Source organism: Bulleidia sp. zg-1006, assembly GCF_016812035.1.
Classification (GTDB): Bacteria; Bacillota_I; Bacilli_A; order Erysipelotrichales; family Erysipelotrichaceae; genus Bulleidia.
In genome coordinates this window covers 1266869-1382211 of the sequence record NZ_CP069178.1, presented here as the reverse complement: position 1 = coordinate 1382211, position 115343 = coordinate 1266869, and the positions used below count along the sequence as shown (strand labels likewise).

The 115343-nt window shown below is 35.5% G+C and carries 111 protein-coding genes, 3 tRNA genes, 6 pseudogenes and 1 other annotated feature (2 of these 121 running past the window's edge); of the genes and pseudogenes, 103 read left to right on the top strand and 17 right to left on the bottom strand.

The window, feature by feature from the left end; all coding sequences use genetic code 11:
* From JOS54_RS07005 to JOS54_RS06995, 3 genes are all read left to right on the top strand, one after another.
* Positions 1 to 54, top strand: the final stretch of a protein-coding gene (locus tag JOS54_RS07005) for a transketolase (protein WP_203244876.1). It extends 762 nt beyond the left edge of the window; the window shows 54 of its 816 coding nt (coding positions 763-816); the start codon falls outside the window, past its left edge; its stop codon occupies positions 52 to 54.
* A complete protein-coding gene (locus JOS54_RS07000) occupies positions 54 to 986 on the top strand; it encodes a transketolase family protein (protein ID WP_203244875.1) in 933 nt (310 codons plus the stop codon). The genes JOS54_RS07005 and JOS54_RS07000 overlap by 1 nt, the downstream gene beginning before the upstream one ends.
* A gap of 226 nt (positions 987 to 1212) precedes the next feature.
* Positions 1213 to 1285 (top strand) — tRNA-Asn (locus tag JOS54_RS06995).
* A 171-nt stretch (positions 1286 to 1456) separates the two neighbouring features.
* Here JOS54_RS06995 and JOS54_RS06990 read toward each other — a convergent pair.
* Positions 1457 to 1975 carry a GNAT family N-acetyltransferase gene (locus JOS54_RS06990; RefSeq protein ID WP_203244874.1) on the bottom strand — a complete coding sequence of 173 codons (519 nt, stop codon included), beginning with the start codon at positions 1973 to 1975 and terminating at the stop codon, positions 1457 to 1459.
* A gap of 122 nt (positions 1976 to 2097) precedes the next feature.
* Between JOS54_RS06990 and JOS54_RS06985 the strand changes: the two genes are divergently transcribed.
* The 12 genes from JOS54_RS06985 to JOS54_RS06930 all read left to right on the top strand — a co-directional run bounded on the left by JOS54_RS06985 (position 2098) and on the right by JOS54_RS06930 (position 14270).
* Positions 2098 to 3453 (top strand): DUF349 domain-containing protein, encoded by a 1356-nt coding sequence (locus tag JOS54_RS06985; RefSeq protein WP_203244873.1) that lies wholly within the window; start codon positions 2098 to 2100, stop codon positions 3451 to 3453.
* Positions 3454 to 3551: 98 nt separating this feature from the next.
* Complete coding sequence (locus JOS54_RS06980; protein WP_203244872.1) at positions 3552 to 3998, top strand: hypothetical protein; 447 nt, start codon at positions 3552 to 3554, stop codon at positions 3996 to 3998.
* 35 nt (positions 3999 to 4033) lie between these two features.
* Positions 4034 to 4687, top strand: a complete 654-nt coding sequence (locus JOS54_RS06975) for a prepilin peptidase (RefSeq protein ID WP_203244871.1) — start codon at positions 4034 to 4036, stop codon at positions 4685 to 4687.
* 12 nt (positions 4688 to 4699) lie between these two features.
* Positions 4700 to 5875 (top strand): hypothetical protein, encoded by a 1176-nt coding sequence (locus JOS54_RS06970; RefSeq protein WP_203244870.1) that lies wholly within the window; start codon positions 4700 to 4702, stop codon positions 5873 to 5875.
* A complete protein-coding gene (locus tag JOS54_RS06965; RefSeq protein WP_203244869.1) occupies positions 5872 to 7113 on the top strand; it encodes an aminopeptidase in 1242 nt (413 codons plus the stop codon). Before JOS54_RS06970 ends, JOS54_RS06965 begins: the two co-directional genes overlap by 4 nt.
* 2 nt (positions 7114 to 7115) lie before the next feature.
* Positions 7116 to 8420, top strand: coding sequence for a M18 family aminopeptidase (locus JOS54_RS06960; protein ID WP_203244868.1), 1305 nt, complete (start codon positions 7116 to 7118; stop codon positions 8418 to 8420).
* A 229-nt stretch (positions 8421 to 8649) separates the two neighbouring features.
* A complete protein-coding gene (locus JOS54_RS06955; RefSeq protein WP_203244867.1) occupies positions 8650 to 8886 on the top strand; it encodes a hypothetical protein in 237 nt (78 codons plus the stop codon).
* Positions 8876 to 9193, top strand: a complete 318-nt coding sequence (locus JOS54_RS06950; protein ID WP_203244866.1) for a hypothetical protein — start codon at positions 8876 to 8878, stop codon at positions 9191 to 9193. Before JOS54_RS06955 ends, JOS54_RS06950 begins: the two co-directional genes overlap by 11 nt.
* A 302-nt stretch (positions 9194 to 9495) precedes the next feature.
* Complete coding sequence (locus JOS54_RS06945) at positions 9496 to 10050, top strand: hypothetical protein (RefSeq protein ID WP_203244865.1); 555 nt, start codon at positions 9496 to 9498, stop codon at positions 10048 to 10050.
* Positions 10040 to 10357, top strand: coding sequence for a hypothetical protein (locus JOS54_RS06940; protein WP_203244864.1), 318 nt, complete (start codon positions 10040 to 10042; stop codon positions 10355 to 10357). Before JOS54_RS06945 ends, JOS54_RS06940 begins: the two co-directional genes overlap by 11 nt.
* Before the next feature lie 83 nt (positions 10358 to 10440).
* Positions 10441 to 11571, top strand: a complete 1131-nt coding sequence (locus JOS54_RS06935) for an exonuclease SbcCD subunit D (RefSeq protein ID WP_203244863.1) — start codon at positions 10441 to 10443, stop codon at positions 11569 to 11571.
* Entirely contained in the window at positions 11568 to 14270 is a 2703-nt protein-coding gene (locus JOS54_RS06930) for an AAA family ATPase (RefSeq protein WP_203244862.1), read from the top strand. The genes JOS54_RS06935 and JOS54_RS06930 overlap by 4 nt, the downstream gene beginning before the upstream one ends.
* A 117-nt stretch (positions 14271 to 14387) precedes the next feature.
* Here JOS54_RS06930 and JOS54_RS06925 read toward each other — a convergent pair.
* Positions 14388 to 14909: pseudogene (locus tag JOS54_RS06925) on the bottom strand (IS3 family transposase); the annotation flags it as partial.
* Positions 14910 to 15055: 146 nt separating this feature from the next.
* Between JOS54_RS06925 and JOS54_RS06920 the strand changes: the two are divergent.
* Together JOS54_RS06920 and JOS54_RS08035 are read left to right on the top strand one after the other, a co-directional pair.
* Positions 15056 to 16081 carry a YhcG family protein gene (locus JOS54_RS06920; protein WP_203244860.1) on the top strand — a complete coding sequence of 342 codons (1026 nt, stop codon included), beginning with the start codon at positions 15056 to 15058 and terminating at the stop codon, positions 16079 to 16081.
* A gap of 152 nt (positions 16082 to 16233) precedes the next feature.
* Positions 16234 to 16724, top strand: a pseudogene (locus tag JOS54_RS08035) (phage replisome organizer N-terminal domain-containing protein); the annotation flags it as partial.
* A 140-nt stretch (positions 16725 to 16864) separates the two neighbouring features.
* On the opposite strand, the gene JOS54_RS06910 reads toward JOS54_RS08035, so the two are convergent.
* Both JOS54_RS06910 and JOS54_RS06905 read right to left on the bottom strand, forming a co-directional pair.
* The gene (locus JOS54_RS06910) at positions 16865 to 17134 is read right to left on the bottom strand and encodes a hypothetical protein (RefSeq protein ID WP_203244859.1); all 270 of its coding nucleotides are present in this window, start codon (positions 17132 to 17134) and stop codon (positions 16865 to 16867) included.
* Positions 17135 to 17136: 2 nt separating this feature from the next.
* Complete coding sequence (locus JOS54_RS06905) at positions 17137 to 18072, bottom strand: SPFH domain-containing protein (RefSeq protein WP_203244858.1); 936 nt, start codon at positions 18070 to 18072, stop codon at positions 17137 to 17139.
* 88 nt (positions 18073 to 18160) lie between these two features.
* Here JOS54_RS06905 and JOS54_RS06900 point away from each other — a divergent pair, with 88 nt between their 5' ends.
* From JOS54_RS06900 to JOS54_RS06870, 7 genes are all read left to right on the top strand, one after another.
* Positions 18161 to 20413, top strand: coding sequence for a Tex-like N-terminal domain-containing protein (locus JOS54_RS06900; protein WP_203244857.1), 2253 nt, complete (start codon positions 18161 to 18163; stop codon positions 20411 to 20413).
* Positions 20414 to 20425: 12 nt separating this feature from the next.
* Positions 20426 to 20932 carry a peptide-methionine (S)-S-oxide reductase MsrA gene (gene msrA / locus JOS54_RS06895; protein WP_203244856.1) on the top strand — a complete coding sequence of 169 codons (507 nt, stop codon included), beginning with the start codon at positions 20426 to 20428 and terminating at the stop codon, positions 20930 to 20932.
* Between the two features lie 627 nt (positions 20933 to 21559).
* Positions 21560 to 24994, top strand: coding sequence for a GbpC/Spa domain-containing protein (locus JOS54_RS06890; protein WP_203244855.1), 3435 nt, complete (start codon positions 21560 to 21562; stop codon positions 24992 to 24994).
* Positions 24995 to 25440: 446 nt separating this feature from the next.
* Positions 25441 to 27246 carry an ABC transporter ATP-binding protein gene (locus tag JOS54_RS06885; RefSeq protein ID WP_203244854.1) on the top strand — a complete coding sequence of 602 codons (1806 nt, stop codon included), beginning with the start codon at positions 25441 to 25443 and terminating at the stop codon, positions 27244 to 27246.
* A gap of 9 nt (positions 27247 to 27255) precedes the next feature.
* Positions 27256 to 29073 (top strand): ABC transporter ATP-binding protein, encoded by a 1818-nt coding sequence (locus JOS54_RS06880; RefSeq protein WP_203244853.1) that lies wholly within the window; start codon positions 27256 to 27258, stop codon positions 29071 to 29073.
* 196 nt (positions 29074 to 29269) lie between these two features.
* Positions 29270 to 30556, top strand: a complete 1287-nt coding sequence (locus JOS54_RS06875; RefSeq protein ID WP_203244852.1) for a glycosyltransferase family 2 protein — start codon at positions 29270 to 29272, stop codon at positions 30554 to 30556.
* A gap of 55 nt (positions 30557 to 30611) precedes the next feature.
* Positions 30612 to 31061, top strand: a complete 450-nt coding sequence (locus JOS54_RS06870) for a methylated-DNA--[protein]-cysteine S-methyltransferase (protein ID WP_203244851.1) — start codon at positions 30612 to 30614, stop codon at positions 31059 to 31061.
* Between the two features lie 56 nt (positions 31062 to 31117).
* Here the strand turns inward: JOS54_RS06870 and JOS54_RS06865 are convergent.
* Both JOS54_RS06865 and JOS54_RS06860 read right to left on the bottom strand, forming a co-directional pair.
* Positions 31118 to 31190: transfer RNA gene (locus tag JOS54_RS06865), tRNA-Ala, on the bottom strand.
* 26 nt (positions 31191 to 31216) lie between these two features.
* A tRNA-Ile gene (locus JOS54_RS06860) sits at positions 31217 to 31290 on the bottom strand.
* 103 nt (positions 31291 to 31393) lie between these two features.
* Here JOS54_RS06860 and JOS54_RS06855 point away from each other — a divergent pair.
* The 6 genes from JOS54_RS06855 (at position 31394) to prfB (ending at position 38131) form a co-directional block, all read left to right on the top strand.
* Positions 31394 to 31891: a small multi-drug export protein gene (locus JOS54_RS06855; protein ID WP_203244850.1), complete on the top strand. Its 498-nt coding sequence runs from the start codon at positions 31394 to 31396 to the stop codon at positions 31889 to 31891.
* Between the two features lie 39 nt (positions 31892 to 31930).
* Entirely contained in the window at positions 31931 to 32572 is a 642-nt protein-coding gene (gene ispD, locus JOS54_RS06850) for a 2-C-methyl-D-erythritol 4-phosphate cytidylyltransferase (RefSeq protein WP_203244849.1), read from the top strand.
* A 312-nt stretch (positions 32573 to 32884) separates the two neighbouring features.
* Positions 32885 to 34006 (top strand): helicase-related protein, encoded by a 1122-nt coding sequence (locus JOS54_RS06845; protein WP_203244848.1) that lies wholly within the window; start codon positions 32885 to 32887, stop codon positions 34004 to 34006.
* Positions 33987 to 34598, top strand: a complete 612-nt coding sequence (locus JOS54_RS06840; RefSeq protein ID WP_203244847.1) for a ComF family protein — start codon at positions 33987 to 33989, stop codon at positions 34596 to 34598. The genes JOS54_RS06845 and JOS54_RS06840 overlap by 20 nt, the downstream gene beginning before the upstream one ends.
* An 86-nt stretch (positions 34599 to 34684) precedes the next feature.
* Complete coding sequence (secA, locus tag JOS54_RS06835; protein ID WP_203244846.1) at positions 34685 to 37033, top strand: preprotein translocase subunit SecA; 2349 nt, start codon at positions 34685 to 34687, stop codon at positions 37031 to 37033.
* Positions 37033 to 38131 (top strand): peptide chain release factor 2 gene (prfB, locus tag JOS54_RS06830; RefSeq protein ID WP_238928349.1). Its coding sequence is split into 2 segments (ribosomal slippage): positions 37033 to 37104 and positions 37106 to 38131, totalling 1098 coding nucleotides; the frame shifts between segments, so codons are not numbered across the junction. The genes secA and prfB overlap by 1 nt, the downstream gene beginning before the upstream one ends.
* A gap of 116 nt (positions 38132 to 38247) precedes the next feature.
* Here the strand turns inward: prfB and nudC are convergent.
* The gene (gene nudC / locus JOS54_RS06825; protein ID WP_203244844.1) at positions 38248 to 39078 is read right to left on the bottom strand and encodes an NAD(+) diphosphatase; all 831 of its coding nucleotides are present in this window, start codon (positions 39076 to 39078) and stop codon (positions 38248 to 38250) included.
* 411 nt (positions 39079 to 39489) lie between these two features.
* On the opposite strand from nudC, the gene JOS54_RS06820 reads away from it, so the two are divergent.
* From JOS54_RS06820 to JOS54_RS06785, 8 genes are all read left to right on the top strand, one after another.
* A complete protein-coding gene (locus JOS54_RS06820; RefSeq protein ID WP_203244843.1) occupies positions 39490 to 40053 on the top strand; it encodes a GNAT family N-acetyltransferase in 564 nt (187 codons plus the stop codon).
* Between the two features lie 73 nt (positions 40054 to 40126).
* Positions 40127 to 41923: an aminopeptidase P family protein gene (locus JOS54_RS06815; protein ID WP_203244842.1), complete on the top strand. Its 1797-nt coding sequence runs from the start codon at positions 40127 to 40129 to the stop codon at positions 41921 to 41923.
* Positions 41920 to 42675 carry an exodeoxyribonuclease III gene (locus JOS54_RS06810; protein WP_203244841.1) on the top strand — a complete coding sequence of 252 codons (756 nt, stop codon included), beginning with the start codon at positions 41920 to 41922 and terminating at the stop codon, positions 42673 to 42675. The genes JOS54_RS06815 and JOS54_RS06810 overlap by 4 nt, the downstream gene beginning before the upstream one ends.
* Before the next feature lie 10 nt (positions 42676 to 42685).
* Positions 42686 to 44047 carry a Sapep family Mn(2+)-dependent dipeptidase gene (locus JOS54_RS06805; protein ID WP_203244840.1) on the top strand — a complete coding sequence of 454 codons (1362 nt, stop codon included), beginning with the start codon at positions 42686 to 42688 and terminating at the stop codon, positions 44045 to 44047.
* Between the two features lie 44 nt (positions 44048 to 44091).
* Complete coding sequence (locus tag JOS54_RS06800; RefSeq protein ID WP_203244839.1) at positions 44092 to 44931, top strand: HAD family hydrolase; 840 nt, start codon at positions 44092 to 44094, stop codon at positions 44929 to 44931.
* On the top strand, positions 44919 to 45683 hold the full coding sequence (locus tag JOS54_RS06795; RefSeq protein WP_203244838.1) for an N-acetylmuramoyl-L-alanine amidase: 765 nt from the start codon (positions 44919 to 44921) through the stop codon (positions 45681 to 45683). The genes JOS54_RS06800 and JOS54_RS06795 overlap by 13 nt, the downstream gene beginning before the upstream one ends.
* A gap of 48 nt (positions 45684 to 45731) precedes the next feature.
* Positions 45732 to 47441, top strand: a complete 1710-nt coding sequence (locus JOS54_RS06790) for an FAD-binding protein (protein ID WP_203244837.1) — start codon at positions 45732 to 45734, stop codon at positions 47439 to 47441.
* A gap of 35 nt (positions 47442 to 47476) precedes the next feature.
* Positions 47477 to 47752, top strand: coding sequence for a glutaredoxin domain-containing protein (locus tag JOS54_RS06785; protein WP_203244836.1), 276 nt, complete (start codon positions 47477 to 47479; stop codon positions 47750 to 47752).
* A 47-nt stretch (positions 47753 to 47799) separates the two neighbouring features.
* Here the strand turns inward: JOS54_RS06785 and JOS54_RS06780 are convergent, their stop codons facing one another.
* The gene (locus JOS54_RS06780; RefSeq protein WP_203244835.1) at positions 47800 to 48750 is read right to left on the bottom strand and encodes a D-alanyl-D-alanine carboxypeptidase family protein; all 951 of its coding nucleotides are present in this window, start codon (positions 48748 to 48750) and stop codon (positions 47800 to 47802) included.
* Positions 48751 to 48827: 77 nt separating this feature from the next.
* On the opposite strand from JOS54_RS06780, the gene JOS54_RS06775 reads away from it, so the two are divergent.
* The 10 genes from JOS54_RS06775 to JOS54_RS06730 all read left to right on the top strand — a co-directional run bounded on the left by JOS54_RS06775 (position 48828) and on the right by JOS54_RS06730 (position 56899).
* Entirely contained in the window at positions 48828 to 49787 is a 960-nt protein-coding gene (locus JOS54_RS06775; RefSeq protein WP_238928348.1) for an ABC transporter substrate-binding protein, read from the top strand.
* On the top strand, positions 49771 to 50523 hold the full coding sequence (locus JOS54_RS06770) for an ABC transporter permease (RefSeq protein ID WP_203244833.1): 753 nt from the start codon (positions 49771 to 49773) through the stop codon (positions 50521 to 50523). Before JOS54_RS06775 ends, JOS54_RS06770 begins: the two co-directional genes overlap by 17 nt.
* Positions 50520 to 51101 (top strand): ATP-binding cassette domain-containing protein, encoded by a 582-nt coding sequence (locus JOS54_RS06765; RefSeq protein WP_203244832.1) that lies wholly within the window; start codon positions 50520 to 50522, stop codon positions 51099 to 51101. Before JOS54_RS06770 ends, JOS54_RS06765 begins: the two co-directional genes overlap by 4 nt.
* Before the next feature lie 26 nt (positions 51102 to 51127).
* Complete coding sequence (locus JOS54_RS06760; RefSeq protein WP_203244831.1) at positions 51128 to 52579, top strand: [FeFe] hydrogenase, group A; 1452 nt, start codon at positions 51128 to 51130, stop codon at positions 52577 to 52579.
* 193 nt (positions 52580 to 52772) lie between these two features.
* On the top strand, positions 52773 to 53465 hold the full coding sequence (locus JOS54_RS06755; RefSeq protein ID WP_203244830.1) for a 5'-methylthioadenosine/adenosylhomocysteine nucleosidase: 693 nt from the start codon (positions 52773 to 52775) through the stop codon (positions 53463 to 53465).
* Entirely contained in the window at positions 53452 to 54273 is an 822-nt protein-coding gene (locus tag JOS54_RS06750; RefSeq protein ID WP_203244829.1) for a purine-nucleoside phosphorylase, read from the top strand. Before JOS54_RS06755 ends, JOS54_RS06750 begins: the two co-directional genes overlap by 14 nt.
* Positions 54274 to 54325: 52 nt before the next feature.
* Positions 54326 to 55138 (top strand): DNA/RNA non-specific endonuclease, encoded by an 813-nt coding sequence (locus JOS54_RS06745; protein WP_203244828.1) that lies wholly within the window; start codon positions 54326 to 54328, stop codon positions 55136 to 55138.
* 48 nt (positions 55139 to 55186) lie between these two features.
* The gene (locus JOS54_RS06740; protein ID WP_203244827.1) at positions 55187 to 55531 is read left to right on the top strand and encodes an FMN-binding protein; all 345 of its coding nucleotides are present in this window, start codon (positions 55187 to 55189) and stop codon (positions 55529 to 55531) included.
* Positions 55532 to 55906: 375 nt separating this feature from the next.
* Positions 55907 to 56197 carry an HU family DNA-binding protein gene (locus JOS54_RS06735; RefSeq protein WP_203244826.1) on the top strand — a complete coding sequence of 97 codons (291 nt, stop codon included), beginning with the start codon at positions 55907 to 55909 and terminating at the stop codon, positions 56195 to 56197.
* 87 nt (positions 56198 to 56284) lie between these two features.
* Entirely contained in the window at positions 56285 to 56899 is a 615-nt protein-coding gene (locus JOS54_RS06730) for an ECF transporter S component (protein ID WP_203244825.1), read from the top strand.
* Positions 56900 to 56914: 15 nt separating this feature from the next.
* Here JOS54_RS06730 and JOS54_RS06725 read toward each other — a convergent pair whose 3' ends face one another.
* Positions 56915 to 57388 carry a peptidylprolyl isomerase gene (locus tag JOS54_RS06725; RefSeq protein ID WP_203244824.1) on the bottom strand — a complete coding sequence of 158 codons (474 nt, stop codon included), beginning with the start codon at positions 57386 to 57388 and terminating at the stop codon, positions 56915 to 56917.
* 96 nt (positions 57389 to 57484) lie between these two features.
* Here JOS54_RS06725 and JOS54_RS06720 point away from each other — a divergent pair, with 96 nt between their 5' ends.
* The 11 genes from JOS54_RS06720 to JOS54_RS06670 all read left to right on the top strand — a co-directional run bounded on the left by JOS54_RS06720 (position 57485) and on the right by JOS54_RS06670 (position 68413).
* A complete protein-coding gene (locus JOS54_RS06720; RefSeq protein WP_203244823.1) occupies positions 57485 to 58324 on the top strand; it encodes an undecaprenyl-diphosphate phosphatase in 840 nt (279 codons plus the stop codon).
* Between the two features lie 59 nt (positions 58325 to 58383).
* Positions 58384 to 58776: a rhodanese-like domain-containing protein gene (locus JOS54_RS06715; RefSeq protein WP_203244822.1), complete on the top strand. Its 393-nt coding sequence runs from the start codon at positions 58384 to 58386 to the stop codon at positions 58774 to 58776.
* Positions 58777 to 58824: 48 nt separating this feature from the next.
* Positions 58825 to 59060 (top strand) — a binding site (T-box leader).
* 43 nt (positions 59061 to 59103) lie between these two features.
* Positions 59104 to 60126: a methionine ABC transporter ATP-binding protein gene (locus tag JOS54_RS06710; protein WP_203244821.1), complete on the top strand. Its 1023-nt coding sequence runs from the start codon at positions 59104 to 59106 to the stop codon at positions 60124 to 60126.
* Positions 60126 to 60782: a methionine ABC transporter permease gene (locus JOS54_RS06705; RefSeq protein ID WP_203245804.1), complete on the top strand. Its 657-nt coding sequence runs from the start codon at positions 60126 to 60128 to the stop codon at positions 60780 to 60782. Before JOS54_RS06710 ends, JOS54_RS06705 begins: the two co-directional genes overlap by 1 nt.
* A gap of 14 nt (positions 60783 to 60796) precedes the next feature.
* Entirely contained in the window at positions 60797 to 61636 is an 840-nt protein-coding gene (locus JOS54_RS06700; RefSeq protein WP_238928347.1) for a MetQ/NlpA family ABC transporter substrate-binding protein, read from the top strand.
* Positions 61637 to 61707: 71 nt separating this feature from the next.
* Entirely contained in the window at positions 61708 to 63249 is a 1542-nt protein-coding gene (guaA, locus tag JOS54_RS06695) for a glutamine-hydrolyzing GMP synthase (protein ID WP_203244819.1), read from the top strand.
* Between the two features lie 497 nt (positions 63250 to 63746).
* Complete coding sequence (locus JOS54_RS08030) at positions 63747 to 64742, top strand: ATP-binding protein (RefSeq protein ID WP_370541419.1); 996 nt, start codon at positions 63747 to 63749, stop codon at positions 64740 to 64742.
* A 216-nt stretch (positions 64743 to 64958) separates the two neighbouring features.
* Positions 64959 to 65726, top strand: coding sequence for a Hachiman antiphage defense system protein HamA (locus JOS54_RS06685; protein ID WP_238928346.1), 768 nt, complete (start codon positions 64959 to 64961; stop codon positions 65724 to 65726).
* Positions 65727 to 65736: 10 nt separating this feature from the next.
* On the top strand, positions 65737 to 67209 hold the full coding sequence (locus tag JOS54_RS06680) for a DEAD/DEAH box helicase (protein WP_238928345.1): 1473 nt from the start codon (positions 65737 to 65739) through the stop codon (positions 67207 to 67209).
* A gap of 59 nt (positions 67210 to 67268) precedes the next feature.
* A complete protein-coding gene (locus JOS54_RS06675; RefSeq protein WP_203244817.1) occupies positions 67269 to 68120 on the top strand; it encodes a KilA-N domain-containing protein in 852 nt (283 codons plus the stop codon).
* Between the two features lie 11 nt (positions 68121 to 68131).
* Positions 68132 to 68413, top strand: coding sequence for a CD1845 family protein (locus JOS54_RS06670; RefSeq protein WP_203244816.1), 282 nt, complete (start codon positions 68132 to 68134; stop codon positions 68411 to 68413).
* 84 nt (positions 68414 to 68497) lie between these two features.
* On the opposite strand, the gene JOS54_RS06665 is transcribed toward JOS54_RS06670, so the two are convergent.
* The gene (locus JOS54_RS06665) at positions 68498 to 69370 is read right to left on the bottom strand and encodes an IS3 family transposase (RefSeq protein ID WP_203245802.1); all 873 of its coding nucleotides are present in this window, start codon (positions 69368 to 69370) and stop codon (positions 68498 to 68500) included.
* Complete coding sequence (locus JOS54_RS06660) at positions 69340 to 69669, bottom strand: hypothetical protein (protein ID WP_238928344.1); 330 nt, start codon at positions 69667 to 69669, stop codon at positions 69340 to 69342. Before JOS54_RS06660 ends, JOS54_RS06665 begins: the two co-directional genes overlap by 31 nt.
* 40 nt (positions 69670 to 69709) lie before the next feature.
* Between JOS54_RS06660 and JOS54_RS06655 the strand changes: the two are divergent.
* From JOS54_RS06655 to JOS54_RS06600, 13 genes and pseudogenes are all read left to right on the top strand, one after another.
* A pseudogene (locus JOS54_RS06655) lies at positions 69710 to 70117 on the top strand (PcfB family protein); the annotation flags it as partial.
* Positions 70114 to 70671, top strand: a pseudogene (locus tag JOS54_RS06650) (type IV secretory system conjugative DNA transfer family protein); the annotation flags it as partial. The pseudogenes JOS54_RS06655 and JOS54_RS06650, both read left to right, overlap by 4 nt.
* A gap of 54 nt (positions 70672 to 70725) precedes the next feature.
* A complete protein-coding gene (locus JOS54_RS06645) occupies positions 70726 to 72396 on the top strand; it encodes a recombinase family protein (protein ID WP_203244813.1) in 1671 nt (556 codons plus the stop codon).
* 115 nt (positions 72397 to 72511) lie between these two features.
* Positions 72512 to 72979, top strand: coding sequence for a hypothetical protein (locus JOS54_RS06640; protein WP_203244812.1), 468 nt, complete (start codon positions 72512 to 72514; stop codon positions 72977 to 72979).
* Between the two features lie 157 nt (positions 72980 to 73136).
* A complete protein-coding gene (locus tag JOS54_RS07955) occupies positions 73137 to 73268 on the top strand; it encodes a hypothetical protein (protein WP_255520683.1) in 132 nt (43 codons plus the stop codon).
* Positions 73238 to 74098, top strand: a pseudogene (locus JOS54_RS06635) (VirB4-like conjugal transfer ATPase); the annotation flags it as partial. The gene JOS54_RS07955 and the pseudogene JOS54_RS06635, both read left to right, overlap by 31 nt.
* 83 nt (positions 74099 to 74181) lie before the next feature.
* The gene (locus tag JOS54_RS06630) at positions 74182 to 74736 is read left to right on the top strand and encodes a hypothetical protein (RefSeq protein ID WP_203244811.1); all 555 of its coding nucleotides are present in this window, start codon (positions 74182 to 74184) and stop codon (positions 74734 to 74736) included.
* 419 nt (positions 74737 to 75155) lie between these two features.
* On the top strand, positions 75156 to 75647 hold the full coding sequence (locus JOS54_RS06625) for a hypothetical protein (protein WP_203244810.1): 492 nt from the start codon (positions 75156 to 75158) through the stop codon (positions 75645 to 75647).
* 952 nt (positions 75648 to 76599) lie between these two features.
* Entirely contained in the window at positions 76600 to 76929 is a 330-nt protein-coding gene (locus JOS54_RS06620) for a hypothetical protein (RefSeq protein WP_203244809.1), read from the top strand.
* The gene (locus JOS54_RS06615; protein WP_203244808.1) at positions 76889 to 77431 is read left to right on the top strand and encodes a hypothetical protein; all 543 of its coding nucleotides are present in this window, start codon (positions 76889 to 76891) and stop codon (positions 77429 to 77431) included. The genes JOS54_RS06620 and JOS54_RS06615 overlap by 41 nt, the downstream gene beginning before the upstream one ends.
* Before the next feature lie 87 nt (positions 77432 to 77518).
* The gene (locus tag JOS54_RS06610) at positions 77519 to 77722 is read left to right on the top strand and encodes a helix-turn-helix transcriptional regulator (protein WP_203244807.1); all 204 of its coding nucleotides are present in this window, start codon (positions 77519 to 77521) and stop codon (positions 77720 to 77722) included.
* An 11-nt stretch (positions 77723 to 77733) separates the two neighbouring features.
* Positions 77734 to 79599 (top strand): class I SAM-dependent DNA methyltransferase, encoded by a 1866-nt coding sequence (locus JOS54_RS06605; protein ID WP_203244806.1) that lies wholly within the window; start codon positions 77734 to 77736, stop codon positions 79597 to 79599.
* A complete protein-coding gene (locus JOS54_RS06600) occupies positions 79599 to 80747 on the top strand; it encodes a restriction endonuclease subunit S (RefSeq protein WP_203244805.1) in 1149 nt (382 codons plus the stop codon). Before JOS54_RS06605 ends, JOS54_RS06600 begins: the two co-directional genes overlap by 1 nt.
* 67 nt (positions 80748 to 80814) lie before the next feature.
* Here JOS54_RS06600 and JOS54_RS06595 read toward each other — a convergent pair whose 3' ends face one another.
* A complete protein-coding gene (locus tag JOS54_RS06595; protein WP_203244804.1) occupies positions 80815 to 82530 on the bottom strand; it encodes an IS1634 family transposase in 1716 nt (571 codons plus the stop codon).
* A gap of 216 nt (positions 82531 to 82746) precedes the next feature.
* On the opposite strand from JOS54_RS06595, the gene JOS54_RS06590 reads away from it, so the two are divergent.
* The 3 genes from JOS54_RS06590 to JOS54_RS06580 all read left to right on the top strand — a co-directional run bounded on the left by JOS54_RS06590 (position 82747) and on the right by JOS54_RS06580 (position 85635).
* Positions 82747 to 83631, top strand: coding sequence for a hypothetical protein (locus JOS54_RS06590; protein ID WP_203244803.1), 885 nt, complete (start codon positions 82747 to 82749; stop codon positions 83629 to 83631).
* 12 nt (positions 83632 to 83643) lie between these two features.
* Positions 83644 to 84321 (top strand): GIY-YIG nuclease family protein, encoded by a 678-nt coding sequence (locus JOS54_RS06585; RefSeq protein ID WP_203244802.1) that lies wholly within the window; start codon positions 83644 to 83646, stop codon positions 84319 to 84321.
* A gap of 597 nt (positions 84322 to 84918) precedes the next feature.
* Complete coding sequence (locus JOS54_RS06580; RefSeq protein ID WP_238928343.1) at positions 84919 to 85635, top strand: CPBP family intramembrane glutamic endopeptidase; 717 nt, start codon at positions 84919 to 84921, stop codon at positions 85633 to 85635.
* An 85-nt stretch (positions 85636 to 85720) separates the two neighbouring features.
* Here the strand turns inward: JOS54_RS06580 and JOS54_RS06575 are convergent, their stop codons facing one another.
* Positions 85721 to 86038 (bottom strand): hypothetical protein, encoded by a 318-nt coding sequence (locus JOS54_RS06575; protein ID WP_203244801.1) that lies wholly within the window; start codon positions 86036 to 86038, stop codon positions 85721 to 85723.
* A gap of 15 nt (positions 86039 to 86053) precedes the next feature.
* Between JOS54_RS06575 and JOS54_RS07895 the strand changes: the two genes are divergently transcribed.
* From JOS54_RS07895 to mgtE, 19 genes are all read left to right on the top strand, one after another.
* A complete protein-coding gene (locus JOS54_RS07895) occupies positions 86054 to 86329 on the top strand; it encodes an N-terminal phage integrase SAM-like domain-containing protein (protein WP_238928342.1) in 276 nt (91 codons plus the stop codon).
* 43 nt (positions 86330 to 86372) lie between these two features.
* Positions 86373 to 86588 (top strand): helix-turn-helix transcriptional regulator, encoded by a 216-nt coding sequence (locus JOS54_RS06565; RefSeq protein WP_203244800.1) that lies wholly within the window; start codon positions 86373 to 86375, stop codon positions 86586 to 86588.
* 91 nt (positions 86589 to 86679) lie between these two features.
* On the top strand, positions 86680 to 87573 hold the full coding sequence (locus JOS54_RS06560) for an ORF6N domain-containing protein (RefSeq protein ID WP_203244799.1): 894 nt from the start codon (positions 86680 to 86682) through the stop codon (positions 87571 to 87573).
* Between the two features lie 6 nt (positions 87574 to 87579).
* On the top strand, positions 87580 to 89160 hold the full coding sequence (locus tag JOS54_RS06555; RefSeq protein ID WP_203244798.1) for a type I restriction-modification system subunit M: 1581 nt from the start codon (positions 87580 to 87582) through the stop codon (positions 89158 to 89160).
* Positions 89153 to 90190: a virulence RhuM family protein gene (locus JOS54_RS06550; RefSeq protein WP_203244797.1), complete on the top strand. Its 1038-nt coding sequence runs from the start codon at positions 89153 to 89155 to the stop codon at positions 90188 to 90190. The genes JOS54_RS06555 and JOS54_RS06550 overlap by 8 nt, the downstream gene beginning before the upstream one ends.
* On the top strand, positions 90183 to 90527 hold the full coding sequence (gene rhuM / locus JOS54_RS06545) for a RhuM family protein (protein ID WP_203244796.1): 345 nt from the start codon (positions 90183 to 90185) through the stop codon (positions 90525 to 90527). The genes JOS54_RS06550 and rhuM overlap by 8 nt, the downstream gene beginning before the upstream one ends.
* On the top strand, positions 90490 to 91518 hold the full coding sequence (locus tag JOS54_RS06540) for a virulence RhuM family protein (protein WP_203244795.1): 1029 nt from the start codon (positions 90490 to 90492) through the stop codon (positions 91516 to 91518). The genes rhuM and JOS54_RS06540 overlap by 38 nt, the downstream gene beginning before the upstream one ends.
* A complete protein-coding gene (locus tag JOS54_RS06535) occupies positions 91511 to 92839 on the top strand; it encodes a restriction endonuclease subunit S (RefSeq protein WP_203244794.1) in 1329 nt (442 codons plus the stop codon). Before JOS54_RS06540 ends, JOS54_RS06535 begins: the two co-directional genes overlap by 8 nt.
* A gap of 23 nt (positions 92840 to 92862) precedes the next feature.
* Positions 92863 to 93507, top strand: coding sequence for a restriction endonuclease subunit S (locus JOS54_RS06530; protein ID WP_203244793.1), 645 nt, complete (start codon positions 92863 to 92865; stop codon positions 93505 to 93507).
* A gap of 27 nt (positions 93508 to 93534) precedes the next feature.
* On the top strand, positions 93535 to 96558 hold the full coding sequence (locus JOS54_RS06525; RefSeq protein WP_203244792.1) for a type I restriction endonuclease subunit R: 3024 nt from the start codon (positions 93535 to 93537) through the stop codon (positions 96556 to 96558).
* A gap of 75 nt (positions 96559 to 96633) precedes the next feature.
* Positions 96634 to 96780: a DUF4357 domain-containing protein gene (locus JOS54_RS06520; RefSeq protein ID WP_238928341.1), complete on the top strand. Its 147-nt coding sequence runs from the start codon at positions 96634 to 96636 to the stop codon at positions 96778 to 96780.
* Between the two features lie 408 nt (positions 96781 to 97188).
* A complete protein-coding gene (locus JOS54_RS06515; RefSeq protein WP_203245800.1) occupies positions 97189 to 97527 on the top strand; it encodes a PTS sugar transporter subunit IIB in 339 nt (112 codons plus the stop codon).
* A 7-nt stretch (positions 97528 to 97534) separates the two neighbouring features.
* Positions 97535 to 98881, top strand: coding sequence for a PTS sugar transporter subunit IIC (locus JOS54_RS06510; RefSeq protein ID WP_203244791.1), 1347 nt, complete (start codon positions 97535 to 97537; stop codon positions 98879 to 98881).
* Positions 98847 to 99407, top strand: a complete 561-nt coding sequence (locus JOS54_RS06505; RefSeq protein WP_238928340.1) for a GrdB-related putative oxidoreductase — start codon at positions 98847 to 98849, stop codon at positions 99405 to 99407. The genes JOS54_RS06510 and JOS54_RS06505 overlap by 35 nt, the downstream gene beginning before the upstream one ends.
* A gap of 52 nt (positions 99408 to 99459) precedes the next feature.
* Positions 99460 to 100494, top strand: coding sequence for a hypothetical protein (locus JOS54_RS06500; RefSeq protein ID WP_203244790.1), 1035 nt, complete (start codon positions 99460 to 99462; stop codon positions 100492 to 100494).
* Entirely contained in the window at positions 100484 to 101551 is a 1068-nt protein-coding gene (locus JOS54_RS06495) for a M42 family metallopeptidase (protein WP_203244789.1), read from the top strand. The genes JOS54_RS06500 and JOS54_RS06495 overlap by 11 nt, the downstream gene beginning before the upstream one ends.
* Positions 101551 to 102678 (top strand): Sapep family Mn(2+)-dependent dipeptidase, encoded by a 1128-nt coding sequence (locus tag JOS54_RS06490; protein ID WP_203244788.1) that lies wholly within the window; start codon positions 101551 to 101553, stop codon positions 102676 to 102678. The genes JOS54_RS06495 and JOS54_RS06490 overlap by 1 nt, the downstream gene beginning before the upstream one ends.
* A gap of 2 nt (positions 102679 to 102680) precedes the next feature.
* The gene (locus tag JOS54_RS06485) at positions 102681 to 103787 is read left to right on the top strand and encodes a DUF871 domain-containing protein (protein ID WP_203244787.1); all 1107 of its coding nucleotides are present in this window, start codon (positions 102681 to 102683) and stop codon (positions 103785 to 103787) included.
* A gap of 150 nt (positions 103788 to 103937) precedes the next feature.
* Positions 103938 to 105269: a magnesium transporter gene (gene mgtE / locus JOS54_RS06480; RefSeq protein ID WP_203244786.1), complete on the top strand. Its 1332-nt coding sequence runs from the start codon at positions 103938 to 103940 to the stop codon at positions 105267 to 105269.
* Positions 105270 to 105455: 186 nt separating this feature from the next.
* Here the strand turns inward: mgtE and JOS54_RS06475 are convergent, their stop codons facing one another.
* Positions 105456 to 107360, bottom strand: a complete 1905-nt coding sequence (locus JOS54_RS06475; RefSeq protein WP_203244785.1) for a transcription antiterminator — start codon at positions 107358 to 107360, stop codon at positions 105456 to 105458.
* Between the two features lie 110 nt (positions 107361 to 107470).
* Between JOS54_RS06475 and JOS54_RS06470 the strand changes: the two genes are divergently transcribed.
* The 9 genes and pseudogenes from JOS54_RS06470 to JOS54_RS06435 all read left to right on the top strand — a co-directional run bounded on the left by JOS54_RS06470 (position 107471) and on the right by JOS54_RS06435 (position 112279).
* Complete coding sequence (locus tag JOS54_RS06470; RefSeq protein ID WP_203244784.1) at positions 107471 to 108352, top strand: YitT family protein; 882 nt, start codon at positions 107471 to 107473, stop codon at positions 108350 to 108352.
* A 24-nt stretch (positions 108353 to 108376) separates the two neighbouring features.
* Positions 108377 to 109330 carry a N(4)-(beta-N-acetylglucosaminyl)-L-asparaginase gene (locus JOS54_RS06465; RefSeq protein ID WP_203244783.1) on the top strand — a complete coding sequence of 318 codons (954 nt, stop codon included), beginning with the start codon at positions 108377 to 108379 and terminating at the stop codon, positions 109328 to 109330.
* Positions 109330 to 110070: a copper homeostasis protein CutC gene (locus JOS54_RS06460; protein ID WP_203245798.1), complete on the top strand. Its 741-nt coding sequence runs from the start codon at positions 109330 to 109332 to the stop codon at positions 110068 to 110070. The genes JOS54_RS06465 and JOS54_RS06460 overlap by 1 nt, the downstream gene beginning before the upstream one ends.
* Before the next feature lie 2 nt (positions 110071 to 110072).
* Positions 110073 to 110159: pseudogene (locus tag JOS54_RS08025) on the top strand (PTS lactose/cellobiose transporter subunit IIA); the annotation flags it as partial.
* A 29-nt stretch (positions 110160 to 110188) separates the two neighbouring features.
* Positions 110189 to 110311 (top strand): hypothetical protein, encoded by a 123-nt coding sequence (locus JOS54_RS07950; protein WP_255520661.1) that lies wholly within the window; start codon positions 110189 to 110191, stop codon positions 110309 to 110311.
* Positions 110312 to 110315: 4 nt separating this feature from the next.
* Positions 110316 to 110945: an RDD family protein gene (locus JOS54_RS06450; protein WP_203244781.1), complete on the top strand. Its 630-nt coding sequence runs from the start codon at positions 110316 to 110318 to the stop codon at positions 110943 to 110945.
* 315 nt (positions 110946 to 111260) lie between these two features.
* Complete coding sequence (locus tag JOS54_RS06445) at positions 111261 to 111419, top strand: hypothetical protein (RefSeq protein WP_203244780.1); 159 nt, start codon at positions 111261 to 111263, stop codon at positions 111417 to 111419.
* Positions 111416 to 111592, top strand: a complete 177-nt coding sequence (locus JOS54_RS06440; RefSeq protein ID WP_203244779.1) for a hypothetical protein — start codon at positions 111416 to 111418, stop codon at positions 111590 to 111592. The genes JOS54_RS06445 and JOS54_RS06440 overlap by 4 nt, the downstream gene beginning before the upstream one ends.
* Before the next feature lie 105 nt (positions 111593 to 111697).
* Complete coding sequence (locus tag JOS54_RS06435; protein WP_203244778.1) at positions 111698 to 112279, top strand: hypothetical protein; 582 nt, start codon at positions 111698 to 111700, stop codon at positions 112277 to 112279.
* 161 nt (positions 112280 to 112440) lie between these two features.
* Here the strand turns inward: JOS54_RS06435 and JOS54_RS06430 are convergent, their stop codons facing one another.
* The 3 genes in view from JOS54_RS06430 to JOS54_RS06420 are tightly spaced (at most 37 nt apart) and all read right to left on the bottom strand, a layout consistent with a single transcriptional unit that may run on beyond the window.
* Complete coding sequence (locus tag JOS54_RS06430) at positions 112441 to 113508, bottom strand: immunoglobulin-like domain-containing protein (protein WP_203244777.1); 1068 nt, start codon at positions 113506 to 113508, stop codon at positions 112441 to 112443.
* Between the two features lie 37 nt (positions 113509 to 113545).
* Positions 113546 to 115294: an ABC transporter ATP-binding protein gene (locus tag JOS54_RS06425; protein ID WP_203244776.1), complete on the bottom strand. Its 1749-nt coding sequence runs from the start codon at positions 115292 to 115294 to the stop codon at positions 113546 to 113548.
* Positions 115295 to 115310: 16 nt separating this feature from the next.
* Positions 115311 to 115343, bottom strand: partial view of an ABC transporter ATP-binding protein gene (locus tag JOS54_RS06420; protein WP_203244775.1) — the 3' portion only. Its footprint extends 1677 nt past the window's final position; only the last 33 of its 1710 coding nucleotides appear in the window; the start codon falls outside the window, past its right edge — the gene reads right to left on this strand; its stop codon occupies positions 115311 to 115313.

Sequence of the window (115343 nt, the reverse complement as noted above, 5' to 3'; positions counted from 1 at the left end):
GCACCCAACCTAGAACAATATGAACAAGCATTGCAAGAATTGGAGGCACAATAATGGGAAAAGCAACGAGAGAAGCTTATGGTGAAGCTTTAGCACAATTGGTTCAAGAGAATAAAAAAATTGTTGTGTTGGATGCGGATTTAGCCGGTAGTACGAAAACGAATTTAGCGAAAAAGGTTGCACCTGAACGATTCTTTGATATGGGTATTGCGGAAGCGGATATGATTGGTCATGCGGCTGGTTTAGCGGCGAGTGGATATACGGCTTTCGCTTCTTCCTTTGCGATGTTTTGTACAGGTCGTGCTTGGGAACAGATTCGTAATAGCGTTGCCTATCCAAAGTTGAATGTTAAGATTTGTGGAACGCATGCGGGTATTTCAGTCGGTGAGGATGGGGTCTCTCATCAAGCCATTGAAGACATTGCCTTAATGCGTGTTATTCCTGAAATGGAAGTGTATGTCCCTTGTGATGCGACTGAAACAAAGGCAATCATTCGTCATGTAGCTCATACGAATAAGCCAAGTTATGTTCGTTTGGGTCGATCTTCCGTGGAAGATGTCTATGATGAAAAGGAAGTCTTTGATTTCGCGAAGCCTAAGATGGTGAAAGAGGGTAAGGATGCGGTTATTTTCGCTTGTGGATCAATGGTTCAATCCGCTTTAGAAGCGGCGAATAAATTACAAGAAGAGGGCAAGAGTATTGCGGTTGTGGATGTTTTTGCGATTAAACCTTGTTCAGAAAAAGAAATCGCAAAGATTTTAAGTCAGTTTGACCGAGTGTTTACGGCGGAAGAGCATAATGTGATTGGTGGCTTAGGCGGTTTAATTGCCGAAATTTCAACAAAACTATACCCAAGAATAATCCATCGAATTGGTATGCAGGATTGCTTTGCGGAATCCGGTAGTGCAAAAGCGCTGATGCAGAAATATAAATTAGATGGTGATGGTGTCTGTGAAGAAGTGAAAAAAGTTCTTTCTAGTCATTAGAAAGTTTGAAAAGGAAAGCCTCGAAAAATCGAGGCTTTTGTGTATCGTTTGGAAAAATTCATTTTCCCATAAGAAAGGGGCTTTTCTGCTATAATAAATACCCTTCAGCTAATTAAGTGATTCCCACGGTTCTTTTTAATGGTTTCTCCTCTAATTTTTTTGGCACACGGAAAAAGTTAAAAAGTTGGTTGATTTTCCAAAAATATGTGGTATATTATTTAAGCACGCCTTAATAGCTCAGTCGGCAGAGCGAGCGGCTGTTAACCGCTAGGTCACAGGTTCGAGCCCTGTTTAAGGCGCTTTGTTGTATAAAAAGGTGTTTACAAAGGTTATGTAAGCATCTTTTTTAGTACTTCCTAAAAAGTAGCACGCTTAAGTGCTTTGGCTTCTAGTTCTTCTTTCTAAACGATTGAATAGCACAAAGGTTTTTGCGGATGCTTATCGGTTTGGATTCTTTGTTTTTATCCTAGCTAGAATTCCCTTTTACTGTCTTGTGGATTAAAGAAGAAACGATACTCAAGAGGTGAAAAAGCCTCTTTCATCAATTGATGATATTCCTTTCGGCTAAAATCATCGCTTTGGCATAACATTTCATACCAAACATAATTCTCTTTAAAGTAACAATGTGTTTCTTTAAAGCCATGACGAAGATAGAAGTTTTTTCTTCGATATGGAAGGGAATTCTTTTCTTCAACTAATTCGGTTAAAAGAAAAACTTTTTTATGCTTGAAACGAGCAACCATATGATCCAAAGCTTTCCCACCTAAACCTTGATTTCTTAAGGAAGGGTCTAAGGCAAAAAAGAATAAATAAACACAAGTTTCATTTTCAATCGTAAAGAAAAACCCGATGAAATGATTAAGTTGAACAATTGGGTAAAACTTACCTTTCTTTCTTTTTTGAATATTCTTCAATACCCAAAAATGAATTCTTTCTAAAGGTGGAAAAGCAGAAGTATAAAGCTCTCGAATTTCTCTTTCGAATTTCATAAAATACCCCCTACGCACCATAACAAGTAACATTATTCAAGCGATAAGTCAAAAATCCTTTAAACCATTAGACAAAATACCCTTTTTCGCATAAAATCAGTAGGTAGAAACGAGGAAACAGAATGGATTGGAAGACATTACAAGGTTACGAAGAAAAATATGCGAAAGTTACCATCAAGTCGCATAAAACATTTGATGGAAAGGTCATCGAAGTTCTTTATGGAGCTGTTGACGAAAAGGGACAACCAACATTAGCGGTAGAAGGTCATGAAGATGGTCATGGTCGTTGGTATGGCATTGAATCCAATGGAGAATACACCATGCTTGTTTGGCAAAAGCCGGCGAGCCAAGGTGGAGATATTGAATACGGAACAGAATTTAAAGAAAACGCTGTTGAAGAATTAGAAAAAGACGTTCGTCATAAACAAGATTTATGCCGTCAAGTTGAAACATTGAACGCCGGAACAAGTGAAGAAGAAATAGAGGCTATTAAGAAAGAATGGGAAGCCATTCCAGATTGGAAAACAGCGAAAGAACAAGAATATAAGACTTGGTTTGAAGCATCTTTAGAAAAATTAAAAATGCGTAAAGAGAAAGCAGTTCAAAACGCAAGCTTAAAAGAGACGTTGGTTCAAAAGGCGGAAGAATTGAAGAATTCAACCGCATGGAAAGATACACAAGAGGCTTTCCGCCAGTTGCAAGAACAATGGCAAGATATTGGTCATGCCGGTGAAAAGGAAAATACGCTTTGGGAATCGTTCAAAAAAGCACGTAAAGAATTCAATAAGAGCCGTAAGGAATATTTCGCTAATTTAGATACCGTTCGTGGTGAAGCTAAGCTGAAGAAAGAAGAGCTCATTAAGCTTGTTCAAGAAGCAGTGGAAAAGAATGTGAATTACAATGCTTTATCCAGTAAGATGGATGAATGGATGAACGATTGGAAAGCCTTAGGTTCTGCCGGTCGTGAATGGGATGATCAATTGTGGGAAGCTTTCAATGGAGCTCGTCAAAAGTTCTTCGCCGAACGTAAAGAGTTCTTTAAGAAGAGAAATGAAGAATTTAGTGCTAGCTTAGCTAAGAAAAACGCTTTAATTGAACAAGCAAAAGAAATTGTCGCATCTGGTAATTTAGATAAAGAAAATACCGAAAAGATGAAGAGCTTAGATGTGGCTTGGAGAGAAGCCGGATACTCGGGAAGAAAAGATAATGATCGTATCTGGGAAGAATTCAAGGCTGTTAAGGAACAATTCTGGGATGCGAAGCATGGTGCCAATCAACAACGTTTCCAAGATATTCTAGCTCACAAAGAAGAGTTGACTGAATCTTTACGCAAGGAAATCAACCAACTTCAAGAAGATGTTTTCCAAGTCGATGATTACGAAGAAGTACATGAAATGGAACGCCAAATTTCTCGCAAAAAAGCAATGTTGGAACAAATCAAGGATGACATTGAAGATTTAAAGAATAAAATCAACTAATTTTTTAGAAGCTTAAAATGAGCATCGTTTTAAGCTTTTTCTTTGTAAAAGGAAGTAAAAAGAAAATCTTTTTGGTATAGTAGGTACGAGGTAAAAACATGTCAGTCAATCAAATGATTTTTTTAGTGTTGGATGTGCTTGTCTTTGCGATGTTCACATTGATGTTGGTGCATTCTAGTCAAGTTGAAGTTGAAACAAAGGTAGGCAATCGTTGGGCAGTATTTGTTTTATTTGTGTTATTAGCGATAGTCGGCTTTATGCATAACCAAGGAGCATTCCGTTACATTCAATCCGGCGTGGTCCTGGGTTTGGGAATTATGTATATGAATATGAAATCCGGTTTATCACCAAAAGGGGTGGTTCTAATGGGATCCTTAGTTAAATATAAAAAAATAGGGCAATTAACCTTATCTAGGAAAGATTCCAGTTTATTCTTTGAACACTTTCACAAAATCAACGCCTTATTCTTTGAACCTTCTCAATATGAAGAGTTTCGTGACTATTTAGCGAAATATTCGGTATCGGTTAAAAAGATGCCTCATTAAACAAGGATTTTCTCTTTGCTTGGTAATAGATAAGTATGGAGAAAGTTCTTTTTTCATTGGCTTGGTTCAGTTTTTGTTTAACCTATTCGTATCGACATTATTTTCATCGTGGTCAAAAAGGGAAAAGTGTCTGTGATTTTTGTTATAAGGAATTGAAGTGGTGGATGAAGCTACCTATGTTGGGCTACTTACTGAATCAAGGAAAATGCTCCTATTGTAAACAAGCTATTCCACTTTTTTGGTTTGGTATAGATGTGTATAGTCTTTTGGTAGGATTAGCTTGGCAAAACTCTGAAATGCCTATTCTTCCTTTTATGAGTTTATCTTTTTTATTCATAAAGATGGGATTAGAAGATGCGTATAGCGAAAAAATACAAAGCATAGATTTATGGTTAAGTGCTTCGTTAATGGCTTTCTTTTATTATCGTGGATTAGAAGGGAAGTGGCTTATCGCTGTTGTGTGTATCCTTATTTCCCCTTATTTAAGAAATCAATGGATGGGGGAGGGGGATATTTGTTTGTGCGGCATTTTTTTATTTGGCTTGCCATGGGAATTGTTCCATTTATGGTTAGGACTTGCGAGCGGCTTTGGTTTATTATTTGCGATTAGTACTAAGAAAAGAAGAATCCCTTTTGGTCCATGGCTGTTACTGGTGGGCTGGTTACTACTCATTCTGACATATCAATGATAAAATAAATGCATGAAACGATTATTACTTCGATTAAATCAGGTGATTGCGCTATTCCTTGGCTTGGCGTCAATGTTCTTACTAATCCAATGGCTCGTAGCGCCTATTTATAACATAAGTCTGTTGTATACCCATCACTTCATTGTGAATGTAGAATTGGTGCATTGGATGATATTACACTATATCAATAAATTCATGGATAAAGAAGAAGGTCGTATCATCTCCCAACGCTTTCATTTAGGGCGTTATGTGTATTTATCTCTGGTATTACAAGCCGGTGTTCTTTTGATTTATTACGCAATGGATGTTTGTTACTTAGAGGCAGACCTTTATTCCTTCACGCAAAAGATAAGTGTCGTTATTCTCAGTTCTTTTGGTATTTATTACCTGGGAAAATGGTACTTGAATCGCTTCGGAAATTATGTTTTGCTTTGGAAAGACAAGAAAAAATCCTACCAAAAAGGAAAGGAAGCTTTTAGTTTATTGATTGATCGGGTTGATGGTTCTTATATTGAAGGCTTTGTTCGGGGAGAAATTTTTCAAGGTGAGAGGGTTTCTTTATTGGATCAATTGGTTGAAAAAGGTGGTGAAACCGTACCGGTTGTATTGAGTGAGGGAAAAGTAGAGGAAATCTTTGTACAAGATGTTCAAAAGAAATCCGCAAAGGAAGAAAAGGTTCGCTTGAAAGTTCACTTTAATGAAAAATTGAGTGTGAATGCTTATCAATTATTATCAGGCTATTTAGCTAAGGATAGGACGAAGAGTGAGTATGTGAATGGTTTATTGAAAGAAGTCCCGTCGCATGTGATGGATTATCATTATATTCATCAATTGTTTTGTTCATTTGAAAAGGCGGACTTTTATCAATTAAAATACACGGGTGATTTTGAACAAAACACAATTTTGTATGATAAAGTCTTTATTCCGGCAAGCAATGCTTATTTGAAATCCATTTATACTAGTCCAAAAGAGGCCTTTCGGAATCAAGACTTAGTGGAATTAGAAGGTTTGGAATTAAAGAAAGTTCCTTTCCAAGAGGTTTTAAGTCAGGCTAAAAAGGAAGATATGGGAATTATTATCAATCCTTTTGGGACAAGTCGGTTCGTGGTGGATATCCAACAATTTGAAAATCAAATGAAAGAATTAAATCGTGTTATGGAAGTGATACAAGAGGGGGAAACGAAATGAAAAATCAAAATCTTTATGAAAAATTAGCGAAATTGGCGGTTCGTATGGGTGTTCATGTACAAAAGGATCAGCCTTTATTGGTGCGAGCCAATGTTCGAGATGTGGAATTTGTGCGGATGGTTTCAAAAGAGGCCTATGAAGTTGGGGCTTCGGATGTGATTGTGGATTGGAGTGATGAGGAATTAAGCCGTCATAAATTCCAATACCAAAGCTTAGAACGATTAAAGGATATTCCGGATTGGCTCCATGATAAACACAAGTATCTTCAGGATAAGGGAATATGTTCTTTAGCGGTGGTATCGGATTGTCCGGGTGGCTTAAAGGATTTGGATCAAGAAAAGATTAGTGCGTATTCAAGAGCTTTCTCGGAAAAAATGGATGACTTGATGGACTATCAAATGAAAAATATTGGTCAATGGTCAATCGTTGCTTTACCATCACAAGATTGGGCGGAATTGGTGTTTCCTAATTTAAGTCCAGAAGAAGCGTATAGTGCTTTAGAAAAGGCAATCTTTTCCGCTTCCAGGGTGGATGAACAGTCTAATCCAGAACAGAATTGGTTGGAACACGATGCTCGTCTAACAGCATATGCCAAGAAAATGACCGACTATCAATTCACAAAATTACATTTCACTTCTGAACTGGGTACTGATTTAGAGGTAGGCTTAGTGGATGGAAATATTTGGGAAGGTGGTGGTACCGATTCTTTCTTTGGGATTCACTTTGAGCCAAATATTCCAACTGAAGAAGTGTTCTCTATGCCTCATAAAGATAGAGTAAATGGAATTGTGTACGCTTCTAAGCCTTTGAGTTATTCGGGGAAAGTGATTGAGAATTTCTGGTTCCGTTTTGAAAATGGAAAAGTGGTGGAATATGGAGCTGAAAAAGAAAAGGAAGCTTTGGATAAGCTGGTGAACTTTGATGAAGGTTCTTCGCATTTAGGAGAAGTGGCTTTGGTGCCATATAATTCGCCAATTTCACAATCAGGTATTCTATATTTTAATACCTTATTTGATGAAAATGCGGCTTGCCATTTGGCTTTGGGACGTGCCTATCCGGAGAACATTCAAGGTGGTTTAACAGATGAGGAAGAAAGCCTAAAGAAGCGTGGCATGAATACCTCTTTAGTGCATGTGGACTTTATGTTTGGTACCAAAGGAATGGATGTGGATGGTATTCAAAGAGATGGAACGGTTGTACCGGTGTTTAGGAAAGGTAGCTTTGTGATTGGTGAATAGTGATGATAAAAAATGTGAATGAACAATTGATGAATTTTATCAATGCTTCACCAACGGCGTATCATGCGATTCATCAAGTAAAAGAGAAACTAAGAAGTGGTGGTTATACAGAGCTGCAAGAAAGTGAAAATTGGGACTTAGAAGAAGATGGGCGTTATTTTGTTTGTCGAAATGGCTCTAGTATCCTAGCTTTCCGTGTTCCTTGTAAGGATTATCATGGCTTTATGATTGGAGCGGCACACTCGGATTCACCTAGTTTTAAATTGAAAGAGAATAGCGAGATTGAAAAAGAAGGCTATCTTCAATTGAATGTTGAGGGCTATGGTGGCATGTTGATGGCGCCATGGTTTGATCGTCCTTTAGGGATTGCCGGAAGAGTGGTTGTGAAAGATGGGAATTTCTTTTCTTCCTATTTAGTCAATTCTGAAGAAACCATCGCTATGATTCCGAATTTAGCCATTCACATAGATCGTAATGCGAATGAAAATCATAGTTATAATATTCAAAATGATTTATTGCCAATGATTGCGCAAGGAAAGAAAGACAATCAAGTTCTTCGCTATTTTGCGGAAAAGTTGAAGATTGAGGAAAAAAATATTCTTTCGCATGACTTATTCCTATATCCAAGAGAAAAAGCCTATGTTTGGGGAATGAACCAAGAGTTTTTGACTTCGCCTCGTTTGGATGATTTGCAGTGTGCCTTCGCTAATTTATATGGCTTTTTAGGGGCTAAGGATGCGCATAGTATTCCTGTCATGGTGATTTTTGATAATGAGGAAGTCGGTTCTTTAACGAAACAAGGAGCGGATAGTACGTTCTTAAGTGATTGTTTAAGTCGTATTCATCAGGCTTTAGGACATGACCTGAATAGTTACCCACAAGTCATTGCGAATTCAATGATGGTGTCAGCGGATAATGCCCATGGAGTACATCCAAACTATGTTGCCAAGCATGATCCGGTCAATCACCCAAAATTGAATGAAGGAATTGTGATTAAATTTAATGCCAATCAGCACTATACAACCGATGGTATTAGTGCCGCCTTGTTTAAGGATATTTGTCAAAGCCAAGAACTTCCTTTCCAAGTATTTACCAATCGTTCGGATGTTCGTGGTGGTAGTACTTTAGGGAATATTTCCAATGCGCATGTGTCTTTGGTGACGGTAGATGTTGGCTTGGCTCAATTGGCAATGCACTCACCAGTTGAAACGGCCGGTGTTAAGGATACGGCTTATCTGATTGATGCTTTAGCGGAATTTTTTAGTCGATCTTTGGTTCAAACAAAGTCTGGATATGAGTGGAAATAAGTAGAAGAAAAACCTAGATTTATCCTTAGGATAGATTTAGGTTTTTATGACTTAAAATAGCGAAACAAAAATATTTTGTAAGGGTTTACATTCATAAATAATGAGCATAGAATGAAATCACATAAGAAGTACTTTTTATTTTTAAAGCTATGAGAAAGAAAGGAGAGTAAAAACAGAAAAAATAAAAAGTATACAGTATGGAATATTACTTAGAAAGGAAAAGAGTATAATGAAAAAAATCACTGTTTTACTTTTAACGGCTGTCATGCTAATAGGCTTTGCACCAACAAAAGTACTGGCTTGTGATGATTGTTCCACGGGGACAATTGATGATGCTTTGGCACATAGAAATTATCCTTCTAAGAGAACCTTTGCAACACGAACGAGATTTCAATGTGAAGAAAGCAATATGGGCTCAAGAGGATGGGTTCATAGATATAAGATGATTGATTATTATGTTTACTAAACAGCAGAAAAGAATCATCATGATAGCGAATATCGCTATTTCCTTGTTGATAGGATGGTTTTCACAGGCTGATTTTGTGAATGCCTTGATTTTCATAATAGGTTTTATTACCTTTGATATTATCGATGTAGAAGAAATTACACAGAAGTATTTAATTAAAATAGGATTAATTGGTGTAATAGGTTTTATTGCGTATATTATTTTCAAGCCAAGGGGTTTGGAGGCTTCTTGGTTAAGGTATATCTATATCCCAATGGGATTTGCTAGGCATATAAGATATGTCTTAATCCATAGCGAGAATTGGTGATTTTAATTTTCTAATTTTATGAAACAGAGTTAGGAAACTGATTCTGTTTTTTGTTTGTTTGAATTGTCAAGCTAAGTGCAACGTAGTTGAATAATAGACTTCATAGAGTGTAAATTCAAGTGCCTTAAAATAGCGAAACAAAAATATTTTGTAAGGGTTTACATTCATAAATAATGAGCATAGAATGAAATCACATAAGAAGTACTTTTTATTTTTAAAGCTATGAGAAAGAAAGGAGAGTAAAAACAGAAAAAATAAAAAGTATACAGTATGGAATATTACTTAGAAAGGAAAAGAGTATAATGAAAAAAATCACTGTTTTACTTTTAACGGCTGTCATGCTAATAGGCTTTGCACCAACAAAAGTACTGGCTTGTGATGATTGCTCCACGGGGACAATTGATACAAGTAAAATCATTGGGGTAGAAGTTATTGATAATGAACTTTACATTGATGTTTTAGAATCAGAAAAATCTAATTCTGGTGGATATAGTTTATATTATAATCTTGGGCGCTGTAAGGGGAAAACAAAAACGGTATATGGAACTATTTCAAAAAGTGATTTAATAAAATATAGGAAAAAAATTGAGCGTGATAATATAATTGGAGGTGCTATTTTGGGTGCTTTGCTTGGTGCTGGAACAGGTATTCTTGGGAATATTGGTATAGGTATCGCAGTGGGTATAGTATTGTCAGATAATAAAATAATAACTGCCATTGATGATGCCTTAGCACATAGAAATTATCCTTCTAAGAGAACCTTTACAACACGAACAAAATTTCAATGTGAGGAAAGCAATATGGGCTCAAGAGGATGGGTTCATAGATATAAGATGATTGATTATTATGTTTACTAAACAGCAGAAAAGAATCATCATGATAGCGAATATCGCTATTTCCTTGTTGATAGGATGGTTTTCACAGGCTGATTTTGTGAATGCTTTGATTTTCATAATAGGTTGTATCACTTTTAGTGTTATTGACTTAGAAGAAATAAGAAGAAAGAATTTAATTGAGATAGGAATTTTGATTGTATTTGGTGTTGCTTTGTTTATAATTTTCAAGCCAAAGAATCTTGTTCCTTCTTTGACTAAATATTCCTATATTCCAGTTGGGCTTGCTATGCACATAAGATATGTCTTAATCCATAGCGAGAATTGGTGATTTTAATTTTCTAATTTTATGAAACAGAGTTAGGAAACTGATTCTGTTTTTTGTTTGCTATAATAAAAGCAGAAAGAGGCTATATGAAGTTTGCACATATTGGCGATTTGCACTTGGGAAAGGTGGTAAATGGTCATTCTTTTTTAGAAGATCAAAGATATATTTTAAACCAAATTTTACAACAACTAGAAATAAAAAAAGTGGATTGTCTATTAATAGCGGGTGATATTTACGATAAATCAGTTCCAAGTATCGAAGCAGTGGGAGTTTTAAATAACTTCTTAAAAGCACTGCATGAAAAGGAAATCAAAGTAATTTTAATCAGTGGCAATCATGATAGTTCATCCCGCTTAGCCTTTGGTTCAAGCTTTTTCAAGCAAGGCGATATCTATCTACAAACCAACTATTCAAACCAAGCTATTGTCTTAAAGGATGAATATGGACCAATTTATATCTATAGCATCCCCTACATGAATCGCTTTGATATTAAAAATGCTCTTCATTTAGAAGAAACACCTCGTTTAAAAGAAGGTTATCATCTTTTATTAGAAGATTTAAAGTTAGATACAAAACAAAGAAATATCCTAGTGGCACATCAATTCGTTCTTGGTGTTAGTAAACCAAGTGAAGATAGCTCAGAAGAATTAATGATTGGTGGTTCAGAGGAAGTCAGCAGTCCCATTTTTGAAGACTTTGATTATGTGGCTTTAGGACATATTCATAAACCGGAAGCGATTTTGAATGCAAGTGGTCGTATTCGTTATAGCGGTTCTCCTTTAGCCTATTCAAAAGCAGAAGCGAACCAATCAAAAACAATGCCTATCTTTAGTTTAAAAGAAAAAGGAAGTTTAGAAATAGAATTAATCCCTTTACAACCACGACATGAAGTAAAATTCATTAAAGCAACAATAAAGGATGTTTTAATGGGAATAAAGGCTGTTGATTCCATGGACTATCTTTATTTTGAATTAAGCGATGAATATTTTCCTTACACTTCTATTTCGGAAATCGCAAAGAAATACCCGAATTACATGAGTATTATTCCAGCAAAAAGAAAATACAATTTGCAACAAACACAATCCAATACCAATATGAAATCCTTAAATCCGTTGGAAATTATTGCTACATGGTATCAGCAGGTCAGCGGTCATGATTTAAGTGATGAACAACTGGCATGGGTTCAAAAGATATGGAATGAGGGAGAAAAAGAATGAGACCTCTACAACTAACACTACAGGCTTTTTCGTCGTATCAAAAAAAGACGGTTATTGATTTTCGCCAATTAGGGCAGAATGGTATCTTTGTAATTTGGGGAAATACAGGCTCCGGGAAAACGACGCTTTTTGATGGTATTTCCTACGCTTTATATGGTGAACAAAGTGGTCAAGAGCTACATAGACCATTCGATTTTAGAAATCGTCAGGAACAAGATAGAAAAGTGGAAACCATTGTTGAACTAGAGTTTGAAAATAAGGGTTTGGTGTACACCGTTCATCGCTCTTTTAAGCTAAAAAAGGATGGCAGTGATGTTCATCAAAAATGTTATTTAGCTTTGCCGGATGGAAAAAGTTTATCTAAACAAGCAGAAATCAATGAAAAAATTAAAGACATCATTGGTTTGGATAAAAAACAATTTCGTCAAGTGGTGATGATTGCCCAAGGAACATTCCGTGATATTCTCTTGAAAAAAGGTAATGAAAGAGCGGAGCTATTAAAGACGGTTTTTGATGTGTCAGCTTTCAGTTCATTTATTGAAAGAAGTAAAAAAGAGGTGGATTATCTTCAAAAGGAAGTGAATGAAACCAAGAAAGAGATTGAGCGTCTTTTAGAAGAAGTTCATTTCCAATTAGATGGTAAAACCATTTTAGAAGAGTTAAACTTGTTGAAAAATAAGCAAGAATTCGATTATCTTCGATATCAAGAAATTGTATCGAAACTGGAACAGATAGACTTAACTCTTCAAGAACAAAATATTCAGAAACAAAAATTCCTAGACCAGCAAAAAAATCGTTTGGACTATAAAAAAGCACAAGAAAAAAAACTGATGCTAGAAAAAGACTATCAATCTTTAGAAGCGAGATGGCAAACTTTCCAAAAGGAATGCAATGAAGATTTTTTTAAGCAAAAAGAAAAAGAATTAAATCAATTGAAGGAACAGCTTTCTCTTTATCAAGTGGTGGATGAACTTGAAATAAAGCTTAAGCAACAAACACATTTCGTCAAGGAAGCACAAACAAAACTAATCTTAAAACAAGATAGTCTTGTGCATCAGCAAAAAGAGCAAGAAGATTTTAAAAACATAGATGAAAAACTTGGCCAACAAAAATTACTTGTCCAGAAACGGGAAATGGATTTAGAAAAAGAAAGTCTTTCTTTAAATGAATTTCAACAGGCTTTATCGAGAAAAGAAGCGTATGAAAAAAATAAGATGGACTACCAAAAGCATGTAAAAGAATATCAAGATTTACAACAAGAATATGGTAACTTACAACAAGAATATGAATTTCAACAAAGTCGTTTCTTACAAGAACAAGCCGGTATTTTGGCAGAAAATTTACAAGAAGGTAAGCCTTGTCCTGTGTGTGGTTCCTTGCATCATCCAAAGCCGACTCCAAAAGGTGAAAAGGTTTATAACCAAAGTCAAATTCAATTTTTGAAAGAAAAAGTGCAAACTTTCAATCAAAAGCGCTTTTATTTTTCACAAAGAATGAGTGAAGAAAAGACTTCTTTAAAGCATGATGAAAAAAGCTTAAAAGAAATGGCGGAAAAGTATTCTATTTCAATGGAAGAATGGACAGTGTTTTATACAAAGTTGCAAAAGCAATACCGGCAATCCAAAAAGGAGTTACAAACGCAAAAATCTATTTTGAAAGATAATGAGCAGCAAAAGGAAGTCTTCCGGCAAAGAGAAAATAGCATCCATGAATTAAGAAAAGAGATTGAACAAGACCAAGTAAAGCTTCAAGAAGAAAAGCTCCAGTTAAAGAGTATTCATGTGGAGTATCATCTAAAAAAGAAAGATTTACCTCTTTTTAAAAAGGAAGAAGCGGAAGAGAAATACCGAGAAGAACAACGCCTTCTTGCCAATTTAACAAAGAAAAAAAAGCAGTACCAAGATGATTTGCAACAAGGGAAATTATCCTTGGTTACTTTAGTGGCTCAGATAGAAACTCTTTCCAAGCAATTAAAAGAAGAGTTGGTTTTCGATTTTAATCAATTGGTTGAAGAAATCAAATTGAACAGCAAGCTAAGAGAAGAGTTGGACCATCAGAAACAAACTTTATACGCCCGGTTACAAAGGATAGAAGCGGTCTATACACGAGTAAAACATGCTTATCAGAAACAAGAGGCGAAGATGCAAGCGTTGGTTTGGAAACAGGATATAACGAAATACTATGTAAGATCGGGGGAAGATGGTAATAAATTGAGTTTGGATGCGTATGTTTTAAGTCTTTATTTAGATCAAATTCTCGGCTTTGCGAATGAGCGGTTTCAACAGATGGCAGATGGTCAATATGCCTTAGTTCGAACGAGTCGGAAAAGTGGTCAAAGTGAACAAACCTTGGCTTTGGATATTCAAGATTTGTATAGTGGACAAAGTCGCCCAGTGCATACTTTAAGTGGTGGGGAAGCTTTCATGGCTTCTTTATCACTGGCTTTGGGCATGGCGGATGCGATACGTTCTTTACATGGGGGTATTGAAATGGAAACCATCTTTATTGATGAAGGGTTTGGCAGCTTGGATCAAGAGCTATTGAAGAAGGTCATGTTGATTTTAGAAAAGACGGCCGGTAACCATCGTTTGGTCGGGATTATTTCTCATGTGCAAGAATTAAAGGAACGTGTTGAAAAGAAAATTATTGTCACAAAAGAGTTTCAAACTGGTAGTACAATAAAAATCATTGGAGAATAGAGTATGGATTGAAAGCTTTAGATTAGCAGATAATCAGCGCCAGGCATTATTTTAAAATCACATAAAAACAAAATGGAGAAATGATTTGAACTGAATCCCAAAAGTTGGACAGTATAATTAAGTAGCTTTAGAGGACTGAATCCTGTATTGCACAGGACTCAGTCCTTTTAACTTGCACTTAATTCGTCTATTGTTGTAATAGTCAATGTATGCTTCAATTTCAGAAATTAGGTGTTCTGTAGATTTGAATTCATGTTTGTAAAACATCTCTGCCTTAAGTAGACCGAAGAAGTTTTCCATGACAGAATTATCTAAACAGTTTCCCTTTCCAGACATGCTTTGTATTATGCCATGCTCTTTAAGCATGTGCTGGTATTTTTTCATTTGATATTGCCAATCTTGATTTGAATGCAGAATCGTTTCGCTTGTATTTGGAATCTTTTCAAAAGCCTTTTCTAGCATATCCATGACTTGATGGAATACTGGATGAAGTGAAATATTATAGCTTACTATTTCCCCATTGAACAAATCCGGAATAGGTGACAAGTAAACCTTTTCTCCACGAACATTGAACTCTGTAACGTCAGTTACCCATTTCCGGTTAGGCTTTGTAGCTACAAATTTGCGATTCAATAGGTTTTGGAGCTTCTAAAAATAAATTGATAAAATTCTGCATTTAATGTTGACATTCACCGACATATAAATATAAGTAACATAATATTGAATATACTCAATATTTATGGTATAATAATCAAAACTGTAGTAGACAAAGAGGTGGTAGCTATATGAATAATGAAATGGATAAAATTCATAGAGATGTTTATAGCAACATTAAAGAATTGATGGATAATGCAAGAAATAGTGTTGCAATAGAAGTTAATAATATCCTTATTCAAACCTACTGGGAGATTGGGCGAATTATCGTAGAAGATGAACAAGGAAATTCAGATAGAGCAGAGTATGGAAAACAGTTGGTAACAGACTTATCAAAGAGGCTCATAAAAGAATATGGCAAGGGATTTTCAAAATCCAACTTGTTTAACATGAGAAATTTTTATTTGAGTTTTCCAATTTTCCAGACACTGTCTGGAAAATTAAGTTGGTCGCATTATTGTGAACTACTTTCCATAAGCGATGAGAAGAAAAGAAGTTTTTATGAAAAAGAAACTATCAATGCCAATTGGTCTGTAAGAGAGTTAAAAAGACAAATAAAAACCTCACTTTTTGAAAGACTTTTACTTTCATCAGGAGATGAAAATAAAGAAAAGGTATTAGAGTTAGCCTTAAAGGGAAATGAAATAAATAAGGCAAGTGATGTTGTAAAAGATCCCTATGTATTTGAATTTTTAGGACTGCCTGAAGAAAAGCCGATTATGGAAAATGATTTAGAAAAAGCCCTAATAACTCATATTGAAAAATTCTTGCTTGAACTTGGCAAGGGCTTTATGTATGTAGGCTCACAACAAAGAGTAACACTTGGGAATACCCATTATTATGTTGATATGGTATTTTACAACAAGATACTTAAGAGCTATGTTTTGATTGAACTTAAAACAGGAAAACTAATGTCGGAAGCAGTCGGACAAATCAATATGTATCTTAACTACTACAAGGCGGAAGTTAATGACGATACGGATAATGAACCGATTGGAATTATCCTTTGCACTGATAAGGACAGTATACAGGCAGAATATGCACTTGGTAGTTTGTCCAATAAGATATTTGCTTCTAAGTATACTTTATATATTCCTGATAGAGAACAATTAGAAGAACAAGTTGAGAGAGTTTTAAGGAATTATAAGGAAAAATAAAGTCAATGGAAGATGCAATTGGTCAGATGGCATCTGACTAATTGAAAATTATGCAACGGGCGTTGCACAATTATAGAAAACAAAATAATTTATGAATGATTAGAGAAGTGGAGAAATAATCTACTTCTCTTTTTTATTGCAAGGAGAAGAAAATGAGTGATAACAAAAAATACTATTATCTCAAGCTAAAGGAAGATTTCTTTACAAGTGAAACCATAACCTTACTTGAGAGTATGAAAGACGGAGTAATGTATTCCAACATTTTATTAAAATTGTATCTGATGAGCCTTAAAAACAACGGCAAGCTGATCTTCAGAGATAACATACCATATACAACGAAATGATTGCCGCCATAACACGCCATCAAGTAGGTACTGCGGAGAGGGCAATAAAAATATTTTTGGAATTGGAACTGATAGACCAATTACCCGATAAGATTTTGTATATGGCAGATATAGAGCTTTTCATTGGAAAATCATCAACAGAGGGCGAAAGAAAGCGAAAAGCAAGGCTTGAAAATCAAGAAAAAATACGACTTTTAGAGGACATTTGTCTAAATGATGGTGGACAAGTGGCGGACATTTGTCCGCCAGAGAATAGAGATAAGAGATTAGATATTAGAGATAAGAGAATAGAGGGGAAAGAAGAAACTGGGATGGCTAAGTCCGGTGCAATACAGGCTTAGACTCTTGGCTACATAAAAATAGCGGAGCAGCCATATAAACTGCTACGCTAAAAAAGTCTAACTTTTGGGGGTCACTTCATTTGTTTTCTCCATTTTTCTTATAAATCTTTGCAATCTTCAAGTTTTCTTTTAATACCATTTAAAACTACATAACCTTGTTCAGCCTCTGGCTTATCCAGAATTTTTGGCTGGGGGAATTGGTCGGAACTCACATTTCCAAGATACTTTTCCAGCTTAACTTTAAGGTCTTCAAACTTGGCTGGCTTATGGGTTTCGGCATGCCTCATCCTGGAAAGGATAGCAATAATCATAAGATAGAACACAACTGTGATAATGACTAAAGTGAATAAGATTATTCTAAACTCCATGATTATTTACTCTTTTCTTCTTTGATTGTCTCAAAAACTCCCTTAGCTAAACCGGCAATGCCTTGAATTTCAGAAGGAATAATAATCTTAGTGGCTTGACCATTCGCAGCTTGGGCAAAGGCTTCTAAGCTCTTTAGTTTAATAACCGTTTCATCAGCACCGGCTTCTTTAATGGCTTTTAAACCTTCCGCGGTAGCTTGTTGAATGGCACGAATTGCTTCGGCACGACCTTCTGCTTCTTTGATTTCCTTTTCACGTTCAGCTTCAGCGGCCAAAATCGTTGCTTGTTTCTTGGCTTCCGCATTTAAGACAGCGGATTCTTTATTACCTTCAGCCGCTAAAATCATAGCTTGTTTTTCACCTTCAGCAGTTAAGATGGCAGCACGTTTCTCACGCTCAGCTTTCATCTGTTTCTCCATGGATTCACGAATCGCCGCCGGTGGTTGAATGTTCTTCAATTCAACACGAGTAATTTTAATTCCCCAAGGATCCGTTGCTAAATCAATTGTTTGTAACATTTGGCTATTGATGGCTTCACGTGATGTTAGTGTTTGGTCTAATTCCATATCACCAATGATATTACGAAGTGTTGTGGCAGTTAGATTTTCCATTGCCATAATTGGATTTTCAACCCCATAGGCATATTGATGAGGAGAGAAAACCTTAAAGTAAACCACTGAGTCAATTTGCATTGTAACATTGTCTTTTGTAATAACCGGTTGAGGCGCAAAGTCAGCAACTTGTTCTTTTAAAAGCATTCTTTTTGCGATTCGATCAATCAAAGGAACCTTAATATGGATGCCGGCATCCCATGTTGTGTGGTAACGACCTAGTCTTTCAATCACATAAGCGTGTTCTTGTGGGACAACATTTAGCGTGCTAACTAAAATGGCTAACACAAGCATAAAAACAACAATCCAATAAACAAATATAGGCATACAATAATACCTCCTTATTCCCTTATCAGTATATCAAAATTTTTATCGAAAAAAATAATGGTATGATAATAAAGTAAGGAGAAAAATTATGAACGAACAAATCATTCAAAATATCGCAAAAGAATTACAAATACAATTAGAACAGGTGGAACACAGCTTATCCTTATTACAAGAAGGAAATACCGTTCCTTTTATTGCCCGTTATCGTAAAGAGGCGACGAAGGGATTGGATGAAGAGCAGATTTTTTTTATTCAGAAACAATTTGATTATCAAAACAAATTAGCTGAAAGAAAAGAAGCGGTTTTAAAGTTGATTGCCGAACAGGGTAAATTAACACCTGAATTAGAAAAGGAAGTTAAGGCTTGTGAGAAGTTATCGCAAGTAGAAGATGTTTATCGTCCTTATGCTCAGAAGAAAAAGACAAGAGCGACCGAGGCGGTTAAGAAAGGGCTACAACCATTGGCGGATTGGTTATTGGCTTTACCGGTGGAAGCCAGTGTAGAACAAGCGGCTGAGAAGTTTGTGAATGAAAATGTGCCAAGTGTTGAAGAAGCCCTACAGGGAGCAAGAGATATTATTGCTGAATTTGTGTCGGATAAAGCGAAACAGCGTTGGCGTTTTAAAGAGTTTATTTTAACCTCAGGACAACTTCAAACCAGGTTAAAAAAAGACGCAAAAGATGAGAAGCGTACTTATGAAATGTATTATGATCGTAGTGAAAAAATTAGTTATGTGGCAGACCATCGTGTGATGGCGATGGATCGAGCCGAAAAGGAAAAAGTGATTACCGTTTCCTTTGTGTATGACAAGGATTATTTAGAAAAAGAAGCCTTGGAAGAATTGTTGAAAGGCGAAAAAACGGTTGCTCAAGAACAGTTAGCCTTAGCTTCAAAAGATGGTTGTGAGCGATTACTATTTCCTTCGATTGAAAGAGAAATTCGTTCGGACTTAAGTGAGAGAGCACAAGGTAAGTCGATTGAAATTTTCTCCATGAATTTAGAGAAGCTATTAAGTCAAGCTCCTTTGAAGGGAAGAGTGGTATTGGGCTTTGACCCGGGATATTTCAATGGTTGTAAATTAGCGGTGATTGATGAAACGGGAAAGCTACTTACGGTACAAAAGATTTTTCCATTCTCGAAAAAGGGAGAGGATGTGGAAACTTCTAAGAAGAAATTACTGACTTTGATGCAAAAATACCAAGTTCAAATTGTCGCGATTGGTAATGGTACTGCTTCTCGTGAATCTGAAAAGTTAGTGGCTGATGTTATACGTGAAAATCAATTGGATATTGCGTATGCGATTGTTTCGGAAGCAGGTGCTTCCGTTTGGTCAGCGCAAGAGGAAGCTCGGCTTGAATTTCCTGATTTAGCCGTTGAAGAAAGATCGGCTGTATCCATTGGTAGACGCTTGTTGGATCCACTGGCGGAATTGATTAAGATTGATCCGCAATCCATCGGTGTCGGTCAGTATCAACACGATTTACCACAAAAGAAACTATCGGAACGCTTAGAAGAAGCAACGATGAAAGTGGTCAACCGAACAGGGGCAGACTTAAACACGGCTTCAAAGGAATTATTGACCCATATTTCCGGTTTAAATGCCGGAATCGCTCAAGAAATTGTGAATTATCGTAATGAAAATGGTCGTTTCACCAATCGTAAACAATTATTAAAAGTTAAGAAGCTAGGTCCTAAGGCGTATACCCAATCCGCCGGTTTCTTGCGTATCAAAGGTGGCGAAGAACCATTAGATCAAACCTCTATTCATCCAGAAAGTTATGAAGCGGCTCGTAAGGTTATGGAAGCCTACGGGATTACTCAATTAGGTCAAGAAGATATTGTTATCGATGGTTCAAAGGATAAGAATTTAGGGATTGATGCCTATACATTAAAGGACATTGAAGAAGCGATTCGTCAGCCATTGCGTGATTATCGTGATCAGTTTGACGGGGCTTTGTTGAAGAGTGATGTTCTAAGTTTAGAAGATCTTCATGTAGGGGACCGGTTAAGTGGTACGGTTCGCAATGTAGTTGACTTTGGGGCTTTCATTGATATTGGTTTACATGAAGACGGTTTAGCCCATATATCGCACATGGCAATGAAGAAATTCAAGCATCCAAGTGAGATTTTATCCGTTGGGGATATTGTGACCGTTTGGGTATATGCGATTGATACCAATCGTGAACGTGTTCAGTTATCGTTATTACCGTTAGATAAGCTACAAGAAAGAGATGCACAAGTGAAGTATCGTAAATCTTCTAAACATCATAAACCAAAGAAAAAAGAAGTAACGATGGAAGATGCGTTATCACGTTTAACCGCTCGCTTTAAGAAGCACTAAGAGAGAGTGTTTATGGAAAAGAAAATTGTAATGGCGGGTGGTTGTTTCTGGGGTGTTGAAAAAGCTTTTCGTTTATTAAAAGGTATAATGGACACAAAGGTCGGCTATGTGAATGGATATGGTGATAATCCAAGCTATCAAGAGGTTTGCACGGGATTGACCGGCTATAAAGAAGCCGTGGAATTGAAGTATGATAGTGATGAAGTGGATTTAAAAACCATTTTAAAAGCATTCTTTCTCTTTGTTTGTGTGGAACAGGAGAATGGTCAGGGGAATGATATTGGTGATCAATATTTGCCTGGTGTGTACTATGAAAACGAGGAAGACAAAGCTATCCTTGAAGAATATTTTGCCCTTGAAAAGAGAAAATACAACTCTTTCTATGTATCTATTCATAAATTAGAAGTCTTTTATCCAGCCGAGGAATACCATCAACGTTATTTAGAAAAAAATCCAAGGGGATATTGTCATATTCCTTTTGGTATTTATCAAAAGATAGAAGCGTTAAATCATCATTAAAATAGAAATTCTCTTCTTTAACGAGTAAAGAAATTCTTTTGTAGGCATCTAGTAAGATGCCTTTTTCGATAGACCATTATGTAACATTTAATCCGACTGGAAGATTAGGACAAACTCTTCTTTTCACCATCCATCTGGATATTCTCTGTCTTTTCTTGGGACATTTTCACTGAACATTCATAGAACATTCATAGAAACTGTCAAAAAAAGTAGACTTTAAAATCCACCTAAATTTAATAAAAACCTAATCATAAAAATCCCATTTTAAAGCCTAAATATACTTTGATACGAGTATAGCATAAGTGGACTAAAAAGTCTGAATTAAAATCCAACCCATTCCATACTAGAAATACTGGATAAAACATTGAAAAAGGTGGTGTTTCAAGTTTGAAAAGACCTTAATCAAACCAAAAACTACGGTACTTAAAACAAATAGAAAAAAACAGGAGGTGAACCAAGTGAAAAGACGGATAGATTTCAGAATAAAACGGATCAAAAAACCGCCACTTGAAAAAATCAAGCTACAAATCGATTGTCTACCCTGTAGCCTAAGCTTAGGGCATTTTAACTAGACTGTTTAAACAGTCCATAGTTGTTAATAAATAGATGATACAAGGAGGAAAAATTATGAAATCAAAGCTTAGAATTGTGGGCAAAAAACTGCTGACTATTGTGATGTCATGCTTAATGTTATTTGGTACGATGTCCACAACGGGCATGCAGGCTTTCGCAGCAGACTCCACAAAGGGAATTGAAACCAATGTGGATAAAACAGAATTGGAGAAGGCTGTAAAAGCCGCAAAAGATGCAGGAGTACCTATTAAAAAAGGTGCTGATGTGGATAAAGGCGTAGCAAAATCCAAAACAGAGGTTGATACCAAGATAGCCGAAATAAAAAAAGATTATGAAGAACAAATTAAGGCTATCAATGGAGAAATCCAAAAGAAAAAGGATTGTGATGCAAAGCAACAAAAGTATGAAAAATTAAAAAAGAAGTATGATCAAGATTTTGCTCAATACGAAAAAGACAAGAAAAAGTATGACGTCGACATGGTTGATTACAACAAAAAAATGGCTGAGCTTCAGAAGAAAATACATGAAGACGGGTACTTAACAGTACCAGCATCGCAAATACTTGTATTTAATAACGAGCCAAATGCGAAACTTAGTATTTCAGGGTCAAAAGTATATACTAAGGAAGGTTTGCTTAATGAAGTAAAATCTTGGGGAAATTTTGATAATATGGGCTTTTCATGGTTTACTGCTCTTAATGAAGGATTTCCTGGACATCCACTTGAAATTGTTTCGGGAGACTCAAGGGTTATTTTTGAAAAAGGGAAAGTAACTACTGCTACGTATACAAATCTTCAAAATTCTAGTATAAATGGAGTTAAGATCTCAAAGGTTGTTTTCGAGTATACACTTAAATCAACTTCTCCACTACCAAATAAAATTCCTGCTATTATCAAACAAGATCCTACCAACACTATTTGGTATGTTGATTTTTTTGGAAAAACTAATATAGGGGTTAATGTTAAATTCTTTGATTCAAAGAATAAACAAATCGATATGACAGGAGCATTGTTAAATTTTTCATCATTAAATCGTGATGAAAATGGTATACCAAAAGAAGGTATCGAAAGAGTTCTTAATTTTAATGGGGAACTTATCGAAATTGCAAATTCATCTATTAAAAAACAAGCAGGGAATGGGGCATATTCTAATTCAAATAATGCTCTAAAAAGTAAGGGATCAGCTTTTGATAAAGGTGATTGGGATACTGATACTTCTCCTAATGCATGGTATGGAGCAATTGTTGGTAAAGCAACAGGTAGTAACATTTCGTATGAGATGGATTCTACTTACAGAGGTAATATATGGTTTGCATTAAATTCTAAAGTAAAGGCTAAAGATGTTCCATTGAAACCTGTGCCACCAACAAAACCAACACCTCCAGTGCAACCACAATGCCCTAATATACATATACAGGCAAATTATCATTACGATGTACTGTTCTATCAGCCACCTGTTGAAAAGAAGGTAACCAATACAGCAGGAGATAATATTAACAACGGTACAGTTGCAAAGAATTCAGTTGTAAAGTTCAGCCTGAATGTAGCGAACCTTCCTGCCGGTCATGAAAAAATCGAATCACTGGTGTTCAGTGATAAATTACCGAATGGATATGAAATGGATTTAGCCGGCACAAAACAGGCGAATTCAAGTTATGAGGTGAAATATAATCAAGGGACAAATACCGTTGAATTTAGGGCAAAATCGGACTTCATAAAAACTGTTAATGCGGATTTGAATAAAGAAGTAAAAATCACATCACCTGTAATTATCGGAAAGGTTATAAAAGCGGGAACTACGTATAAAAATGATTTTGATTTGAAGATTGATAATGAGTATTCCGTTAAGTCGAAGCCTGTTGAGGTTAAAACCCCGCCTGATCCTACGGAGCCGAAGAAAGATGTATTTGATACAAAGGGAACGACAACTAGCATTGACGGAAAAGAAGTCAAAGGCGAAGATGAGCTTTTGTACAAAGTGACATATAAGAATACGACGGGAAAAGCGGAAGACGTTGAAATCAAAGATGAAATACCGAAGTATACAAAATATGTAGCAGGTTCTGCAGATAACGGCGGAAAAGAGTCGGGGGGAGTAATCACTTGGACAAAGAAAGCACTGGGAGACGGGGAAACATTTACAATAAGTTTTAAGGTAAAGGTGGATAAGGAGATCAACGGAAAACCTGTAGATAATGAGGCAAAGGTAAATGCAGGGGAGAACAAGTTCACTACCAATAAAACTCATAACCCTACACCAACTGACCCTGAGAAAGAAGTCTTCACAGGTGGCACAACAACAAACATCGACGGTAAGGCAGTGAAACCTGGACAAGAATTGACTTACGCCGTTACCTACAAGAACACCACAGGTAAAGATGTTAAAGCAACCATCACCGATACCATCCCGGCTCATACAAGCTTCGTATCAGCTGAAAACGGCGGTAAGTATGAAAATGGTAAAGTGACATGGACAGCGGATGTCGCTAAAGGAAAGAGTGTTACGGTTAAGTTTACCGTCAAAGTAAATAAAGACGTTAACGGAGCCCCTGTCGATAACAAAGCCAAAATCAACGATGGTGAAAATGAGTATGATACGAATGAAACGCATAACCCTACACCAACTGAACCTAAGAAAGAAGTGTTCACAGGTGGAACAACTACCAACATCGATGGTAAGGCAGTGAAACCAGAACAGGAACTGACTTACGCTATTAGCTACAAGAACACCACAGGTAAAGATGTTAAAGCGACGATTACCGACACTATCCCGGCTCATACCAGCTTCGTATCAGCAGAGAATGGTGGACAATACGCAAATGGTAAGGTGACATGGACAGCGGATGTCGCTAAAGACAAGAGTGTTACGGTTAAGTTTACAGTCAAGGTAAATAAAGACGTTAACGGAGCCCCTGTCAATAACAAAGCTAAGGTCAATGACGGAACAAATGAGTATGATACGAATGAAACGCATAACCCTACACCAACTGAACCTGAGAAAAAAGTATTTACAGGTGGAACAACTACCAACATTGACGGTAAGAAAGTTCAACCTGGACAGGAATTAACCTACGCTATTAGCTACAAGAATACGACAGGAGAAGACCGTGATGTAACCATCACGGATAAGCTTCCAAAGCATACTGAATTCGTATCTGCCGATAACAATGGCAAGTATGAAAACGGAATGGTTAAGTGGACAAAGAAGCTAGCCAATGGTGAAAGCTGGACGGTTAAGTTCACAGTCAAGGTAAATAAGGATGTTAACGGAGCAACGCTTACTAATACAGCAAAAGTCAACGATGGAGTAAATGATTACGACACCAATACAGTGAAGAATCCAACACCAAAGACTCCTCATAATCCTGAACCAAAGAATCCACATTCACCAAGAACAGGAGATAGCAGTAATATTGCCCTATTGTTCATGATGTTACTGGCTTCGAGTGCAGGACTAGGTGTGACTTACATGAGAAGAAAAAGAGTGTAAGCAGTAGGCATAATAAAAAGTTCATTAAAAGAAAGTAGATTGATAAAGTAGGTTAATACTTAAATTAGCGGTTAACAGTAGTTTTTGTTGACCGCTTTTTCCTATCCTTTGTTCATCATTAAGACCAATGATTGAACATCATTCTAAAAGAGGAAATTCTCTTTTAGGCAATCAAAGTCTATGCAATGGATACATAGCAAAAGGCTAGTCACAAATAAGGAAGGAAATAGCATCAACAATGAATGTTTAGTGATTTTCGTGATAAAGTGAATGTAGTGATGTGTGTATTGTATGCTTGTGGTATTGTTGTTTTTCTTTCTTGGACAATGATTTTTCTAAATCGTTATTATCGAAAAAGGGATTCATTTCTAGGTTTGAAAAGGATTAGTAAATAGCACTTTTAATAAAAATTAGGTTATAATGTAAACAATGAAAAAGGAGGGAAAATGAAGAAAAAATTTTCATCAAAGACTTCGTTATTGTTACATTTTGTTCGTGGGGCGAAGCGCTATTTTTTTGCGTCAATTATTTTCTCCTTCTTGGTGGCGGTGTTGCAACTAATTAATCCAAGAATTATCGGCTATACCGTCGATGCGATTTTGGATCAACAAGAAACGAAATTACCGCCTTTTTTACATGAACTCGTGAACAAGTTTGGTGGAGTTTTGTACTTACAAAAAAATCTTTGGATGATTGCTTTAGCAATTATTGGGGTGGCTTTATTGTCGATGGTATTACGCTATTTATCAGAAATCAATAACCAAAAAGGCTCGGAGACTCTTGTCAGAAATATGCGTCATGATTTATACAACCATATCTTATCCTTGCCTTACGCTTGGCATGGCACCAATCATACTGGGGATATTATCCAAAGAGCGACATCCGATGTCGATACCATTCGTAATTTCTTAACCCAGCAATTATTAGCATTGGTTCGTACCTTGATTTTCGTTTGTACCGTTTCTTTTTTTATGGTGCAAGAAAACTGGCAGTTAACCATTATTGCCTTTGCGTTTTCACCCTTGATTGTGTGGTTGGGGATTCGCTTTAGCCAACGTTTTAGCAAACAATTTGAAAAAGCTGATGAAGAAGAAGGCGTACTATCCAGCATTGTTCAAGAAAATCTAACGGGAATTCGAGTTGTTCGTGCCTTTGGTCGTGAAGTGTATGAAAAAGAGCGGTTTGATAAGCAAAATAAATATTACACAGGTCTTTGGATTGGTATTTTACGAGAACTCTCGGTGTTTTGGGCGAGAATGGATACGGTATCCATTTTACAAAAACTAACGATTATTACAGTTGGTGCGTATTTTACGGTTCTTGGTTGGATGAGTGCCGGTTCCTATATTGCCTTTGTGGCGTATAACGTTATGTTGGAATGGCCGATTCGTTCTTTAGGAAGAGTGATTTCCAATATGTCAAAAGCGGGTGTTTCCATTGACCGTCTAGCCTACATCATGAATTCAGAAGAAGAAAAAGATGTACCAGAAGCTAAAGAAGTGGCTATGAACCAAGACATTCATTTCCGGCATGTGTCTTTCCGTTATGGGAAGGATTTACCATGGGTGTTAAAAGATATCAATTTAGATATTAAAGCTGGAACAACCATTGGTATTTTAGGGGCAACGGGTTCTGGTAAATCGAGTTTAATGTACTTGTTAAATCGTCTGTATACATTGGAAGAAGGGCAAGGTTCTATTCTTATTGGGGATACGAATGTGAATGAAATTCAAGCCCGTTGGTTACGTAAGAATATTGGTATGGTTTTACAAGAACCATATCTATTCTCACGTTCTTTAAAGGAAAATATTCGTATTGCTAAACAAGAAGCCGGACAAGTTGAAGTTGAAGCGGTTGCCCGAACGGCAGCTTTGGAAGAAGCCATCAATCACTTTAGTAAGGGCTATGAAACCTATGTTGGTGAAAGAGGGGTAACACTTTCGGGCGGCCAGAAACAAAGAACAGCGATTGCGCAAATGTTGATAAGAGAAACACCCATCATGGTTTTCGATGATTCTTTATCTGCCGTAGATGCTGAAACGGATGCGAAGATTCGTCAAGCTATCCATGACGGCTCAAAGAAGAGCACAGTGATTTTAATTACTCATCGTATTTCAACTTTAATGAAAGCTGATCAGATTGTGATTTTCGATAAGGGAAGAATTGTGCAAAGAGGGACGCATGAAGAACTTCTTGCACAAGAGGGTACTTATCGTCATATCTATGAATTACAATCCCGTCAGACAGAATAGGAGGTCAGTATGAGTGAACAAACAAAAACAACGCATTTGAAGTATTTTGGTATTCCTCGGATTTGGCCTTATATTCGTATGCATAAGAAAAGAATGCTGGCAATGATTGCTTTAGGAACGATTTCTTCTATTGCGGATTCAATATTTCCTTTGTTCAATCGTTACGCTATTAATCATTTTGTGGCATTAAGGACAATGGATACAGTTGTTATCTTTGTTCTGTTGTATTTGGTCTGTATGTTGATGAGGGTGTTATCCGATCGTCAATCAACCTTTTTAGCCGCTAAAATGGAATTAGAAGTAAATCGTGATTTAAGAAGTGCCAGTTTCAATCATTTGCAGAATTTATCATTTTCCTATTTTAATCAAAATAATGTTGGTTACATTCATTCACGGGTGATTTCTGATACAGGTCGTATTGGGGAAATGTTTTCATGGGTGATGATAGATATTGTTTGGCAATTTACGTATATTGTATTTGTGCTAGTGAATATGGTGGTGTTGAATATTCAACTTGCTTTCTGGGTGATTTTATTAGTACCAATTGCCGTTCTCATTGTGACTTTTTTCCAAAAGAGATTGATTCTTCAAAATCAACGTGTGCGTGAATTGAATTCAATTATCACATCGGATTTAAATGAAGGTATTACGGGAGCCAAATCTATCAAAACAATGGTGATTGAAGAAGAAATGAGCAAAGATTTCCAAGGTGATATTGATAAGATGTACCGTGAATCTATTCGCACAGCCCGTTATGCGGGTAGCTTCAATGCGATTTTAAGCTTATTAAGTTCCGTTGCTTTAGCCATTATTCTTTGGCAGGGTGGGTATTTAACCTTAGAAGGTATCTTTGAATTAGGAACGCTTTCGGTGTTTATGACTTATGCACTTAGTTTAATGGATCCGATTCAGGGTTTAATTCAAGAAATTTCCTATGTGATTAGTACCCAAGTGAATATTGAACGTTTTGATAAGATGATGCGTACGCAATCCGATGTTGTAGATAGTGATGAAGTGGTTGAAAAGTATGGTGATACCTTCCATCCGAAGAAAGAAAATTGGGAGGTATTAAAAGGGGACGTTCGTTTTGAAGATGTGAACTTTCAATATCCGGATGGAGATGAATTAGTTTTGGAACATTTCAATTTAGACATTCCACATGGAACGAATGTAGCGATTGTTGGGGAAACGGGAGCCGGCAAATCAACCTTAGTGAATCTGGTTTGTCGCTTTTATGAACCAACGAGTGGACGGGTTTTGATTGATGGTAAAGATGCTCGTGATCGTTCGCAATTATGGCTTCATTCTAATATTGGCTATGTGCTTCAAACACCGCAATTATTTTCAGGAACCATTCGTGAGAATATGCGTTATGGAAAACCAGATGCCAGTGATGAAGAAATTTGGGCGGCTTTAAAATTAGTGGCTGCGGATGAAGTGGTTTTGAAATTGGAAGAGGGTTTAGATTCCATCCTTAGTGAAGGGGGTGGAAGTCTTTCTACCGGTGAGAAACAATTGATTTCTTTTGCCCGGGCGATTATTTCCGATCCTTCTTTATTGGTATTGGATGAAGCGACGGCTTCGATCGATACATTAACGGAAAAGAAGATTCAAGATGCGATTGCGACAGTGATTCAAGGGCGTACTTCTTTTGTGATAGCGCATCGTTTATCGACGATTGTGGATGCGGATGTGATTTTAGTCTTTAAAGATGGAAAGATTATAGAACAAGGCAAACACAAGGAATTGATGAAACAAAAGGGATACTATTTTAGTCTATACACACGACAATTTGAAGAAATAGCCATTCAAGAGAGTTTGTCATAAGCGGAGGTTTAAGCAAGTGCTTAAGCCTTTTTGTAGAATTAAGAAAAAAATAAGAAATGCTTATATGGAGTGAAAAAAGCGCGTATTTAATGCACTTTTAGTCTGTAAAGCTACTAGGGCTTAAGAATGGCTAGACTTGCGAAAAGACATAAAATAGGTAAGATAGAAGTGCAAATAACATTGATAAGGAGATTCTATGCGCTTTCTAGACCAATTTGAGTTATTTACAGATGTGATTTTTTTAATAATGACGACAGCGTATCTATACCAATTTTTCTATATTGTTTATAGTATTTTCAGACACAAAGTTCCAGTTGTACCAGATGCTAAAAAGAACCATCGCTATGCGATTTTCATTTCTGCTCGTAATGAAAGCAACGTCATTGGTGAGTTATTGGACAGTCTAAATAAGCAAGATTATCCGAAAGATAAGTATGATATTTATGTGACAGCGGATAATTGTACTGATAACACAGCCCAAGTTTCAAGAGATCATGGAGCGTATGCGATTGAACGCTTTAATGAGGAGAAAAAGGGCAAAGGCTATGCTTTGAATGAAATGTATCACAAGGTAGTTCATCTAAAAGGACAAGGTTATTATGATGCCGTGGTGGTCTTTGATGCTGATAATATCGTGGATTCCCAATTTTTAAAGGAAATGAACAAGACCTTTGATACAGGCAAGTATGATGCGATAACAACCTATCGCAATTCAAAGAACTTTGGACAAAACTGGTTAACGGCAGCTTATTCGCTTTGGTTTATGCATGAAGCTCGCCATTTGAATTATTCGCGCATGATGTTGGGTGCGCAATGTATGATTTCGGGTACTGGTTTCGTGGTTTCAACGAAGTTAATGAATATTAATGAGGGTTGGCCTTATTATTTATTGACCGAGGATATTCAGTTCTCCGTGGCTAGTACGTTACAAGGCTATCATATTGGCTATTGTGATACGGCTATTTTGTACGATGAACAACCGGCGACTTGGAAACAGGCTTGGCATCAACGCCTTCGTTGGGCAAAGGGCTTCTATCAAATTGACGGTCGTTATCTTGGACCTTTAGCAAGTGGTGTAGTCAAAGGAAAAAATCGTCGCTTGGCTTTTTATGATATTTTAATGACGGTACTGCCTTCGTCTTTATTGACGGTAGCTTTGGTTATTGCGGCTTTATGGGTGTTGGTATCTTCTTCTGTGATGCCCTATTACGTAGCGATTGTTTTCCAAAATGAGATGTTGTGGTATTTGATCAAGTTGTTTGGTGGTTCTTGGATTGGTTTAACCCTTATGGCTTTTGTGACAACGCTTCAGGAATGGAAACGAATTCCAGCAACGAAAATTGAAAAATTGGGTGCCTGTTTATTGTTCCCGGTGTATCTTTTATCGTATATACCAATTTCAATTGTGGCGATTTTCAAGAAAGTGGAATGGACACCAATTCAGCATTTCTCCACCGAACAGTTACAAAAGAAGGATAAGTAATTTAGAACGTAACAGTTTTTATAACTGCTACGTTTTTGAGTATTAGGATAGGATTATGGTAGAAGAAATTATTTCAGTGAATGCTTATCGTTTTTGTGTTCGTCATAAAGATGAGGAGATTTATAGTATTTTGTTAAGTCAAAAAGAAGGGAAAAAAGCTGGTTCAAAGTTAGCTAATCATCTAATCTATCAATTAGAGGAATATTTTGCCGGTAAGAGAAAAAGTTTTGATTTAAAGCTTCATTTTGAAGGAACTTCTTTTCAAAAATCTTGCTGGAAAGCTTTATTAAAAATTCCTTATGGTGAAACAAGAACTTACCAAGAGATAGCTAGGAAAATAGGCAAAGGAAAAGCCTGTCGAGCAGTTGGACAGGCAATTCATAGAAATCCATTTGTGATTGTGGTGCCTTGCCATCGAGTGATTTTAAAGGATGGCTCTTTGGGTGGTTATTTGTATGGTGAAGAAATGAAGCGGACTTTATTGGAATTGGAGAAGAATCCATGAATAATTCTTCTCCAGATATAAAAAATACCGTCTAATAACGGTATTCAGTAAATTAGTGGAGCTTAGGAGGATCGAACTCCTGACCCCCTGCTTGCAAAGCAGGTGCTCTCCCAGCTGAGCTAAAACCCCAAGATTAATATCAATGAATAAAGTAGTGGGCCTGAATGGATTTGAACCAGCGACCTCACCCTTATCAGGGGTGCGCTCTAACCAACTGAGCTACAGGCCCATTCATTGAATGCCTATCTATAATACCAATGCCCTTTTTTAATGTCAACAGCTTTCTTGAATTTTTTTCAAAGCCTTGGTATTCTTTTGACACGGAGGTAACAATGGAAGCTTTTGTGACATGGTGGGCAGAACATATAGGAAAATTATTGTCACCATTGGTATCAACATTTTTAGTTAGTTTATTACCAATTATTGAATTAAGAGGCGGTTTAATCCTTGCGTCTTTATTAAAGGTTCCACTATGGCAAGCTGTTTTCGTGGCAGTTATTGGCAACATTCTCCCAGTACCATTTATTTTATGGGGAATTGAAAGCTTCTTGCATTGGCTAGTGGAACACCGGATGAGTCGATTGGCAACATGGATAGAACGGAAAGTTGAAAAAAACAAAGAGAAGATAGAAACGGTTGGTCTATGGGGTTTGGTACTTTTTGTGGGCATTCCTTTACCCGGAACAGGAGCGTGGACAGGTTCTTTGTTGGCGGCGGTTTTAGATATGGATCGCAAGAAAGCTAGTCTAGCAATTGCACTTGGTGTCGGCTTAGCGGCCTGTATAATGACTATCTTATCCTATGGTTTTTTAGGAAATATTGTGCATTAAAAGGAATTTTGTGCTTTAATAGGGAAAAATGAGGTGAGTATGCATTATAGTGTGGTCATTGTCGCTGCCGGGGTGGGGCAACGAATGAAGTTAGGCTTTAATAAAGCCTATGCGAAATTATCCACTGGTAAAACGATTGTAGAAACAACGGTTGCTGTCTTTCTACAAGATCCTGATTGCAAACAAATTGTCTTGGTGACGGATATGGAAGATCCTTATACAAAACAATTAGCGGCTCAATATGGTCGATTAGTTGTCGCAAGGGGTGGTGCTACAAGACAAGAAAGTGTTTGTTCGGGATTGCGAGCAGTGCTATGTGATTACGTTTTAATTCATGATGGGGCTAGACCATATGTTCGTTTAGAATTGATTGATCGGGTTAAGAAAGCTTTAGAAATAGAAAAAGCGGCGTTACTCGCCATTCCTTCAAGAGATACGGTTAAACGGGTGAAGGATGGTTATGTTGTAGAAACCTATCCTCGTAGTGAATTGATGTTAGCACAAACACCTCAAGGTTTTGAAACAGATTTAATTATTGATTGCTATAAAAAAGCAATGAAAGAGGGTTATTTAGCAACGGATGATGTGTCTTTGGTGGAACATTATAGTGATGTACCTGTTAAAATTGTTGAAGGTAGCCCAAGCAACTTTAAGATAACAACACCGGATGACTTACGATAGTCATCCTTTTTTATAGGCAGAAGAATAACGGTCTATATTCCGGTAGCTTGGTTTAATCCAATAAAACGAAAAAATTCAACTTATCTTCTATCCTGTTCATATAATTAAACCCGGATACAATTTATAAATTAAGGTTAATTGCCGGTATTTTAGATAATCAAAAAAAGAGTGCTAAGACATTTTTGGTAGACTTAACTATTGAAAAAAGGAAACTAACTCCTAATAATAGGCAGGATTCATTGTTTCAAGACATCTACAAATAAAATAAATGTCTTTTTGATGGAAAGAGGATTTCCTAGGGAATAAAGGGGTATGAAGTGCGAAAGATGTGGAAATGAAGATCCAAATTATTTTTATCATGGAAAAAGAGGCCGGTATTGTCGAAAATGTGTTTCCTTCTTAGAAGAAAATAAGTTGGATTGGTCGCTAACCAAAGAAGATTGCGATGAATATTATTTGAGCTATTCCTTATCTTCAAAGCAGAAAGAAATATCTTATCAATGTGCTTTGGCCATTGAATACCAAGATGTTTTATTGCGTTGCGTTTGTGGATCCGGTAAAACAGAGATGGTTTTAGAAACCATATCAAAACAGCTTAAGAAAGGGAAAGTAGTTGGCTTTGCGGTACCAAGAAGGGAAGTCGTATTGGAATTGAAACAACGCTTGGCAGAGATATTTCGACAAGCTAAAGTAATTGCGGTTTGTGCCGGTCATACGAAAGAAACACAAGGCGATATTGTGGTCTGTACGACGCATCAACTATATCGATATGGATATGCCTTTGATGTCTTAATTCTCGATGAACCGGATGCGTTTCCTTTTAAAAACAACCCTGTTTTATGGGGATTTGCACAAAGGGCTTGTTTAGGGCATACAGTTTTTTTAAGTGCTACTCCGAATGAGATTATTTTAAAAAGAGAGAATTTAAAAATTCTTCGTCTTGATCAAAGACCACATGGTAAGCCATTGGTAGTCCCTCGGCTTAAATATGGTCTATTTGTTACACAATTGATTCGTTTATGCCGTTGGTTAAGGAACAGAAAAACCATTCCCTGCATGGTCTTTTTACCAACCATATCTTTAACAAATGGGTTTTATCGCATTTTCCATTGTTTTTATCCATGTGAAAGGATAACGAGTGAAAGTCAGAATAAAGAAGAAATAGTAACTTCTTTTCGTAAGGGGAAATTTCATCTTTTGTTTTGTACAACGGTTATGGAAAGAGGTATTACGATTGAGGGCGTTGATGTTTGTGTGTGGAAGGCAGAACATGCTGTTTTTGATCAAGCGAGCTTAATTCAAATTGCCGGTCGAGTGGGTAGAAAGTTTGCACATCCAAGTGGGGATGTTTTATTTCTATGTCAAGAAAGATCGAAGGTGGTTGAAAAAGCTATCCAATCCATAAAGGTATCCAATGCGTTGTCTTCTTTGTGATGAAAGGAAGAATGGGTCTTTATGGGAATTGTTTTTTTCAAAGGATCCTTTGTGTTTTGAATGTCGAAGCAGTTTGCTAAGAAAATCCATCTGCTTTGAGTTTCATGGTGTTTATTTGCGGGCGGATTATGTATATGATGTGGCATTTTCTCGCTTATTGAGGCAATTTAAGGAACAAAAGGATGAAGCGTTAAAGTCAGTGTTTCTTTATGGATTAGAGAAAAAGATTTGGTGGCGATATCGAGGTTATACGGTGGTTTTTATGCCATCGAGAAAAGATAAGCTACAAGAAAGAGGCTTTTTTCCTTTGCAAGAAATCTTTGCGAACATCCCTTTACAACAAAAAACTCTTTTTAAAAAAGAAGGCGCTATGGACCAAAAAGATGCATCGCTTGAGCAAAGACTTGAGGTAGGAAAGTCTATTTCTTTGATTTCAGATGGGGATATACCAAAACGTATTCTATTAGTGGATGATACCATTACAACCGGTGCAACATTAAAAGCCGCTTTGGATTTATTAAAAGAAAAAGAGGTTGAGATTCAGATTTATTGCCTTTCGGTTAATCAAAAGTGGTTATCTAACTTGTTATGATAAAAACGATTGCTTTTTATGCGATTGCCTTTTAGTGTGTATTTCCTTATAATTAACCTGATTTACTATGCGAGGACAAAATTATTATGGCGAACTTTTTAACAAGACTTTTTAATGAAGACGCAAGAAAATTGGCTAAACTTGAGAAACAAATTCAGCCAATTCTGGCTTTAGAAGAAGAATATGCGAATTTAAGTGATGAGCAATTGCAAAATAAAACAATAGAATTTAAAGAACGCTTGCAAAAGGGTGAAAGCTTAGAAGACATTTATGTTGAAGCTTTTGCGACCGCAAGAGAAGCTTGTAAGCGAGTGATTGGTGAATTTCCCTACCCGGTTCAGTTAATTGGAGCGACCGTCATGCAAGGTGGCGATATTGCTGAAATGAAGACGGGGGAAGGTAAGACCTTGACCTCGGTTATGGCGGTTTACTTAAATGCACTAACAGGAAAAGGGGTTCATGTGGTAACGGTCAATGAATACTTAAGTAAGCGTGACTCCGAGTGGATGGGACAAATTCATCGTTTCTTAGGTTTAACGGTTGGTTTAAACCTCCACCAATTAGCCCCTAGCGAAAAAAGAGCTGCTTATGCTTGCGATATCACTTATACAACCAACTCTGAATTGGGTTTTGATTACCTAAGAGACAATATGGTTACGGATCTAAAAGATCGTGTATTAAGGGGCTTGAACTTTGCGATTGTCGATGAGGTGGACTCCATTTTAATCGATGAATCGAGAACCCCATTGATTATCTCCGGTGGTAAGAAACAAACCGCTAACTTATATCTACAAGCTGACCGCTTTGTGAAGGCATTGCGTAAGGATGAAGATTACGAATTAGATGTCAAATCTAAGACAGTTCAATTAACAGAATCAGGTGTGCATAAGGCTGAAAAAACCTTTAAGATTGATAATCTTTATAACCTAGCCTATACCCAATTATTACACCACATTAACCAAGCTTTAAAAGCAAATTACATTATGTTGTGTGATATTGATTATTTGGTGGATACCGAAAATGATGAAATTGTGATTGTTGATCCAAATACAGGACGTTTGATGCAAGGGCGTCAATGGTCAGATGGTTTACACCAAGCTGTTGAGGCAAAAGAAGGGATTTCTATCAAGCAAGAAACCACTACGCTAGCGACTATTACTTATCAGAATTTTTTCCGCTTATACAATAAGTTAGCGGGTATGACAGGTACTGCTAAAACGGAAGAAGAAGAATTCTTAGATATTTACAATATGTATGTTGTTGAAGTACCTACCAATCGTCCCATCATCCGTTTGGATTATCCCGATGCGGTCTTTGGGAGTAAGAAGGCGAAATTCTCGGCTTTGGTTGATGAAGTGGTTAAACGCCATGAAAGCGGACAACCCGTATTGGTCGGTACCATTGCCGTTGAAACTTCGGAATTGATTTCTAAATATCTACAAGAACGTCATATTCACCATGAAGTTCTCAATGCGAAGAATCACCAACGGGAAGCGGAGATTATTGCGAAAGCCGGTCAAATTGGTTCGGTTACTATTGCAACGAATATGGCTGGTCGTGGTACTGATATTAAGTTGGGTGAAGGTGTGCGTGAACTAGGCGGTTTATGTGTTTTAGGTTCAGAAAGACACGAATCTCGTCGTATTGACAACCAGTTACGGGGTCGTTCTGGTCGTCAAGGGGATCCTGGTATGTCTCGTTTCTATATTTCGGTTCAAGATGATTTGATGGTTCGTTTTGCACCGGAACGTTTTGAATCCTTATTTGCGTCTTTAGGAGATACAGCGATTGAATCCAAGACCGTTACCCGTTCTATTTCTTCTGCTCAAAAGCGTGTGGAAGGAGTAAACTACGATGCTCGTAAACAATTATTGCAATACGATGATGTTATGCGCCAACAGCGTGAAACCATGTATGAACAACGCGACTATATTTTGGAACATGAAGATATTCATAGCTTTATTGAGAATATGTTCAAGCGTGTTATTTCGGATTTAGTGGCTTCACATGTCAACCCGGAAAGTCGTCAGTTGCATGTAAACGATTATGTAAAGGCATTAGATAGTTTGGGATTTGAAGGTATTGTGCAAGCGGAAGATATTCAAAATATGAATGATGAACAAGCCATTGACTTCAGTACCGAAAAAGCTTGGCAAGATTACGATGAAAAGATTGATCCGGTGCGTGAGCAAATTCAAGACTTTGAACGCAATATGACTTTAAGTGTCATTGATCGTGCTTGGTCGGATCATATTGATAATATGTCTAAGCTAAGAGATGGTATTGGTTTACGCTCTTATGCCCAAGGTAACCCTTTACAAGCCTATGTGTCAGAAGGTTTCCAGATGTTTGAAGATATGCAAAGAACGATTTCCAAAGATGTTGTGAATTACTGCATGAATGTACAAGTGGTGAAACAAGAAGAGGTGGCTTAATGGAACTTTATGAATTAAAACAGATTTTAAGTCAACGCCAAGCCAAATTGGAGTCGCTTGGCTCCTCACTTTGACTTAACTGCAAAGAAAGAAGAAATCCAAAAAAATAATGACTTAATGGCGCAAGAAGACTTTTGGAATGATCAAAAGAAAGCGCAACGAATTATCAAAGAAAACAACGGTTTAAAAGACTTGGTAAGTCAACATGAAAAACTTACGGAAACCACCTTAGATTTATTAGCTTCCGTGACTGATTTACAAGCTTCCTTGGATGAAGATATGAAGGAATTGGTGGAAGAGGAATTTTTGAAATACAATATGGATTACGCCAATTTTGAGGTTCGTGTTCTTTTATCGGGTCCTTATGATGACCATAACGCTATTTTAGAAATTCATCCAGGCGCTGGTGGGACAGAAGCGATGGATTGGGCAGGGATGTTGTATCGGATGTACACACGCTTTGCGGAAAGACGGGGTTATCAGTTAGAAGTTATGGATTATCAACCGGGGGAAGAAGCGGGTGTAAAATCCGTTTCGATGCGTATTTCCGGGAATATGGCTTATGGTTATTTAAAAGCAGAAAATGGAGTGCATCGTTTGGTGCGTATTTCACCATTTGATTCCAATGCAAGAAGACATACTTCCTTCGCTTCGGTTGAGATCATGCCTGAATTTGAAGATGATTTAGAAATTGAACTTGATGAAAAGGATTTAGAAGTGATTACCATGCGTTCTTCAGGGGCGGGTGGGCAGCACATCAATAAAACCGACTCGGCGGTTCGTATGACTCATAAACCAAGTGGTATTACTGTTTTTTCTCAATCACAACGTTCCCAGCTTCAAAACCGAGAAACATGTTTGAATATGTTGAAATCAAAGCTATTACAGCTTAAAATTCGAGAACAGGAACAAAGAGCTTCTGAAATCAAAGGAGAAGTAAAAGCGAACGAATGGGGCTCTCAAATTCGTTCTTATGTCTTTGCGCCATACACCATGGTGAAGGATTTAAGAACAGGTTATGAAGTGGGTAATGTTCAATCGGTTATGGATGGAGATATTGAAGGCTTCATTGATTCTTATTTGCGTAGTCAATTATAGAGGATAGTTGATAATTGCGATTATCGCTGTTTCTTGATGGTATTTTATGACTGGTAGGATTGTCATCCTACCTTTTCTAATGAAAACACATAAAAACTAGGATTACCCCTAAACATTTATTTTTCCAAAGTATAGAAATCCTTATAGCGACCAGTTAGGAACAATTCAACCATTTCCCCCGTTAAAGAAGCGACACCATTGGTATCCAAATCTTCACTTGGATCCGCCCATCGAGCTAAACGAAGTTCTTCTGTATCCATGTGAATGCTTTCATCTCCATCCACTTGCGCAAAGAAACCAAATAAAAGAGAAGAAGAAAAGCCCCATGGCTGAGATTTATAATAACGGATGTTTTTAACTTTTAAACCAGTTTCTTCTTGTACCTCACGAATAACGGTTTGTTCAATGGTTTCTCCAATTTCTGAATAACCAGCTACTAAAGCATACTTTTGATAATCGCCTTGGGCGTACTTGGTAACCAATAATTGATTTTTTGAATTGATAATGGCAACGATTATAGCTGGAGAAATTTTTGGATATAGAACATGTTGACAATGTGGACAACGAAGAGCTCTTTCTTTTTTATCCAGCTGTAAAAGCTGTCCGCACTTACCACAATATTGATTATCCTGATACCAATGGAATAAATGAAGAGCGGTTAAAGCCGCAAAGCCTAAAAATTGCGGTTCATAATAGCGTAGTTGACGAGCTGAAAAGGAAGTATGCTCTAAAGAGCGAAGATCACTTAGAAAGAAATGGTGAGTTCCCATTGAGAATAAATAGATATAACGATCGTTATTCGGACAATCTTCATACTGAAAGAAACGACCATCCGGTTTTGTGATGATTTGATTATTTTCAAAGTAGAAAATCTTATCCCCCTTTTTTGCCTTTTGATTAGGATTGTAATGATTGGTCATGACATAAGGATAAATATCTTGAATCATAGTTGCCTCTTTTCTTTTTTGGAATAAAACAAAAGAAAAACCATCTAAAACTTTTTAGATGCCCATAGAATCATTATACGCTAAATAATTTTTAAAAAACAGACTTGGAAAAGTATAAAAAGTTGCTATGATGAAGGTGTAAAAGATGTCCCCTTGGGTAGAAAGGAGAGCAGAATAGATGAAGGAGATTCTTCTCGAATTAAGGTAGCGTTCTTTTAGTTGCCTGGCTAAAAGAATTAGAGGAAACAGGCAAGGGGGTATATACCCATGTACAGTTTAAAAAGTGAAAAATTGAATATTACATAAAAATTGGTTTGGAATACAAGATTCCAACAGCGAGGTAACTCGCAAGAAAGAGTGTCCATGAGACACTCTTTTTTAAGGTATACTTAATCTAGCGAGGATTAAAGTATGAAAGAATTAATTCAATATCGGAAACAATTATTAGAAGGTAATCAAATACGCTTGCGAGGAACCATTGAAAGCGATAAAGAAATCTTTGCGAAATGGTGGAATGAGGATTCACTATTATTAGGAAACCGCTCCCGTCTATTTCCAACTTATGAAGAAGAAAATAAAAAGTTATTTACCGCATGGTCAGGTAATGAGAAAAAAGATGGTTTTGGTTTAACCATTGAGAATTTACAAGGAGAAGTGGTTGGTCATTTATCCTGTTTCGGTTTATTACTACCAGAAAGAATCGCGACTTTAGGTATCTTTATCGGTCCTGAATTCCAAGGTTTAGGTTATGGTTCGGAAGCAATGAAAAAAGGTATTAAAATCGTCTTTGAAGAATTAAATGCCCATAAAGCAGAAGTCAATGTATTTTCTTACAATGCAAGTGCTATCCATGTGTATGAAAAAGTTGGTTTTGTAAAGGAAGGAGTTCGACGAGCGGCTTCCTACCATCATGGTCAATACTACGATGTGATTACAATGGGTATTTTAGAAGAAGAATATTACGGAAAAGACTGAAAAAGAAGGCGTTTATTCGCTTACCTTTAGGAAAAGGGATATAATTAATGACATATATTAAAGAGGTAATTTTATGACAGTAAATGAAAGAATAGAAGCACTTCGTCAGCTGATGGCGGAGAATTGTTTGGATGTTTATTATGTGCCGAATGAAGATGATCATTTATCCGAAGAATACACGGCTGATTATTTCAAAGCTAAGTCCTATATGTCCGGCTTTAGTGGTGAATCAGGTTGTGTGATTGTAACAAAAGATTTTGCCGGTTTATGGACCGATGGTCGTTATTTCACCCAAGCAGAAAATGAATTGGCTGGCAGCCAAGTGGAATTGATGCGTTTGCGTCAAGAGGGTATCCCAAACCCATTGGATTTCTTAGTGGATCAAACACCGGTTCATGGTAAGTTAGGCTTTGATGGTTCGGTTGTTAGTGCTCGAACCAAGAATTTCTTACAAAAGAAACTCGAACAGAAACAAGCCTCTATCGTGAATGATGTGGATTTGGTTGGACAAATTTGGAATGAACGTCCAAAAATGCCGGAAGAATCTTTATTTGTATTAGATACGAAGTACACCGGTGTTGGTGCCAAGGATAAAATTATCCAAGCTAGAAAGTCCATGCTAGAAGCGGGTGCCGATGTTTTATTCTTAGCGGCTTTAGAAGATCCATGTTGGTTATTGAACATTCGTGGTAATGATATTGAAAACACTCCGGTGACCTATGCTTTTGTGTTAATGACAGAAAATGAAGTGAATTACTATGTCAATGAAAAGAAAGTGAACGTAGAGGTTCGAGCACACTTAGAAAATAGTGGGGTAACCATTAAGGATTACGATGAAATTGAAACGGATTTATTAAAGCTGCAAAATAAGGTTGTTTTAGCAAATTTAGATACATTGAATTCTAAGTTATATACTGCTTTACAGGGTAATACAATTCTTGATCAAGAATCACCAATTGCGTATCGTCGAGCGATTAAAAATGAAGTTGAAATCGAATGCACCAAGAATGCTCATGTCAAGGATGGGGTAGCGGTATTTAAGTTTATTCATTGGTTAAAGAATGAAGTGAAGAAAAATGAAGTAACGGAAGTTAGTGCACAAAATAAGTTATACGATTTACGCGGTGAAGGTCAAGACTACATTGAACCATCCTTCACAACTATTTCTGCTTATCAAGCTAATGGAGCTATGATGCACTATTCAGCAACAGAAGAAAATCACGCTAAGTTGGAACCAAAGGGCTTCTTACTAGTGGATTCAGGTGGCACTTATAAAGATGGCACAACGGATATCACCCGTACGATTGCCGTTGGTCCTTTAACAAAGGAAGAAAAGAAGTACTATACCTTAGTTCTAAAAGGTCATTTAGATTTAATGGCGGCTCATTTCTTAAAAGGTACGACAGGGAATAATGTTGATATTTTAGCCCGTCAGCCTTTATGGAAGGAAGATATTGATTACCAATGTGGAACAGGGCATGGTGTGGGTCATGTTCTGGCGGTACATGAAGGTCCGCATCGTATTGGTTGGGGTTTCTCTAGTCTACGTCCACCAGTCCCTTTTGAAGCGGGGATGATTGTAACGGATGAACCGGGTGTTTACTTACCACATGAATTGGGTATTCGTATTGAAAATGAATTATTAGTCGTGAATGGCAACAAGAATTTCTATGGTCAATTCATGCATTTTGAAACATTAACCTATGTGCCTTATGAAGTCGAAGCAATTGAAGTTTCTTTATTAACGGATGAAGAATTGATACAGTTAAATGCTTATCATGCGCAAGTGCGTGCAATTTTAAGTCCTTATCTTAAAGGAGAAGAATTAGCGTACTTAGAGGAAGTAACCAAGGAGCTTGTTCGTTCATGAAGTTTATTTCATGGAATGTGAATGGGCTTAGAGCGGTCATGAAAAAAGGCTTCCATGAGTTTTTTGAAGCAGTGGATGCGGATATATTTGCGCTTCAAGAAACGAAGATGCAAGCCGATCAAATTACCTCGGATATGGAATTTGAGGGCTATTATCGTTACATGAATTCAGCGGAAAGAAAAGGTTATTCAGGAACGATGGTGTATTGTAAGGAAGAGCCACTTTCGGTGCAATACGATATTGATGGTGATTCTTCTAAAGAGGGACGAGTTATTACACTAGAATATCCGGACTATTATTTTGTCACAGCTTATGTGCCGAATTCAAAGGAAGGTCTAGTGCGTTTGGATTTCCGCTTGGAATGGGAAGATGCTCTAAGGGCACATTTGAAGCAATTAAATGAAAAGAAAGCCGTGGTTTATACTGGTGACTTGAATGTGGCACATGAAGAAATCGATTTAAAAAATCCCCAATCCAATCATAAAAATCCTGGTTTTTCTGATGAAGAGCGGGGAAAGATGAGTGAATTATTGGCTTCGGGTTATGTGGATTCATTCCGCTATTTATACCCGGAAGAAGTGAAGTATTCATGGTGGTCTTATCGAGCGGCGGCTAGAGAAAGAAATGTCGGCTGGAGAATTGATTACTTTATCGTGTCAAAGGATGCGAAGGAAAAAGTCAAGGATTCTTTAATTTATGATCAAGTGATGGGGTCAGATCATTGTCCTGTTGGCTTAGAGCTGGACTTATAAGGAGAGAAGTATGACAGTAAAAGAAAAGGTACAAGCAAATCGACAAGAATTATTGAAGCGATTGGCTACTTTGGTTTCCATTAACTCAGAAATGGGGGAAGCGAGTGTTGACGCTCCTTTTGGATCAGGTCCTAAAAAAGCATTGGAGACGGCATTAAAAATGATGGAGGCTGACGGTTTTGCGGTAAGGAATGTGGATAACTACATTGGTTATGGTGAGATTGGTCAAGGCGATGAAATTATTGGTGTCATTGCTCATTTGGATGTTGTGCCGGCCCATAAAGAAGATGGCTGGAATAGTGATCCATTTGAAATGGTTGAAAAAGATGGAATTGTCTATGGTCGTGGTGTGAGTGATGATAAAGGGGCGGCAGTTGCCTCTATGATCGCCTTGAAAATCATTCAAGAAAGTGGTATTCCTTTGAACAAGCGAATTCGTTTAATTTTAGGAACCAATGAAGAAAATGGTTCGAAATGTTTGGAGCACTATGTAGAAAAATTAGGTTCTGTGGATTATGGCTTTACACCAGATGGTGATTTTCCGGCCATTCATGGTGAAAAGGGGTTGATGAGAGGCTACTATTCTTCTAAGGATAGTCATATTTTGGATATTGTTGGTGGTAGTGCTGAAAATGTGGTAGCTCGTCAATGTATGGTGAAGGTGGAAAAGAATACTTTCTCTAAGAAAGTGCTGGAGGATTTCTTCAATGACCACAATATTAATTTTTCCTTGGAATGTGATGATAAAGCTTGTACATTAGTGGTTGAAGGAGTTGCAGCTCACGCTTCTTTACCACATTTGGGTGTGAATGCGATTAGCTATGCCTTGGTGGGTTTGAAGGAAGCCGGCTATCAAGATTCATTTGTGGAGTTCTATTGCTCACATTTCGGTTTATCAACGGATGGTTCGGGAATGAATGCGAAGTGTGAAGATGAATTTGGTTCTTTAACGATGAACACCGGAGTTATTACTATGAAGGATGGTGTGATTCGTGGTTCAATTGATGCTCGTTTCCCGGTCACAAAGAGTGTGAAGGAAATGTTGAAAATGGTGGCAGATCGTTTGGAGGATGAAGGTGGTCAAGTTGTCTTTGATGCAATGGCGGAGCCTTTATATTTCCCACCGGATGCGCCACTAATTAAAAGCTTAGTTTCAGCTTATCAAGAGGTAACGGGTGATTATGAAGCGAAGCCATTTGTGATTGGCGGCGGTACTTACGCAAAGGAAATTAAAAATACCATTGCGTTTGGTTGTGCTTTTCCCGGTACGGATTATCATATCCATGATGCGAATGAATTCTGCCCGGTGGATGAACTTCTACTACAAACGGAAATCTATATTCGTGGAATTGAAAAATTATTAGAATTATAAAAAAGCGATTTAGGTCGCTTTTTTGATTGTGGTATAATAACGCCATGAAAAAAGCAGCGTTAATCTATGACTTTGATGAAACATTAAGTCGTAAAAATATGTTTGAATTCGATGTTTTAGCGGATTTGGGATACAAGGATAGTTCTGTATTCTGGCAAGAAATGATTCAGTTGGCTTTAGAAAAGGATATGGACTATGTAGCGGCGTATCTTCTTCTATTAAAGGAAGGCTTTGCGAAGAAAGGGATGCCATTAACCAGAAAAAAGTTGCAACAATACGCCAAAAATATTGTTCTATGTGATGGAGTGGAAACTTGGTTTTCAAGAATAAGTGATTTTGGCAAAACGCTTGATTTAGAAGTGGAACACTATATTATTTCTTCGGGTTTAAAAGAGATATTAGAAGCCTTGGATATCGCTAAGTACATTACGAAAATCTATGCTTCATCGTATTTCTATGATGAAAAAAAAGAAGCGTATTGGCCCGGTCAGGTAATCAATTACACGACTAAAACGCAATATGTGTTCCGTATTAATAAACAAATCTTATCGGATACTGTCGCGAATGTGAATAGCTATGTACCGCTTGAAGAAAGACCAATTCCTATTTCACGTATGATGTATATTGGCGATGGTTTTACGGATGTGCCTTGTATGCGTTTGGTTAAAGAGTATAAAGGGAAGTCGATTGTGGTTTATCATCCTAGCCAAAAGGAATCATTAAAAGTAAGTGAAACACTTCTAAAGGAAGGAAGAGCGAATGTGGCAGTACCGGCCAATTATGAAGAAAATAGTCCTTTGGATAAGTATGTGAAGCAGAATTTAAAAGAAATTCGTGAAAAGATAAACTTAAAAGAAAAGGAGAATAAAATATGGATCGAATAAAGAAATATTTAAAAATAGTTCAAGATTATTTCAAATCCATTCATTGGAAGGATCCAATGGTTATTATTCTTTCTTCTTTATTAGTCTTTTTAACACTTGGTTCCGTGATTGGTTTCATTGTTATAAAGAGACAAGCAAGAAATGAATTAAAGAAACCTTTGGTTATCTTAGATGCGACCTATGGTGGCGAACAAAAGGGTTATGAAGGCATTGTTAACGAAGCGGATGTGGCTGAGAAAACCGTTACTGCTTTGGAAAAGAAATTGCTGGTAAATGGCTATCGGGTGAAGCGCACACATCCAGCCGGAACTTTTGTTACTTTGGAAGAAAAACTGAAGCTTATTAAGAATAGTCAGCCAGCCTTGGTTTTAAGTATTCGAGCAGGGCATAGTGATAAGCCGGAGACAGCCGGTGTTCGTTTTTATGCGAATCCAAAACAAAGTGAAACGGATAGCATCGCTTTCGCTTTAAAGAATTCTTTCAGTCGTGGTCATAAAGGTGTTTGGGCAGGTTATCTTTTCTATAAACAAGCAGAAAAGAATACCCAAGTGGCTAACTATGTAGACTTAGGTGGTAAGAAAGAAAAGTTAGAAACATGGGCTATTATGAATGATTCGGATAAGAAAATCATTGTTGCGGAACAGTTTTTTATCACCAATCAAAAAGATGTGAAGACATGGCATTCGGATAAAGGTTATGAAGAAATAGCGAAGCTTTATCTAAGCGCTATTCAACAAGTGATTAAGAAGTAGGAGCTATCCTACTTTTTTTGTATGGAAAATACCTGTTATAATACAACTATGAAATTAAAGAAATGGTATATGCCCATTGTATTAGGGCTAGCGATGAGTTTAAGTGCTTGTCAAGGTGTTACAGTCAAAAGAACGGGAATCAAAGATGGTACGTATGCGGTAAAAGTAGCAGGGTATCGAGGTGATATTGAATTAGAAGTTCTTTTTGAGAAACAAAATTTAAAGAAAATTAAAGTGATTTCTCATTCGGAAACCGATGTGTTAACCAATGAAGCTTTTGATAAAATTCCAAAGAGAATGATTGAAAGTCAATCTTTGAATGTTGATTTATCCACAGGAGCAACGAATACTTCAAAGGCAATTCAAGAGGGTGTGAAGCAAGCTATTCTTCAAGCTGGCGGATCAGAAAAAGAATGGATGGTAGACCGTAAAAGCAAGAATGTCCCAAAACCAGAACAAAAAGAAACGAAAGTTGTTGTTGTGGGAGCTGGTGTTTCCGGTATAGCGGCGACGCTTCGTCTTCGTCAATTGGGTATTCCGGCTGTCTTGGTTGAGAAAGCGAAAGAGGTGGGTGGTTCTATGGCGTATGCCTCAAATGCTTATCAATATGTTTCAGGAACTCATTTAGATCAACAAGAAAAGAAATTATCGAATGCGGAATTGGCTTCCAAGTTACAAAAATTAGGCAAAGGCAATTTAGAAATGATTCAAGACTTCCAAAGTCTTTTACAAGAAACACTGGATTGGCAAAGTGAAGATTTAGGAATGACTTTTGAAGAAAAATATATAGCCGATGATAAGGATAGACGCTTAAGTAGTGTTAAATATGAAAAGAAAAAGAAAGAATTATTATCGCTTTTACGTCGTGAAATTGGTGTATCAAGAGCGGATGTGTACACCGATGCGGCTTTGGTTGACTACTTAAAAGAAGGTCATAAAGTAATAGGTGTGCGGATTAAAAAGGCTAATGGTAAATTGATTGACATCAAAGCAAAGGCGGTTGTCTTAGCAATGGGCAGTCAATTACGTAACACAGATGGTTTAACGCCGGTGGATGCGACACGAGTGTATGGTGGACCAAGCCAAAACCAAGGAGATGGTTTCTTATTAGCCAAGCAAGAGAAATACGAAGTTGTTGTTTCTTTACCATCCAGTATGTTACAAGCAGGCGCAAGTAATCTGAAACAAGCAGTATCGGTGGAAGAGGTTCTTAGGGAATTGAAAAAAGATGAATTTGCGCTAAGCGATAGTAAAGGAAATCTATTGTCACCAGAGAGTTATGAAAAAAATGGTTTATTACCATGGATTAAAAAGCTAGATTATAAAATTGGTTATTTATGGTTAACAAAATCAGGATACGATAAATTACGAGATGAAATCATTAAAACGCATTCTTTATCGGAACAGTATGTGAAAGAAATGAAAGAGAAGGATAGTTTAGTCATTAGTAGTGGGGATAGTGTATCCCTTGTAGCGAAAAAAGCGAATATTGCCTTACCAAAGGGAATTAAACTAACGGGACAGTTGTATTGTATTTGTCTGGAGCCATACCGCATTCAAAGTTTATCGGGTTTAAAGGTCAATCGCGAATTTCATGTCATGAATGGAAAAAAAGCTGTTCCAAATGTGTATGCGATTGGTTCCCTAGTTGGTGGGGTATTTGGTAATTATGAATCCTTAGGGGTTTCTAATGCCTTTAGCTTTGTGTCAGGGAAAGCCGTTGCTGAAAAGTTAGCGAAAGAACTTGAGGGCAAATAAATGGTTCATTTTAGAAAAGTGAGTATCATGAAAATATGAAAAAGATTACTTATTTCCATTTAAAGGATTGCCCTTATTGCAAACAAGCTAACCGTGTTATTGAGGAATTGAAACAGGAAAATCCTCGCTATCAAAATCTTGAGATAGAAATGATTGAAGAGAATGAACATCCGGAAATCATTGAAGCTTATGATTACCATGCGGTTCCTTGTATGTGGATTGGGCAAGAAAAGATCTATGAAGGAAAGTTGTTTGAAAGTTATGAGGCATGTAAAGAGAATGTTCGTCGTGTTTTTGAGGTGGCCTTATAAGAAATCATTGGACGTGGTCTAATGATTTCTTACATAAAAAGCAGAGTTTAATGACCCTTTTGAAACAAATGGTCAACTCTGTTTTTGATTTGACAATATAAGAAAAAAGGATCTTGAGGGGCATTGCCAAGAAAGATGAATGGTCCTAAAGTTTCTTTTTTAGCTCTTGCCAGACGAGTTACAATCAGATGAGCATCGCTTAGATGGCTACTGATATAGATACCTCCTGGACCTCCAGAGGCTAAGTAAAGATAACGATGACCACCTTGTTGGAACCAAAGGGCTAAACAATGCCCGGCTTGAGCGGTATAGCCGGTTTTAGAACCTTGATAACCAGGTAGCCGTAAGCCGGTTTTTTGTATATTTCGATAAAGAGTGTGGTATAAAGTAATACCGACCTTGGATTTGTAAGTCATGGCAGAAAAATATTTTTGAAAGTTTGCATTTTTAAGAGCCACTTTTAAGAAAATACTTAAATCCTTTAAGGTGGTGTAGTGATTTGGACTATGTAAGCCGGTCACATTATCAAAATGGCTGTGATTCATACCAAGCTTTTTAGCAGTGGAATTCATCTCTTTCACAAAGCCATTACTATTATGAAATAAAGCATGTGCCAAAGTAACAGAACAGTCAGCCCCTGATGGTAAGGCGATACCATACAACAAGTCTTCATAAGTAATGGGAGTGTTCACGGGGTATTTTGAAGTAGCGGCTCCTTGCGAACTTAATTTATTTAATAGCTTTGGTGAAATAACGGCTGTTTTTTGATTATCTTGAATATGATTTAAAGCCACATAGACCACCATCATTTTAGTCAAAGAGGCAGGATAGATTTTCTCACTTCCCTTTTTCTTTTCCAGAATTTCGTCATTATTTAAATCCATTAAAAGGTAATGACTGCTTTGAGTACCATGAAATAGACCAATTTTTTTAGGGTAGGAAACAAGAGAAAAGGATAGAATGGTGGATAGGCTTAGTTTCAATAAGGTTTCAAACATGAGTCCATTTTAACAGAAAAGTAGAACAATAGGTCTAAGATTTTTGTGATATGATTTCACTATGGAAGGAAGGATATATGAATCGTTTTAAGAAAATCATTGTAACGTCCTTATTAGCGTTATCCTCAGTTGCTTGTACTGTTTCCAAGCTGGAAGTTCAAAAAGAAAATGTGAAGGTTGTGAGTTTAAAAGGGCCAACTTCCATGGGACTTGTGAAATTCATGAAGGATAGTGAGCAAGAGAAAAAATACCAATTTAAGATAGTGTCTTCAGTGGATGAGGTAACACCTTTAATTGCGAAAGGGGAAGTAGATATTGCGACTGTACCAGCTAATTTATCTTCGGTTCTTTATAACAACACAAAGAAATCGGTCAAAGTGTTAGGAATCAATACCTTAGGTGTTTTATATCTAGTAGAAACCGGAAATCAGTTGAAACAACTTTCGGATTTAAAGGGGAAGACTATTTATGCAAGTGGAAAGGGAGCAACCCCGGAGTACAGTTTGCGCTATCTTTTAGAAAAGAATGGTATTCGAGATGTTCGTATTGAGTGGAAGAGTGAACATGCGGAAGTGGTGCAAGCTTTAGCGAGGGATTCAAAGGGAATAGCCTTATTGCCAGAACCATTCGTGAGTGTAGTAAGTACAAAGAATCCAAAAATTCATGTCGCTTTGGATTTAAATAAGGAATGGGAGAAGATAACAGGTAGTCCTTTGGTAACAGGAGTTGTGATTGCTCGTAAGGAATTTGTGGAAAAATATCCTGATACTGTGAAGGATTTCTTGATGAAGTATGAAAAATCCGTTTCGTTTGTGAACAGCCATGGGGAGGAAGCGGCCAAGCTTATTGGTCAATACGACATTGTAAAAGAATCAATTGCGAAGAAGGCTTTGCTGAATTGTCCTATTACACTTGTGCAAGGCAATGCGTTAAAGACACAATTAGCGAACTATCTGGATATTTTAAATCGTCAAAATCCAAAAGCAATTGGTGGTGCTTTGCCGGGAGATGATTTCTATTATGGGGCACAAAAGTAAGAAGAAATGGAAATGGTGGGCTATTCTATTTTGGCTATTGCTATGGGAAATAGGGGCTCGTTTACTCAATCAGGAGATACTGTTGGTATCTCCTTTTGTGGTGGCACAAAAGCTATTCTTTTTATTGCAAGATGGTCGTAGTTGGTTGCTCATTGGTCTATCCTTGCTTCGAGTGATGCTCGGGTTTTTATTGGCTATGTTTTTAGGCATTTTATGCGCTTATTTTTCGCATCAATGGACTTGGTTTCAGCAATTAGCGACACCTATCTTTTACACTATGAAATCTATTCCCGTTGCCAGTTTTGTGATATTAGTGTTGATATGGGTTAGAGCCGGTGAATTAGCCTTTGTGATTTCCTTTTTAATGGGATTACCGATTTTCTATGACCAGCTTTTAAAAGCACTGGAAAAGCAAGATGTGTTCTTAGAAGAAATGAGCGTTTTTTTTCATATTTCAAAAAAGAAGAAATTCCGTTACATCACCCTAGCACAAATCTTGCCGTATTTTGAGACGGCTTGTTCATTATCCATTGGTTTTTGTTGGAAAGCAGGTATTGCGGCTGAAGTCATTGGCTTACCGAATTTAGCGATTGGTAGTGAATTACATGAAGCGAAGGTTTTTTTAGACACAACTTCTTTATTTGCTTGGACGTTATTGATTATTATTTTAAGTAGTGCTATGGAATACCTTGTTCAAAAAGCTGTTCTTCAAGTGGTTTGGGAGGTTTTACGATGAAGATAAAGAAGTTATCGAAAGCTTATGGTGACCACGTGGTTTTTCATTCCTTTGATTATGAGTTTCAAAAGGGAAGTCTTTATTGGATTAAAGGGAAAAACGGTTGTGGGAAGACAACTTTATTAAGAATATTAGCCGGTTTAGAAACCTATCAAGGGGAAATCGAACAAGTACAACATAAAACCATGGTTTTTCAAGAAGATTGTTTGGCAATGAACGTATCTGTTTTTGTGAATTTATGGATGGTGATGCATGAGCCAAGAGAAAAAGCTCGAATCATCATTGAAAAAGAATTAAGCCAACTTGGTTTAGAGGCATGGATTGATGAGCCTGTCACAAAGCTATCGGGAGGGATGCGAAGAAGAGTAGCGATTATTAGAGCTTTCTTAGTTCCTTATGATTTGGTTTTATTGGATGAACCATTAAGAAGCTTAGATGAAGAATCGAAGTATGTCACTTTTCAGTACATAGTAGATAAGTGCCAAGGAAAGTTGACACTTTGGGCAAGTCATGAAAACTTTAATCAACCAAATGGTTCTTTTAGTCTGGACCTATCTAATGCTATGATAAAGATGTAACTTACTGTTTTTAGAGGAGGAAAACAATGAGTCAATACCAAAATTTAGACAAACGTGTGCCCATTGCCTTGGATAATATTTCTTTAGTTCAAGATTTGGACAAATGTAAGAATTGTACTTTGTGTCGAAGAGCATGTGCTAACGATGCTGGTGTTATGGATTACTACGATTTAACAACGAATGGGGATAAGCCAATTTGTATCAACTGTGGGCAATGTGCGGTGGCTTGTCCATTTGATTGCATTAATGAACGCTCTGAGCTTGCGGAAGTAAAGAACGCTATTGCGGATTCAGAAAAAGTGGTTGTCTTTCAAACGGCACCTGCAGTTCGTGTTGGTGTGGGTGAAGAATTTGGCATGGAATATGGTTCTTTCGTGGAAGGAAAGGTCGTTACAGCGCTTCGCCGATTGGGGGCAGATTATGTCTTAGACACCAACTTTGGGGCGGACATGACCATTATGGAAGAAGCTTCGGAGTTGATTGACCGTCTAACCGGTGGTGATAAGGCTTTACCTCAATTTACTAGTTGTTGTCCGGCGTGGGTGAAGTTTGCGGAAACATTTTATCCAGAATTGATTCCTCATTTATCTTCAGCAAAAAGTCCTATTTTAATGGAGGCGGCTGCTCAAAAGACTTATTTTGCGGAAAAGCACCAAATCAATCCAAGTCAAATGGTAACGGTTTGTGTGACCCCATGTACGGCTAAGAAAGCGGAAATTCGTCGCCCGGAAATGAATGGTTCAGCACATTATTGGAATATTGATCCATTAAGAGATGGTGATTTATGTATTACAGTGCGTGAATTGGCGAAGTGGATTCGCGAAGAAGAAATGGATTTCGTAAATTTAGAAGAAGGTAAGTTTGATTATTTAATGGGAGAAGCCTCCGGTGGTGGTATTATCTTTGGTAACACAGGTGGTGTTATGGAAGCGGCTATGCGTTCGGCTTATAAGTTTATGACTAATGAAAATGCCCCTTTAACACTAATCCCATTTGAAGAAATTCGTGGTTTAAAAGGGGTAAAGGAAGCGGATGTACAAATTGGTGATCGTACATTACACGTAGCAGCGATTTCAGGAACAGGAAACTTTCGTAAATTTTACTTGGAAATGAAAGAATCAGGTAAGCATTACGACTTTATTGAGGTGATGGCTTGTCCCGGTGGTTGTATTGGCGGTGGCGGTATGCCAAGAGTGAAGATGCCAAAGGTGATGGCTGCGAAACAAGCACGAATTGATTCTTTATACAAGCGAGATGGGGAAGTGGTGATTAAAGCAGCACAAGATAACCCGGAAATCCAAAAGATTTACGATGAATTCTTTACAGCACCAATGAGTGAAAAAGCGCATCATTTATTACATACAGAAAGTTATGTGGATCGTTCAAGTGATTTAGGACCGAATGGAGCTTGTACACCTGAAACCTGTCCAACTTCTGTCGCTAACCTGAAGAAACAAGCTTTAGAAGCAAAAAAATAGGTTTATGCGAAAAAGATTAAATAAAGAAGATTGGTCAACGATACCAGTGATTTTCAAACATTAAGAAATGAGGATATTGAAGAATTTTTTCAGTAATACGAAGAAAGGGAAGAGGATTTAAATCATTATGAGCAATCCGGTTTAGCTTTGCTTGAAAAGCTAAAAAGGAAATTCTTTAAAAATAGGAGAGTGTATGAAACTAGGAATCATTGGAGCAATGGATGTGGAGGTTCAAACCATCTTACAAAATTGTGTTTCTTTGCGAGAGTATGAAATAGGTCACTTTAAGATTTACACAGGTAAGATTGGCAATCAAGAAGTCGTGGTTATGAAGTGTGGTATTGGTAAAGTAAATGCGGCGATTGGTACCCAAATCATGCTGGATCGTTTTGCGGTGGATGCGGTATTGAATACAGGTATTGCCGGTGGTATTCATCCTGACTTAAAGGTGGGCGACATGGTTGTCAGTTCAAAAGTAGCTCATCATGATGTGAATGTAACAAACTTTGGTTATAAACAAGGTCAGCTTCCCCAACTTCCCTTATGGTTTGAAGCGGATAGAGCACTCATTCATTTGGTACAAAAGGTTAAGAGTTTACGCCTTGGACCAATTGTTTCGGGGGATCAATTCATTTGCGAAAATGAGGTAAAAAAATCTTTATGGGAACGTTTTGAACCATTATGTGCAGAAATGGAAGGGGCTTCGATTGCCCAAACTTGTTACTTAAATAAAGTTCCATTTGTGATTGTTAGAGCCATTTCAGATCAAGCGGATGCACAGGGTTCAATCATCTATGAACAATTTGAAGAGCAAGCAGCGAAAGAATGTGCTGAACTTGTTTTAGAGATAGCTAGTCAATTAGGAGGGCAGAATGTCTTACAATAAAGCGTATTTCCAAGAGGCCTTGGATTTCATCCATTCCAAAACCGATATGGTGCCGGAGATGGCTTTGATTTTAGGCTCCGGTTTAGCAACTTTGGTAACACAATTAGAAAATACAGTCACAATTTCGTATAAGGATATTCCCGGTTTTTTACAAACAACCAATCCGGCGCATAAGGGAGAGTTGATTTTTGGGCTATTAAACGGCAAAAAAGTGGTCTGTATGGCCGGGCGTTTTCATTCTTATGAAGGTTTTTCTTTTCCTGAATTAGTTATTCCCGTGCGTCTATTGAAGCTATTGGGAATTCATACTCTGATTACGACTAATGCGGCAGGGGCAGTGAACTTGGACTATAAACCGGGGGATGTGATGATGATTAAGGATCATTTGTTCTTTGGTATTGAAAGTCCGATGAAGGGCTTGAATGAAGAGGAGTTTGGACCTCGTTTCTATGATGTTTCAAAATTGTATACACCTGAATTGAGAGAGAAAGCGAAGGAAGTGGCGAGCCATTCAAATTTGACTTTCCATGAAGGAAATTATTTCTTTATGCAAGGACCTCATTTTGAGACGCCGGCAGAAATTAGAGCCATTCGTATTTTAGGTGGGGATACGGTTGGTATGTCTACAGTAACGGAAACATTAACTGCCGGGCATTGTGGTTTAAAGGTATTGAGTTTCTCGGTTTGTACGAATATGGCAGCCGGTATTTTAGACCAACCTTTATCGGATGAAGAAGTTAATGAGGTAGGAAAAAAGATAGCGAAAGATTTTGCGGCTTATATGCGTGAGTTAGTGGGTGAATTGTAAAATCCACTTTTTTGTGGTTTGGCTGATAAATTGGTAATGATAGAATAGAGCTATGTGGAAAGAAGTGGATTTAATTCTTATTGGAACTTTCATTTGTCTATCAATTTCCAGTTTTTTCTTATTGGTAGCGTTGATGAAAATCATTTTGCAACCAAGGAAAAGAAAATGGAAACGGGAATTTCGGCAGTGTTTTTTAGTGACAGTATTATTCACTTCTTTTTTAGTGTCACAATATTGGCCCGGAAAAATTGAAACGGTGGAAACAGCACCAATCATTTCAATACCAAAATATGAGGGAAAAGCTGTGGTGGAGGTAAACCATAATATTCCTTATTTTTCAAAGGCAGATTTACGGCAAAAAACCTTTGAAGTCTATCAGCCTTTGGATGTACTCGGTAGAGCGAGAATGGGCTATGCGCTATTAGGACCTGAAACGTTACCAAAAGCGGAAAGGGAGTCTATTGGTATGGTGAAGCCAAGTGGTTGGCGAATTTCTAAATATGATTTTATTGATGGTAAGTATTTGTATAATCGTTGTCATTTGATTGCTTATGAATTAAGTGGGCAAAATGCGAATGAGTTGAATTTGATTACGGGTACAAGGCAGTTAAATGTGGAAGGGATGTTGCCATATGAGAATAAGGTGGCAGCATACATTCGTAAAACGGGTCATCATGTGTTGTATCGAGTACGCCCTTTATATGAGGGAAATGAATTGGTGGCAAGGGGTGTTTTAATGGAGGCTCGTTCGATTGAAGATGGTGGCATGGGCATTCATTTTTGTGCGTTCTGTTTCAATATACAAAAAGGTGTTTGGATTGATTATCAAACGGGGAAAAATGGCTTAAATAGAAGCTTTGCTTAAGATAAAAAATACTTTATAATGAAAAATAGTAAAGGGAGGTTTAAACTCATGAAATTGAATAAATTGATGGTTGTGGCGGCATCGCTTGTTTTATTGGCAGGATGTAGCTCTAAAAAGGCTGTTTACAAGGCTGGTACTTATGAAGGTAAGGCAGTTGGTCGTAATGGCAATGTGGTTGTTTCAGTAACGGTATCTGACACAGCTATTACAAAGGTTGAGTTGAAGGAACATAAGGAAACAGCCGGTCTTTCTGATGCGGCTATCAAGGATATTCCAGAAGCTATTGTTAAGAAGAATTCAACTGAAGTGGATGGTGCTTCCGGTGCCACAATCACTTCAAATGCGATTAAGGAAGCTGTTAAAGCTGCTTTGGCTAAAGCAAAAGCTAAGTAAACATAGTGCAAAAACTATGTTTTTTAATACTTAAAGTTCTTGTTTGAAATAACTTAGTTTGTTTAAAATTGAGGTTTCTTTCACAGTTTGAAAAACTGATTTCACTACTATATATAATTAACTAGTGCCGAAGTCTTAAAAGTCGATATAGTGTTTGACAAAAAATGAAAGAATTATTAAGAAAATAATATTAAATAAAGAGCTATAATACTTGATTTTCTTCCTTCAACAAGCCATGATTCTAAATAAAAGCCATTCATTTTTACAAAAAACATACATTAAAAAGTAGATAAGGGATAAAAAATAGGCTATATCTATTGAAATTGGTACAAAAAGTTGGGTAAAATGGACGTAGATTAAGGAGGCCAATAAATTATGGCAGAACAAGTAACCAAGAAAACTTTAGCTGAAGGAATTGCAGCTGAATATGAAGTATCTAAGAAAGACGCAAACGAATTAGTCAATTTTGTATTTGATCAAATCACAACAGCTATCAAGAAAGGTGAAGAAGTTTCTATCAACGGTTTTGGTAAGTTTGTTGTTGTTAAGAAAGCGGCTCGTGAAGGCTTAAACCCAGCTACTGGTGAAAAGATTAAGATTAAAGCTTCTAAGGCTCCTAAGTTCAAGGCATCTAAGACTTTGAAAGACTTAGTAAACAACAAATAAGTTTAGTAGAACTCCTTCGGGAGTTTTTTTGTTGGCAGAATGAATATATGCTAAAGTATGTATAGTTTTAGGGAATAAGGAGTTTATATGCAAACAAAATCAGAAACATTACGTTTTATTGTATTGACTTTTTTTGTAGCCATTGAATTATTATTGGCTTTAACTCCACTTGGTTATTTAAATGTAGGAGTTATTTCCATCACTTTAATGCACTTACCTGTTATTTTAGCGGGCGTATTTATGGGTAAGAAAGAAGGAGCAACCATTGGTTTCGTGTTTGGTTTAGCCAGTTTTCTAAGAGCTACTTTTGCGCCAAACTTAACAAGCTTTTGTTTCACACCATTTTATTCCATAGGTCAGATTCAAGGTAATTTTTATAGTTTACTAATTTGTTTTGGACCAAGAATTTTCTTGGGTTGGTTAGCTGGCTTCTTAAATGATTTAGGAAAAGAGCGTTTTCCTGAATTGCCTTGGATGATGGTTTTATCTATTATTTGCACCTTTATGCACAGCATCAGTGTTATGAGTTTAATTTGGTTATTCTTCGGTACTGCTTTTGCGAGTGTTGTGGGTGTTAGTGTTGGCGCTGTAATCGTATCTGTTCTTGTTAGTAATGGACTATTAGAAATGGTAGTGGCCGGTATTATCATTCCTTTTGTCTATCATGCTTTAAAACCAATTCGCGAAAAAATGAATATTTAAAAAAGGCAGAAGCCTTTAGTTTTCAATATAAACACGTTTCATGATAACGGGATGTGTTGGTTTATCTTGGAAACCGGTTGGTGTCATTGCAATTTCATCCACAACGTCCATACCATCCGCCACCTTACCAAAAGCGGCGTAATTTCCATCTAGGTATGGAGCATCAGCGTGCATGATAAAGAATTGTGAACTAGCAGAGTTTGGATTTTGCGCACGAGCCATGGAGATAACCCCACGCTTATGAGCCAATGGATTTTGAATACCATTGCTGGTAAATTCACCAATAATATTCTCATCAGAACCACCCATACCATTACCAAGCGGATCGCCACCTTGAATCATAAAACCGGGGATAATGCGATGAAAGCCTAAACCATCATAGAAACCTTTCTTAACTAGGTTTTCAAAGTTTTCTACTGTCTTAGGAGCAGCCTTTGAATCTAATTCAATTTTAATTAGACCACCATTATCCATTTCAATAACAATCATTTTCATTTCTCCTTTTGACTATCATTATACACAATTCTCAAAATTGCAATGCACATATGATAATGATAAAATACATAAGATATTGAGGTGAGTGGTATGGCTTTTATTTGGAATGTTTTTAAAGCTGTTTTATATGGAATTATGCAGGGTATTACGGAATGGTTACCTATTAGTTCAACTGGTCATTTAATTTTAATGGAAAATTTCTTACCATTAAATGTTTACGCAGATCCAGCTATGAATATAGCTTTTTGGAATTTATTCAAAGTGGTCATTCAATTTGGCAGTATCTTAGCGGTTATTTTGTTGTATTGGAAAAAATTAACCTATCCAAAAAAGGCGAGTCCAGAAAAGAAAAAGAGAACGCAACGCTTATGGTTATTAGTTATGATTGCTTCTATTCCATTGGTGCTTGGGATTGTGATTGATCATTTGGTTGATACGGTGTTGAGTAGTTCCTATGTGATTGCGGCTACATTAGTTATATATGGTATTCTCTTTATCTGGATGGAACATCGTGAACATGATGTGATGATTGACCGTATTGGTTATATTATGCCCAAAGATGCCCTTTCGGTGGGTTTATTCCAATTACTGGCGGTTGTACCCGGTACCAGTCGTTCTGGGGCAACCATCTTTGGGGCAACATGGATGGGCTTTGACCGTAAGACAGCTACGGAATTTAGTTTCTTTATGGCTATTCCGGCGATGTTTGGAGCTTCTTTATTAAAGATGGTTAAAGCGAAAATTGCTTTTAGCTGGAGTGCAATATTTGTCTTGTTGATTGGTGTTGTTGTTAGCTTTTTAGTTTCAATTGTTGCGATTCAACATTTATTAAAATACATTCGCAAGCATGACTTTACCATCTTTGGTATCTATCGCATTATTTTGGGTGTGATTGTGCTTGTCTTTAGTTTGATTGGATTTATTCATTAAGCATCGGAGAGGATGCTTTTTTAATTCTTTGGTATAGTGGTGTCAGAGGTGATTATAGAATGAAAAAATGGTTTATTTTTGTATTATTGTTTGGTGTGTTTCTAAGTGGTTGTGCCACAACCATAAATAATAATAACCATACCGGTTATACATCCATTTCACAAGAAAAAGCAATTGAAATGATGAAGACTTTGAAAGATTACCAAATCGTTGATGTACGTCGAGAAGATGAATTTAAAGAAGGTCATATTGAAGGAGCGGTTTTAATTCCAAATGAAAGCATCCAAAATGAAGCACCAAAGGAATTAAGTCGAAAGGATCAAACCATTTTTGTATATTGTCGAAGTGGAAATAGAAGCCGTCAAGCTGCGAAAAAGTTAGCTGCTTTAGGTTATACAAAAGTTTATGAAATGGGTGGAATTGGAACTTGGCCGGGGAAAATTGTTCGTTAATTGGAAAAAAAGATTTGACAAAAGAAAATTAACCAGTACAATTCTACATATACAGCGATGAAGAGAAGAGTAGCTGGAAGCTAATTGTCTTAGAGAGTCCCGGCAGCTGAAAAGGGAACAAGGAATGTCTAGTGAATATGGTCTTGGAGCTTTGTTGCCGATAGTTAGGCATCAACGGGATGTCCCGTTATAGACAAGGGGTATGTTGGTACTCTATGAGGTATATATTGTGAGATATATACGAATTAAGGTGGTAACACGTGATGGTACATCTCGTCCTTATTGTTAGGGCGGGATTTTTTGTATGGATAGAAAGGAAAGATAGAAATGATTGAAATTAAAAATGTCAGTAAAACATTTGCAACTAAATCCGATAGTATCCACGCTGTTGAAGATGTTACTTTAAACATTCAAGAGGGAGAAATATTTGGTATCATTGGCTATTCAGGAGCTGGTAAAAGTACACTAGTTCGTTTAATCAATCAGCTTGAGAAACAAACTTCTGGTGAAATTTGGATTGATGGTGTGAATATTGGCGAACTAAATAAAAAAGATTTAAACAAACAACGTCAAAGCATTGGTATGATTTTTCAGCACTTTAATCTTCTTTGGAGCAGAACAGTACAAAAGAATATTGAACTTCCCTTAGAACTGGCCGGTATGGATAAAGAAGAAAGAAAGAAAAAAGTGAAAGAACTGATTGAACTTGTTGGTCTAAGTGGTCGGGAAAATTTTTATCCAAGTGAATTATCCGGTGGTCAGAAACAGAGGGTAGGTATCGCCAGAGCCTTAGCCAATCGACCTAAAATTCTTCTTTGTGATGAAGCCACTTCCGCTTTGGATCCCGAAACAACAGAACAGATTTTATCTTTACTAAGAGAAATTAATCAAAAGCTTCATTTAACGATTGCGATGATCACTCATCAAATGGAAGTAGTCCAAAAGGTTTGTCACAGAATGGCTGTAATGGAAGAAGGTAAAATTGTGGAACTGGGTTTGGTAGAAGATTTATTTTCTCGTCCGAAACACGCAGTCACACGAAAGTTTGTTCAGAATATTGAAGCTGACCAATCGATTGAAGATTTAGCAAAAAGCTTAAAAAGTCGTTATCCAGATGGGCAATTATTACGAGTATCTTTCACCGGTAATAATGCGGATCAGCCAATTATTATTCATGCGGCTAGAAAAGTCCTATTTGATGTTTCTATCGTAGAATCGAATATTTCTCAATCCGCTAGTGGACCGATGGGTGTTACTTATATTCATCTGAGTAAGGGAAATAAAGAAGACTACGAAAAATTTGTGAAAACATTGGTGGAAAGCAATGTGGGAGTGGAGGTGCTATCATGATGACAACAACGGTGAATATAGAACAGCTTCAAACGGCTGTTAGGGAAACATTATATATGACCTTTTTCTCGTTAACCATGGCAGTTATTTTAGGTTTAGTGATTGGAATACTTCTTTACTGTACGCAAAGCGATGGACTCTTTCCAAATCGGATGATGAACCGATTCGTCGATGCAATTGTGAATATTCTTCGTGCAATCCCATTTATTATCTTATTGATATTGGTCATTCCATTAACGAAGCTATTGGTGGGTAGTATGCTAGGAGCTAAGGCGGCTCTTCCATCTTTGATATTAGCTTCAGCACCCTTCTTTGCTCGAATGTGCGTCATTGCCTTTCAAGAAGTGGATAAGGGAACAATTGAAGCAAGTAAAGCTATGGGAGCAACCAACTGGCAAATTATCACAAAAGTTTTACTGCCAGAATCCTTACCAGCCATTGTTTCAGGAATAACCGTTACCGGTATTTCTTTAATTTCTTATACTGCCATGGCGGGGGCAATTGGAGCAGGGGGTCTTGGAAGCCTTGCGTACTTATATGGATTTGCAAGAAGAAATGGACCTGTCTTATACACATCAACAGCTATTATTATTGTGATTGTCCTTGCGATACAATGGCTGGGTGATTTTATTGTAAAACGTATTGATAAACGATAAAGGAGAGAATGATTTTGAAAAAGTTTATTAAAGCAGCTGCTATTTCTGTATTAGCATTGGGCTTAGTGGCTTGTGGTAACAACGCAAAGAAAACCACGGAAAAAAATGAAAAACTAAAAGTAATCGCTACTGCGAATCCACATGGTGAGATTTTAGAAAAGGCGAAAGCGATTTTAAAAGAGAAATATGGAATTGAATTAGATGTTTCAATTACCGATGATTATTACATTCCCAATGAAGCGGTGTCTAGTAGTAATGCGGATGCGAATTTCTTCCAACACGTTCCTTTCTTTGATAATGAAAAGAAAACGAATGGCTATAAGATTGCAAATGTTGGTGGGGTGCATATCGAACCATTTGGTCTTTATTCGAAGACAATTAAGAAGGTCAGTGATGTGAAGGATGGTGCAACGGTGATTGTATCGAATTCCGTAGCCGACAATGGTCGTATTTTAGCGATTTTAAACAGTGCCGGTTTAGTGAAATTGCCAGAAAATGCGAATGTTCTAACAACAACAATTGCGGATATTAAGAATGATACAAGCAATCCGAAGCATTTGAAGTTTAAAGAAGTAAAACCGGAATTATTAGCAACTACTTATGCGAATGGTGAAGGAGATTTAGTGGCTATCAATGGTAATTATGCAATTTCTTCCGGTTTAAATCCCAGCAAAGATGCTTTAATTTTAGAAAAAGCCGATGCGAAGAATCCTTATGTGAATATCATTGCTTGTCAAGAAGGTCATGAAAACGATAAGAAGATTAAGGCTTTAGTAGAGGTTTTACAATCAAAAGAAATGAAGGATTTTATCAAGTCGAAGTGGTCAGATGGTTCGGTTATTCCAGCGGAATAGAAATTCATTGAAAAGAGGGTGAAGAACCTTCTTTTTTTTGTTATATTAGTTCTATTAAAGAGGAAAATAGGATGGCAGATAAGATTATTGTTTTGGATTTTGGCAGTCAGTACAATCAGTTGATTTCCCGTCGTGTTCGTGAATTTGGGGTGTATTCAGAATTGCACCCAGGAGACATGCGATTAAGCGATATTTTAGCAATGGAAGATGTGAAAGGGATTATTTTCTCGGGTGGTCCTAATTCGGTGTATGAAGATGGTTCTTTGAAGTGTGATCCAGCTATTTTTACATCTGGTCTTCCTATTTTGGGAATTTGTTATGGAATGCAGATGATACACCAAATGTTAGGTGGGGAAGTAAAAGGTTCTGATAAAAAGGAGTATGGTCGAACAGAGGTTATCTTTGATACAAATAATGCTTTATTAAAGGGTTTGCCTGAAAAACAAACAGTTTGGATGAGCCATGGTGACCAGGTAGTTAAATTGGCTGATGGTTTTGTGGGTATGGGACAAAGTACCACTTGCCCATCAGTTGCTTCAATGAATGAAGAAAGAATGATTTATACACTTCAATTTCATCCTGAAGTTCGTCATAGTGAATATGGCTTGGATATACTGAAAAACTTTGTGTTTGGTGTATGTGAAGTGAAAGCGAATTGGTCGATGAAGAACTTTATTGTACAACAGATAGATGAAATTCGTGCTAAAGTTGGCAAAGATAAGGTGTTATTGGCTTTGTCTGGTGGTGTGGATTCTTCGGTTGTGGCAGCTTTATTGCATAAGGCGATCGGTGATCAGCTTTATTGTATGTTTATTGATCATGGCTTATTACGTAAGAAAGAGGCGGACTCAGTCATGGAAACCTTCGTAAAGAATATGAGTATTCATCTGACAAAGGTGGATGCTTCTAAGCGTTTCATGAATAAGTTAAAAGGTGTATCGGATCCAGAACAAAAGCGTAAGATTATTGGCAATGAGTTTGTGTATACATTTCAAGATGAGGTACAAAAGTTACTAAAGGGTGTGGATATTCATTGGTTGGCACAAGGGACTTTGTATACGGATGTGATTGAGTCAGGCACAAAGACGGCACAAACGATTAAGTCACATCATAATGTGGGTGGTTTGCCAGAAGATTTGAATTTCCAATTGATTGAACCCTTGAATAAATTATTCAAGGATGAGGTGCGTGCTTTGGGAACAGAACTTGGTTTACCGGAGGAAATGGTGTGGAGACAACCGTTTCCAGGACCCGGCTTGGGAATTCGTGTGCTGGGCGAAATTAGTGAAGAGAAGTTGGAAATTGTGCGTGATTCGGATTTGATTCTTCGGGAAGAGATTCAAAAGGCTGGTCTACAAAGAGATATTTGGCAGTATTTTACTTGTTTGCCAAATATTCGATCGGTTGGTGTCATGGGGGATCAGAGGACGTATGATTATACGGTTGTTATTCGCGCTGTAACTTCGATTGATGGTATGACAGCGGATTGGGCGCGTATTCCTTATGATGTTCTTGATCGTATTTCAACACGTATTGTGAACGAAGTGAAGCATGTAAATCGAGTGGCCTTAGATATTACATCTAAACCTCCGGGGACAATAGAGTGGGAGTGATAGTAACAAACATGTTTCTGCTATAGAACCGTTGAAAAAGCAGGATTTTAGCGATTTAAAAGCGTAAAAACTGTCTTAGTGATACTATTTTGATACTAAAAAGTCCCAAGAGTAGGTTCAAAAGGGAGTTGTTGAATTTAGGTGAATTGTTTAGAAAGCCTTCCATCTTTTTGGTGGGAGGCTTTTGTGGAAAATAGTGATTTATAAATTTATATTCGTGGGGACATATCCCTTAAAATTTGTACGAATACTGTAGGGTAGTAAAAGAAATCTTCCTCTATACTAAAATAAACCGAAAGAAAGGAGGAAAACCAAAAATGAATATTATTAAGTCATTTAACAGCACAATTGATTATCTTGAAACTGTTCTTGATGATGAAATCAGCTCGGAACTTAAATTTGATGAAGGAAAAACTCTTATAGTGATTCATATAAATAAAGGGCGTAATCATATTTATTGTCAAAAGAAATATGGGTTTTCTTCTGCTGGATGCACAATGAGAATAGGAACAACCTGCAAAGAAATGACACCGGAACAGATAAAAATTAGATATGAGAAAAAGTTTATAGATAATGAATACATGCTAAAAAAAAGAGCGAATTCATCCAATCTATCATTTAGAGAACTTAAAATATATTATTCTGAAAAAAATTACCATTTAGAAGATAAATCCTTTGAAACAAATTTGAATTTAAGGAATGAAGCGGGAGAATATAATTTGCTGGCAGAATTACTATCGGATAAAAATAATATTCCGTTCATTTTTGTGAAATTTCAAGGAGAAAATAAAGCTTCAATTTCTGAACGAAGTGATTATGGTTATGGATGTATTTTAACTACATATGGAAAAATAAAAAACAGATTGCAAGCTGAAAATATATGTATTTCTGATACGACAGTTAGACCAAGAAAAGACACATATTTATTTGATTTTGATTGTGTTAATGAGGCAATTTTAAACGCTTTAGTTCATAACGACTGGACAATTACAGAGCCTCTGATTTCAATGTTTCATAACAGACTGGAGATACTTTCACATGGTGGACTTCCTAGCAGAATGACAAAGGAACAATTCTTTGACGGAATAAGTAAACCCAGAAATGCAACATTGATGAGAATATTTTTAAATATGGGGCTTACTGAACATACGGGGCATGGCATTCCAACGATTGTAGAAAAATATGGGAGAGATGTTTTTCAGATTGAAAGCAACTATATTAGATGCACGATTCCTTTTGAAAAAGAAGTAATTGACCAAATAGAAAATAAAAATGTCGGTTTGAATGTCGGTTTGGATGTCGCTTTAAACAAGACTGAGAAGAAAGTGATAGAACTGTTGATAGAAAATCCAAGTGTAACATCAGTTGAGCTTGCAGAAATAATTGGTGTAACAAAAAGGACTATAGAAAGAACGTTTAAATCTTTGCAAGAAAAGAAGATGATAGAAAGAATAGGATCAAAGCGAGATGGAAATTGGATTGTGGTGAGATAAAAATGTGATTTTAGATTTTAGCTATAGAAAGATAATTCTATATAGTAAGGATGAAGAGACGATTACAGGTATGAAGATTATTGAAAATAAAGTTAAGTATAAGTATTTGATAAGTACCATGAAATGCCCTTAGAGAATGTAGATTGGCATGATGGGATGATAAAAGAGGCTACGGGAGAGTATAAGGCTTAATTATAATAATAAAGGAAAAATATAATGAATGATGTAGTTGAAAGAAAAATTGGAGAAAGTATTATATTAGAAATTCATAGTCTAAGTGATGAATTAAAGGATAAAATAAAAGAACAATTGATTGAAATCTGTCATGGAGAATATGCTCTTGTTTCAGGACTCAATTATCATTCATTTGATGAAACTGTAAAAGAATTGGTAAATCATAGAATTCCAAGTAATATAAATAGAAAAGTAGGAGTGATAGGTGAGTTATTGCTAAATGTGTTGATTAGAGAATTTACTGATATTAAAATAGTTTCACCATTTTTTAATTTAGAAGAAAGAAATGTAAAAAAGGGTTTTGATATTATTGCTGTTGATCCTAATAAAGATTTATGGATTATAGAATCAAAAGCGGGAGAATTAGGTAAACTAAAAACTTCTACTGAAAAGGTATGTGAAAGAATCAATACTGCTAAAAGAGATTTAGATACACGCTTGAATATGCACAATTCACAATTATGGTTAAATGCAGTGAATAGCGTTAGGAGTGCATTGGATGATACTAGTGAAAAAAATACTATAGTTAATATACTTAATAAAAATAGCAACTCATGTTTAAGCAACGATAAAAATGTTATTTTAGGTGGTACTGTGTTTTGCATATTTGATTCTACAATAGATTCAATAGAACTAAGAAAACTGCATAAATCAATATTAAGCTCTAAAAAATTTTCAAAATTGAAATTAATTGCAATACAAAAAGAAACATATCAAGCGATAATAGATTTTTTAGTGACATTAGTATAGGAGGTTTGAAGTGGATAAATTAACATTGAGAAAGCTTTATGACACTGAATTTCCAGAACTATATAAAAAGTTACAGATAGGTATAGAGTTATCTGATGAAGAACTAGAAAAAATATTATCTATAGGGATTTTTTTGACTGGATTGGATAATAAAAATATACAAAGATTAGGATACAGATTATTTTTATTGTATAGCAAAATAACGGATGATTATAAACCACTATACGAATTAAGTTTGAATAAAGGGCTTATTCCCATATCAAAATTTATAGAAAACAATCTAAATTATTCAGAGAGATATGGGAATATCTATACTGAAATAAATAGTATAGAGAGTGATGAATTTAAATGGAATAATTCGTATCAAACAATAGGACAGTTTGAATTATTTAAGGAAGCTACAGAATCAAAATTAAAATCGCAGATTATTGTAGCTCCAACATCGTATGGGAAAACGGAATTGATATTATCATTTATTGACCACACTAAATTTAAAAAAATATGTATCATTTCTCCTACAAAATCTCTTTTGGCGCAAACAAAGAAAAGGATTATAAATAAATTTGGATATAGGAAAATAATAACATATCCAGAAATGTATAGTGATAAAGATTATGAAATAATTGCTGTGTTAACTCAAGAAAGACTGTTGAGATTGCTACAGAACAACCCCAATTTGAAATTTGATTTATTAGTTATTGATGAAGCGCATAATATATTAGATGAATTTTCAAATGAGAGAACACGTGGTGTGATTTTAGCTTCAGTTATTATTATTTGTAAAAAAAGAAATGATAATCTTGTGTGTAAATATTTGACCCCATTTTTAAAATCTAAAGAAAGTTTTAAAATTAAACATATTTCTAATGTTGCTGAATGGTATAGTGTTGTAGAAAATGTCAAGTCAGAAATGTTTTATTTTTACGATTTAGAGAACAATAAGAAAGTTTTATTAGATCAATATTCTACGATAAAGGACAAGCTGATTGATTTACAGGTCAATGAATTAGGAGACGACGCAGATGTTGTTATTACAAATTGTGATAACAAAAATATAATATATTTAAACAGTCCTAAGAAGCTTGAAAATTTTGCATTTAAACTATTTTCTAAACTCCCTGAAAGACAGATACTTAGACTTAATAAAGCTGCTAGTGATTTGAGGGAATACGTACATGAGGATTATAAATTAGCTGATTATATTGAAAAAGGGGTTATTTATCATCATGGTTCAATACCAGAGCCAATAAGGTATTTTATAGAGGACTTATATGTTGATATACCAGAAATAAAAATGCTTATTGCTAATTCTACATTACTTGAAGGAGTAAATATTCCTGCAACAAAGATGTTTATATTAGATCCTTGTAGAGGGTTTCGTGTCATAATAATGACACAGGCAAATAGTCAAGTAAATACAAGGGTTTTAGAGCTTCTACCAAAGTTTAAAATCAAAAAAATGAATAGTTGGTGTGCTGTTTAGAGCAGTTATTACGAAAATAAATGTTGTAAACAGTACATCAGCATAAAGGAGGAACTCACATGTCTAAGGCAAAAAAAGACACGATTGAAGCAAAAGGTTTTGCTATTCAAATTTATACTGAAGACTTTAAAAACGACTATATAAGTCTAACAGATATAGCTAAGTATAAAAATACTGATGATCCGAGGTTTGTTATTCAGAACTGGATGAGAAACAGAAATACGTTGGAATTTATCGGACTATGGGAAGTTCTGAACAATGAAAATTTTAACCGTGTGCAATTCGACACGTTTAGAAATGAGGCAGGACTTAATAGATTTACAATGACACCACAAAAATGGATTGATTCTACAAATGCTATTGGCATAATTTCAAAGTCTGGAAGATATGGTGGAACATATGCACATTATGATATAGCAATGGAATTCGCTTCATGGATTTCACCAGAATTTAAGTTGTATATTATTCAAGACTATAAGAGACTTAAGTCAGATGAAAATTCAAGGATGTCACTGGGATGGAATCTGAATAGGGAGATTTCAAAGCTTAATTATAAAATTCATACGGATGCAATCAAAGAATATCTCTTAAAGGATCTTACCAAAGAACAGTTATCTTATAAGTATGCAAGTGAAGCCGATATGCTCAATGTTGCCTTATTTAACAAAAGAGCAAAACAGTGGCGTGAAGAAAATCCTGACTTAAAGGGTAATATGAGAGACTATGCAAGTCTTAATGAGTTACTTGTACTTGCAAATATGGAAAGCTATAATGCGGTTCTTATCGGTAAAGGTATGGAACAAAAAGAAAGAATGATAGAACTAAGAAAGCTTGCCAGAACTCAGCTGATGTCAATTGAAAAGTTGAACAATACAGGTATTAAGAGCTTAGAATATAAGTCAAAGAAATAGAGAGGTATGTTATGAGATGGGCATTGAAAATTATCTTATTTCCAATAATATTGCTCTTGTCGATACTAATTGCTTTTCTAAAATTTATTATAAAAGTTAGTGGAATGATTTTAGGTATAATATCTTTTCTAGTGTTTATCGGAGCAGTAGCATGCTTTATACAAAATGATATGGTAACTGGAATGGTAGCATTACTACTAGCTTTCTTAATCAGTCCTTATGGACTACCTAAAATTGCACTGTGGATTACAGCATACCTTGAAGTAGCGAAAGATACATTAAAGGAAATATAAGAGATATAAGACGATGGAATATGATGTGACCCCCAAAAGTTAGACTTTTTTAGCGTAGCAGTTTGTATGGCTGCTCCGCTATTTTTATGTAGCCAAGAGTCTAAGCCTGTATTGCACCGGACTTAGCCATCCTAGTTTTTCTTTAATTCTTTGTTCATTGTAATACTTTATGTATCGTTCGATTTCTGACTTTAGCTCATCATAGCTATAGTAAATAACACCATAATAGATTTCTTGTTTAAGTAATCCAAAGAAGTTCTCCATAACAGAGTTATCATGACAGTTTCCCTTACGAGACATGCTTTGGAAGATTCTTTCTTCCTTGAGACGATGAGAGTATGCTTTCATTTGGTAAGCCCGGCCTTGATCCGAATGGAAAGTTCTTCTATATTTGCAATCGGATGTTATTGCAATAGCCTGTTCCAATGCCTCCATAACATTTTTTGTTGAAGGATGCTTGTCAATTCCATAGCTTATAATTTCACCATTACACATATCCATAAATGGATCCAGATAAAGCTTGTACATTGTCATGTGACCTTTAGCATTAATTTCATAATACTTAAACTCCGTAGTATCTGTTGTAATCTTCTGATGAGGGATATGCGTGTTAAATCGTCTCCTTATGCGATTAGGAGCAACTGTTCCAACTTTACCTTTGTACGAACTGTATTTACGGCTTTTTCGAGTGAAAGAAGTAACCTGTAAACCAAGCTTCTGCATTATACGTTGTACTTTCTTTTTGTTTACACAGTAGCCTTGATTTCTTAATTCTCCAACCACTCGACGATAACCATAATCCTTGTGAGTCTCTCTGATTTCAAGAATCTTCTCCTCGATTTCTTTGTCAGGGTTTTCCCTATCGAATCTTTTCTGCCGGTACATATATGTTGCTTTAGGCATACCTGTACAAGAGAGAAGGTCTTTTAGTTTGAATTCTCCTCGGAGACTGTTGATGACGAGTGCCGTTCTCTCATTTTTGTTTCGTCCTCTAAACGCAGCCTCCTCAGTTCTTTTAAAAAGGCATTCTCAATTCTTAACTTAAGCAGTTCATCTTCTAATTCTTTAACATGTTCTGCACTTGTATCAACTATTCTTTCTTCCGCTTCCTGAGCTTTAATATCTATCTTAGATTTATCCAATGTTTTCTTTCGACCTTTCTTGCGAGATTTCAAAGCATCAGGACCGGCAGTGCGAAAGCGATTAACCCGGTTAGTAATCATACTTGGATTGCTTATACCTTCTCGAATCGCCAAGTCTTGATATGAAATCTCACTTGATAGATATAACTCTACAACAGAAGTAAAGAAGTTACAACAGAGATCCAAACAACATGGTGGCTTAGATAAACTTATCAAGGCGGAGGGAAATGAAGTAAAACTCAAAGATATGGTTAAGAAAGGTCAGCTTGAAGAAATCAATGTTAAAGATGGTGAATTAAAAGAACTAAAAAAAGAATTGAATAAACATGGTGTTAAATTCTCAGTGATGAAAGATAAGGAAACAGGTACACATGCTGTATTCTTCCAAGCAAAAGATACAAAGGTTATGAATAAAGCTTTTCAAAATGTGCTTTCAAATATTGAAAAGAAAGAGAAAAATAAGGAGTCAATTCATAAAAACATAGAGAAATTTAAAGAGATGGCTAAGAATACTATTTCTAAAGATAAAGTCAAGAATAAACAAAAGGAGCAGAGCCTATGATAGATAAGATACTAAAGGACATCAAAGGCTTATTTAAGGTGCAAGATAAGGCAAAGTTTTTCAAGCAGAACATTCCCTATCTTGCATTTTTCTATGTTGGTAATATTTTTTCTCACCATGTAAGAGCATATACTGGTGGCGATGTGATAGACAAAATCTTTCAGGGAATATTAGAGCTTAACACCATGAGCTTTATTCCTAGTATTCATCCAACTGATATTTTAATGGGCGTGGGAGTAGCTGCTTTAATTAAGTTTGTTGTCTATACCAAAGGTAAAAATGCAAAAAAGTTTAGGCAAGGTAAAGAGTATGGATCAGCAAGATGGGGAACGACAAAAGATATTCAGCCGTATGTGGATGAAAAGTTCCAAAATAATATCTTGCTTACTCAAACTGAGCGATTAACAATGAATGGAAGACCGGCAAATCCAAAGTATGCAAGAAATAAAAATGTAGTTGTTATAGGTGGTTCTGGTTCAGGAAAAACGAGATTTTATGTAAAGCCGAACCTAATGCAAATGCACTCTTCATATTGTGTTACAGATCCTAAAGGATTAACCTCATAGGGACAGAGAAAATCATAAAAACTTGGAAAGGAGGTAATTCTCATGTCAAATACGAAAAGAATAGGACAGACAGCCCTTTATGAGCGTTTAAGTCGAGATGATGAAATGCAAGGAGAAAGCAATTCCATCACCAATCAAAAACAACTACTTGAAAGTTATGCGAAAAGAAACGGCTTTGTAAATATCTATCACTATACCGATGACGGAGTAAGCGGAACAACCTTTGATAGAGAGGGATTTCAAAAGATGATAAAAGCAGTAGAAGAAAACAAAGTATCTACTGTGATAGTAAAAGATATGAGTAGGTTTGGCAGAGATTACCTCAAAGTAGGCTTTTACACCGAAATACTTTTCAAAGAAAAGGGAGTAAGGTTTATCGCCATCAATAACGGAATAGACAGTGAAAAACAAGCAGAAAGCGATTTTACCCCATTTCTAAACATTATGAACGAATGGTATGCGAGAGATACCTCAAGAAAAATACAATCTATCTTCAGAGCAAGAATGGAAGAGGGTAAAAGAGTATCCCCAAGCGTTCCATACGGCTATTACAGAAACCCTAAGAATAAACAGGAGCTACTTGTCGATAAAGAGAGTTCAAAGGTCGTAAAACGCATTTATAGGCTTGTTATAGAGGGATATGGAGTAACACAGATAGCAGATATACTAACCAAAGATAAAGTCCTTATACCGTCAGCCTATGCAGAAATACATTACCCTGAAAATAATCATAGCTCAAAGAAAAGAGGAATAGAAGACCCGTATTTTTGGACACCGACCACAGTAGGATATATCTTAGAAAAAAGAGAATACATGGGACATACCGTACTTGGTAAAACAATATGCCTTGATTACAAAACTAAGAAGCGAAGAAAGGCAAAAGAAGATGAACTCATTATCTTCCAAAATACCCATGAAGCTATCATTGACGAAGAAACATGGAATAATGCTCAAAGGCTAAGAAAGACAGTAAGAAGAAGTCCAAAGTACGGGACAACCTCACACCCATTTACAGGACTTTTAATCTGTGCAGATTGTGGAGGTAAATTAAGCTACAGAGAGCCGGCAGAACATAAAGAAAAGAAATACGATAGTGATTACTCTTTTGTATGTCAACATTACAGACACAGAAAAGGCACTTGCAGTATGCACTATATCAAAGTAAAAACAGTGAATGAAATACTCTTAAAATCAATCAAAGAAATAACCGACTTTGCAAAAGAAGAAAAGCAAGAATTTCTAAAAGTGATGAACAAGCTATCCGATGAAAAACGAGAAGAAAAGTATCAAGAAGATAAAGAGAAATTAGAAAAACTGTCATCAAGAAATGAAGAACTAACAACCCTCATTACAAAGCTATACGAAGACCATGCTCTTGGAAAAATACCTGTAAAACACTTTGACAGATTGTTTAATATCTATGATACGGAGCAACAAGACTTAGAAAAGCAAATACAGTATTTTGAAAATGAAATAGAAAGCTACCATCAGAGAAAAGTTGACACCGATAAATTCCTAAAAATGATAGAAAAGTATACCGATATTGAGGAATTGACAGTACCAATGATAAATGAGTATATAGAAAAAGTAGTAGTCCATGAAGCCACAGGAGGAAGAAAAGGCAAATATAGAAAACAACAAGTTGATGTGTACTTTAACTTTATAGGTAACTGCCAAGTGCCACAGAAAGCTGATATAGAAAAAATGGCTTAAAAATGGTATAATATTACTAAATATTTAGAAAGATAAATTTGCTTTGATTTCTATCTTAAATAAATAGAGTTATAAATAAGTTTAAGGAAATGATATACTGGTAGTCAATTTTGGTGTGGAATTTGATTTCACAGTTGAAAGTCGAGGAAAGGGAGAAATGCCTTTAATGAGTGAAAATATCGTTACTGATTTAAAACAATGTTTGATTCAACTAATTGAACATTTACGCAATGAAAATATTATTAAAAATATTAGCGTAGAGGATTTGAATTGTCAAACATTTAATCGTCTTGTGATTTTATTAAGAAATATGCTCAAGGAAGAATATCCTAAAACAAAGCTAAAACCAATTATGAAAAGTGTTCATTATGCAAATGGTTTTGGTGATTTGTCTTTGAAGGAGAGTGCTTTCGTACTTGATGAGGTTGAACAGTACCTCTGTATCAATAAATTTCTTAATCACGATAAATCAATTGAATACTTTAATAATAGGATTACAGTCAATGGATTTGAAATAAATCCAGAAAATTTACTTTTGGTTATGATAGAAAGTTTGTTATGTTGCAAGAAGGAATTTAATTGAAGTATATTGCTAAATTGTAGAAATTTAGAGAAAATTTTCAGTTTGTCGAAATGAAACAATTAAATACAAGTAATAATATAGCAACTTATGAAGCAGTAAATCAAAAATGGTTTACTGTTTTTTTGTTACTCAGATTTTAGAAGAAAGGACAAAGAAAATGAAAAATATAGATGAAAAAATCTTAATGGCAGAAGAAGAAATCAAGCAGTTACAAAACAAAAGAAAAAAGCTCATCAGTCAGCAGAAACAGGAAGAACGAAAAAAGAGAGATATGATGATATTCGATTAGAGTTTCGTGAGATGTTAAAAAGTCAGCTTGCAAAGGGGAATAATGGCTTAAAGAAATCCAAGTATATCACCTTTGGAGTAGAAGCGGATAGTTTGGAGCAAGCGACTGCAAAACTTGAGCGACTTGAAATAGATATATTGTCAAATCTAAAGAGCATGGGAGTTCGTGCCGAGGGCTTAACTGGAACAGAAAGGCTAAAGGTCTTACACGATATTTTAAATCCAGATAAGCTCTTTTCTTTTTCATATAAAGACTTAAAACCAAGAGAAAGTACAAAGACGGTGATTACACCAGATTCTTTTAATTTTGTACGGAGTAAGTATTTTAAATTTGGAAAATATATTGGAGCAGTAAGTCATCTTCAAATACTTGCAAGTGAGCTATCGGATAGAATGCTTGCAGAATTTTTAGATATAGATGATAACATCAATATTTCTTTTCATATCAAGGCAGTTGAGCAGACAGAAGCGATTAAAATGGTGAAAAGAAAAAATACAGATATTGATAAGATGAAAATTGAGGAAAATAAAAAGGCAGTTAGAAGTGGCTATGATATGGACATCTTGCCAAGTGATTTAATTACCTATGGAGATAATATCAAGATGCTTTTAAAAGATCTCCAGACAAGGGATGAGCGTATGTTTATCGTAACGATTGTCTTTATGAATTTTGCAAGGACAGTACAAAAACTTGATACGACTATTTCTCAAATTTCATCTATTGCAAGCAAGCATAATTGTAAGATTAAACGCTTAGATCATAGTCAAGAACAAGGCTTTATAAGTGTATTACCACTTGGAGTAAATAAGATCGAAATAGATAGAGGACTATAGACACAGTTTTCAATATAATAGACTATTTATTTTTTTCTAAAATAAATGATAGTAAAGGAGAATACAATAATTTAAAGCGTTTGAGAGAACATGAAGCACAAAGTTTTTATAAAATGCTAATTAACTGGAGAATAATGGGATTTACCATGAAAGTAATGATAGATGAGGTGGTTGGATATTGGAATACGCTTAGAGAAGAGCAATCAAGAATTGTTTATGTTGGTAAATGGGGGGATAAAACCAGAGGTGGACATAAAGAGTATTGGACTGACATTACAGAAAAAGATGAATATGAAAAGGTTAATTTAGCTATCGTAAGATTGAAAGAAGAATATGATTTTATAGATAATGAACTAGTAAAATATATAGAAGTACTATATTCTTTAGAACTAATTGAAGAGTCACTTTATTTAAAAATAAAATACGGAACAGATGATAAAACTAAAATTGCGTTATTGAACTGTGGCATTAGTAGTATTCTTTCAAAATTGTTGCAAGAAAAATATTCGGATATGTTTGAGGCTGATATAGGTAATAGTACTGTGACTTTTTCTAAAAATTTGATTTCTGAAATGTTAAAAAATAATGAAAATGGTATTTTGATTTCAGAGGTAAAAATGAATGCTAAAGAATAGGTTGTAGTTTCATGCTTGCAATATGCTTGCAAAAAATCAGATAAACAGAAATAAATTGGATAATAAGGCTAAATCCAATTATAAAACCATTGATTTTATGTTATTTATACAAAACAAAATCAATGTATATATCGAGTTCGAGTAACAGTATCAAATATGTTACTATTGCAAATCCACTGAAAATAGTGGGTTTTAGCGATATGCAAAAACAAAAAACTCTTGAATGATACTATTTTGATACTAAAAACCTGAAAAAGCAGGTCTGAAAAGGAGTTGTTGAATTTAGTAAGTTTCACGAGTGATACTTATTGACCGAAGGGCAATAAGGTAGGTAAAAGTTTATAAAAGCCTTCCATCGTTTTGGAGGGAGGCTTTTGTAGAAATAGTGAATTCTAAATTGGAATTTTGGAGGAGAAGAAATGAGTATTTTATTTGATGAATTTAGGAGCGTTTGCTTATATTTAAATAAAATCGGAATCGTGCCTACATTAATGGGTTCTTTAGGATTGGAATTTATGTCAAAAGAAGATTGGAAACCATCAGATATTGATATTCATGTTTCGGGAGATCCAAGAGGATGGGAAGCTCCCGATGAAGTTAGAATTTATAATTGGGATAAAATAATGACGGTTATGAAAGAATTGGGATATGATTTAGTGGACATTCATGAGCATGAATTCCGGAAAAATGGAATTAGCGTAGAATACGGATTAATTGATTCCTTATATGATTTTGCGGGTATTGCCGAATCGGATATAGAACTTATTCAACTAAACGAAATAAAGTTTCGTGTACCGAGTCTGAAACAGTTTTTAAGTATTTATGAAGCATCATCAAAAGACTCATATAGAAACGATAATAATAACCATAAAGACTTTAAGAAGATTGACTGGTTGAATAGGCATATATAACTACCAGTTTCTCTAAATCATCGAATATTATAAAAGAAAGCACATAACTTTAAGACCTAAAAATCTTGGCTCTTTCTTAAATAGTGTTGGTGAAGAGTTGTGAGTAAACCACATAAGGAGTTAGAAGTCAAATAAGGGGATTCCCAAAAACTGTACTTTACACCAGAGATATTTAGAAATATTTGTCTCCGATTTCTTTGGTATGACGAGCATGTTCTAAAGCTGAGGTGAAATTCCTTAAAGAGCGTAGTTGTCAACGAATCTGACAGCGACTTGCAAGTTTTGTATGGCGATATAAAGGAGAGAAGAAGCAATAGCGAAATTGTGGCTTGACGTACAGAAACAGGATATGAGGCGTAAAAAGTGGGCAAGCTAGCCAAAGATAACAAAGACCCAAAAGGCAACCGTAAACCAAAGCGTAAATCCTGCAAGTAAACGATGAAAGTATTAGAACTTATCCCGTGAGGTCTCATAGACGAAATAGTAGTAACAACAAACTATGAGAAGTCATCAGAAGTCATAGTAGGTGGAAACACCGAAGGACAGAACAACTTAAGAGCATAAACAAAATGTATGTAGTGCATATCATACAAGTGATAGGATATAAATTTACAATAGTATTGTAATTGTCAAGATATTTTGCTATAAAGTTTTCTACATCGTCAGAAATAGAAAAATCATTCTCAGTTAAATCGAATTCATTTATTTCATAATAATCTGTATTGATAATATGAATATCAGAAATCAGAGCGACAGACTTTGTAGGGAACATAATTTATCTGTACTTGACCAAGAAACAGAAAGGGAAATCAACGAGATTAAGCGAAGAAAATTTGTAAGTTGGCATGATTGGAATGAAGATAAAAAAGGGAGTGGCTATAAATCAAGGCTTCAATTTGATATGGATAGAACTATAAAACAGTCAATCAACTGACAGGACTTTTTATCTAAAATGGAAGGCTGCGGTTATGAAATTAAGATTGGAAAACACATTGCCTTCAAAAGCAAAAATCAGCAGAGATTTACCAGAGCAAAGACTATTGGGGTGAATTACACTGAGGAAAGAATTAAGGAGCGAATCCTGAATAAAAAGAAAGAACTTGGCAATATCATAGACCTTAAAAATAACGATAAGGCAAAGACCAGTAAAGGATATGAATATTGGGCAACAAAACATAATCTTAAAACAGCAGCTTCAACAGTCCTTGAAATGAGAGAGAGGGTTCAATTTATTATCAGAATTGCAAGAAGAAATAAGGCGAATTTCCTACTGGAATACTGATAAAAGAAAGACTTTTGAAAAGTTGGGATTTGAACAGAGAAGGCTTAAGGAAGTCGTTAAATCTATTCAAGTATGCATCAATAAGCGAGAGCATTACAAAGGTTATAAGAAAAATCAGAATGATAAAATTTATATGATGATGAATAAAAAAGACATCGAAGCCTACGAAAAAAGCTATGAGGAAGGAGAGGTTTTCATAAAGCAATTTCCTCATTTGAAAGGTGAATTACTTAAAGCCTTGAAGAAAGGAAATGGTAACGATCTATTCAAAGGATTGAACCAACATTCTAAAAACATACTTAAAGAGCAGACAAAGCTTGTAAAGGAATGTAATGAGCTACAGGCTGAATGTAAAGTCCTTGAAAAGCTTGAAAGCAATATGAGAGATTATCTGAAAAAGGATAATGAGCCGAAGAAAAGTGTTATGGAGCAGATTGAAAACGAAAAATATTTACAAAAAGAGAATACAAAAAAGAAGAAGCAAAAAGAATTGGAATTTTAAAAATAGCTAAAAAAACATAGTGAAAACTATGCTTTTTATTTTGTTTGTACTATAATGAAATGGATGTAAAAATGGAAGGAGTGTCAAATGAGCGTATCATATAAAAAACTATGGCATTTACTTTTAGATAAAAATATGAAGAAAAAAGAATTGTCAGAGCTTGCAGGGATAAGTAATTACACTATCAATAAACTGAACGGAGACGGAAATGTTACTGTGGAAGTACTAGAAAAAATTTGTCTGGCGTTAGACTGCATGGTTGATGATATTTTGGAATTTACTAAGGAATAGGAGTTATTGTTGTGAATAGGTTTGACATTATTCGAAGAATAGGTAGTCGGTATCATATTGGAAATACCGAAACTGGAGAATTTAGCTATGTTAAAGCACTTGCTTCAGTTGGTAAGGATATTAAAGATTATCAAAAGGGCGATACTCAGAAGAATCACCAATTTTTAGATATTCGTTTTGAAAACGATAGGTTGGCAATATTAGTCGAGTGTAAAAACAAGTTTTCTAAGTGGAAAAAAGAGAAAATTCAAAAACAATTACAAGATTATGTAAGATATGAAAAAGCATACTCTGATAAAAAGATAGTTGCCATATTGGCAGAAACTGATGGCGATGATGTATGGGTATGGTATGGTCAATCAGTAATTGTAGATGATGAGCATAAAAAATCAGACGAATCAATCATTAAAACATTTGAAGACTATGAAAATCTTTGTTTTGGTAAAGTCAACGACAAAATTAAGGTTGTAGATTCAATTAAGATACTTAACGAAAAATTGCATTCTGATGGTGTCAATGAAAAACTGAGAAGTCAATTTGTAGGCACCTGTTTATTAGCTTTGAAAAACGGTCTTACTTATAAAAATGTAAGTGCGACTATTGACCCAAATACTGGGAATAGCTTATCGCCTGAAAAAGTCGTGATAAACAATATAAAAAGTATTTTATCTGGCTTATTGTCTAAAAGTGGAGATATAACTGACCTAAATAAAGCGGGTAAGTTATCAGTTCTGAATAACAAGGTTTTGGATGACCAAGATATAGCGACTTTAACATATGAAGAAATAAAGGATATATTAGAATTTATAGATTCTAATATCGTTCCATATATAAACGATAAAAATACGGCAGGGCAAGACTTATTGAATTTATTCTTTACAACATTCAATAAATATGTTGGTAAGTCTGACAAGAATCAAGCATTTACACCTGATCATATATGTGACTTTATGAGTAAGGCGGTAGGAGTTAATAAGAATTCAAGAGTATTAGATCCTTGTTGCGGTAGTGGAGCTTTTATAGTTAGGGCAATGACGGATGTTATGGATGATTGCGAAGCTGAAGCAGAGCGTGATAATGTAAAGAAAAATCAAATTTTTGGAATAGAATATGAAAATGGAGCTTTTGGTTTGTCATCTACAAATATGCTGATACACGGAGATGGAAATTCTAATGTGGTACAAGCGTCTATGTTTGATAGGGCAGAATGGATACAGGATAAGAATATAAATATTGTTCTTATGAATCCTCCATACAATGCGACCAAAAAATTCTGTGATCCTCATTATACAAAAACATGGGATTCAAAAAAGAAGGAAGATCCATCTAAAGGATTTCATTTCGTTGAATGGGTAGCAAGGCATGTTCCAAGTACATGCAAAATTGCCGTTTTACTTCCTATGCAGGCAGCAATTGGAAACACAGGAGATGTTAAAAAATTCAAAAAGAAAATGTTGGATAACTACACATTAGACGCAGTTTTCTCTTTACCTAATGAAATGTTCTATCCAGGAGCTTCAGCTATTGCATGTTGCATGATTTTTGACTTGTCTCAAAAGCATGAGCGAGCTAATAGAGATACATTTTTTGGATATTTCAAAGATGATAAATTCATTAAGCGAAAAGGGCTTGGAAGGGTAGAACAAACAGACCAAGATGGAAATAGCTTGTGGTTAAAGACCGAAGCTGAATGGTTGGATTTGTATAAAAATAAAAGAGAAGTCCCAGGGCTGTCTGTAATGAAAAAGGTTACTTGGAAAGATGAGTGGTTGGCTGAAGCTTATATGGAGACGGATTATACAAAACTCACAGTAGATGATTTTGAACGCACTATCCGTGATTATTATTCATATTTAATTAAGAGTGGTGGAAAATAATGTTGAATACAAGTAAATGGAAAAATTTCAATTTAGAAAAACTATTTGAAATAAGTGCAGGTATATATCACTATTCTGATGAATATGATATTGGTGATACTCCATATATATCTGCATCGAATGAAAATAATGGCATACAGCAACGAATAAATTTAGAACCAGAATTTGCTGGAAATTGTATTGTTACTGGAAAAGTAGGATGTACTACTTTTTATCAGTCTGAAGATTTCTGTGCAACAAGTGATGTTAATATATTCAGACCTAAAAATTTTGAGCTAAACCGAAAAATAGGATTGTTTATTACTGCTATTATCAATTTCAGTGAAAACTATAAATGGAATTATGGTAGGCAATGTAGGGTTGGAGATAGTAAAAAAATTAATATTAAGCTTCCTGCTAAAATGCTAAACAATGAATACATTATTGATCCTGAAAAGATTTTTTCGTCAGAAGGTTACATTCCTGACTTTGATTTCATAAATGAATTCATGGGAAATGTTGAAAATGCAGAGAGAGAGAGTAAAAGCTCTATTAGAGATAGTTTGAAAACTATAAATACGAGTGGTGATAAAAGTCTCGGTATTATTATGGAAAATTGGAAGGATTTTTATTTGCACAAACTATTTAAAACTAGAATGGGTAATGGTATAGATGCAGTTGCTACAACAAACTATAATCCGAAATATAATTATGTTTCAAGAGACAGTAATGGGAATGGTGTAGTTGGATTTGTTGATGAAATAGAAGGGGAAGATCCTTTTCCAGCAGGTACAATGTCATTAGCGTTGGGTGGTAGCTTTTTAGGTTCTTGTTTTATTCAAAAAGAACCGTTCTACACAGCTCAAAATGTTGGCATTTTACAAGAGAAAGAGCCATTATCTATATATTCTAAGTTATTTATAACGACTTTAATTAGAAATGAATGCAAAGTAAAATATCAAGCATTTGGAAGAGAGTTGAATTCACATTTTAGAAAGGATTTTACGATTAAACTGCCGATAAAGATGGACGGATTAAAGTTTGCATATGACGAAAATAAAACCTATTCTGATGATGGTTATATGCCTGATTGGGAATGGATAGAAAATTATGTAAAAAAATTACCGTATGCAGATAAACTCCTAAATTTGACAGTTTTAAAAAGATAAAGATGAAAAAACGCTCTATTTAAGCCTTTTTTTCATCTTTTTTCTTTATTCAAAATGTAATAATATTTTAACTTTTGGTCTTCTTATTAATTTCATTTAAGCTTTTAAAACTCATAATCTCATAGTCAGTATTAAACTTAAAAACATCGTGTAATTTATCAGTTATTACTGTTCTAGTATAAGCAGGAATGTATTGTTTATTGCCTATCTCACATAATTGCATACTTCTTAAGGTTGTTATAATTTCTTTTGTGGTGTATTGAACTAAGTTTTTTTCAATAATCCTTTCAACTAACAATGCCATAAAGCAAGTTAAAAAGTGTGAGTATATTCTACTTTCTCTACTAAGATATACCGGTCGTGCTTTAAATTCACTTTTTAATATTCTAAAACTTTCTTCAATCTTCCATCTTTGACGATGTACTTGTAAGATAATCTTGATATTATCTTCTAAATTAGTGCTAATACAGTATAAACCATCCCATTTGCTTTCTTCAGCTATTTTTTCACTATTTAAGGATAGATGTTGTTCTTTTGCGGATACTCCATCTTCATTGGTATAGTCAATGGCTATTAATCGTTTAAAATCTGTTGCTTTTTGATGATTTCTTAATTTCTTATTACTTGAAATGACTGCTTCTGCTCTGATTATTTGTTTGGATCTAAGATGTTCTTGATAACCGGCGTATTCCGGCGAATAACTTACAATGATTCTTTCTTCAACACCATTTTCCTTAATCCATCTTTCTTTATAATAGATATGATAGTCATTTTCTAATTCTTTTATTTCTGATAATCGAAAAACTTTACCATCACCATCTCTTTTCCAACCACTATCTTCAAATACCCAATCTTTAATTGCTTGTTTTGCCTTTTTAAGTGAATAAGTCATAATAAAACCACGATTAGTGATATCATTGAATTTCTTATTAGTACAACTATTTAAACCGGCATCACAACAGATAATCACTTTATCTAATCCATAGTCTTTAATAATTTTTTGTTCGATAGGTTTTAGAGAAGCTTGTTCGTTTTTATTGCCTTGAAAGATATCAAAAGCAAGGGGTAAACCATACTGATCTAAAAATAAGCCCATTTGCACAATCGGATTAGGTCGATGTTCTTTAGATAATCCATATTGTCTAATTCCTTTTTCTTCTTCAATTTCAAAAAAGTAGTTAGTACAATCATAATATAAGATAGATGAATTGCGTTTAAAGTTATTGTGGGTTGTTTGGTATAAACTTTCTTGAATAAAATCTTTGTATTCATACATTTTTTCTAAAGTACGATATACATCGTGTAAAGCGAAATTTGGGGCTTCAAAGAAATGCTTTGAAAACTCAAAAGTGGATAGTTTAGAACCAGGTGCTAAAATCCTACTCGCAACAAGATAACGCATAATTTGGTTTAAATCAAATTTGAATTGTCCTTCTTTTTTGATTTTATCACTAATCTTAGTTAAACCACAGTCCTTTAATATTTTTTGGATAAAGAAATAACCAATATGCACATGACGAATTGTTTTATGATTAATTCGATTAGCAGGCGCAAAAGAAACAGTAATTCTTTCCTTATCTTCTTTCATCTCTAAAGTTTTTTGCTTAGCATATGCTTTAGTCCAAGTATCAACATCAAGATTAGGGTCACCCACCTTTTTACGAATATCATCAGCACTTCCAAGGGCTTCAAAGATATGGGTAGAAACTTTTTTACCGGTTCTTTTAGAATAGGCAAGATAATAAAAGGTCGAGTTTTTAGATTTCGATTTAGTGATAAACATAGGCACACCTCCACTAATATTATATCAGATATTACATATTATTACAAACGAAATCCCCTGAATTTGACATGAAAACAGCAAAAAAGCTAGTATTTACTAGCTTTTTAAGAAAATATAAAATTCAAAACTGTCAAATTCCCGAAAATTATGTAAAAAAATTACCGTATGCAGATAAACTATAATGGTATAAAGTAAAGAATGGGGGTGTGATAAGTTTTGATTTTATGTAAGAAAACATTAGAAAAACTTAGAAATATAATAAATGGAGATGGTACGGATGATTATAAGTCAGGACCAAAGTTAGTAAGTTTTTTTAATGAACTTGGATTTAATGATTCTTATGGTCAAGGCTTTCCATCAAGATGGGTTTTCACAGATTATAAATTGGAAAAAATCAATGGAACACCGGAATTAGATAAATGTATAAAATCTATATTTGCTGTAAATAACTACATAGGCAGAGTAGCATACTTAGATGAGCTAATTGTAGATTTTAATCAGTATTTAGTTTTTGATAAGTGGAGAGTTATAAGAGAAAATGAAAAAATCACTTTTAAGAAACTAGACGAAATAATTATTGAAAACAAGGAAAAAACATCAGAAGTGTCTGAAAAAGAATTTTTACAATTAAATTTTGATAGCTCAATTGATAGCATTGGATTAGAATATTCGCTTACTGAAATTTTAAAGATAAGGATTTTAGAAGCTGAAAGCAATACATCAATAGGAAATTCTCTTTCATCGATTATTTTGATTGGAAGTATTATGGAAGGAATTCTATTGGGGGTAGCGTTGAAATGTCCTGATAGCTTTAATAAAAGTAATTCTGCTCCTATTGATAATAACACCAAAAAAGTGAAGAAATTCAATGATTGGACTCTTAATAATTTTATAAATTCAGCATATGAACTAAGAATAATCAATGAAGATGTAAAGAAATTTAGTCATGTGGTTAGAGAATTTAGAAACTATATTCATCCTTATCAACAATTATGTTCTAAATTTACCCCTGATAAACATACTGCCTTAATTTGTTTACAAGTATTAAAGGCGTTGATTGCACAGATTGGCGAATATGTAAAAATGAATAATATTAGCTAATGGGAGAAATATATGGCAAAGGGAATAATATATTTAATGACTACAGTTGTTTCCGGTCTTATCAAGATTGGCAAGACGGGAAATGATCAATTTGAAAATAGAATGAGATTTTTAGAAAGTAATGGATATGCCAATATCACGGGGTTAAAAAGGGAGTTTGCTATCGAAGTGGATGGATATGATGAGAAAGAAAAACTTATTCATGATATCTTTAGTAAAAGTAGAATTGTCGGCACTGAATTATTTGCATTAGATATAGAGGTCGCAAAATCCTTATTATCTTCTTTAGATGGTAAACAAATTTATCCTAAGGATAAAAGTAAAAAAGAAGTATTCGAAGAATCTACAGAAGAGATAAAACTTAAAACGGAGAGTGGATTTGTTCCGGATGGAGAGTATATATTAAATCGTAATATAAGAGGTTTTGGGAAAGTAAATGGGAAAGCTACAGTTAAAGAGGGAGTATTCACAGTATTAAAAGGAAGTTTTTGTGGTAATACCAAAAAAGGCTATATACCATCTATTAGAAGAAATGCAAAAATAAAAGATAATATATTACAAGAAGATATTGTATGTATGAATCCGTCAAGTGCCGGTTGGATAGTTATTGGGAAATCTAATAATGGATGGGTAGAATGGAAAGACTTACAAGGGAACCTTATTGAAAAATATAGAGAAAAAGAAGACTAGTGGCATAATTTTTAAAATGTAATTGATTGAGTAATGATTGCTTGTAAGAACAGTGGACATTAAGTAAAATACGATTTTGCTGACCTCGGCAAAATCATAGAAGAATGATTGGTACACTAATCCGTTTCACAAACGGTTTTATAGATAGTAATTTAGAAGCATGAAGTATTTTTGAAGTATTTTGTGCTAAAAACACCTATAAAAACTGCAAAATTATGGAATGGGTGTAAATGAGAGCCCTGTAAATGCTTGTTTTATAATAGATAGCAGGCTTTATATGAAGAGTGGGAGTAACAGTATCAAATATGTTACTATTGCAAATCCACTGAAAATAGCGGGTTTTAACGATTGAATGGTGTAAAAAACTCTTGAGTGATACTACAACGATATGCAAATATGAAATTTGCATATCGAAATAGAGAATTGTGGTGCAAGGGATATTATGTGGACACGGTTGGAAAGAATACAAAAGCGATAAAAAATATATCTCAAATTAGTTAAAAGAAGATAGGGAAAGAGATCAATTAAGTATTTTTGATCTGAGAGACCCGTTTACGGGTAGCAAGTAAAAGATGCGTGGCCGGTAGTATTAGGGGTATGCCCGAAAAAGTAAAACTACCGGCTATGCCGGTGGATATTTATTTGGAAATAGTGGGAATTGTAAATTGGGACGAGCGTATGGATAATAAATATATTAAATTAAATATCTTTCCAATTATTTCTGAGGTACTGTTTGTATTAACATGCTTGTTATTTCAAGGATATTATATATACATCAATTTTTTGTTTTATATAGTTTTAGCAATTTATTTTTTGTTAAGAAAAGATTTTTCAATTAAAGAATGGTTAGCTTCTGTAAAAGGTGGAAGTGTTTTTTGGAAGCAGGTGATGTGGACGATATTATTCTTTTGTCTTGCTTTCGTATTTACAAATATTTTAGAAAATATGTTTCCATTTCTTAGTACGGGAATGATTAATTTAAAAGCGGATAACTGGTTAAAGCTTATTCTGTTTACAGGTTCTACAATAATATTGCCACCAATCGTAGAAGAAATGTTTTATAGAAAAAATCTTACATCTTTTAAAAATGGGAAAATTTTAATTTTAACAACGCTATTTAGTATGTTTTTATATGCCTTAGAGCATACATTTACAATTTGGGGAATTTTCTTATGCATGATATGGGCTTTACCGTTGAGCATTTCCTACATCAAAACCAAAAATATATATGTTACAATGACGGCACATTTTATATGTAATTTTGTTATAAACGGAATTGCTGTTGTGGAAATATGTGGTTTCCTATTGAGTTGATTATCTGCGCAAAAACAATATTTACATTGTTAAAGCACATAACTTTAAGACCTAAAAATCTTTCAGCTATGTGCTTTTTCTGTGCTTATTTTATATCCGGTGGAATCTTAGCGGTTATGCCTTTTCTATAAAACTTTACATTGCTTTCTTCAAAAGGAATATAATCTTTTTTCAGGCTGTCAGGATAGTTTGCTTTCCAATCTTGTAAGGCTCCTTTCGTAATTTCGCTATTTTCATATTTCGCTTTCATTTCCTGCCACTGTTCAAGCATATTACGAATTCTAAGAATAGCTTCACTGCCGAAATAGATACCTGTGGTAGTGTATTCGGGATCTTCATCATTTAGGATAACAGGGCGTATATTCATTTCAATGCTGTCGTCCAGCTTAAATAAAAACCACATTAAATCATGTTCCGTATGTGGAAAACGGTTCGCTCAATATGCTCTTTGAAGATTACTTTGAACTTTATAAGGCTAAATACTTGGACAACAAAAGAGCACATGATAAGAACAAAGATTTTGCCGTTTTGTAGCGGTATGAAAATGGATGAAATTAAGCCTGTTGTAGTAAAGAAGAGGCATAACGTACTCTTAAACATTGAAAATGCGGAAGAGGAAGAAGTAATCTCTTGGGTACAAAAATATAAATTTTCAAAACTCTCCTCTTACAAAATGATGATGAAAATATTATAATATATAAAACAACTTCATAAACTTATAATTAAGGAGTAAAAATATGAAAGTCAGTTATAATGGATTGTGGAAAATTTTGATAGATAAAAATATGAACAAAAAAGATTTGGCTAATGCTTGTGAATTATCTCCTGCAACAGTATCTAAAATGGGCAGAGGAGAATTTGTAAGTATGGATGTTTTGTATCGTATAGGAACAAAACTTGATGCAGATTTTGGAGATATGGTTTCGATTATTAGAGAGTCTAAAGAGGAATAATAAACTTGAGGTGACAGATTGCGACCTCAAGATAAACAATAATTAATTAGTCACAAACTGTGACTAGTTTAAGGGACGATAGGAGGTATCTATGGGAGAAGATAAAAATCTTGTCATTGTTGATAATAGAGAAATACAGACTATGATTTATACCATTAGAGACAAGCAGGTAATGGTAGATAGTGATCTTGCAATGCTATATCAAGTTGAAACAAAGTATTTAAACAGGCAGAGAAGCAGAAATGCGGATAGATTTCCGAAGGAATTTTGCTTTCAATTAACTAAAGAAGAATATGAATTTTTGAGGTGCCAAAATGTCACCTCAAAAAAAGAAGGTGGATCAGGTGGCAGACGATATATGCCATATGCTTTTACTGAACAGGGAATAGCCATGCTTTCCGCTGTTCTTAAAAGCGATGTGGCAGTGGAAGTTAGCATTAAAATTATGAATAGCTTTGTGGAAATGAGAAACTTTTTACTTTCTAATAGAGAGATGTTTGCACGTCTTGATAGGGTTGAGTTAAAACAATTAGAAACAGATAAAAAGCTGGAAGAAGTTTTTAACTATATAGCGACCAGTACTGAAGTAAAACAAAACATCTTTTTTGATGGACAAATCTATGATGCATTCAGCTTTATTGTTGGGCTTATCCAAAAGGCTAAGAAAGAAATAATCCTAATTGACAACTATATAGATGTAAATACTTTAAATATTCTATGTAAGAAAAATCATGGTGTGGAAGTTGTTATTGCTACAGCAGGAAAAGGTAGCTTATCAGCGAAGGATATCACGAAATTTAATGCTCAATATCCAAAACTATCGGTTAAAACGACTATGAATTTTCATGATAGATTTTTAATCATAGATAATGCAGAAGTTTATCACATTGGAGCTTCGATAAAAGATGCAGGTAAAAAGAGTTTTGGTATTACAAAGATAGAAGATAAGGACTTGATTAAGAGTCTGATAAATAAAGTGAGGTAGAAGGGAATGTCAGATTTAACTAAGGCTAACAACGAAACAATGCAAAGATCAGAGTTACATAGAAAAATTTGGGCTATTGCCGATGATGTTCGTGGGGCGGTAGATGGATGGGATTTTAAACAATATATACTAGGAATCTTGTTTTATAGATTTATTTCTGAAAATATTACTGAATTTTTTAATTCCGCCGAGCATGAAGCTGGAGATCTGGGATTCGACTATGCCAAAATTTCTGATGAAGAAGCAGAAGAGGATTTTAGACCTAATACTGTTGAAGATAAGGGATTTTTTATATTGCCAAGCCAGTTGTTTAAAAATGTTGTTAAAACAGCTAAAGACAACGAAAACTTAAATACAGATTTAGCAAATATATTCAAGGCTATTGAAGGAAGTGCGGTAGGATTTGCATCGGAAGATGATATCAAAGGCTTGTTTGAAGATGTGGATACAACAAGTAACCGTTTAGGAGCAACTGTAGCAGAAAAAAATAAGCGCCTAGCAGATATATTAACAGGAATAGCTGAAATTAATTTTGAGAACTTGCAGAATAACGATATAGATGCTTTTGGCGATGCCTATGAATATTTGATTTCAAATTACGCAAGTAATGCCGGTAAATCCGGTGGAGAGTTTTTTACACCGCAAACAGTTTCAAAACTTTTGGCAAGACTTGTTATGGATGGGAAGACAAGTATTAACAAAGTATATGACCCTACATGTGGCAGTGGAAGTTTGCTTTTGCAGATGAAAAAGCAATTTGATGAGCATATTATTGATGAAGGATTTTTCGGTCAGGAAATCAATATGACCAACTTTAACTTGGCTCGTATGAACATGTTCCTTCACAATGTGAATTACAATAACTTTTCAATCAAAAGGGGAGATACTTTAATTAACCCTTTACATAGAGATGAAAAGCCGTTTGATGCTATTGTTTCCAATCCTCCTTATTCAATTAAATGGGTTGGAGATGCTGATCCTACTCTGATAAATGATGAAAGGTTTGCACCGGCAGGGAAGTTGGCACCAAAGTCTTATGCAGACTATGCTTTTATTATGCATTCATTGTCGTATCTTTCGAGTAAAGGGAGAGCGACTATTGTATGTTTTCCGGGGATTTTTTATAGAAAAGGTGCCGAAAAAACAATTAGGCAATATCTTGTAGACAACAACTTTATTGATTGTGTTATTCAGCTTCCTGAAAATCTCTTCTTCGGAACATCAATAGCTACTTGTATTTTAGTTATGGCAAAGAATAAGACAGAAAATAAAATACTGTTTATTGATGCGAGCAAAGAATTTAAAAAAGAAACCAACAACAATATTTTAGAAGAAAAAAATATTAAGGTAATCATTGACGAGTTCAGAAACAGAACGGAAAAAGAATATTTCTCAAGGTATGTAGACAGAGCGGAAATTGAAGAAAATGATTATAACCTTTCTGTTTCAACTTATGTAGAAAAGGAAGATACAAGAGAAGTTATTGATATTAAAGTTCTAAATAAGGAAATTGAAGAAACTGTTAAGAAAATAGATGTGCTTAGGGCTTCTATAAATGAAATAGTAAAGGAGCTTGAAAATGAGTAAGGATAATAGAAATCAAATCGTGAGATCATCTGCTGCAGAGTATTTAACATTTTTAACATCTACAGGAGAAAGTGATGTCAATGCTATCTATGCTGATGAAAATGTCTGGATAACGCAAAAGATGATGGGAATTCTCTACAATGTAGGAACTAACACTATAAACTATCATCTTAAAAAAATTTTTAAAGATAGTGAACTTGATGAGAAAACAGTTATTCGAAAATTTCGAATAACTGCTTCAGATGGAAAAAATTATACGGCATCACATTATAATTTGAAGGCAATTATTGCTGTGGGGAATAAAGTTGATTCTCCAAAAGCTGTGCAATTCAGGAAATGGGCTAATTCAATAATAGAAGAATACACAATCAAAGGCTTTGCCATGGATGATGAACGTTTAAAAAGCGACGGAACAATTCTTACAAAAAAATATTTTGAAGAACAACTCGAGCGTATAAGAGAAATAAGGATATCTGAAAGGAAATTTTATCAAAAAATTACAGATATTTATGCTACAAGCATCGATTATGATTCTAAATCGCAGATGACAAAACAATTTTTTGCAAAGGTTCAAAATAAGTTGCACTGGGCAATTCATGGACAGACTGCGGCTGAAGTTATATATAATCGTGCCGATAGTGAGTCGGAACATATGGGATTAAGTACATGGAAAGATGCACCATATGGAAAGATTCAAAAATTCGATGCACTGGTCGCAAAAAACTATTTGAGCGGGGAAGAACTTCGTTCAATGTCAAGAATTGTAAATGCGTATCTTGATTTGGCAGAATTAAGAGCGAATAAGCATATACCGATGACTATGGAAGATTGGGCGGAGCAATTTGACGGCATATTGAGATTAACACAATATGAAATTTTAACACATAGTGGAAGTATCTCAGCAGAAATTGCAAGAAAACATGCTGAATCGGAATTTGAAAAATATCGTGTTAAACAAGATAAGTTGTTCACAAGCGATTTTGATCGCTTTATCCTTGAAAGCGAGGAACAGGAATTCGAAGATGAGTAGGATAGATGAATTAGAGATACTGAACAGACTTGGATCAGGTTACTTTGAAATTGCAGAAATGCAAGCTATGAAACATAAGCCTATGTATATGAGCGACTATGTAGATACACTGGATAATATTCTTAAATCCACAGGAGAAGAAGTGTTAAAAGATGCAGGTAATATCAGTCATAAACAAGCAATGGAAAAGGCTCTTTCTGAATATAGGAAATATCAGACTGAAAATCTTTCTCCTGTTGAAAAAGACTATCTTGCAGAAATTAAGAACATAGAAAAAATCGCTAAAGAGGGTGGAAAAGATGAGCAATTTACAAGTAAAAAATTTTTTGGTTTATAGTTTACCGGATGAAGATGTTAGTGTAGACATTTTTATAAAAGATGACGATATATGGCTTAGTCAAAAAGGAATGGCTGAACTTTTTGGAATAGATAGAACAGGAATTGGAAAACATTTAAAAAATATATTTTCTGATGGGGAGCTTGATGAAGAAGTGGTATGTGCAAAATTTGCACATACCACCGAACATGGAGCAATAAAGGGAAAAACGCAACTTTCAAATACAATTTATTATAATTTAGATGCAATAATTTCTGTCGGCTATAGAGTCAACTCCTATAAGGCAACCAAATTTAGAATATGGGCAACTTCGGTTCTGAAAGAATACATGAAAAAAGGTTTTGTACTTGATGATGAAAGATTGAAGCAAGGAGAAGATGTCTTTGGAAAAGACTATTTCAAAGAGCTTTTAGAAAGAGTTCGTTCAATAAGAACAAGCGAAAGAAGAATTTGGCAACAAATAACAGATATATTTGCCGAATGTAGCATTGACTATAACAAAAATGCTCAAATAACTAAAGATTTTTATGCTATGGTACAAAATAAATTTCATTATGCCATAACAGGAAAGACAGCAGCTGAAATAATAGAAAGTTATGCAGACCATACAAAAGGAAATATGGGACTTGCAACTTGGAAAAACTCTCCTAAAGGTAGAATATTAAAATCGGATGTTACAATAGCTAAAAATTATTTGAGTGAAAAAGAAATCAAGAAATTGGAAAGAGCAGTGAGTGGATTCTTTGACTATGTAGAAGATTTGATAGAAGATGAAAATACTTTTACTATGGAAGACTTTGCCGAAAGCATTAATGAATTTTTAACTTTTAGGAAATACAGAATATTACCTGATAAGGGAAGAGTGAGTAAAAAAGTTGCAGATAAAAAAGCAAAAATGGAATACGATGAATTTAATAAATTTCAAAAAATAGTTTCTGATTTCGATAAAGAAATTACAAAAAAATCATCTTTGGAGAATGGCGATGAGTAAGATAGATGAATTGTTAAAAGATGAAAAAGTTGAGTGGAAAAAGCTAGGCGATATTGGAGAGTTTTATGGTGGGATAACTGGAAAAACCAAGCAAGATTTTAATGGTGGTAATGCAAAATTTATTACATATAAAAATGTATATTTAAACCCAGCTACCGATTTAAATGTAAAAGATAAAGTTAAGATTAACCCAGAAGAAAATCAGAGAAAACTAATGTATGGAGATGTATTATTTACAGGTTCATCAGAAACGCCAGATGAGTGTGGAATGTCATCTGTTATTACTACTAAATTGACAGAGGATATATATTTGAACAGTTTTTGTTTTTTTCTTAGACTACATGATTCAGATTTATTGTTGCCAGATTTTTCAAAGCATTTATTCAGATCGGAGGCTCTTAGGATAAAAATTGGAAAAACAGCATCGGGAGTTACGAGGTTTAATGTGTCAAAAGATTTAATGAAAAAAATTGAAATCCCAATTCCCTCTATAGAAACTCAAGAAAAAATCGTAAAAACACTTGACAAATTCACAAATTATGTTACTAAATTACAGGCTGAATTACAAGGTAGGGTTAAACAATATGAGTATTATAGGGATATGCTACTTAGTGAGGAGTATTTGAAGAAGATATCAGAAGAACTTTTTATTGAGTATAACACTTCCCTTAAAAAAGTTAAATTAAAAGACAGTGCAGAAATAATAAGGGGGAAAAGGCTTGTACGAAGCGAACTCAAAGAAACAGGCGGATTCCCTGTTTTTCAAAATAGCTTAACGCCTCTAGGATATTATCATGATAAAAATTTTACTGGTGACAAAGCTTGTGTAATTTCTGCAGGGGCAGCAGGAGATATCTTTTATATTGAAGATGACTTTTGGGCGGCGGATGATGTCTTTGTGATAACTAGTGATAGTATTCTAAATAAGTATATATATTATTTTCTATTAAATAAACAAAGTTTAATAAAATCAAAAGTCAGAAAAGCAAGTGTACCTAGATTATCGAGAGATGAAATAGAAAGAGTAGAAATTCTAGTTCCAACTATTGGGTTACAAGAAAAGGTTGTAGAAATTCTTGATAAATTCCAAAACTTACTTTCTGATACGCAAGGTTTATTGCCGGAAGAAATAGAGCAAAGACGAAAACAATATGAATATTATCGTGAAAAACTCTTGACATTTGATATAGCCAAAGGCACAATTGCTAGACAGACAGACAGACAGACAGACAGACAGACAGACAGACAGACAGACAGACAGACAGACAGACAGACAGACAGACAGACAGACAGACAGACAGACAGACAGACAGACAGATAATATCTAGCGATTATTTCGTTATATTGAAAGAAGCATCGGATATTGTTGATATTAAGCTTTTTGAAGTTGAATGGAAAACACTGGGGAGTATTGGAGTGTTTGAAAATGGAACAGGAATGCCTAAGAGCTTATTCAATGAAAACGGAAAAGTTGGAGCAATCCATTATGGTCATATTTATACGAAATATAATTTGTTTGTAAAACAGCCAATTGTTAGAGTAACTAAGCAAAATGCGGATAATCTTAAAAAGGTTAATACTGGTGATTTAGTGATTGCAAAAACTTCAGAAAACATAGAAGATGTTATGAAAACTGTAGCTTATTTAGGTAATATAATCGCAGTAACGGGTGGTCATGCAGCAATATTTAAACATAATGAAAATCCAAAATATCTGTCATATGTATTTAATGGAGCCAATTATTTATTAAGACAAAAGAATAAGTTAGCAAGAGGGGTTAAGGTTATTGAATTATCAACAACAGATATGGAAAAAATTAAAATTCCATTACCTTCTCTACCGGTTCAAGAATATATTGTTTCTATTCTTGATAGGTTCGATGCTTTAATAAATGATGTTTCTAAAGGATTACCTAAAGAAATAGAGTTAAGGAAGAAACAGTATGAGTATTATAGGGAAAAATTGTTGAGTTTCCCAAAAAATAATTAGAAAAAATAAATGGAAGGAGTGATTTAGATGTTAGAAGAAAAAGCAAAATATAATACATCTACAATTGCCGAAATGACGAGCGGAATCATTTTAGCTAATTTTGAAAAAGATTTAGAGATTAGAGAAGCTTCATACCAAAGTGAAGCTGAACTGGAAAGGCAAATGATTGAAAATTTGGTTTCTCAAGGGTATGAGAGACTTAAAGTAAAATCAAATGATGAATTATATGCAAATTTAAAAATTCAAATTGAGAAATTAAACAATATATCTTTTTCAGATGAAGAGTGGAGCAGGTTTTTACTTGAATATTTAGATGCTCCAAATGATGGGATGATTGAAAAAACACGAAAAGTACAGGAAAATCATATCCATGATTTCATCTTTGACGATGGACATTTAAAAAATATTAAGATTATCGATAAGAAAAATATTCACAATAATTTTCTGCAAGTCACCAATCAGATTGTCGGCGAAGGAAAAAATCGAAATCGCTATGATGTGACCATTTTGGTGAATGGCTTACCTCTTGTTCATGTAGAACTTAAAAAAAGAGGCGTGAATTTACATGAAGCCTTCAACCAAATTCATAGATATAGTAAAGAAAGTTTTAACAGCGAGAACTCGTTATATAAGTATGTTCAGATATTTATAATCTCCAATGGAACTTACACCAGATATTTTGCTAATACAACAGCTCAGAATAAAAATAATTATGAGTTTACTTGTGAATGGGCAGATGCTAAAAACAAGGTGATTTGTGATTTAGAGGACTTCACGAAGACTTTTTTTGAAAAGCGTGTTGTTCTTGAAGTACTTACAAAATATTGTGTATTTGATGTTAATAACACTCTCCTCATTATGCGTCCGTATCAAATTGCGGCAACCGAGAGAATTTTGTGGAAGATAAAATCAAGTTATGAGGCAAAAAAATCCGGCAGAGTTGAAGCAGGTGGCTTTATTTGGCATACGACAGGTTCCGGTAAGACACTCACCTCTTTTAAAGTAGCAAGACTTGCCACGACATTGGATTTTATTGATAAGGTGTTTTTTGTTGTAGACAGAAAAGACTTAGACTACCAAACAATGAAAGAATATCAAAGGTTTCAGCCGGATAGCGTAAACGGAAGTAAGGATACAAAAGAACTTAAAAGATGTATTGAAAGAGATGATAATCGTATTGTAGTTACCACGATTCAAAAATTAAATGAATTTGTGAAGAAAAATCCTGCCCATGAAATTTATGACAAACATTGTGTTCTTATATTTGATGAATGCCATCGCTCTCAGTTTGGAGATGCTCAGAAAAATATAAGGAAGTCATTTAAGAAATATTACCAATTCGGATTTACGGGAACACCGATTTTTCCGGAAAATTCTCTTGGTGGAGATACCACATCAGGTATATTTGGAGCACAGCTACATAGCTATGTTATAACCGATGCTATTCGTGACGGCAAAGTTTTGAAATTCAAGGTAGATTATAACAATATTACACCGAAATTCAAAATGGCGGAGAAAGAGGAAGACGAAAAGAGATTAGCTAAACCGGAAAATAAAATGCTGCTCCATCCTGAAAGAATTACTGAGATTACAAAGCATATTCTCAAAGTTTTTGATACGAAAACACATCGTAATGAGTTTTATGATTTGAAGTATAGAAGACTTAATGGATTCAATGCTATGTTTGCTGTGCAAAGTGTTGAGGCAGCAAAATTATATTATGAAGAGTTTGAAAGACAACAGCAAAGTTTACCTGAAGAAAAAAGATTGAAAGTAGCTACTATCTACAGCTTTGTAGCCAATGAGGAACAAAAAGCAATCGGGGAAATATTGGAAGAGGATTTTGATGTTTCTGCTATGGAATCAACAGCAAAAGAATTTTTAGATAAGGTAATCACTGACTATAATAGTTACTTCAAAACCAATTTTTCTACCAATGGTAATGAATTTCAAAATTATTACAAGGATTTGTCACTTAAAGTGAAAGAAAAACAAGTTGATTTGCTTATTGTAGTAGGAATGTTTTTAACAGGCTTTGATGCACCTACATTAAACACACTATTTGTTGATAAAAATTTGAGATATCATGGTCTTATTCAGGCATTTTCAAGGACAAACCGTATTCTGAATAAAGTAAAAACATTCGGTAATATTGTTTGCTTCAGGAATTTGGAAAAAGCTACACAGGATGCAATCAAGACATTTGGTGATGAAAACAGTATAAACATCATTTTGGAAAAGAGCTATGAAGAGTATATTCATGGTTTCAAAGATGAAGAAACAGGCAAGGTTATTAAGGGTTACACAGATATATGTAATGAAATAATATCTAAGTTTCCGGAACCTACTGAAATTATATTAGAAGCGGATAAAAAAGAATTTGCAGAGCTTTTTGGAGAATTACTGAAAGCCGAGAATATCCTGAAAAATTTTGATGAGTTTGAAGACTTTGAAAAAATTATCTCGGACAGGCAGATGCAGGACATGAAAAGTGTCTATGTTGACATCAGGGAAAGCATTGTAAATTCAAAGCGCAAGGAAAATTCTGAAGACAATCAAGTTGATTTTTCTGATGTTGAATTTCAGATTGATTTACTTAAAACAGATGAAATAAATTTGGATTATATTTTGGCTTTGATATTGGAAAAGTCAAAAGAAAATGATGATGTGGAAAGTTTAAAAGCAGAAGTTCGAAGGGTGATAAGATCAAGCCTTGGGACAAGGGCAAAAGAAGAACTGATTATGGATTTTATAAACGGCACAAGACTGTCTGAGCTGAAAAACACTGATGATATTCTTGAGTCATTCTATAGTTTTGCAAAGAAAGAGAAGGAGAATAATATAATATCTTTAGTTGAAGAAGAAAACTTGAAAGAAGACTCAAAACGATTTATAGAAAAGGCTATAGGCAAAGGATATGTTGAATATGCAGGAGATGAGCTGGATCGTATTATTCCACCGACTTCACGTAGACAGGGAGCAAGGGAAAAGAAAAAAGAATCGGTATTAGAAAAGATAAGAAAGATTGTGGAAGTCTTTGTTGGAATTTAAAATTTAGCTTATTGAAGATATTTCCTAAATGAGATAAGTTAAAAAATAATATAAATTTTATGGAGGAAAAGGAAAATGACAAATATATTACAAGAAGATATTGTATGTATGAATCCGTCAAGTGCCGGTTGGATAGTTATTGGGAAATCTAATAATGGATGGGTAGAATGGAAAGACTTACAAGGGAACTTTATTGAAAAATATAGAGATAAAGAAAAATAGTTGATACACAAGTTAGCTATTATAGAAAATAACGAGATGTAAGCTTATGTCAAGTTTAAAAGCAAGCTTTATATCCCCATTGGTATGAGCAACCGGGACAAAATTGGGTAAAGATTGCAAAAAGATTAATTCAATAATCTCTTCCGGCGGCTTCACGAGAAAATATATAAAAATTAGATAGTGGCTTAGTGAAGTGAACCCAATTTCAAATTAATACATAAGGATTGATTTCTGTATTCTACAGGAGTTCGTCCTTTTCATTTTGCTTGCATGTATCGATATTTTAAAGAAGTGATATTTCTTCATGTAAAAATAGAGATGATTTCCTAATATGCGGAAAAGAAATTCAATTCTAGGCAGATAAAAGTGTACTAGTATGAAAGTATAGAGAGAAAGGAGGAGAGAATGATGAGGAAAGTATATTTATTTTGCAGCAATGGAATGTCCACTTCACTAATGGCAAGTAAAATGCAAAAAGTAGCGGATGAGCATAACTTACCGGTTGAAGTAAAAGCTTTTTCGGATAGCTTACTAGAGAAAATCATTATTGAACAAAACCCGGACGCTATTCTTTTAGGACCCCAAGTAAAACACATATACGAAAAAGTAGTTGACCGCTATGGTCATTTAGGAAAACCAATCTTCGTAATTGATTCCGAAGACTACGGTAATATGAATGGCGAAAGGGTTCTAAAAAAAGCGATTTTAGAAATGAAAAAGAAAAAAGCAGAAAGCGAAGGTGAATAATTCATTTATGAAAAGTTTAGAGAAATTTTTAATTCCTATTGCGGATGCCTTATCCAAAAATAAGGTTTTAGTTGCGATTCGTGATGGGTTTATGTATGCCGTACCGGTTATCATCGTGGGTTCACTTTTCCTATTGATATCCAATTTCCCAATTGAAGGTTGGTCAGAAATGATTGCTTCCTTTGCCGGAAAAGGATGGGAAAAATATTTTGATGCCGCTACTTCTGTAACATTTGACTGTTATGCGCTATTATCCGTATTCGGTATTGCGTATGCCTATGCCCGTGAAAAAGGAGTCGATAAGATTGAAGCGGCGGTTGTATCTCTTATCTGTTTCTTAATGATCACACCTATGAGCCATGCGGCGTTTGTGAATGAAAAAGGTAAAGCATTCGCCGGTTTTGCATTTAGTAACTTAGGAACAAAAGGTATTTTCTTAGCTATGATTGTTGCGATTGTTGCAACCGAAATCTTTGCGTTTGCCATAAAGAAAAAGATGGTCATTAAACTTCCGGATGGTGTTCCTCCAGCCGTTATGGATTCTTTTGCCGCTTTAATTCCAGCCGGCTTATCCATGCTTGTGTTCTTCTTTATCAATATGATTTTTGCGAACACATCCTTTGGCAATGTACATGACTTTATCTATCAAGTCTTACAAGCCCCACTTGTTGGCTTAGGCAGATCACAAGGATTTGAAGTTATCTATCAATTCTTAAGTACATTGTTCTGGTTCTTTGGAATCAACGGACCGGCTGTCACCAATACCATCTTCTCGCCAATCCATAAGGCTCTAACCTTAGAAAACTACGAATTAGCGAAAGCCGGCTTACCAATGACAAACGTATTTACAGCAGCCTTCTCTGATTTCTTCTGTAACTTCGGTGGTGGGGGATCAACCCTAGGTCTTGTCATTATGATGACCTTCCTTGCTAAGTCGAAGAGATTGAAGACATTAGGAAGAATGGCATTACCAGCCGGTATCTTTGGTATTAACGAACCAATTATCTTTGGTTTCCCAATGGTATTAAATGTTATCATGGTCATTCCATTCCTATTATGCCCGGTGTTAAATACGATTCTCGGACAGATTGCGACAGCGATTGGCTTTATTCCGGTCACCTCGGGTGTACAGCTATCATGGACAACACCAATCTTCGTATCTGGTTATTTAACAACCGGCTCCGTTAATGCGGTTATCTTACAGTTAATTATGTTAGTTTCTAATATGTTGTTGTATTATCCATTCTTAAAGTTGCAAGACAATAAATACCTAGAAGAAGAATTACGTTTAGCAAACGAAAAGAAGAAAGATGACATCGATGAATTATCATTCGATGATTTACAACTGGATTAACATGAAAATAGTATTGATATTTGACTCCGGTTTAGCTGGTGCGGGTGGAAAGAGTAATTCTGATTGTGCCTTAACAGCCACCCGTGAAGTTATCGGTACCGCCATGATTTTAGAACCATATTTCAAGCAGATTGGTGGTCAAATCAGTGCAACTCTCTATTGTGGGATGGATTACTACAAGAATAATAAAGACGAAGTTGTTATGAAAATGACAGCGATGGTTAAAAAACTCAAACCTGATTTTGTCTTATGTGGACCATGTTTCAATTTTGCGGATTACAGCGAAATGGCCGCTCGTTGCACGAAGTTAATTATGGAAAAAACAGATGTTAAAGTGGCGAGTATGATGGCTATTGAAAATCAAGATGTCATTGCTAAATACAGAGAAGATATTGCTATCCTAAAGATGCCAAAGAAAGGTGGAACAGGATTGAGCGAATCCTTCGATGTTTTAGTAAAGTATATCGATACAGCAGTCAAACATCCGGAAAATCTAGCAGAGCTAAAGAGTAAAAATTGTTATTAAAGATATAGGCCCGGACTTGCACGTTGTTCGGGCTTATTGATTGGAGAATGAAATGAATAAAATAAATAGAGAGCGTTTGATACAGTTGAGCAATGCGATGGGTGCCAGTGGGGAAGAAGGCGATGTTCGTCAAATTCTAAGGAATAGCTTTCACCATGAAATCATTCAAGATCGTTTAGGTTCTCTGTTTTGTAAGTTAAATGGAAAACAATCTAAAGCAAAATTGATGATTGCGACCAGTCTTGATGAACAAGCTTTAATGATTGAAGAAATCCTAGATGATGGAAGTATGAAGTTTGTTAGTTTAGAAAACATATCACCAGCTAGCTTATTACATCAAAGAGTTACAGTGTATGACCGAAAACACCAAGCGCACAAAGGGACGATTGTAACTAAGAAAACCAAATTCATGGAAACCGCTTTAGAAACCATCCATGAATCGGATTTATACATTGATTGTGGGTATAACTATGAAATATGTAAAAGTAAAATCACAACGGGTGATTTGGTTGTGATTGGTGATACTTGTGTTTGTATCAATGAAGATACTTGTATGGGTAAAGCTTTACAACATCGATCTATGTTGGAAGTTATCCTAGAATTATACGAACAACTCCAAGGGTCTGCTTTGGATTTTGATATTGTGTTTGGCGGAATAAGTCAATCCGTGATTGGTTGGCGTGGTACTAAAACAGCTACGTATGTTGTTCAACCCGATTGTGCGATTGCTTTAACTGGCTTTGATTGTGCCGATAGCAATATTCATCGTAAAGACGGTGTTATAGCTGGCTACTACGATAAACAGATGTTACCAAGTCAAAAGCTATTAAAAGATTATATACAAGTGCATCCTCATACAAAAAGTTACTTCGGTTTTTTGGGTAACGATGGTTCTTTTATTCATAAGACCATTAAAGGAACCCCTTGTCTTTCTTTAGGCGTAGCGATGAATAACATGGGTAGTGCAAATACCATGGTGGATTTAAATGACTTAGAACAATTGGTGCAGGATTTAAAGAGCTACATCCTTCAATTAGATGCTAAAAAGATACAAAAAATGAATTTTGGAGTACAGGATGTCAATTGAATTATTAGAGAAATTATCCAATGCGGCAGGGATTAGTTCTTTTGAACAAGAGATTGTTACCATTATGGAAGAAGCTGTTCAGGAGTTACCGGTTCAAACCTATCGGGATGGTTTAGGTTCATTCATTAGTTGTACAAAGGAATATTGTTCCGGACCAAAAATTATGGTTGCCGGGCACATGGACGAAGTAGGTTTTATTGTCAAAGAAATCGATGAGCACGGTTATCTTCGTTTACAACCGGTTGGTAGTCTATGGACCCATTTATTGTTGGACCATTCTTTTGATGTCATTTGTGACAATCAAGCACGCATTGAAGGGCTAATAGGAAGTGTTGCTCAACATGGTATTTCTGCTAAAGTTCGTAACACAACCTTAGCAATGAAAGACTTATATTTGGATTTAGGCTTGTATACCCGTGAAGAAGTGGAAAAATTAGGTATCCACATTGGTAACCAAGTTGTCCCAAGTACTCGTTTTCATCGTTTGAATCGGGAAGATATTTATGTGGGTAAGGCGATGGATAATCGTTTGGGTTGTTATATTGCTTTAGAAGTGTTACGGAATTGTCAGTCTATTTCTCATCCTAAATACTACGCTGTGGGTAATGTGCAAGAAGAACCCGGATTAAGAGGAGCTAGAACAGCAACGGAAGTGATTCAACCCGATTTAGCTTTTGCGATAGACACAACAACAGCAGGGGATACACCACTAAACCGCAATACCGTTAAACTTGGTCAAGGACTTGTGATTTCCTTAATTGATTCCAACACCATTGCCCATCGTGGTTTAATTCGTTATATGGAAGAAACTTGTCGGAAGTATGGTATTCCTTACCAATACGCTTTGTTTAAAGCCGGGGGAACGGATGCGGGTAATATTCATAAAACAAGACAGGGTATTATCAGTATGTGCTTATCCATTCCGGTACGATATATGCACGCTTCACAAACGATTGTTAGTTATCAAGATGTACAAGCTTGTATTGATTTACTAACTAAGGTAGTGGAAGAGATGAATGATGAATTATTAGAAAAAATAGCGAAGGGAGGTTATTGATGGACAAACAAACAATCTTTCAACAAGTTGAAAAAAGAAAACAGGATTTAATCGATGATATTTGCACATTAGTTCAAATTGATTCTACAAGAGGAGAACCACAACCAAATCAACCTTTTGGTAAGGGACCAAATACAGCTCTTGAAAAAGCGTTAGAGATTTGTCGAAGAGAAGGATTAAAGACTAAGAATGTGGATGGCTATATGGGCTATGGTTGCTATGGAGAAAGCGAAGAATACATTGGTATCATTGGTCATTTAGATGTAGTGGAAGTAGGCGATGGTTGGCTGGATCCACCATTTTCGGCATCTATTCATGATGGACGCATTTGGGGAAGAGGGGCATTGGATGATAAAGGACCATTGTTGGCGGCTATGTATGGTATGTTGGCGTTAAAAGACTTAGGGATTGAACCAAAGACAGCCATTCACATTATCTTTGGAACAAATGAAGAAACTGGTATGGAAGATATGCGTTATTTCCTAAAACATGAAAAAGCACCAATTGCAGGATTTACACCAGATAATAAATTCCCGGCCATCTATGGTGAACGAGGTAGAGCGGTAATTGAGGTTTGGGGAGCGGCGGATACGGTAATTCCTTTTGCGAATGAATACTTTATGAACGCTAATCCAAATGGTGATCGTTTGGGAATTGCTATTAAGGATGAGCACTTTGGGGAAATGAAAATTCGCAATAAAATTCTCTTGCAGAATAAAAAGCAAATTGGACTTCGTTTTTCTTTGAGTTATCCAAGCTGTGATTTAAATGAAATTGTAAAGCATATCCAAGCGAAAGCAATTGGTTTAGAGGTAAAGTTAATTTTTGATTCTTCCGTTGTGTTGCACAATCCGAATTCATGGTTGGTGCAAACGATGGAACAGGCTTATGAAGAAGCTACCGATACAAAAGCACATCCAACCACAACAACAGGAGGAACGTATGCCCATGTTTGTCATACGATTATCCCTTATGGACCAAGCTTTCCCGGGCAAAATGGGATTGCTCATCAACCAAATGAATGGGTGAATATTGAAGACCTAATTCAATGTACCAAAATCTATGCTTGGACCTTGTATAGGCTATGTATGGCGGATATACCAGAGAATGCTTTGGAAGGAGATTAATAATGCGTAAGTTAGGAATTTCGATTTATCCAGAAAAAAGTACGGTTGAAGAAATTTTTATGTATTTAAAAGAAATGTATGAAATTGGTGCCACGCGTATTTTTTCTTGTTTATTGTCAGTGAATAAATCAGCAAAACAGATAAAAGAAGATTTCATTAAAATTCATGATTATGCCCATGATTTAGGCTATGAAATTATTTTAGATGTTAGTCCGGCGGTGTTTCAAAAATTAGATATTCGTTATACCGATTTGAAATTCTTCCATGAAATTCATGCGGATGGTATTCGTTTGGACATGGGCTTTACCGGTTATGAAGAAGCGATGATGACTTATAATCCTTATGGCTTAAAAATTGAAATTAATATGAGTTCGTATACGCATACCATTGATACTATCATGGATTATCAACCAAATCGGTACTGTTTGTGCGCTTGTCATAATTTCTATCCGCACGATTATACAGGTCTTGATTTTCTTTTCTTTGATCAATGCTCTAAGAAGTTTCAAAAATATGGTCTTACAACCGCCACTTTTATTGGTTCATTAACAAAGGAGGCTTTTGGTCCATGGTCAACCACAGATGGTCTATGTACTTTAGAAATGCATCGTCATTTACCATTAGACGTTCAGTTAAAACACATGGTTGCTTTGGATTATATCGATGATATTATCATTGCGAACTGTTATCCAAGCGAGGCGGAGAAAGAAGCACTTAGAAAAGTACGCCTGGATGTAGTAAATTTTCAAGTGAACTTGGAAAAGAACATTCCGGAAACAGAAAGAAAAATCGTTTTAAATGAGTTGCATTGCCATCGAGGGGATCAATCTGCTTTTGTGATTCGCTCAAGTGGTAGTCGGATAAAGTATAGAGGTCATGACTTTGCTATTTTTAACGCACCGAAGGAGATTCATCGTGGGGATGTGTTGATAGATAGTAGTGCTTATGGAAAATACGCAGGTGAATTACAAATTGCTTTAAAGGATATGGAAAATAGTGGAAGAACCAATGTGGTTGGTCATATTCGAGAAGAAGAATGGTTTATTTTGGATAGTTTAAAACCTTGGCAGAAGTTCGTACTAACAGAAGATGAAAGCAATGGTTGCTAAAATTATATAGAGAATTATAATAACGATGGAGGTGGCTATCTTTATGGACGATAAACCTGGTGGGAGTTATGTTTTTGAAACAGTTGTTGTCAGTAATATAGCCCTATCTTTTTCTATGCGGTTATATTGACTGCATAGAAAGGGATTAGAATGAATCGTAATCAAATTGAGCTTTGGCTCGAAAAGAATGAATTAAAACAGTTGCATAACTATCTAGCAAAGAAAAATGTGGTGGATATTGCTGAGTTTATACCAGAATTGAAGGATCAAGACTTAGCAGTTTTCTTTCGTGTTTTAGAAAAAGAAGAAGCGGCGAATGTTTTTTCGTACTTGGATAAGGATGATCGTAGTCGTTTGGTCAAGATTTTTAATAATACAGAAATTGTTAAAATGATCAATGAATTGTATTCCGATGATGCGGCGGATTTCTTATCGGAAATGCCCTCTAATTTGGTAACGCAATTATTGGATAAAGTGGATGAGAACGTACGAAAGGACATCAATCATCTTTTGAAGTATAAAGAGGATTCAGCCGGTAGTGTCATGACGGTGGAATTTATTGAATTCACCAAAGACATGACCGCAAAGCAAGCTTTAGAGAAAATCAAACGAGTTGGGATTGACAGTGAAACGGTATATACCTGTTATGTGGTGGAAAGCCGTAAGTTAATAGGGATTGTTAGCGCAAAAAGTTTGATATTGAGTGAATCGGATGTTTTAATTCAAGACCTTATGAAAACAGAGTTTGTGTATGCTTATACGGGTGATGATAAGGAAGATATTGCGAAGAAGCTTAGAAAGTACGATTTGATTGCTATACCTGTATTGGATGTCGAAAATTGTATTGTGGGGATTGTAACCTTTGATGATGCAATTGATGTCTTAACTGAGGAAACAACGGAAGATATGCAAAAGATGGCGGCGATTGTGGCTAGTGATAAGCCGTATCTTTCGACTTCTGTTTGGCAACATGCACGTAGTCGTATTGTTTGGTTGTTGATATTAATGTTTTCAGCGATGCTGACAGGGGGAATTATTGCCAAGTATGAACATGCTTTTGCGGTTATGCCTTTATTAGTGTCATTTATTCCAATGTTGATGGATACGGGTGGAAATTGCGGTTCTCAGAGTTCAACCTTAATTATTCGTGGCTTAGCGATTGATGAAATTCATTTTCGTGATTTCTTTAAGGTGGTTTTTAAAGAGTTTAGAATTTCCATTATTGTGGGTGTTATTTTAGCGATTGCAAATGGAATACGGATTATAATTTTTAATCATGATCTTCAACTTTCCATTGTGATTGCGATTTCTATTATGGTGACGGTTATTATTTCTAAGTTTGTTGGTTGTGTTTTACCCATCGTAGCGAAGAAATTGAAGATGGATCCAGCTATTATGGCAGCTCCGATTATCACAACAATCGTGGATACGTTATCCATTATTGTTTACTTTAAAGTTGCCTCAGCAATCTTTTCTATCTAAAAAATAAATCTTGGAGGATTAAAAAGAAAAAGAGGCACATTGCCTCAATGGTCACTCTTTCAAGAGTGGCTTTTTATAAATTTAAGGTTTATTGATTCATCACTTCTTTCTTTATCTCCCGGTGCAACATCAGGTTTTTTCGTTGGATAACTTTGCTACTAAAGCCTTATTATAGTCAAAATTTCTTTAAATGAGGTAACTCATAAATTCTTCATAGGTATTACTAGCAATAAGTTGCGATAGTTTTTCATAATCTTCCGTTAAAGACGCAATCCAATCAAAGAATGGTTTTAAGTTAGATGTATCAAGCTTATCAATGGCTAATAAGAAGACCAGTTGGACTTCATAATTGCCCCAAAGAATTGGTTTATCCAGTAGCATAATCGAAATAGCCGATTTGATACAAGATGAGTCAATTGGGTGCGGTGTCGCAAAATTGAAGTTAAAAGAAGTTGGGGATAATTCTTCTCTTCGCATGACAGATGGGAAGAAGTCCGGCGTCACATAACCATGTTTTTGAAGTTCATCTGACATAAATTGCAGAACCGATTTTGGACTTGTAAAGCTTTGATGATGGTAAAAATGTTCCTTTGTGATTAAACCTTTTAATTTTTGATAAAATTCTTTTTTAACACGTTCTTTTTCAAGGCTATGAATGGTTTCAAATAACTTCGCTTCATCATCTTTGGAACAAAGCAAGGAAATTTCAACGGTTGGAATATTTAAATGATGGCGCAAAGGTATCGAACAAATAATGAAATCAGGATGATCGGCTACAATGAGTTCTTCTTGGAAATAAGCGTATACTTTTATGATTTCAAGATGCTCATAAAAAATATTCTCAATCTTTTTCTTTTGTGGAAAATACACATTTTCAGCCAAAGGAGAAATCCAAACGGCTTTTAGCTTTTGTGAGTGGTATAGATGTTCATAAGCCATTCCTAAGTGTAAGGTGATAAAGCCGATTTCATCTTCATTGATGTCAATATGCAGACGACGGGATAAAAAGGAAGCTGAACTGACTCCGACTTCAAATATTAAAGGAAACTTACGTTTAACTTCTTGCAAATATAAATTGGTAGAGGGGCGTTGACTGAGATTACGTTCAATCAAAGATTGTAAATGAATGGTTAAACCAATTTTGAAGGATTCATCTTTTGAAAAATCAATTCCATGTTGACCATCAATATAAGCAATCAACTCATTAATAATATCACTGCATAAAAGACCATCCGGAATGTATTTTGAAAGCTGAGTTTCACCTAAATAGCGAGCACTTTCACCCATCAATAAAAGAGCTAAGATGATAACTTCACTTTCAATCACTTGAGCTTGATATAAAACAGCAATGCGATGATAAAAATCATGGGCGATTTTGTATTCAGTTGTATCAATGATTTCACGACTATCACGAACACTTTCAATATATTTACCATTTAGAATACGATCAATAGAAATACTAATGTGCAATAGAATAGAAGGTAGTATATTAGCATTCACGGAATAATGGTAGTGTTGTAAAAGTTGTTCCAATTCTTTTTTACATTTTAATAAATCAAAGTTGGTATATAATGAAGCAAGTTCATTGATGTTTAAAAAATTCTGTTTTGTTTCTTCAATCATGAGGGTTTTGTATAGCTTGCGGATTTCATTTTCAGAGCCTAATAGGATGAGGTGGTTCGCTGACTTTTTCAATTCTAAATTTTGGTATTGAGCAAGTTGACGACGGATTTCTTTCAGATGGGCGTCTAGGGTGTATTCCGAGATGCAAAGGCGGTCTAATAGGTCGGGAATAAAAATAGAATCCCTAGATAGTAATACAGTCTTTAAAATAAAAAGATTTCTTTCTTTTCCATTTTGGTTTATGCCTTGGAAATGGCTTTGGAATTTTTTATAGTTGTCACTAATGAGTGAATAGCCTTTACGCAAGTTGGATTCAATCAGCTTTTCCGGACAGGCTTTATTGATGGTATCAATGTCTGAACGAATCGTGCGATTGGAAACGGATAATAATTTTGCTAAAGAAGTGGCGGTAAACCATTTATTTTCCTCACTGAGTATACGTAATAATTTTTCTTGTCTTTTATTCATGATGTCCCTTTCACAAATAATATTTCCTAATAGTAGGAAAAGGATAACTGTGAATATCATCCGATGAAATTATACAATAGTAATGGAAATAAAGGGGGACGACCGCCGTCATGAAACAAAAAATAGTAAACTTAAGAAAAAGAAAGAATATTCGCTTGGTTTTTAGTGTTTTTATGGTGATTATGTCGGCATTGATTCAAACCTTTGCTTTAGAAGTGTTTATCCGACCGGCGGGAATGTTAGCAAGTGGCTTTACAGGTCTTGCGATTTTAATTCATGAAATCGGTCTTCATATCCATATGAATATATCCATTCCATTATTGATTATGGCTTTGAATGTACCGGTCGCTATTCTTTGTGGAAAATCGATTTCTTTGCGATTTACTTTATTGTCCTCCTTGCAGTTTGCCTGTGTTTCCATTTTCTTACAGATATTCCATTTTGAAGCTTTATTCCAGGATACTTTATTAAATATTGTGATGGGTGGAGCGGTGTATGGATTTGGGATTGTGGCAGCCCTTATGGCAAACGCAAGTACCGGCGGCACCGATTTTATTGCACTATATGTGTCCAATAAAACGGGTAAGAGCATTTGGTCTTATGTGTTTTTGTATAACTGTGTCTTGTTATGTATTTTTGGTTTTACATCCGGTTGGCAAAAGTCTTGTTACTCAATGATTATGCAGTTTGTGGCAACGAAGATGATTGATGCTTTGTATCATCGTTATGATCGTAGTACTATGCAAATCACTAGTGTGATGCCGGAAGAGATTTTAAAAAGGTATACAGAGAAATATAGGCATGGGATTTCAGTTTGGAGAAGCTATGGGGGTTATTCACGTTGTGAGAATTATATGTTGAATACGGTGGTATCTTCTTTAGAGGTAAAAGAGATAGCGCATTTGATATTAGAAGTGGATCCACATGCGATTATTAACGTGTATCGAACGGATGATTTCTATGGTGGATTTTATCGTCGACCTTTGGACTAGAGAAAGAAATTAGGAGGAAAGAGTATGTGGGCAATGATTGCGACATGGAGAATGGCTTTAGAAGGTGTTTGTGAAGCCGGTGAATTATTGAAAAAGGGGAAAGGAGCCGGGGAAGTGGTTGAACAGGCAATTCGTATGGTTGAAGACTTTCCATATTATAAGTCAGTCGGTTATGGTGGCTTACCAAATGAAGAAATGATTGTTGAATTGGATGCCGGTTATATGGATGGAAATACCCTTTCTGTTGGAGCTGTTGCAGGGATTAAAGACTTCGCTAATCCAGTGTCCATTGCCAAGGAATTATCTAAGGATAATGTGAATTGTGTTTTAGTGGCTGAAGGGGCGGAAAAATACGCTAGTCAAAAGGGTTTTGAAAGAAAGACGATGTTGACAGAAAGAGCGAAAAAGCATTATCACAAGCGGGTTAAAAAGCTTCAAAGTCAAGAATTAAAGCCATACGATGGTCATGATACAGTGGGTGAAGTTGTTTTGGATCAAGCCGGGAAGGTTGTTGTGGCAACTTCAACGAGTGGATTATTTATGAAGAAGGCAGGGCGTATTGGCGATTCACCCATTGTTGGAGCTGGATTTTATGCTGACTCTGAAGTGGGTGGTGCTAGTGCAACCGGTCTTGGAGAAGATTTAATGAAGGGTTGTATCTCCTATGAAATTGTTCGCAAAATGAAAGAGGGTTTATCCCCACAGGAAGCCTGTCAAAAAGCAGTCAATGAATTAGATGAGAAACTAAAGAAATCTAAAGGCTTCTCGGGTGATTTAAGTGTTATTGCAATTGATAAAAATGGTCAGTTTGGTTGTGCAACGAATATTCAACAATTTTCTTTTGTGGTTTATCGACAGAATGAAGAAGCGGTTGTGTATTTAGCAGATAATGTGGATGGTGAAACAAAGATTTATCCGGCAAGTCAAGAATGGATGGATCAGTATATGCAAGAAAGGATGGCACCAATTACAGAATGATGAACGATATTTTTGAAGTGTGTGCAGGGAGTGTATCAGATTGCATACAGGCGGAGCTTGGTGGTGCTAATCGCGTGGAGTTAAATAGTGCTTTGAGTTTAGGGGGATTAACACCAAGCCTTGCGACTTTACAGCAAGTAAAAGCGAAGACGAGTCTTCCGGTCATTTGTATGGTTCGACCTCGACCGGCCGGATTTTGTTACGATAAAGTGGAAAAGGAAACGATGTTTCTAGATGCGAAGTTGTTATTGGAAAATGGAGCAGATGGTTTAGCCTTTGGTTTTTTACACAAGGATACCAGTATTGATGTGGATACCACAAAGCAAATGGTTGACTTAATTCATTCTTATCAAAAAGAAGCGGTTTTCCATCGGGCTTTTGATTGCGTGAATGCCCCTTTTATGGCAATTGAAAGATTGATTTCTTGTGCTGTGGATCGTCTTTTAACTAGTGGCTTACAAGCTAAAGCTATAGATGGTTCCGCATTGATTGCGAAGTTACAGAAATGCTATGGAGATAGAATTCAGTTATTAGCCGGCAGCGGCATCAATGCGAGTAACATTCTGGAGTTAAAGGAATTAACGAAGATTCATCAATTTCATTCGAGTTGTCGTGAGTGGAAGAAGGATTTAACGACCAGTGTTGGAAATGTGAGTTATGCTTTTCATGCGAAAGATGATTATGATATTGTAGGATTGGAGAATGTAAAAAGGATTGTATTGAAATTGAGGGGCAAATAGTTATGGAAGGTTTAGAACGAATTTGTTTTCAAATTATTGCTTCGATTGGGGAAGCACGGTATGCGTTTTTGAAAGTTTATCGTAGTGCAAGGCGCAAAGATGTAATAGAGGCTAAACAGTGCTTAGAAGAAGCGAATGTTTTTTTAACAAGGGACACCAAGCCCATGCGGAAGAACAGTTGATGAGTGCTGAAACATTGAAGTTGATTGCGGAAGAGGAAATCGCTTTTACGGAAGGATGATTAAATGAGTAAAGTAAAAAAGGAATTGTGTAAAAAAAATAAACAAGCAAATTTACAGGTAAACCAAAATTCTTTCATTGGTCGAAGAGGCTTGGCGTTTATCATTGATTATTTTATTACCAATCGTCTTTCTATTTTGGTAACAGCGATTGTATATGGTTTTATGAACCAAGGTAAAATTGAAATTTTAAAGAATTTTAATGGTATTCCCGCCAATCAGATAGTGATTCTTTTATTAAGTGTTTTAATGACCCATGGGTTTTACTTTATTTATGTTCCGGCTAAGATGACCAATGGGGCAACGATGATGCAAAAGGTATTGCAAGTTAGAGTGGTGAAAGAAGATGGTCAAAAAGCTTCTATAAAGGATTTTGCATGGCGTTATTTTGTGGGTTGTCTTCTTGTGGAAGGTTTGTTCTATGATGCCTTTAAAGTAATCGTGAGTGGGGTTTGTTATGGGATATTTCATGCACCGGATTTATTCACAAGTGCTATCAATGTTGTCAGTGCCACAAGTAGCTTGATTTCACTTGGTTATGCGTTTAAAGACCGTGGTCGTTTTCGATTGTTCCACGATAAGATTTCAAAAACAATTATGCAGGATGTTTACCAAGAAGCCGGAAAGATATTTTAAGGAACTGAAGAGTCTGCTTTAGCATGGAGTGGATTGCCCCATATAAGGCACTTAAAATTTCTCCACCGAAAACAACGAAGAACGAACAAAAGGTGTACCATATAAAGATATAAGGGTTATTTTTGAAAAATATGAAAATTGGGAAGGGATTAAAAGAGTTACGCTAACGTTTAAGCAGTAATTGAATTAGCATGAATAAAATTGAAAGATAAGGGCTAATGAAGATTGAGATATAAAAACTTTATGATTTTCATGGGACTATATGTGGTTAAAGTGGTTATTCTATCTGTAAATATGGTAAAAAGGGGGTATTAGATGAGTGCTAGAGTAGTATTAATAGGGGTGCTTGCTTTTTTAGGTTTTGCCTTCTTCGCTATTATATTGGGTACCTATATTTATTATAAAAGAGTCGATAAAAATGGAAAACAATTTGGAATGAAGCAGTCAATGAGCAGACAAATACTTCTAAAATGAGTATTAGTGAACTTATGGTATATGTTTCTGAAATACTTGTGGCAGGTCTTTTTAGTATACAAATCATGAAACGAGTAGGCTCGGGGTTTGCATCCTTGGCAAAATACATCCTTCTTCCACCGATTATGGCGTTATTTAATGCCCGAAAGCGTACGGGAAAATCATTTTTTTAACTTGTAGTAGCTTGTCTATCCGCCTTTTGGTTATTTTTCGCATATATAATTGTTGGGATTCCGATAAAAGCACCGATATTTCAGATTAACAATACGAAAATCACTATGGCACATACAACAGCTAAAGATTTAATCGATAACGGATTTGATATTTATATGAAACAGAATAGCAGTAATCACCGTGTCAAGTATGATGAATTACTTTCTTCCGGCAAATTTAAGAAATATATAGCGGACAGAAGTGTTTACGTAGAAAAAGGGTTTCATAGAGATACTGCCGATGTTCCGTATTTGCTGGCAAAGAACGGACTAGTTGTTGGCGGAGCATGGTTTTACGGTGATCAAGAAAAAGATACTGTACTTGAAGATTGTAAAATTGTTCATATACGCCTTGATGAAGAGTGCGTTAACGCCGCAAAGAGAAATAATGTAACTTATCAGTTGAATGGGGTTAATCTACTTACACCACTGGAATTAAACGAACTTAAAAAAACTTTTAATAAAAAATTGTGGTTGGTCCCTCGTAGCCCGAAAGATATAACGGAGTTGCACTATGGGATAAAGTGGACAACCGGAAGCGATCATCTCTTTTGGAATGAATATTTTTCCTATATTGATTATGATTGGAACAATAATATGACTTCCTTTAAAATTTCAAGTGCAATTGCACGCGATAAGGAAAGATAAATAGGACTGATTCAAAGATGTATGAAAGGCTTAGACATACAAAGCTGCTGTCAATAATTATTTATTGACATCCGTATGATAGAAAGTCGGGAAAGAGCTTATCGCTTCTGATAAAAAAGGTTGTAGAAATAGGAACTGAACCCCAATAAAACGACAACCTTTTAATATCCTGTATAAGAATATGTTCCCCATTTTTTTAATAATTGATGAATAGAGCCGCCAAAACGACGATTGACTTGTTGTGATACGAAAGCTCTATGGGTAGCTGGGGTATCCGAACCTGCGTATCCAGCCGCCAATTGTCCAAAGCCGGCGCCTTCGATACGGTGGATAACATAAACCGCTTCAGCCGTGGATAAGCTATCAATGAGTTTATCCAAACCGGTTACTTGATGATAAGTAGAACCCCTAGAGTGACCGGGAATTCTTAATAACATATTAATAGCTAATTGAGCATTTGGAGATGCTTTTTCAACTAGTAAGCCACGACTATTAAATTGAAGACCGCCTATTTCCGCCTTTGCGAGTGACGATTCATCAATGGTTGGGTGCTCTTTACTTAGCCTTTTCGCTGTCTTAGCCATCGTAGCTTCTTTTCGTGCCTTAACCACTTCCGCCGGTGTAACCACTTTAACGGTTAATTTTGTATCGAATTGAATACCATTTGTGTCAATAGCTTTATAATGCACAAAATAGGTTCCGTCCTTCTTCATGTCCACAGTGCCTTGAGTTGTTAAAACGGGTAGGACATTGGTTTCATCGTAAATCGAGGAAACATGAGTCGAGGGATTAAAGTCATCACCATTGTTAACAACAACAGTATCACTCTTTAATTTAATGACCGGCTTATTTGAAGGATTGACTTTCAATAAAATCTTTTTTGTAAAAGAATAACCGATGTTTTTATCCGAATCCTTTTCATCTATATTGAAAAGGCGAGCTTTCACAACGACCTGTTGAAAACCAACCTTACCAGGTATAAAATCTTGCGCTTCTAATAAACTCTTTTCAATTGAAATCTTATCCAAATGAATAGAAGAATCAGTCTTTGATACAGCTTGGATAACCTCTTTTTTTATCGTTTCAAAAGGTTCAGGATCATTCATAGACACTTCAAAGATGGAAATATAATCTTCTTCCACCGCTTTTGTTGGCTTCATAGAGGGTACCAAACAAAGAAGAGAAATTCCTGCTCCCATCAAAATCTTAAGGATTTTTTTCTTTCGCATAGCCTCATTATACTGTAAATGAACGGAATACTTCAAATTAAGCCTGTGGAAGTTCAAACTGGCCGGTATATAAATGATGGTAGAAACCATGTTTGGCTAATAAGCTGTCGTGATTACCTTGTTCAATAATGTGACCATCTTTCATGACTAAAATCATATCAGCATGACGAATGGTAGAAAGACGATGAGCTACCACAAAGGAAGTTCTTCCTTTCATCAGATTATCAAAGGCTTGTTGAATCTGAATTTCGGTTCTTGTATCAATAGAAGAAGTTGCTTCATCCAGTATCAACATTGGTGGTAAACACAACATAACCCTAGTCATGCACAATAACTGCTTCTCTCCTTGGGACATACCGGACTCATCCACTTCCGTATCAAAGCCCTTTGCTAAGCGCATAATAAAATCATAACTATGAGACTCTTTAGCAGCTTGAAGAATTTCTTCTTCACTTGCTTCCGGTTTACCAAGCATGATATTTTCACGAATGGTTCCATTTTGAATCCAAGTATCTTGTAAGACCATGCCAAAATTCTTGCGTAGTTCATGGCGGGAAATGGAATGAATGTCTTGACCATCAATTTGAATAGAACCGGCTTGAATGTCATAGAAACGCATCAATAAATTGATGAAGGTTGTTTTCCCACATCCGGTTGGACCAACGATTGCAATGCGCATACCTGGTTTCGCTTCCACATTAAAATTTTTAATAAAAGGTTTATCAGGACGATAACTAAAAGAAACATCTTGCACATTGACATGACCTTTGGAAATACCTAATGTACCGGTCGCATCGGCACTTTCGGCTTGTTGCTCCATAATTTCAAAAATACGAGAAGCACAAGCTAGGGCATTTTGTAGTTCAGTAATAACTGAACTAATATCATTAAATGGTTTCATATATTGGTTGGCATAGCCTAGTAAAACGGATAAGCCGCCAACCGTTAGTTGTGCGGATAAAATAGAAAAGCTACCAACCAAAGCTACCAAGGCATAAATTACTCCATTCACAAAACGGGTGGAAGGATTGACTAGGGAAGAAAAGAAGATAGCTTTTTCAGTTGTTTTTTGGAGTTTTTGGTCAATGTGTTTGAAGCGAAGCTTCGCTTTTTCTTGATAGCCAAAGGCTTGTACCGTTTTTTCTTCACCAATCATTTCTTCAATAAGACCGGTTTGCTCACCACGAATAGAAGATTGTTCTTTGAATAGATGGAAAGAGTGAGAAGCGATAAATTTTGCGACAAAGAAACTAATAGGCGTTAAAAGAATAACAATAAGACTAATCAACCAAGACTTTGAAATCATAAAAATCAAGGTAGCGATAATTGTAACAACGCCACTAAATAGTTGTGAAAAGCCTACTAATAAACTATCTCCAATCTGATCACAATCCGCAATGATACGACTTTCCATATCTCCAATGGAATGAGTATCTAAATATTGTAGAGGTAAGTGTTGGACTTTATTCATCGAATCACAGCGCAAATCACGAACAATTCGATAGCTTAGTTTATTATTGATTAAATTCATAAACCAAGTAGAAAGACTTGTGATTAGTATGATTATCACAATATTTCTAAGAGTTTGAAGAAGAATAGATAGTTGAAGTTGACCGGCATGGATGGTGTTATCAATAGCTTTGCCAAATAAAATGGGCACATACAACATTAAAATGGATGAAACAGTTGCTAATCCACAGCTAAAGAATAAGAGAATGCGGTATTGTCCCATATAGCGAAATAGTTTCTTTAAGCTAGATGTATCGGCTTCTTGTATCTTGCGCATAAGTTCTCCTTTCTATTTAGTTGGGAAATTGGGAGTTATAAATTTCTTG

What these genes read in the sequence shown, in the direction of transcription:
- JOS54_RS06560 (WP_203244799.1), top strand. Translation starts at nt 86,680, where the DNA reads ATGGGAGAAGATAAAAATCTTGTCATTGTTGATAATAGAGAAATACAG.
- JOS54_RS06975 (WP_203244871.1), top strand. Translation starts at nt 4,034, where the DNA reads ATGGAGAAAGTTCTTTTTTCATTGGCTTGGTTCAGTTTTTGTTTAACC.
- JOS54_RS06705 (WP_203245804.1), top strand. Translation starts at nt 60,126, where the DNA reads ATGACAACAACGGTGAATATAGAACAGCTTCAAACGGCTGTTAGGGAA.
- JOS54_RS07955 (WP_255520683.1), top strand. Translation starts at nt 73,137, where the DNA reads ATGAAAAATATAGATGAAAAAATCTTAATGGCAGAAGAAGAAATCAAG.
- JOS54_RS06935 (WP_203244863.1), top strand. Translation starts at nt 10,441, where the DNA reads ATGAAGTTTGCACATATTGGCGATTTGCACTTGGGAAAGGTGGTAAAT.
- JOS54_RS06750 (WP_203244829.1), top strand. Translation starts at nt 53,452, where the DNA reads ATGTCTTACAATAAAGCGTATTTCCAAGAGGCCTTGGATTTCATCCAT.
- JOS54_RS06940 (WP_203244864.1), top strand. Translation starts at nt 10,040, where the DNA reads ATGTTTACTAAACAGCAGAAAAGAATCATCATGATAGCGAATATCGCT.
- JOS54_RS06485 (WP_203244787.1), top strand. Translation starts at nt 102,681, where the DNA reads ATGCGTAAGTTAGGAATTTCGATTTATCCAGAAAAAAGTACGGTTGAA.
- guaA (WP_203244819.1), top strand. Translation starts at nt 61,708, where the DNA reads ATGGCAGATAAGATTATTGTTTTGGATTTTGGCAGTCAGTACAATCAG.
- JOS54_RS06580 (WP_238928343.1), top strand. Translation starts at nt 84,919, where the DNA reads ATGCCCGAAAAAGTAAAACTACCGGCTATGCCGGTGGATATTTATTTG.
- JOS54_RS06900 (WP_203244857.1), top strand. Translation starts at nt 18,161, where the DNA reads ATGAACGAACAAATCATTCAAAATATCGCAAAAGAATTACAAATACAA.
- JOS54_RS08030 (WP_370541419.1), top strand. Translation starts at nt 63,747, where the DNA reads ATGAGAATAGGAACAACCTGCAAAGAAATGACACCGGAACAGATAAAA.
- JOS54_RS06510 (WP_203244791.1), top strand. Translation starts at nt 97,535, where the DNA reads ATGAAAAGTTTAGAGAAATTTTTAATTCCTATTGCGGATGCCTTATCC.
- JOS54_RS06565 (WP_203244800.1), top strand. Translation starts at nt 86,373, where the DNA reads ATGAAAGTCAGTTATAATGGATTGTGGAAAATTTTGATAGATAAAAAT.
- JOS54_RS06735 (WP_203244826.1), top strand. Translation starts at nt 55,907, where the DNA reads ATGGCAGAACAAGTAACCAAGAAAACTTTAGCTGAAGGAATTGCAGCT.
- JOS54_RS06425 (WP_203244776.1), bottom strand. Translation starts at nt 115,294, where the DNA reads ATGCGCAAGATACAAGAAGCCGATACATCTAGCTTAAAGAAACTATTT.
- JOS54_RS06720 (WP_203244823.1), top strand. Translation starts at nt 57,485, where the DNA reads ATGGCTTTTATTTGGAATGTTTTTAAAGCTGTTTTATATGGAATTATG.
- JOS54_RS06525 (WP_203244792.1), top strand. Translation starts at nt 93,535, where the DNA reads ATGTTAGAAGAAAAAGCAAAATATAATACATCTACAATTGCCGAAATG.
- JOS54_RS06805 (WP_203244840.1), top strand. Translation starts at nt 42,686, where the DNA reads ATGACAGTAAAAGAAAAGGTACAAGCAAATCGACAAGAATTATTGAAG.
- JOS54_RS06520 (WP_238928341.1), top strand. Translation starts at nt 96,634, where the DNA reads ATGACAAATATATTACAAGAAGATATTGTATGTATGAATCCGTCAAGT.
- JOS54_RS06990 (WP_203244874.1), bottom strand. Translation starts at nt 1,975, where the DNA reads ATGAAATTCGAAAGAGAAATTCGAGAGCTTTATACTTCTGCTTTTCCA.
- mgtE (WP_203244786.1), top strand. Translation starts at nt 103,938, where the DNA reads ATGAATCGTAATCAAATTGAGCTTTGGCTCGAAAAGAATGAATTAAAA.
- JOS54_RS06725 (WP_203244824.1), bottom strand. Translation starts at nt 57,388, where the DNA reads ATGATTGTTATTGAAATGGATAATGGTGGTCTAATTAAAATTGAATTA.
- JOS54_RS06980 (WP_203244872.1), top strand. Translation starts at nt 3,552, where the DNA reads ATGTCAGTCAATCAAATGATTTTTTTAGTGTTGGATGTGCTTGTCTTT.
- JOS54_RS06840 (WP_203244847.1), top strand. Translation starts at nt 33,987, where the DNA reads ATGCGTTGTCTTCTTTGTGATGAAAGGAAGAATGGGTCTTTATGGGAA.
- JOS54_RS06930 (WP_203244862.1), top strand. Translation starts at nt 11,568, where the DNA reads ATGAGACCTCTACAACTAACACTACAGGCTTTTTCGTCGTATCAAAAA.
- JOS54_RS06460 (WP_203245798.1), top strand. Translation starts at nt 109,330, where the DNA reads ATGAACGATATTTTTGAAGTGTGTGCAGGGAGTGTATCAGATTGCATA.
- JOS54_RS06770 (WP_203244833.1), top strand. Translation starts at nt 49,771, where the DNA reads ATGGGGCACAAAAGTAAGAAGAAATGGAAATGGTGGGCTATTCTATTT.
- JOS54_RS06500 (WP_203244790.1), top strand. Translation starts at nt 99,460, where the DNA reads ATGAATAAAATAAATAGAGAGCGTTTGATACAGTTGAGCAATGCGATG.
- JOS54_RS06645 (WP_203244813.1), top strand. Translation starts at nt 70,726, where the DNA reads ATGTCAAATACGAAAAGAATAGGACAGACAGCCCTTTATGAGCGTTTA.
- JOS54_RS06445 (WP_203244780.1), top strand. Translation starts at nt 111,261, where the DNA reads ATGAGTGCTAGAGTAGTATTAATAGGGGTGCTTGCTTTTTTAGGTTTT.
- JOS54_RS06765 (WP_203244832.1), top strand. Translation starts at nt 50,520, where the DNA reads ATGAAGATAAAGAAGTTATCGAAAGCTTATGGTGACCACGTGGTTTTT.
- JOS54_RS06740 (WP_203244827.1), top strand. Translation starts at nt 55,187, where the DNA reads ATGAAATTGAATAAATTGATGGTTGTGGCGGCATCGCTTGTTTTATTG.
- JOS54_RS06855 (WP_203244850.1), top strand. Translation starts at nt 31,394, where the DNA reads ATGGAAGCTTTTGTGACATGGTGGGCAGAACATATAGGAAAATTATTG.
- JOS54_RS06950 (WP_203244866.1), top strand. Translation starts at nt 8,876, where the DNA reads ATGTTTACTAAACAGCAGAAAAGAATCATCATGATAGCGAATATCGCT.
- JOS54_RS06785 (WP_203244836.1), top strand. Translation starts at nt 47,477, where the DNA reads ATGAAAAAGATTACTTATTTCCATTTAAAGGATTGCCCTTATTGCAAA.
- JOS54_RS06505 (WP_238928340.1), top strand. Translation starts at nt 98,847, where the DNA reads ATGAATTATCATTCGATGATTTACAACTGGATTAACATGAAAATAGTA.
- JOS54_RS06675 (WP_203244817.1), top strand. Translation starts at nt 67,269, where the DNA reads ATGTCTAAGGCAAAAAAAGACACGATTGAAGCAAAAGGTTTTGCTATT.
- JOS54_RS06715 (WP_203244822.1), top strand. Translation starts at nt 58,384, where the DNA reads ATGAAAAAATGGTTTATTTTTGTATTATTGTTTGGTGTGTTTCTAAGT.
- JOS54_RS06430 (WP_203244777.1), bottom strand. Translation starts at nt 113,508, where the DNA reads ATGCGAAAGAAAAAAATCCTTAAGATTTTGATGGGAGCAGGAATTTCT.
- JOS54_RS06905 (WP_203244858.1), bottom strand. Translation starts at nt 18,072, where the DNA reads ATGCCTATATTTGTTTATTGGATTGTTGTTTTTATGCTTGTGTTAGCC.
- JOS54_RS06790 (WP_203244837.1), top strand. Translation starts at nt 45,732, where the DNA reads ATGAAATTAAAGAAATGGTATATGCCCATTGTATTAGGGCTAGCGATG.
- JOS54_RS06595 (WP_203244804.1), bottom strand. Translation starts at nt 82,530, where the DNA reads ATGTTTATCACTAAATCGAAATCTAAAAACTCGACCTTTTATTATCTT.
- JOS54_RS06585 (WP_203244802.1), top strand. Translation starts at nt 83,644, where the DNA reads ATGGCAAAGGGAATAATATATTTAATGACTACAGTTGTTTCCGGTCTT.
- JOS54_RS06775 (WP_238928348.1), top strand. Translation starts at nt 48,828, where the DNA reads ATGAATCGTTTTAAGAAAATCATTGTAACGTCCTTATTAGCGTTATCC.
- JOS54_RS06800 (WP_203244839.1), top strand. Translation starts at nt 44,092, where the DNA reads ATGAAAAAAGCAGCGTTAATCTATGACTTTGATGAAACATTAAGTCGT.
- msrA (WP_203244856.1), top strand. Translation starts at nt 20,426, where the DNA reads ATGGAAAAGAAAATTGTAATGGCGGGTGGTTGTTTCTGGGGTGTTGAA.
- JOS54_RS06535 (WP_203244794.1), top strand. Translation starts at nt 91,511, where the DNA reads ATGAGTAAGATAGATGAATTGTTAAAAGATGAAAAAGTTGAGTGGAAA.
- JOS54_RS07000 (WP_203244875.1), top strand. Translation starts at nt 54, where the DNA reads ATGGGAAAAGCAACGAGAGAAGCTTATGGTGAAGCTTTAGCACAATTG.
- JOS54_RS06555 (WP_203244798.1), top strand. Translation starts at nt 87,580, where the DNA reads ATGTCAGATTTAACTAAGGCTAACAACGAAACAATGCAAAGATCAGAG.
- JOS54_RS06515 (WP_203245800.1), top strand. Translation starts at nt 97,189, where the DNA reads ATGAGGAAAGTATATTTATTTTGCAGCAATGGAATGTCCACTTCACTA.
- JOS54_RS06470 (WP_203244784.1), top strand. Translation starts at nt 107,471, where the DNA reads ATGAAACAAAAAATAGTAAACTTAAGAAAAAGAAAGAATATTCGCTTG.
- JOS54_RS06685 (WP_238928346.1), top strand. Translation starts at nt 64,959, where the DNA reads ATGAATGATGTAGTTGAAAGAAAAATTGGAGAAAGTATTATATTAGAA.
- JOS54_RS06920 (WP_203244860.1), top strand. Translation starts at nt 15,056, where the DNA reads ATGAATAATGAAATGGATAAAATTCATAGAGATGTTTATAGCAACATT.
- secA (WP_203244846.1), top strand. Translation starts at nt 34,685, where the DNA reads ATGGCGAACTTTTTAACAAGACTTTTTAATGAAGACGCAAGAAAATTG.
- ispD (WP_203244849.1), top strand. Translation starts at nt 31,931, where the DNA reads ATGCATTATAGTGTGGTCATTGTCGCTGCCGGGGTGGGGCAACGAATG.
- JOS54_RS06875 (WP_203244852.1), top strand. Translation starts at nt 29,270, where the DNA reads ATGCGCTTTCTAGACCAATTTGAGTTATTTACAGATGTGATTTTTTTA.
- JOS54_RS06745 (WP_203244828.1), top strand. Translation starts at nt 54,326, where the DNA reads ATGTGGAAAGAAGTGGATTTAATTCTTATTGGAACTTTCATTTGTCTA.
- JOS54_RS06760 (WP_203244831.1), top strand. Translation starts at nt 51,128, where the DNA reads ATGAGTCAATACCAAAATTTAGACAAACGTGTGCCCATTGCCTTGGAT.
- JOS54_RS06450 (WP_203244781.1), top strand. Translation starts at nt 110,316, where the DNA reads ATGAGTAAAGTAAAAAAGGAATTGTGTAAAAAAAATAAACAAGCAAAT.
- JOS54_RS06440 (WP_203244779.1), top strand. Translation starts at nt 111,416, where the DNA reads ATGAGTATTAGTGAACTTATGGTATATGTTTCTGAAATACTTGTGGCA.
- JOS54_RS06755 (WP_203244830.1), top strand. Translation starts at nt 52,773, where the DNA reads ATGAAACTAGGAATCATTGGAGCAATGGATGTGGAGGTTCAAACCATC.
- JOS54_RS06550 (WP_203244797.1), top strand. Translation starts at nt 89,153, where the DNA reads ATGAGTAAGGATAATAGAAATCAAATCGTGAGATCATCTGCTGCAGAG.
- JOS54_RS06960 (WP_203244868.1), top strand. Translation starts at nt 7,116, where the DNA reads ATGATAAAAAATGTGAATGAACAATTGATGAATTTTATCAATGCTTCA.
- JOS54_RS07895 (WP_238928342.1), top strand. Translation starts at nt 86,054, where the DNA reads ATGTGGAAAACGGTTCGCTCAATATGCTCTTTGAAGATTACTTTGAAC.
- JOS54_RS06965 (WP_203244869.1), top strand. Translation starts at nt 5,872, where the DNA reads ATGAAAAATCAAAATCTTTATGAAAAATTAGCGAAATTGGCGGTTCGT.
- rhuM (WP_203244796.1), top strand. Translation starts at nt 90,183, where the DNA reads ATGAGTAGGATAGATGAATTAGAGATACTGAACAGACTTGGATCAGGT.
- JOS54_RS06955 (WP_203244867.1), top strand. Translation starts at nt 8,650, where the DNA reads ATGAAAAAAATCACTGTTTTACTTTTAACGGCTGTCATGCTAATAGGC.
- JOS54_RS06610 (WP_203244807.1), top strand. Translation starts at nt 77,519, where the DNA reads ATGAGCGTATCATATAAAAAACTATGGCATTTACTTTTAGATAAAAAT.
- JOS54_RS06880 (WP_203244853.1), top strand. Translation starts at nt 27,256, where the DNA reads ATGAGTGAACAAACAAAAACAACGCATTTGAAGTATTTTGGTATTCCT.
- JOS54_RS06985 (WP_203244873.1), top strand. Translation starts at nt 2,098, where the DNA reads ATGGATTGGAAGACATTACAAGGTTACGAAGAAAAATATGCGAAAGTT.
- JOS54_RS06820 (WP_203244843.1), top strand. Translation starts at nt 39,490, where the DNA reads ATGAAAGAATTAATTCAATATCGGAAACAATTATTAGAAGGTAATCAA.
- JOS54_RS06910 (WP_203244859.1), bottom strand. Translation starts at nt 17,134, where the DNA reads ATGGAGTTTAGAATAATCTTATTCACTTTAGTCATTATCACAGTTGTG.
- JOS54_RS06495 (WP_203244789.1), top strand. Translation starts at nt 100,484, where the DNA reads ATGTCAATTGAATTATTAGAGAAATTATCCAATGCGGCAGGGATTAGT.
- JOS54_RS06465 (WP_203244783.1), top strand. Translation starts at nt 108,377, where the DNA reads ATGTGGGCAATGATTGCGACATGGAGAATGGCTTTAGAAGGTGTTTGT.
- JOS54_RS06490 (WP_203244788.1), top strand. Translation starts at nt 101,551, where the DNA reads ATGGACAAACAAACAATCTTTCAACAAGTTGAAAAAAGAAAACAGGAT.
- JOS54_RS06795 (WP_203244838.1), top strand. Translation starts at nt 44,919, where the DNA reads ATGGATCGAATAAAGAAATATTTAAAAATAGTTCAAGATTATTTCAAA.
- JOS54_RS06575 (WP_203244801.1), bottom strand. Translation starts at nt 86,038, where the DNA reads ATGTGGTTTTTATTTAAGCTGGACGACAGCATTGAAATGAATATACGC.
- JOS54_RS06945 (WP_203244865.1), top strand. Translation starts at nt 9,496, where the DNA reads ATGAAAAAAATCACTGTTTTACTTTTAACGGCTGTCATGCTAATAGGC.
- JOS54_RS06810 (WP_203244841.1), top strand. Translation starts at nt 41,920, where the DNA reads ATGAAGTTTATTTCATGGAATGTGAATGGGCTTAGAGCGGTCATGAAA.
- JOS54_RS06435 (WP_203244778.1), top strand. Translation starts at nt 111,698, where the DNA reads ATGGCACATACAACAGCTAAAGATTTAATCGATAACGGATTTGATATT.
- JOS54_RS06710 (WP_203244821.1), top strand. Translation starts at nt 59,104, where the DNA reads ATGATTGAAATTAAAAATGTCAGTAAAACATTTGCAACTAAATCCGAT.
- JOS54_RS06620 (WP_203244809.1), top strand. Translation starts at nt 76,600, where the DNA reads ATGGAAGGCTGCGGTTATGAAATTAAGATTGGAAAACACATTGCCTTC.
- JOS54_RS06625 (WP_203244810.1), top strand. Translation starts at nt 75,156, where the DNA reads ATGAGTATTTTATTTGATGAATTTAGGAGCGTTTGCTTATATTTAAAT.
- JOS54_RS06890 (WP_203244855.1), top strand. Translation starts at nt 21,560, where the DNA reads ATGAAATCAAAGCTTAGAATTGTGGGCAAAAAACTGCTGACTATTGTG.
- JOS54_RS06885 (WP_203244854.1), top strand. Translation starts at nt 25,441, where the DNA reads ATGAAGAAAAAATTTTCATCAAAGACTTCGTTATTGTTACATTTTGTT.
- JOS54_RS06845 (WP_203244848.1), top strand. Translation starts at nt 32,885, where the DNA reads ATGAAGTGCGAAAGATGTGGAAATGAAGATCCAAATTATTTTTATCAT.
- JOS54_RS06670 (WP_203244816.1), top strand. Translation starts at nt 68,132, where the DNA reads ATGAGATGGGCATTGAAAATTATCTTATTTCCAATAATATTGCTCTTG.
- JOS54_RS06815 (WP_203244842.1), top strand. Translation starts at nt 40,127, where the DNA reads ATGACAGTAAATGAAAGAATAGAAGCACTTCGTCAGCTGATGGCGGAG.
- JOS54_RS06540 (WP_203244795.1), top strand. Translation starts at nt 90,490, where the DNA reads ATGAGCAATTTACAAGTAAAAAATTTTTTGGTTTATAGTTTACCGGAT.
- JOS54_RS06970 (WP_203244870.1), top strand. Translation starts at nt 4,700, where the DNA reads ATGAAACGATTATTACTTCGATTAAATCAGGTGATTGCGCTATTCCTT.
- JOS54_RS06870 (WP_203244851.1), top strand. Translation starts at nt 30,612, where the DNA reads ATGGTAGAAGAAATTATTTCAGTGAATGCTTATCGTTTTTGTGTTCGT.
- JOS54_RS06730 (WP_203244825.1), top strand. Translation starts at nt 56,285, where the DNA reads ATGCAAACAAAATCAGAAACATTACGTTTTATTGTATTGACTTTTTTT.
- JOS54_RS06600 (WP_203244805.1), top strand. Translation starts at nt 79,599, where the DNA reads ATGTTGAATACAAGTAAATGGAAAAATTTCAATTTAGAAAAACTATTT.
- nudC (WP_203244844.1), bottom strand. Translation starts at nt 39,078, where the DNA reads ATGATTCAAGATATTTATCCTTATGTCATGACCAATCATTACAATCCT.
- JOS54_RS06475 (WP_203244785.1), bottom strand. Translation starts at nt 107,360, where the DNA reads ATGAATAAAAGACAAGAAAAATTATTACGTATACTCAGTGAGGAAAAT.
- JOS54_RS06780 (WP_203244835.1), bottom strand. Translation starts at nt 48,750, where the DNA reads ATGTTTGAAACCTTATTGAAACTAAGCCTATCCACCATTCTATCCTTT.